This is a genomic window from Flavobacterium sp. ZB4R12 (assembly GCF_048276375.1).
Taxonomy (GTDB): Bacteria; Bacteroidota; Bacteroidia; order Flavobacteriales; family Flavobacteriaceae; genus Flavobacterium; species Flavobacterium gawalongense.
On sequence record NZ_JBLNKS010000002.1, the window covers coordinates 115343 to 230685 of the forward strand.

Genomic DNA, 115343 nt, shown 5'->3' on the forward strand with positions numbered 1-115343 from the left:
TCATTATAATCCTCATCCGGTTCAATTTGATAGCGAATACCAACCCAACCATGTCCTTTAAACTGTTTGGCAAAGTCTATTGTAGCAACTGTATTGGCATAGCTGAAAAACATTTTATTGGGATGTTTTTCTCGACTTAAACGTTCTTCGATTAATTGTCCTTCAAAGGTGAGCATTTTTTTAAGTCGGCTTTCCGTTACATAACGGCCGTCTTTTTCTATACCATATACGGCATCACTAAAATCTTTGTCATAGGCCGACATTGCTTTTGCAATAGTACCTGAAGAACCACCCGATCTAAAAAAATGTCTTACGGTTTCTTGTCCAGCACCAATTTCTGCGAAAGTTCCGTAAATATTTTCATTCAAATTGATACGAAGTGCCTTGTCTTTTATGGAAGGAATTTGCTCGATGACTTTGTCACCTTTTAATTTTATTTCAGTACCCATTTTGTTTTAAATATGGCTAATATGTTACAAAGTTAATTAAATAGGTTTCTAATGAAAGATAATTAACCCTATTTTTGTAAAAAAATCTAATTGAATTGAAGGTATATTTTTTAGGCACCGGTACATCACAAGGAATTCCCGTTATAGGGAGTAATCATCCAGTATGTAAAAGTACTGATTTTAAGGATAAAAGGCTACGGGTTTCAGTTTGGGTTTCTTGGGAAAATCATTCTTTCGTAATCGATTGCGGACCTGATTTTAGACAACAAATGCTTTTTTCAAATTGCCAAAAAGTAGACGGAATCTTATTTACCCATGAACATTCCGATCATACCGCTGGTTTGGATGATATTCGTCCGTTTAATTTTAAACAAGGTGAGATTCCAATTTATGCGCATCAAAGGGTAATTGATAATCTAAAAAAACGTTTCGATTATGTTTTTGAAACCATAAACAGATACCCAGGAGCACCTTGTGTAAAAACGATTGAAGTAATCAATAATCAGCCATTTTCTATTGGTGATAAAACTGCCATTCCTATAGATGTGATGCATGCGGGTCTCCAGGTTTTTGGTTATAGAATAGATGATTTTGCCTATTTGACGGATGTGAAAACAATTGAAGATGCTGAAATAGAAAAATTAAAAAATCTAAAGGTATTGGTGATAAATGCTTTGCGTGAAGAATCTCATTTTGCGCATTTCAATTTGCAGGAAGCATTAGATTTTATAACTTTGGTTCAGCCTAAAAAAGCCTATATTACTCACATCAGTCATATTCTTGGTTTTCATGAGGAAGTACAAAAAAGACTTCCGGAAAACGTTTTCCTTGCATATGATAATCTGGAAATTACAATTTAATCAGTCTTAAAATGAAAAAATCATTATTGCTTTACGCTTTTATTCTAGCTTTACTATTTAATGTTTACACTTATATGTTTTTGAGTAAGGAAGTAACTTTTGAACAGGATAGATATAAAAAGGTAACTACAAAGTTGAAAGACAGTTTGAATTCGGTTAAAAATAAATTAGTGGACGCCAACTATTTTTCTTTGGAAAAAAATGAAAATGCCCAAAATTATTTTGAATCTTCAAACTCAGGAAAGATCATTCAATATGAAAAATTAATTCCTTTTGTAACCGAGAAATTATTGGATTATAATTCAAATCCTAATGGAAATCCTTATGTAGGTCAGGATAAAATTGGGGCTAATAAATTCATCATTAATAAAGTTAAAATTCTAAACCATCGATGGATTATTGCTGATTTTAGTGATGGCGAAATTTGGGGAGAAGTATTATTGAAATACTTTGTCAACAATGATGATAGCATTACGTTTGAAGTAAATCAATCATTATTGTATCAAAAATAAAGTATATTTCAGTCGCAGTGAACTAAGCACTGCGACTGAAAACTGAATATTAATTTTCAAGAAGCCAATTCTTGAAATCATGAAAATTTTGTGGTGCTACGCCATGACCTACAGGATATTCTTTATAGGTGGATTTTATACCTAATTTATCCAAAAACGGTTTTGTTTTTCGAGCCCACTCTACAGGAATTACCTGATCTGCAGTTCCATGTGAATGGAATATTTTAAGTTTTGTAAAATCATTTCTCAGATAATTTTCTTCTAAAATTGGTTCGCTGACATAACCACTCAACGCAACTACTCTTTGAATTTTATCAGGATGCAATAATGCTATTGCATAGCTTAGTATAGAACCTTGACTGAAGCCAACCAAAGTAATGTTTTTAGAATCAATAGGATAAGTTTGAATTAATTCATCAATAAATTGAGCTATTAAATCCCTTGATACTTTGGCTTGCCCGTGATCTGAAAATTTGTTCTCATCTGCATCAAAGTTTATCGCATACCAAGCATAACTGCCGTATTGCATGTTATAAGGTGCCCGTGCTGAAATAATGTAATATTCTTCCGGAAGTTCGGTTGCAAAAGAAAATAAGTCTTCCTCATTGCTGCCATACCCGTGCAGTAAAAGTAAAAGGGGGTTTTTGTCTAATTTTATTTTGGGTTCTCGTATTTTATATTCTAAAGATAAATTCATTTTCTAGTATTCAGTTTTTAGTTTTAAGTCTCAAGATTTGGAATTTATTTATAAGTTCTGCTGCTTTTCTATAATCAAAATAAAATAAAAAAACAGGTTAGTTTTGTTAACCATATAAGTGATATAAGTTCATAGAAGCTAAACTTTAATGGACTTATATCTCTTATATGGTTTAAATTATATTTTATTTTTTCACAATTTTTAGTGAACTTTTTATGATATGTTTTTAAGCCATTTTTGGAAATAAGTTCCTAATAAAGGAACCGGTTTTGTTTCGCCTTTTATAGCACTGGTAATACCATAGGACCATAAAACAAATACAAAAATCCACATAGGGGCAGAAATCATTAAGCTGTCAAAATTGCTGATAATTAGTCCCAAGGATATAAAAGTTAAAGTGAGTCCCAATCCTTGGCGAATGTGAAAGGAAGCAAACGCATTTTTATTTTCGGCATTCATGGACATCGCTATAAATACGCCAATTCCTAAAATATAGCTTGTTATTGCGGCTGTCTTTCCTTCTTCAATATTATTATTCATATTATTATACTAGAATTAATTTTCCTTGATTCAAAATCCCGTGAACTTTACCCTTAATTTCTGTTCCCAGAAAAGCAGAGTTTTTTGATTTCGATAGAATTGATGATTTTGTAAAAATGCTTTTTGGTTCCGGGTTGAATAGGGTAATATTAGCTTTTGAACCTTCATTAATGGTTTGTACATCAATACCAAATGTCGATTTTCCCGCTGTCAATTTCTCTATCACTGTTTCTAATGGTAATACCGTCATTAAAGCACCAAAAGCACTTTCTAAACCGATTGTTCCATTTTTTGCAGTATCAAACTCCATTTTTTTATGCTCAATGTCAATTGGGTTATGGTCGGATGTGATCATATCAATCGTTCCGTCTTTTATTCCTTTCAACAACGCTTTTCTATCCGTTTCTGTTCTGAGCGGTGGTGAAACTTTATATCTGGTATCGAATCCTTCCAGTTTCTCATCGGTTAAAACCAAATGATGAACGGCAACACTACAAGTAACATTTAATCCATTGGCTTTCGCTTCTTTGATTAATTGAACTGATTTTTTTGTCGAAAGAGTTGGAATGTGTAATTTTCCTCCGGTGTATTCTAAGAGAAATAAATTTCGTGCGATTTGTAATTCTTCGGCAAGATTTGGAATTCCTTTTAAGCCTAATCGCGTAGAAATAACACCTTCATTAGCTGCTCCGTTTCCTTTTATATTTTCGTCTTGGGCAAATGCAATGACCAATCCATCAAAATCCTGAACGTATTGTAAGGCGATTTTTAGCAAATTGGCATTGTCCAGACTTTTATTGTAATCTCCAAAAGCAATTGCACCCGCTTTTTTCATATCATACAATTCGGCCATGTCTTTTCCTTCGCTTTGTTTTGTCAGCGCCCCTATAGGAAAAAGTTGTGTGGCGAATCCATGCGCTTTGTTTACCACAAAATTCACTTGGGATTGATTGTCAATAATAGGGAAGGAGTTAGGTTGTAATGCTATTGCGGTAAAACCGCTTTTGGCAGCTACAGCAAGTCCGTTTGATATCGTTTCTCTATCTTCAAAACCAGGTTCACCAAGCGAAACGCTGCTGTCAAACCAGCCTTGCGATACGTGCAAATTACCGAGTTTAACTTCGTCTGCCTTTTCTAAATTAGGAAGAGATCTTCCTATTTTTTTTATAAAACCATCAACAATTAAAATATCTACTGTCTTGTTATGAAAAGGACTTTTCGAATCGATAATTTTTGCTTCTCTGATGATTATATTCATATGTAGCTTTTTTATTGTTTTCTAAATGGACATATGTAATTTGCATAAACCGTCATCGTTGTTGTATCGAATTTTCGTTTTGCTCATTTCATAATGATTGTTTAATTATTTGAACATCGTCTTTATTTTACGAATCTTCTTATAATTGCTATTTCTGATATTAGAAATAACAGTGCAAAGATAACAAACCATTTCCAAATTTGATTATCGGTCCTGTCAGTTTGTAAAGTGTCAAAAAATGATGTTATGGATTCCGTTGTTTTATAGTCAGAGAGAATGTTTTCATTGGCTGTAGCCAAATTACTTTCGGTTCTATTGTAATTGAAACTGATGTTTTCTAACCACTCTTTTTTATTGTAAATGCTGTAATTTCCAGCTTGTTCCGGATAATCATTGAAAATTATTTTCACTTTATTATTCAGAATTTGTTGGATAGGAATAAATTGTTCCTCTGAACCTTTAACAGTTAAAATGTCGTCTTTGTTTAAAGAAGCGTCTGTTAAATGCGGATTATTATTTCCTATTATCAAAGCATTGATGCCATTGTTTTGATTGTTCATCGCCATTTTATAAAAAGTAGGCACAATCAATGGAGATTGTTGGAAATTTGAATTTATCGTGTTAATTGGTGCCGAGAAAACATAAACAGCAGCAACCGAATTTGCTAATGAAGTCAAGAAAATACTTTGGTCTTCATAGGATAGAGCGGCTGGACTTGAGCTGGATAAACCAAACGAATTTTTTGTTTTTGGATATTGAAAATTGGTAACTTTATTTTCGAAAACAGTTTTGAATATAGGATGATTAAAATTGATTTTAATAATCAGTTTTTCTTTATTATCTAAAGCGTTGAATTTTAGGTTTCCAAAATTCATCAAAAATGAATTCATGTTTGGAACCGAAGCCACTGCCGAAGGAATCACAATTAAATTCCCTCCTTTTTCCACAAAAGATTTTAAAGTGGTTTGGAGCGCTTGTGGAATTTCATCCAATTCATTTAAAATAATCGCATTTTGCTCTTCCAATTTATTGTAATCCAGTGAACCTAAAGTGTAATTATTGAAATTGAATTCTTCATTCGTATAAATTCGGGAAAGAAAGTTGCTTTTTTCTGGTTCACCAATGCTGATAACATTCGTTTTCTTCGTTTTTGAAATGCTAAAATATAAAGTGTTGTCATAACTTAAGCCATTGTCAACAATGGATACGTAACCATGAAAGACTTGTTTTGGAATCGTAAAATTGAGGCTTTTTTTCTTTGGTTCTAAAGCTACTATCGTCTTCGCAATAAGCTTATTGTTATTATATAAAGAAATAGGAATTGGATTAAAATCTTCGCCATAACCGGATAATTGGACACTTATTTCATAAAAATTATCGAGTGTTTTATTGATGAAAACGCTGTCGATGGAAACGTTGTTTTTTTGTTCTGCTTTCGGAATTATGAATTGGGGAGAGTCAGTTGCGTCACTGTTTTTTAATTGTTTTTCATCAAGTCCTACGGCATCCGTAATGATAACAATATCTTTTTTAAAAGCCGATTTATGCGCTTTTATTTTTGCCATTGTATTATCCAACTGAAAAGGCTTAGCACTATATTTAAGGTTTTGTAACGAACTTCGAACCGACTTTATATCTGTATTCCAATAATTTTCGGAATTGCTGAGCAAAGAAAAATTTACATTTTCAGGTGTTTCTTCCAGTAATTCCTGAATAGCTCGTTTTAACAATTCCCCTTTTTTGCCTTTGGCTTGCATACTAAAGGAATTATCCAAGATTATATACAATTCATTAGTGGCATTTTTACTGTCTTTTGAATCGAAAAAAGGCTGCGCAAATGCTAGAATAATACAAGTGAGTAATAATAAACGACAGGTGAGAAGCAGCCATTTCTTAATTTTGGAGCTTTTTCTGGTTTGTATCGAAAGTGCTTTTAAGAAACGAACGTTAGTGAAATGTTCTTTTTTGAAACGACGTAATTGAAATAAATGAACCAAAATAGGTACAATCAATACGAATAGAAAGTATAAAATTTCGGGATGTTTAAAATGCATTTTGATTTCAAGTTTACTTCACTGGATTTATTTTCAATGGAGTTCATTGAATTTAGTAGTCAAAAATACAAATTAGTTGACAGTTTTGTTTGAAGTTGCTATAATTTTTCAAAGGAACAAACAATTGGCATTGATTATAAAATATTTATGTATTTTAGCTTTTCAATAAAATTTAAAAACATGAAAAATTCATATGTTGTTCTTCTTTTAATTTTCATTTTTACAAGCGTGCAAGCACAAAAAAATAAATTTAATTTGCTAATTGGAACCTACACCAACAGCTGTGAGAGTAAAGGAATTTACACTTATGATTTTGATTCCAATACGGGTGGTTTCACTCTTAAAAATGCTACTGAAAATGTTGTAAATCCAAGTTATTTGACAGTTTCAAAGAATAATAATTATGTGTATTCTGTAAATGAGAACGGTGCCGAAAGTACGGTAAGTTCTTTTGACTATAATCCTTCAAGTGGAAAATTAAATTTAATCAACAAACAGAGTTCCAAAGGAGCTGATCCTTGTTACATTATCAATGATGATAAAAATGTAATTGTAGCCAATTATTCTGGCGGGAATATTTCAGTTTTTGGTAAAAATAGCGATGGAAGTATTGCTGAAGCTAAGCAAGTAGTACAGCACTACGGAAAAGGAATTAATGCACAAAGACAGGAAAGTCCTCACGTACACATGGTTTATTTTTCTCCTGATAAAAAGTTTATTTTGTCTAATGATTTAGGGAATGATAAAGTGTATTCGTATCAATACAATCCGAATGCCGCGACTGAAATTTTGAAAATTAAAGATAGCGTTTCAGTAAAATCAGGAAGTGGGCCAAGACATTTAACGTTTAGTAATGACGGAAAATTTGTTTATTTATTGCAAGAATTAGATGGAGCATTAACGGTTTTTAGTTATTCAAACGGAATATTAAAAAAAATAGACGAAACCACCATTTTAGCAAAAGATTTCAAAGGAACTTTCAGTTCTGCAGATATTCACATTTCGCCTGACGGAAAATTTTTATATGCTACAAATAGGGGTGAAGCGAATACTATTTCGATCTTTAAAATTCTAAAAAACGGAAAATTACTATCAAAAGGACAAATGAGTACTTTGGGAAAAGGGCCTAGAAATTTTGCGATAGATCCCACTGGGAAATTTCTTTTGGTAGCGCATCAATATACGAATGATGTGGTCATTTTTAAAAGAAATGTAACCACGGGAGCGCTAACGGATACAGGAAAAAGAATCGCTTTATGTTCTCCGGTTTGTTTAGTTTTTACAAAGAATTAAATTAAAATTCATAGCATTGAAAAATAAAAAAGGCTAAAAACGATTGTCATTTTAGCCTTTTTTTACTATTATTTATTCTTGTCTTTTCTCTTTTTGTCTCTGGTTTTTAGCATATTTCTATTCACCGAGCCATGTGTTTTTTTCTTGGTTACACCAGGCCCCCCCAAATTGACTTTTTTATTCTTTTTACTTTTTTCCTGAAAAGCGCCATCACCTTCAAGTTTTTGTTTTTTCATCATAAACTTGATCGGTTGTCTCTCTTTTTCAGGTTCGATTAATTTCGATGAAACTTCAACTGTTTCTGGGAAAGGCTCAATTTCTAATTCCATATTCATCAACACTTCCACTTCCACTTTAGATTCTTCTTCACGAGGCGCAATAAGACTTATTGCGGTTCCTGTTGCATCGGCACGACCGGTTCTACCAATTCTATGCATATACAATTCGGGCATTTCAGGCATTTCAAAGTTGACAACGTGGGTGATATTTGAAATATCCAAACCTCTTGCCATAATATCTGTGGTGATCAAACCACGTAAATTTCCTTCTTGGAATGAAGCCATCGTACTTAAACGATAATTTTGTGATTTATTAGAGTGAATCACTCCAAACTGACCTTCAAAATCTTCTTCTATACGTTCGTGAACCATATCTGAAATCTTCTTGTTATTGACAAAAACCAGAACACGGCTCATGTCTTCGTTGTTGTGCAATAAGTGTTTTAGAAGGTTTATTTTGGTGTTAAAATTGGGAACTTTATAGGTAATTTGTTTGATGTTTTCCAATGGTGTTCCTGATGCTGAAAGTGTAACTTCTTCTGGGTAATCAAAATAGTCATTCAAAATAGCATCTACGTCATCGGTCATAGTTGCCGAAAAAAGTATGTTCTGACGTTTTTTAGGCATCATTGCTAAAAGTGCTGTCAATTGCGTTCTGAAACCTAAATTAAGCATTTCATCAAACTCATCGATAACAAGTTTTTGCATTTCTTCGAAACGAATTACATTGTCCAAAGTCAAATCCATTGTTCGTCCTGGTGTACCCACGAGGATATCACAGCCTTGATAAACCGCTGTCTTTTGGGTATTGATATTTACGCCGCCAAAAATTCCAATAGTTCTGACTGACATGTATTTTGTCAATTTTTCCACTTCTTCCACTACTTGCACCACAAGCTCACGCGTAGGAACCAGAATCACTATTTTAGGGGTGTGTCCCGGGGTAAATTTATATAATTTTAATAAAGGCAATAGGTATGCAAATGTTTTACCAGTACCGGTTTGTGCAATTCCCATCATATCTCTTCCTGACATTATTACAGAAAAAGTTTTTTCCTGAATAGGAGTAGGCGTGGTAAATCCTAAATCGTCTATTGCTTTTTGTACAGATTTAGGGAGATTGAATTGTTCGAAAGTACTCATTTGCTTAAATTTTGTGCAAAGATAGTCTTTTTGAAAGTAATGTTAAGATTTGATCTAAACTTCAATACTCTACCTTTTTATTTGAATCTTAATTCCCAAGATAAATTAAGTGAATAGATCCAAAAGTATTTACCCGGGTCAAATATTATTTCTTGATGAGTAACTGCAAATTGAGTTCCCCAAGCATTTTGTTTATTTGACGAAGAAAAATAATATCCTAAATTAATTTTTTGTGATTTTAAATTTATGATTGAGGCTTCATTTCCATTAAAATTAAACTGATTTGTTTCTGGTGAAAACCCAATTCCTAAAGAGAGACCTAAATAATTGTCTGCGTCACTGCGGTATTTACGGTATGCAATGGTTCCAGAGCTACTGGTTCCAGCACCACCAGGTGTTATATAAGGACGAAATGACCAATAGCTATTTCCATAATACCAACCTACAGATCCAGTATATATAGTAGTGGTGGTGGTACTATATTTTAAAGTTCGGAATCCTAAGGAAACTTCTAAACTTTTCGGTAAAGATTTGTACAGTTCTGTGCCAAATCTAACATCTGGAAATAGAAAAGAATTTGACAAACCTATATTAACATAGGCGTAGAGCCCTTTTGAAATTTTTGGGTATAAATCGACTTCATATTGTGTCCCATTTTCCTTGAATCTTCTATTGAAATTTACTTTTCCTATTATGCTTCCATATTTTGTTTGTCGGCCATATTTAAAAGTATGATATTGCATTGGATCAAATACGTCCGAATACAAATCAACAGTTGAATTAATTCCAATAGAATTTTGGTTAAGTATTTTATTTAAACTTACTTTATAATCTTTGGCTTTTTGGTCTTCTGGATTTTTATCCAATATAAATTGAACTGTATTTAATGCTTCTATTGGATTGTTTGTGCTTTCTTGCGCACTTGCTTTTAAATACAATATTTCAGCATCATCAGGAAAATTTTTCAAAGCTTCATTTGTTATTTTTAAAGCTGCAAATGGCATATTTGCCCACGACTCATTTTTAATTGCTGCTATCCAAGTGCTCTTGTTTTTAGTGTCTCTTTCTAAAACATGAGTAAACTCTTTTCGTGCTTTTTTATATTCTCCATCCCAAGAATAGGTTGTTGCCAAAAAAGAACGGATTTCATGGTAATCAGGATATTTAGTTAGGATAGAAAGCAAAGTGTCCTGCGCTTGTTTACGTTGTTTATTAAAAGCTAAATTACGAGCGATCTCAAAGGAAGCATCTGGATCTCCATTGTATTTCTTCTCTTGACCTGACATTTGTAAGGCACCTAAAAATGTCCCAATATAAATAAGTTTTATGACTATTTTTGAAATCATTTTTTTAAGGATTTTTTAAAAGTTAAGTAATTGTTATTCTCAGGATGTATTTTTAAAAGGCTGTCAATAGTTTTATTTGCCTGATTTTTATTTTTCATCCTTTCGTAGGCTTGTGCCAATTTGTAGCCCAATTTAGCATCATTTATTTGATTTCCTAGTCCTTTTTTGCCAATCGAAACTGCTTTTTTATTCTGGCCTGACCACCAATAGACATCTATTATTGCTAGATATGCATCACTATAGAATGGTGTTCTATTTATGACTTCCAGTAATTCTACTTCAGCATTTTTATAATCGCCATCCCAGGCTAATATTCTGCCTTTTAAAGTTCTTACGTCTCCATCATTAGGTACTTCGTTCAATATATAATTGCATAATAACCTTGATTTTTCGCGTTCTTTTTTGAACGCTAAATCTCTGGCTAGAAAGAAAAGCTGATCAAGACTCAACCCTTTTGTTATTTTTTTGATTAATGAAAGTTGCTTAGGGGTAAATTCATAAGTAGGTTTTTTATGGCTATGGGCAACATTGGTAATCTTATTCTTTGTGGTTAAATAAGCATTTAATTTTTTGAAATCATTAAAAGAACCGCTTATGGCTTCCTCCATATCGTTGTTTGTCTCACTAATATTGAAATTTTCATCAATTTTAAATAGGCTTCCATCTGAATAAAAATAGTCTTTATAAATATAATCATTAATGCTGCCTTTATTTCTCATTAATGGGATGCTGTGAATATTTCTAAATTGTCTAACAGTATCCAAACCTTGTCCTAGCCAGGTAGTTTTTTCTAATTTGTTAAATTTGTAATTATTCATTAAAAAAGAAACTAAACTTGGTGTTACATCAGTATGTGAAGAAATAGATTTGAATTTTGCCGTTTTCTTCAACATAGGACTATAAATGTAAAGAGGAACATGAAAACGGGATAAATTGTCTTTTTGAGGGATCGGAATTAATCTGTGATCTCCGGTAATTATAAAAATGGTATTTGCATAATCAGGTCTTTTAGAATAGGCTTCCATGAAATTTTGGATAGAATTATCAGTATAAAGGAGACAGGCAAATATGCCTTTGTATTCACTTGTCTTATTTTTTTCAAAATGCGATTTGGTTTTTAAAATACGGTCTACTTTTTCTAAGTACACTTTTTTAGAAGGGAAATCAAATGGTTCATGATTGGTAAGTGTCATTATGATATCCAATCGAGGTTCTTTTTTATTTTTCAACTCAGATAATGTTTTTCGATATATTTCAGCATCAGGATAACCCCAGGTAAAACCACCAGAATTCTCCTTTGTTTTAACATAACCAGGACCAAATTTATCGATGTCAATGATTTTATTGATACCATTGTATTCTAAGAAATTACTTTTTTTGTCAAAAGTAGATTTATCGCCACAATAATAACTGGTCGAATAACCGTTTGATTTTAGAATGCTGATTAGTGAATTGTGTTTAGGAAGTGGATTCAATTCCATAAATCCATTTTCTCCAAACGGCAACGAACCCATTAAAGAAGGTAGTGCACCAAATGTTCGTCCGGCATTACTCACGAAATTTTCCCAATAAAGCGATTTTGTAGCCAATGAGTCCAGGTAAGGAGTAAACCCTTTGTATTCACCGACATCGGTAAAATCGCTTCCAAGTCCTTCCATAATAATAAAAACGACATTTGGTTTTTCTTTTTGAATATTGAAAAATGGAGCCAATACATCTTTCGTGTTTTCAGATGTTTTTTCCAGAGGAAATTCTTTCTTAAAAGTGAGGTTACCTTCAGAAGCCATGGCTTTATCATTTTCAGCTCTTATAATGTCACTCAACAAGAAATTTAATTTGTTTTGAGAAGCAGTTTTGTTTGTATTGGCAATTAAAAAAGTTAAACTCCCAAAAAGGAATACGATTAAAAGTAAAATTTTGGTATTGATTTTATGTCCAAATGAATTGAATAGCCAAATCAATCCCAGATAAACAATTGGTAGTACTATAAACGGTAAAAACATCAAAAACGATATCGATAAAGATGCAGTTACAGTCGTGTACATGTCACTCAAAGAATAACCTAAAAGATCTGCTCCAAGATTGATATGAGTGGTAAGGCTGTATCCTATCAATGCAAGTTGGATGATTGCGATAATTGAGAATAGTACTTTAATAACAATTATTCCTAAAGGATTTTTAATGTATTTTAATAATAAATACAGCGGAAAAAACAATAATCCGATTAGTAATCCCGTAAAAAAATCATTTAATAATTTATAGGTAAATAACTGTATATCAAAATTTTTGAATAATTCGATTAAGCTTAATAGACAAAAAATAATTATCAATGAAATGGTAGCATAAATATATTCTAAACTGTTATAGTAAGAGAATTTTTCTTTCATTTGGATGTTTTATAGTATTAGGCTTTGGTCATTCCTTTTCGTGTCATATCTCCCCATTCTATTTTTTTGTAAAAATAGTAGTCTATATTTCCTTTAATGGCTGAATATAGGATATATGGATGATTAACAAAAGGTTCTAGGAAAGCTATCATTATTAATTTAAAGCCTATAGACTTCTTTTTATATTGATGATAAGTAAGTTCCTCTGAAACAATTGCAACTATAGAAAATAGAACCGAAAATAAATAGGCTAAAATAACAAATGCAAATGTATAATCCCATCTTACTTCATTAAGAACTGTAAGAATTCCAAAATAAATTATACCGGCAACTTCTATAACTGGAGCCATTCTTTCGAAAAAGAACCAATACGGATAGCTGAGAAGTCCCAAGGATTTATATTTTGGATTAAACCCTATTTTGCGGTGTTTTTTAAGTGTTTCGATAGTTCCACGAGTCCATCTGTTTCTTTGGGAAATAAATGTTTTATAATTGTCTGGAGCTTCTGTCCAGCATAGTGGGTCAGGAATATAAGCTACTTTATATTTTTGTTTCTCATCTTCCATATATCTTCTCATCCGCACAATAATTTCCATATCTTCCCCTACGGTATTTGTATCGTAACCGCCCACTTTAATGGCTATTTTTTTATCAAATAAACCAAACGCACCTGAAATCACTAACAAACCGTTTAGTCTGCTCCATGCCATTCTTCCTAATAAAAAGGCTCTCAAATATTCTAAAATTTGACCTTGTTCCAGCCATGTTTTAGGAAAGTTTATATCGAGTAATTTACCGTCCTTAACAATGCATGAATTGGCGATTCTTATTACTCCACCAGCTGCAATTACTTTGGCATCGGTTGTTTCCAGAAATGGTTTAATCATTTTTTGAAGTGCATCTTCCAATAACAAACAATCCACATCTATACAAGCAACATATTTGTTTTTACTTATATTCAATCCCATATTTAAAGCATCAGCTTTTCCTCCGTTTTCTTTGTCAATTACAGTTAATTTATCAAATGCAGGATTTGTAGATTTATAAATGCCTTTTCTTAGTGGTTTTGTTTTAATCTGTTCATTGATATGATGGCTTATTTGAATTAGGTCGTAGGCTTCAATAAGTTTGTCTAAACTATCATCTTTACTTCCATCATTTACAATGATAACATCATAATTTACATAATGACTCGATAATAAGGAACGTACGTTTTCGACAATGTTTAAACTTTCATTGTAGGCAGGCGCTATAATTGAAATTGAAGGGGAGAAAGTCGAAGATAATATTTCCTTGTAATTAATAAAGCTATTTTTCTTTACGTATTCAATTGTTTCGATAGCTGAAATTACTGCTAATATGATATAAGATGCAATTGCAGCTGCAGAAAAAATAAAAAAGAAATAATGAACGATTGACATTATAATTTGTAAAGTACTTGTATTCATAGTCAATTGGTTTTAGGCTGTTAACATTTTTTTTAATTCGTCCTCGTATAAAGCATATTCTTCAAAATTAATATTCTTCAAGATCCCCATTACTAATAACTTAATTTCAAAATTTTTGTGATGTATATGTTCCAGTAAAAAAGGTTTATCACTATTCTCATACACATTTTCCATCATTTTTAGAAAAGCGATTTGTTCTTCATGACTACGTTCATTAAAATTATTTTTCAAAATGTTTTTGGCTTCAACGATATTCAAATGGCTTAATGCAGAAATTACATTAACCCTTACGTCTTCACTCTTATGATTTAACAGTTCAATAAGCTCTTCTTTTGCTTCAAATTGATTGTAAACTTTAGCAAGTTTTAAAGTAAAAATGACTACAGAATCATTTGAAGATTTCAACCATGGTCTGATGTCTGCAATTTCTGTGTCATTGTTAAGCTGAAGGACTTCCAACAATTGAATCTGATCCCACTCAGATAAGGAGGTTTCTAAAACATTCAAAAAATCAAGTCCCTTGAAAGCATATAAATGGACCAGGTATAATTGCATTTCTTTACGAACTTCTCTCTTCGGATGGTTGATGTTATTCATTATTATTTTATGAACTCCCTTTATTTTAAATTGTGTAAGTTCTCTAATTCCGATAGCGATAATATCCCATTTTTCATTTCTCAGTTTGGCTAAGGAGTAACGTAAAAGCCCCAATTTAATAAAGAGTTTGTCTATAGATTCAGCTATTTCACCAGATATCTCATTTCTTAATTTTAATAATGTTGAAATAATAATTTTTCTTTTAAAAGGATCAGCTACGCATTTTTTTAATTCATTGATAATTAATTGTTGTTCTGAACTAAAGGTATCATCTTCATTTCCGGAATACAAATAGGTTACAAGATAAGATTCATAATCCTCTTGATATTTAGCCTTAATCTTTTCATTCTCCCTTAAATGATTTCTTAAATATTTCAGATACATTATCAGCATTAGAATAATTATGAAAAAAATACTGCTTAAGCCCCATGCCAATTGGATTATTGGTGAAGAGTGTTTTAAAGATTCTAAAAGGTAAAGGTTCCCGTTCATAACTAATATACTTTAAGTTATTCGTTCGAAATATTAAATCAGCAATCGTTTTACCCTGATTACTAATTCATGTGGACTAAAAGGCTTACTCATAAAATCAGTAGCTCCCAAGTCAAATGCTTTAAGTACGATTTCTTCCTGTCCTGCTGACGAAAAAACGACAATTGGAGTTTGTGTATTCAATTTGTTTCTTACATGACTGATTACTTCTAATCCGCTGACAAAAGGCATCATGATATCGGTTAAAATTAATTCCGGATTGTGCTCTTCTATTAATTCGATTGCTTGCTTTCCGTCTACAGCTATAAGAAGTTTATATCCTTCTTTTTCTAATCTAAATTTCAGTAGCAATGAGAGGACTGAATTATCTTCGGCCAGAACAATTTTTTTAGTGTTATTCATTTGTTTATTGGTTTGAATTAGGTTAATAATTCAGATTTAAAATAGCATAAAATCATTTGTTAATAGCTTCAATGATTTCCATTTTTTACTTTCTTCTAAATTAGATTCGACTTATTTAAAATTTGAATTTTTTATCTGGTTGTTACCCTTTTTAATTCTAAATTTTGTGTTTTTTTAACTCTAATTTATTAGTAATTTTATTAACCAAATGTAATGCAATTTTTTTTTAAAATACTCGACAAAGTGCAAAAAAAACAGATAAAATACATAAAAACAATTAAAAGTAAGATAAGTATTATTATAATATGTTAAAAAAAATTGCTCTATATACCTTAATTATATAAAATGGATTTATTATAAAAATTAAAATATTGTTTCAATCAATTTCTTTATTGTTTCTAAAAAAAGGGGATAATCGATTTTTGATTAGGTAAACTTTGGAGTAAAAATTAAAATCCTTCGAAAACGCCCAATCCAAATAATGCGAAGTCATATTTTACTGGATCATTTGCATCAAATTCACGAAGTTTTATATCTAATTCAGCTAATGCTTTTCCATCGTTTTGTTTTCTTGTAAGTAATCCTAATTTCCGTGCTACATTACCGGAATGCACATCCAAAGGACAGGATAAAGAAGCAGGGGAAATACTTTTCCAGATTCCTAAATCGACACCTTTATTGTCTTGGCGCACCATCCATCGTAAAAACATGTTGATTCGTTTCGCTGCCGAATTATTCAAAGGATCCGAAATGTGTTTTTGGGTTCTATACTGATGTGGAATTTCGAAGAATGTCTTTTTGAATTCGTGGATGCTTTTTTGCATCGATTCCAATTCTTGATGTTTGCTGAAAACATTTTCTAAACCGCTATGGTTTTGATAGATGTTTTTTAAGCTTCTTATAAAACTCGCAAAATCCTGTCCATTAAAAGTTCGATGAACAAATGATTCTAATCGTTCCAAATCATTTTCGGAATGCGACATAACAAAATCATAAGGAGCATTTCCCATCAAACCCATCACTTTATGAGAGTTTTTGATAATCATTTTGCGATTTCCCCAAGCAATTGTAGCACTTAGGAAACCGGCAATTTCAATATCCTCCTTTTGTGAAAACAAATGTGGAATTTGGACAGGATCACTTTCTATGAAGTCAAGTGTGTTATATTGTATAACTTTTTCATCGAGGAAGGATTTGAGTTCGGAGAAATTCATAATTGGGACACGGATGACGCGGATTGAGCAGATTTGTGCGGATTTTGTTTTTATCTTAATACTGAGCAACAAACTCTCACAGCTGTTTAATCAGCCTATTTATATTATTTTTGATAGTAAAATAGTAATTATTGAACTTATAGGACTACATAAAACGAATAAAAAATAATCAATTTTTTTGAAATTTTTAAAGTTGGTTAAATAAGCAATTATTATCATTGTAATTATTGATAAAGCAAAATAACAAAGGATGTAAATACCTCCTCCAAGAGCACTTGAAGTATTTTTTGTTTGATTATTTATATCCCAGACAAGATAATTAATTAACAAAAAAATAGTATCATAAGGGGTCTAAGAAATATTATCGTTCTACTTTTTTGACCACTAAATTACTGCAAACTGAACACTGATTACTGACCACTAATTTGTCCATCAATCATCACTAATTTTCTATCGGCCATATTTGCTAGTTCTTCATTGTGGGTTACAATCACGAAAGTTTGTCCCAATTCATCACGCAATTTAAAAAATAATTGGTGCAGGTTTTCAGCAGATGCAGTATCAAGATTTCCCGAAGGCTCATCGGCAAAAATGATTGCGGGTTTGTTGATTAAAGCTCTTGCCACAGCCACACGTTGCTGTTCCCCGCCGGAAAGTTCATTGGGTTTGTGGTTCAAACGATGGGAAAGACCAAGATAGGTCAAGAGTTTTTCGGCTTCTATTTCTGTTTTCACTTTAGATTTATTGGCAATGAAAGCGGGAATGCAAACATTTTCCAACGCCGTGAATTCAGGTAATAATTGATGAAATTGAAATATAAAACCTAAATTCAAGTTTCTGAATTTAGACAAGGTTTTATCATTCATGGTCAGAATATCTTCATTATTGATACGCAATTCAATTTCGTTTTCGACTGTAGGTTTGTCTAAAGTTCCAAGGATTTGCAAAAGCGTTGTTTTTCCGGCTCCCGAAGCTCCAACGATAGAGACAATTTCCCCTTTTTGAATATGTAAATCAACTCCTTTTAGTACATGTAGTTGGTCGTAATATTTATGTAGATTTTTGGCGTGTATCATTTTGAAACTATTTTCACAAAGAAACAAAGATTTTAATGATTATTAATTGGTTCACAATATATTTTACCTTCACAAATTATAAACTTTAGTTAATATGGAATAATCGCTTCCATTTAATAGATTAAATTTGATTTTAGTTTTTTATTCATGAGAATAGTATCTTTTCATGTTATTCAAGAGTAGAAAGAGTTGTTTTGTCACAAATTAAAGAACTATAAATATGGAAATACAAGAAGGAATGGAAGTTGCCACGTTCGCCGGAGGTTGTTTTTGGTGTACCGAAGCAGTTTTTTTAGAATTAAAAGGAGTGCAACGCGTGGTTTCGGGATATATAGGTGGAGAGACAATTAATCCAACATATAAGGACATTTGTAATGGAGATACGGGTCATGCAGAAGCCATACAAATTACTTTTGATCCCAGTGAAATAAGTTATGGAGAACTGCTGGAAATATTTTTTGCAACGCATGATCCTACTACTTTAAACCGTCAAGGGAATGATATTGGGACACAATACCGAAGCGAAATATTTTACAATAATGAAAATCAGAAAGATTTAGCCGAAGCGTATATTGATTTGATGACGAGAGAAAATACGTTTGGTAAACCAATCGTTACCAAAATTTCACCCGCTTCTATATTTTATGAAGCCGAAGATTACCACCAAAATTATTACAATCAAAACAAATTACAGGGATATTGCAGTTATGTAATTACGCCAAAAGTCGAAAAATTGAGAAAAGTTTATAAAGACAAGCTTAAAAATTAATTGGCATTAGATTTGTATGTTTTTGTAAAAAACAATTCTAAAAATAATGATAGAAAAAGTGCAAGTTGGCAAAACAGATACTAAAAACAGAAATCTTTTTCGGGGTATATTGTTTGATGCGATAGGAATGTTATCGTTTACGGTCCCATTCGTCGGAGAATTTTCGGATGTTGTCTGGGCGCCAATTGCAGGTTATTTAATGACAACAATGTATAAAGGAACTGTAGGGAGGGTAGGAGGAGTATTTACTTTTCTGGAAGAAATCTTACCATTTTCAGATGTTATTCCCACATTTACATTGACATGGATTTATAATTATTGGATAAAAAACAAAAACGACTCATAATTGCTACCGTCTGGACACAAGTTTAAAATAGGACACAGATTAAAAATATTTACAGAGATTTTATGATATTATAAAAAAGATAGCCACTAATTTCACTAATTTTTACGAATTAATTAGAGTAAATTAGTGAAATTCGTGGCTAAAATTTCATCTGAATATTTGTGTCCAGACGGAAGCTTATAATTGAGGCGTTTTTTTATTCTTTAAAAAGAAATCCTAATCCCATTCGTTTTAGCATCTTCTTTTCGAATGCCCAAAAGAATTTAAATTGTCCGAAAATAAATCCTATTAAGACTAAAAGTACTTGGTATAATGGGAAAATCAATAATAATCGGACAGGAGTGAACCAATAGCCTAAATCTGATTTTGTAATTCCCAACCAAAAACAAAAAGGTTTTGATAACCAAGCCGAAGCCGAACCTGTAATTGCAAAAACAATAAATATAATTGTGAGTTGTAAATTGGTTTCAATTACCCAACGTTGTTTTAAATTTTTCATTTTTATTTATAATGATTACAAATATAGTAACATTATCTTATGGGAACATGGCCAAATAGTTTTTGTTTGTAGGTGTTTTGAAAATAAATCATGTAATTGTAAATTAAATAATTTACTTCATAGCCATAGTCAATGTTAGGATCATAATTAATGGTCATTTCATAAAGATTGGGATTATACCTTTGAGGCTGTAAAACACGACTGTTCCATTCACTAACGTAAAATTGATTTTTGTTTTCCAAATAGGACTGAGAATGGTATCCCCTAGGAAAAGCTCTTGAATGAAGCCAAGTACTAAAGCCTGGGTCGATTATTATGACTTCATATTTAAGCTCATCATTGGCAATTCTGACAGTGTCGTTTTGAGTAATAGTTGATTCGTCTTTACCTGAGATTATAGGTTTAGAAGTAGTACAACCAATAATAAAACAAATAATTAAGAGTAATATGTAAAAACTATTTTTCATGATTAAAAAATGAATTATAAAGTTACAAAAAATAAAAATTTATTTATGATATTTGTTCTAAAAAATTAATTTTCAATGAGTTCTAATAAGGAATAGGCTGTTTGTAAATGGAATATGATTTAGATTAAAAACGAAACGGAATAAAAAAAGGGATTCATTAAACAATGTTAATAAATCCCTTTTCACTATTTAATGCAAAAATACTAGCCTAATAAACCAATAATTTGTTGTGCTAATTCAGTACCAATTCTATCTTGCGCCTCAGCTGTAGCGGCTCCAATATGAGGAGTCATTGATATTTTATGGTTCATCAAAATAGTCATTTCAGGAGTTGGTTCGTTTTCAAAAACATCCAATCCGGCGAACAATACTTTTCCGCTGTCCAATGCTTTTACTAATGCAACTTCATCAATAACACCACCACGAGCACAGTTTACAATACCTACGCCATCTTTCATAATAGCCAATTCTTTCTCTCCAATGATGTAACCATCTTGAGCAGGAACGTGTAATGTAATGAAATCAGCTTCTTTGAATAAAGATTCAAGTGATTGAGAAACGATAGTTGTTGTGATCGATTGACCGTCAAAAAACTCCACTTTAACGTCAACTTGTGGGATAAACATATCTGCAGCAATTACTTTCATGCCTAAACCTAATGCCATTTTAGCAGTAGCTTGACCAATACGTCCAATTCCTACTACTCCAAGCGTTTTTCCTCTTAATTCGATTCCATTTGCATATGCTTTTTTCAAACCTTCAAAGTTTGTATCTCCTTCAAGAGGCATATTTCTATTAGAATCATGTAAAAAACGAACACCGGAAAATAAATGAGCGAAAACCAATTCTGCCACTGATTCTGATGAAGAAGCAGGAGTGTTTATTACGTGAATCCCTTTGCTTTTGGCATAATCTACATCAATATTATCCATTCCTACACCGCCACGACCAATAATTTTTAATCCTGGGCAAGCGTCAATAATATCCTTACGTACTTTAGTCGCACTACGCACTAATACTACGCTTACATTGTTTTCATTCACAAAATTGGCTACTTGTTCTTGCGCTACTTTTGTAGTTATAACTTCAAATCCACCTTTTTCTAAAGCTAGAATTCCACTTTTAGAAATTCCATCATTGGCTAATACTTTCATTTTTTATGTCATTGCGAGGAACGAAGCAATCTCATCCTCATATTATTTATTATTTTATTTTTCTGGAGCTATTTCCCGCTATCCGTTACAATCTTTCTAGTCCTGAATTTGTTTCAGGATCCTGAAACAAATTCAGGACTAGAAAGGATTTTCACTGCTATCGGGGCTAGGATTCCCAGTAAATCTAATTTATATGTTTTTAAACTGAAAACTGCGACTGATTACTGTGTGCTTTTTTCTAATTCTTTCATTACATCAACCAATACTTGAACACTTTCTAATGGAAGCGCATTGTACATAGAAGCTCTGTAACCACCTACAGAACGATGTCCGGGTAATCCAGATATTCCAGCTGCTTTCCACATAGCGTCAAAAGTTTCAGCATGAGCAGGATCATTTAATAAGAAAGTAGCATTCATATTTGAACGATCTTCAACAGTTGCAGCTCCTTTGAACAATGGGTTTCTGTCAATTTCTCCATAAAGCAATGCTGCTTTAGCATTATTTAATTTTTCAATTGCTGGAACACCGCCAAGGTTTTTCAACCATTGTAAAGTTAATAAAGACGCATAAACTGGAAAAACAGGAGGAGTATTATACATACTTTCTGCTTTGATATGTTTAGTATAATCCAACATGCTTGGGATTATTCTGCCATTTTTACCTAAAATTTCTTCTTTCACAACAACCAAAGTAGTTCCTGCTGGACCCATATTTTTTTGTGCTCCGGCATAAATCAAATCAAATTTAGAAAAATCCAATTCTCTTGAAAATATATCAGAACTCATATCACATACAATTGGCATATCAAGTGATGGAAATTCCTTCATTTGTGTACCAAAAATAGTGTTGTTACTGGTGCAGTGGAAATAATCAGCATCTGAAGGTACAGTGTATCCTTTTGGAATATGATTGTAATTTTGTTCTTTCGAAGAAGCTACAACAACAGTTTCTCCAAAAAGTTTTGCTTCTTTTATTGCAGCAGTTGCCCAAGTTCCTGAATCAAGATAAGCAGATTTTCCACCTTCTTTCATTAAGTTGTAAGGAGCCATAATAAATTCTAAACTAGCTCCGCCAGCAAGAAATAATGCTTGATACCCTTTTCCTTCAAGGCCTAAAAGTTCAATAACAAGAGCTCTTGCTTCATCCATAACGGCAACGAAGTCTTTGCTTCTGTGCGAAATTTCTAAAATGGATAACCCAGAATTGTTAAAATTTAAAATAGCTTGTGCTGATTTTTCAAAAACTTCTTGTGGTAAAATACAAGGTCCTGCGCTGTAGTTGTGTTTTTTCATGGTGTAGTTTAAGTCCAAAAAATTAAAGTGCAAATTTCGGTAATAGGAGTTTAAAAAGCGTTAAATAATTCGAAAAAATTAAACAATTTTTGACTATGTTGTTAACAAAAACGAAATAGTATCGGTATTATCTGCATAATTCCATAATTTAGGTTTTTGCGTTTGTCCAAAATCAATACTGTTTTCTATGAGATTATTACTTACAATACACTGAATTTGCTCGTTTTCAGATTGTAATCGTATTTGTAAATCATTGATGTCATCGTAAAATTCATAAAAGACACTAGAAATAGGTGAGGCATGACTTTTATCTTCTTTTAATGTCAAAAATCCATTGTCCAATAATTTAAAATTACTCATCAGGAAAACGGCTTTGTTGTAATCATAATTGTTTGCATATTTTTCGTAATGAATAACATCCTGGTACTCAAATATGGCTTCAAAAAAAGCGTCGAAAGTATACCCTTTTGGGACAAAAAGTTTAGAAACATTGCGACATCCTAAACCAAAATATCGGAATATATCTTCACCCAAAGCGGTTAGTTGTTCTTTAGTTTCTTTTCCGTTCAAAACTGCAACCGAATTCCTGCTTTTTCTGATTATGGAAGGTTTGTCTTTGAAATAATATTCAAAATAACGGGCTGTATTGTTACTTCCTGTTGCTATAACTGCATTGAAATTTTCTAGTTTCCCCTCAACGAAAGTTATTTTATTGGCTAATTCCGGTTCAATTGCTATAATGTATTTAGCCAAAAAAGGCAATAAATGTTGGTCATTTGAGGATGTTTTTACTACTACATTATGTCCTGTGATTAAAACCGACAAGAAATCATGAAAACCCACCAGTGGAATATTTCCGGCAAGAATTAAGGCTATGTTTTTAGGTTCGTTTATTTGAAAATCGTAAGCAGAAAGCCATTGATTTAAATTTTCTTCGGTTAGTGCTTCTGCCCAAGATTGAATAGAAAAATAAACTTGTTCAGGCGTATACCATCCATTATGGGATTGAGATAATTTTATTAATTCGATAAAATCATCAAAAAATAGATCGTTATGCAAAACAGTTGATTTCTTAGACGAATTATCTTCGGAAAATTGACTTAAAAACTTTCCTAATTCGATAAAACTTCGTTTTTTTTCGTTTTGTAACATAAGTAACTTGTATATGAATAGTTTTGATTGTAATTTTGCACAAAAATAAGCTATAATAAGTTATAAGTCAAAAGAGAAAAATTGTTAAATGGTTTTATCTCATAACTCATAACTTTTAACTCATAAAAAGATAAAGATGGCAATTATAATAACAGATGAATGTATCAATTGTGGCGCTTGTGAACCAGAGTGCCCAAATACTGCAATATACGAAGGAGCCGATGATTGGAGATATAAAGATGGAACAAAACTTAAAGGGAAAGTGATTTTACCTGATGGTACCGAAGTAGATTCAGATGAAGCTCAAACTCCAATTTCTGACGAAATTTACTATATTGTTCCAGGAAAATGTACAGAATGTAAAGGTTTTCATGATGAGCCACAATGTGCGGCAGTATGTCCTGTTGACTGTTGTATTCCGGATGAGAATCATGTAGAAAGCGAAGAAACTTTGTTAAACAGACAAGCATTTCTGCATAATGAATAGATTCTTATAAAAACTGACGAAAAAAAATCCTGAGCATTACTCAGGATTTTTTTTTTTTTCGATCTAGACAATTACTTCTTATTCTTTAACAATAATGTAAGTTGTAACAGTTACTTTATCTGTTTTGTAGTCATAAGATTCTAAAATTAGATTTCCATTTGCATCAAAATAACCGTATGAAGTTTTATTTTTTGCATTATAAATATAATTATTATTTGATGTTTTTCTTAAAATGGCTGCTTTTTTACCGTCAGGAAAATACATGGTATAACCACTATTGTCAGTTGAAACCTGATATTTTTTGCCGTTTAAATTGTAATAGGCAGATCTGTCGATATCAATTACTTTAGTAATTCCGTTTGTGGTAACTTGAGTAGTTGCAGTAACTTGAATAGGAGTTTGTTTCATTTCTTTATTCAGGACATTAGAATCAGCATCTTTTAATTCAATAGTTTGAACTTCCTTAACTTCCTGAGTTTTGATTGATTTTTTTTCTCCTTCTGAATCTTTAACCGTTGTAACGGTAGTTTTGACTTCTGATTTTACGTTTTCATTTTGCGCTTGAATAGTTAATGATAATAAAAAAACAGACATTCCTAAAATTATAGTTTTCATGATATTTAATTTAATAATTTGTATATAACAAAGTTACAGTTGTCTGATTGTAAATTTGTTGCATAATTATTGTAAAAAATTACATTATTTACATAAAAAACTATGTGTGATTTATTTCGAAATGGCTTTGTTTTTTTTCGCGACTATAACATACGTATCGTAAGCATACGTTTTTCTATCAATTGTTTTAATGATTTCAAAACCATTTAAATATAAAAACAATTGGATTTCATTTAAGGTAAATACGCGAACTGTTGAAAAATCGTCTGCAATTATTTCTTTTTCACCGTCTTTCAAGGTATAATATTGCGCTGTCCATTCCAGCATAAAATTATCTGATAAAGTTGTCTTCCAGTTGCTGTTTCTATAATATTTTATTCCTTCATATTCGGCTTCGTGTATTATTACTTCGTTTTCTTTGATAAAGGGAATAAAACGATTGGCATCTATAAAATCAAAAATGAGCATTCCATCCTTATTAAGATTTTTATAAATAGAATCAAAAGTGCTGTTTACATCATCATTTGATATTAAATAACTGGTGGAACGTCCCGTGATGATGATCGAATCTACCGGTTTTTCCAGTTCAAATTCCCTCATATCGCCATGAATGAAAGTGCAGTTTTTATTCCTTTCCTTGGCAATAGTAATCATGCTCTGACTGTAATCCAGACCGATATATTCTTGATGATTTTCCTGAAATCGTTTGGCAAGATTGCCTGTGCCACTCCCAATTTCCAGAATAGTTTTACAATGGTATTCTTGTATTAGACTATTATAAAACTGATATTCCTCATCATAATCAATGAAGGTTTGGTACATAGCATCAAAAATTGCTGCCATTTTTCCGTCATAAAGATTTGTCATGATATTTGTTTATATAAGTACTAAATTTAAGGAAAATAAACGAAATAAAAAAAGGACTATCTTTCGACAGCCCTTTTAAAATTATTCGAAAACCGAATTAGAATTTATAGTTTAAAGATAAATTAAACATAGTTCCTAATTGGCTAAAGTGATATCCATCATACGTCATTTGAGAATAACGTTGGTTGAAAGTAATCAAGTTAGATTGATTTTTTACTTGAGCAGGATCTGCTAATATTGCAGTTCCAGCTGCATTTTCTGCTTTGAATTTCCATTCAGGAAGTACATTTAACAAGTTATTTACATTCAATGCCAAAGTTAATTTGTCAGTAGCAGAGAAAGTAATTCCTAAATCTGTAACAATTTTAGGAGTGAATTCAGTTCTTAAATTAGAATCTAAACCAGCTTGTTTAAATGTAGATTTTCCAAAATAAGTGTTGTTAAGAGAAAAGCCAAATTTTCCAACTTCGTAGTTTGCTCCTAAAATCCATTTTGTTTCTGGTCTGGAAGTAAACATTAATGCATCTAGTGTTGCACTAAAATTGTTGCTTTTTACTGGAGAGATTCTTTCATTTTGAAAAGTTACGTTTCCAGATAAATTGAATCCAAGTTTTCCAGTTCCTAATTGAATGTTGTTGTAATTAGCAACTACATCTAAACCTGAAGTTCTAGAGTCAAATGAGTTTTCAAACCAAGCAACATCTCCAAAAGTAGTAGGTGCAATGTCTCCTAAAACGATTCTGTCTTCCACTTTAATGTTGTAGTAATCTACTGTGAAATTAAAGTTTTTAGAAGGTTTTGCTCCAATTCCTACAGTTATATTTGTTGATTTCTCAGCGTCTAAACGATCAATTCCTAATTGACGTGCTTGTGGAGAAACGTTATTTATAATTCCACTAACTTGAATTCCTTCTCCAGGAACGAATGAGTATTGTGATTTTTGAGTATAAATTTGGTGTAATGTAGGAGCTCTAAATCCAGTAGAAATAGATCCTCTTAATGTGATTTTGTCATCTAAAAATTTATATCTAGAACTTAATTTCCATACTGTAGCATCACCAAAATCGCTATAATCTTCATAACGAACAGTACCATTTATCAAGAAATCTTCCGTTACATCATAAGCAAGGTCAAAATACGCACCTAAATTATAACGGTTCCATTTTCCTGAATTTTCAGGTCTGTTACCGGCGAATGAATCTGCTCCTATACCGTCCCAAGAACCTTTGTCTCCTTCTGTTACTTCAAAAGTTTCTGTTCTGATTTCAGATCCAAAACCAATGCTGATTTTATCTGATAATACTTTAGAGATATCTAAATTCCCTACAACGTGATTGAAAGAAGTTCCTCCTGGTTTAAAAGAGATTTGACTATTCTCTAGGTAAACATTATTTCCATCAGCATCTTGAATGTCAGATCTGTTAAAAGAGTTGTCAACTGAATAGGTTTGTGTATTTCCACCAACAGTAATACTGGCATCGGTATTCCATTCGTTTTTTGTTGATTTATAACCTAAAGTAGCATTGTAATCATTTAAATCTCCTGTAAATGTTGGTACATAACCTTGATAAGATGCTGGTGTTCCGTCTCCAAAAAAGTCTTTTAGGAATGGGTAATCAGCTAAAGTTCTCCAATATGGAGTTCTGTAATTAGCAAATGAGTTTACTTTTTTATAAACATAAGCAGCATTGTAATATAATAATGTTTCATCAGATAAACTAAATCCACCGTTTACCAAGAATTTTGCAGCAGCAGTTTCTGGAGATCCATTGATATTTCCAGCATCTGGTTTTTTAGCGAGAAAGGCTTGAACATCTGAAAGAGAAGCTCCAAAATCTCCTGCTTCACCAGCGGCATCTACTGTTCCAGGTCTGTTAGATAAGTTGACTTTAGAAAAATCGACCGTATAATTTACAAATCCTTTTTCTCCTACAGTAGAACCGTTGTTCATGCTTACTCCTAACATTTCACCATCACCTTCAGAAGTCATTCCGCTTCTTACAGTTACAGATCCACCGTTTGTATTCTTTTTTAAAATAATGTTCATAACTCCTGCAATAGCGTCAGAACCGTATTGGGCCGAAGCACCATCACGAAGTATTTCTACTCTTTCGATAGCGTCAGTAGGAATTGCAGAAATATCAGCACCTGTTTCTCCACGTCCTGGAGACGTTTGCACATATAGTAAAGAACTTAAGTTTTTACGTTTCCCGTTGATAAGGATTAAAGTTCTACTAGGTCCCATATTTCTAATTTCATAAGGATCAAGTAAAGAAGTTGCATCATTTACCGGCGTTTGAACCGTATTAAACGATGGAATTTTGTACTGTAATGCTTTGTCAAAAGAAGCTTGTCCAGTTGAAGTCAAGTCTTTTGAAGACAATACATCAATTGGGAGTGCAGTTGTAGTATTACTTCTTGGCGCTGTTCTGGTTCCTGTAACTACAATCTCATCCAAGGCTTGACCGCCTTCTTCCGCTAATACTACATCTATTGTAGAACTAGTAGCTGCTTTTTCTACTTTATTGAATCCTACATAGCTAAAAACTAAAGTGGCTCCGTCTTTAACTTTTATTTTGTAAGCTCCATCGATATCAGTTGAGACACCGTTGTTTGTTCCTTTTTCGATAATGTTAACTCCTGGTAACCCAGCGCCAGCGTTATCTTTTACAACACCAGAGATTTCTTTTTGCGCAAAAAGAAACGTGACGTTTAGCAAAAAAAATAATAATGTAAACTTTTTCATAAATAGTTGATTTTGGTTTTTGTTTGGTTTGAAATCGGATGCAATATAATATTTTTTTAATATAACATTAGTATATCATTAAAAAATAACAAAATAATTATCATATCATTAAAAAAACATGTGAAAATTATTGCATCAATAAATTGTTATAAAAAAAAATATTACATCGATAAATTGTTACAAAAAATAGGGTTAGAGTATTAATGTAATGATTATGCTGTCTAACATTTATTAAATCTTATATTTGCAAACTTTTAAAGTAAATACTAAACTTTTAACGGGAGGCCGTTATCTGTAAACAAAAATATCATGAGATCGTCATGATTCCGTAATAAAAAAATATGAAGAATGGCGATGCCATATTCCATTAAAAAAACAAATATTATCTACATATGAAAGCAGGAATTGTAGGATTACCAAATGTTGGAAAATCAACATTATTCAATTGTTTATCAAATGCAAAAGCGCAAAGTGCTAACTTTCCTTTTTGTACCATCGAACCAAATATCGGTGTTGTAAATGTTCCGGATTCCAGAATGGAAAAACTGGAAGAATTAGTAAAACCAGAGCGCATGCAAATGGCGACTGTTGATATCGTTGATATTGCAGGATTGGTAAAAGGAGCCAGTAAAGGAGAAGGTTTAGGAAATCAATTTCTTGGAAATATTAGAGAGTGTAATGCGATAATTCACGTTTTGCGTTGTTTTGATAACGATAACATTGTTCACGTTGACGGAAATGTAAATCCAATTCGTGACAAAGAAACTATTGATATTGAGTTGCAGTTGAAAGATCTTGAAAATGTTGAAAAACGTTTAGAAAAAGTGAAACGTGCCGCAAAAACCGGAAATAAAGAAGCAATTGTTGAAGAAGGGTTGTTAAACAGAATTAGAGAGACTTTACTTCAAGCCAAATCGGCCAGAACTATAACTCCACAAAACAATGATGAGGAAGTTTTGATGGAAGGTTTCCAATTGATTACGGCAAAACCAGTATTGTATGTTTGTAATGTAGATGAAAATTCAGCAGTTAGCGGAAATAAATATGTAGACCAAGTTCGCGAATTGGTTAAAGATGAGGATGCTGAAGTTATTGTGCTTTCTGTAGGTGCTGAAGCTGATATTACGGAATTGGAGAGCTATGAAGAACGTCAGGTTTTCTTAGAAGACATGGGTTTGCAAGAGCCAGGTGCATCTGTATTGATTCGCGCGGCTTACAAATTATTGAAACAACAAACCTATTTTACAGCAGGAGTTAAAGAAGTTCGTGCTTGGACTATAAATATTGGTACAACTGCGCCACAAGCTGCGGGAGTTATCCACACTGATTTCGAAAAAGGATTCATCCGTGCCGAAGTTATTGCTTATGAAGATTTCGTTCATTATGGGTCAGAAGCAAAATGTAAAGAAGCAGGAAAATTCAAAGTGGAAGGAAAAGAATACATCGTGAAAGATGGTGATGTAATGCATTTTCGTTTTAATGTATAGTTGTATTTAATTACCAAGTTTAAAAAAACTATAAAATTATAGGACTATTAAAAGAAATGTACATAACTAAATAAAAAAGGTCTAAAATAGGAATAATTTAAAATGTGCATTTTACTGCCATTATATACTATTTAAGTATCATTTAATAAAGGGTTAAATACCATTCTGAGGTGTTAACTACCAATCACAGTAACAAATTATAATTAAAACTTACTATTAACAGGCGCTAACGGGCTAATTTAATTAAAAAAGCGCTCTATTTTGAGGGCTTTTTTTACGCAAAAACTAAAATAGCTTTAAAGGGGTATTTGGGTAAAAATCAAATTAGATTGTAAGTTAGGTGGGTGGTCAGTTAGATGGTCAGTTAGATGGTCAAAAAGAATTAAAATTTTATATATGAAACTATATACTAATGCACGGTAAAATTATATTACGGCACAAACCAAGCATTATAAAAGGGGGTGTAACGACATTTAAAAACAATTAATAATTATGGTAATCGCTGATTATTAGCTGTTTAAATTATTTGTTTTTTAGTTTAGGTGCTGGTTCAGACACAGATTTATAAAGAATGGGTTCTTTTGAAGTATATCTTAATTCAGCTATTTCTCTTTTAAGTTCTTCAATTTTTTCTTTTTGCATTACTAAGAGTTCCATACTAATATCAAATCCCTGTATATTATTTTCTTTGATCTCCATATTACCCTCTTCTAAAACCAACCAATTCAAAGAAAGTCTAGGGTATGATTTTATCATGCTTCTAATGTTTTCAATTGAAACCTTCTTTTTTCCGTTTTTTAAATCATTTATACCCGCTTTATTGGTGCCAAGTACTTCAGCTAGCTGAGTATATGTCTTAATATAGCCGTTCTTTTTAAGGAAATCATAAGCTGTAAATAGGCGTTCATTATCGGTCATATAAAAAAGTATGAAAAAGTATTACTAATTATTTGTTTAGTGTGAAAAAATCATACTATATTTGCTCCACATATCAGAACAAACGAAGCAATGAGCAAAAGTATAAAAATAAGTAGCAAAAACTGGAATACAAGTGCATTAAAAGCACTGGCCACAAAATATAGCTTCTCAACCCGCTATATCAAGCAATGCATTACTGGAGACAGAACGCCAATTTTTGCCGACAGGATAAAAGCAGAATATATCGAACTAAAAAACAATCTGGACAACCTTTTAAATAATGATAAATTATGAAAACAGTATTAAACATAACAAATCTTGTCGGCACAATAATTGTATTGGCGATAACAATTACTTTTGTGGTTTTTTTGTTTATGGGAAAAATTTTCGTTAATTTATATGATATCAACAGTAAATTTTTAACCCTATGAAACTTGAACAAATTGTTATTACTGATAAAAAAGATGCAGAAGTCGTTTTTTCTACTACTGGTTTTAATTCAAAAGAAGCAAATCTTGTTCTGGCTTTTGGTGAAAGGGTTTTTTTAGAAAAGGTATTGCCATATAAAAAGATAAAAGATTTATACCCCAAAGCACATATTGTTATTTGTTCTACTTCCGGGCAAATTTCGAATACCAGTTTAGTTGAAAACAATATTGTAGCTACAGCAATAAATTTCGAAAAAACAGCTATAAAAGTTTCTGAAATTGATATTCTGAAAAATTCGGATATTCAGGAATTAGGGAATATAATTAAAAAAGACTTTTTTAATGAAGACCTAAAATCAATACTTATTCTTTCTGAAGGCAGTTTTGTTAATGGGACTGAACTTATAAATGAATTGATAAAACAAACAAAAGGGACAATCCCTATTTTTGGGGGACTGGCTGGAGATGAATATAAATTCGAAAAAACAATTGTAGGTTTAAACAGTGATGCCTCTCAAGGTAAAATTGTTGCTGTTGGTTTTTATGGAGACGCTATTCATTTTGGTTTTAGTTCTAAGGGAGGTTGGAGTGATTTTGGTCTGGAAAGAGAAGTTACGCTTTCAGAAAAGAATGTGTTGTACAAAATAGGCGATAGGTTTGCACTAGATTTATACAAAGAATATCTTGGGAAATATGCCGAAGAATTACCTGCTTCGTCATTATATTTCCCACTTTCTATGAAAGAAAATATAGATGCTAAGCCCATTGTAAGAACCATTTTGTCGATAGATGAGGAAAAAAAATCAATGACTTTTGCGGGTAATATTCCTCAAGGTTCTTTCGTCAGATTGATGAAAGGAAATTTGGATAAACTCATAGATGCTTCCTACAATGCCGCTTTACAAATATTTTCGGAACAATCCACTAAACCGGAATTAGCATTATTAGTAAGTTGTGTGGGACGAAAAATTGTTCTTGGCAATAGAATTGAAGAAGAACTTGAAGTTGTAAAAGAGGTTTTTGGCGAAGATACACTAGTTTGTGGTTTTTACTCTTATGGTGAAATTTCTCCAACACTTAAAAAAGGAGCCTGTGAGTTACATAACCAAACGATGACAATCGCAACCATTTATGAAGAATTATAATGGAAATAGAAAATCTACATAGACAACTGAACAGGCAAATAAAAAAGCATTTTTCAGAAGATTTCATTGCGGATAATGAGGTTATCCACAATTTTATTGAAGTTGTAAATCTATCGTATTTGAATTTTGAAAAAGATGCCGAATTATTTGAGCAATCTTCACGGTTAAACGATTTAGAATATTATGAAATAAATCAAAAACTAAAATCAGAACTAGATAAAAAAGAAAATATACAGAACAAGTTAATTCAAGCTATACAGCAATTAAACAACAATGAAATAAAACTTGGAAGCGAGGAGAACCCAACTGATTTACTGCAAATTTTGCGTGATGAAATAGATTCTAAGAAAGAGTTTCAAGATCAATTGTATTTAGCAAAATCTAATGCTGAAAAAGCCAATGAAGCAAAGTCAGATTTTCTCTCTATCATGAGCCATGAAATTCGAACCCCTTTAAGTGCGATTATTGGTTTGATTTACATCATGGAAAAAGAAAATACGTTAAATAGTTTCCAGGAAAACCTAGAAGTTTTAAAGTATTCTGCGCAAAATTTATTTTTGCTCATAAATGATATTTTAGATTTTAATAAAATAGAAGCAGGAAAAATTGATATTGAAAAAATCCCATTTGATTTTAAGGAATTAGTTTTACATATTGAAAAATCTTTAGTGACAAAAGCATCAGAAAACTTAAATAGGATTGAGGTAATTATTGATGATAAATTTACTCCGAACGTAATCAGCGATCCTTTAAGAATTGGTCAAATCATCACAAATTTAGTTTCAAATGCTGTAAAATTTACTAAAAATGGGTTGATTCAGATTAAAATTGACCAAATCCAACAAAGGGATGGCATTTCTATTTTTAAAGTTCAAATTATCGATAACGGAATTGGAATTGACATTGAAAAGTTTCAATTAATTTTTCAAAGGTTTGAACAGGCAGAAACAAAAACCACTAGACAATTTGGAGGAACAGGTTTAGGTTTAGCAATAACAAAAAAGCTGCTCCATTTATTGAATTCAGATATCGAATTGCAAAGTGAAATAGGAATTGGTTCTAACTTTAGTTTTGTTTTGGAATTACCAATTTTTTCAACAAATTTAGAATTAAAAAATAACATTGTATATCATGATTACAAAGAAGAAAATCTAGACGGATTAAAAGTTCTTTTGGTTGAAGATAATTTGATAAACATCAAAATTGCCGAAAAAATATTGAAGCAATGGAATGTGAATGTTGATACTGCAGAGAACGGACTTATTGCCATTGAAAAATATAAATCAAACGCGTATGATATTATTTTAATGGATTTGTCAATGCCGGTAATGGATGGTTATGAAGCAACAGCAATCATAAGAAGCACAAATACATTGATTCCAATTATTGCATTGACAGCCTCCTCTTCTTATAGTTATCTTGAAAAAGCGATAAAGATTGGTATAAATGAATGTATTATAAAGCCATTTAACCCAAAAGAATTAAACATGAAATTGAGAAAGTATTGTCGGTAATTTCTTTAAGTATTGGTGGAACAGTATCATTTGTAATTTTAAATTGCCTTTTTCTGTATAATAGATCTTTTAATTTTTATTACTTTTAATAAAAATAAATCACCATGAAAATCATAGCTTTCGCAGGAAGTCCCAGCAAAAATTCTATCAATAAAAAATTAGCAACTTATGCCGCTCATCTTTTTGAAAATGCAGATATTGAGGTTTTAGATTTAAACGATTTTCAAATGCCAATTTTTAGTGTTGATATAGAAAAAGAAATTGGTCAGCATGAATTGGCAAAAGCATTTTTGGCTAAAATTGCCACAGCTGATATTTTAGTCGTTTCGCTTGCAGAAAACAATGGCAATTATTCTGCGGCTTTCAAGAATGTGTTTGACTGGTGTACCAGAATAACTGCTAAGGTTTTTCAGGAAAAGCCAATGTTACTTATGGCAACATCACCCGGAGCCAAAGGGGGAGCAAGCGTTTTGGGAATAGCAAAAAACGCTTTTCCTTTTTATGGTGGTAATATAAAAGCAACTTTCTCACTTCCCAGTTTTGACGCTAATTTTGATGTTGTAAACGGTAAAATTTCCAATCCAGAATTGGACAATCAGTTGAAAGAGATTATCAAGAATTTTTGAGTTTTTCAACCTTTTACATTTATCTAAAATCTGTAATCTGAATTCTCAAATCTGTAGTCTTTTTCCGTTGTCAATATCATTCTTAATAACTTTGATGGCTTCCTATTTTAAATTTTATCGAATTATACTACATTAGCACAAAATCCACAAATTTTAAAATGTCCGAACAAAATCAATATACCGAAGATAACATTCGGTCGCTCGACTGGAAAGAACATATTCGCATGCGTCCCGGAATGTATATTGGGAAACTTGGCGATGGTTCCTCTCCAGATGATGGTATTTATATTCTTCTAAAAGAGGTGCTCGATAACTGTATCGATGAGTTTGTCATGGGTGCAGGAAAAACTATTGAGGTAACTATCAAAGACAAAACAGTTACTGTTAGGGATTACGGTCGCGGAATTCCATTGGGAAAAGTGATTGATGTAGTTTCCAAAATGAATACGGGTGGAAAATACGATTCATTGGCATTTAAGAAATCCGTTGGTTTGAATGGAGTAGGGACAAAAGCTGTGAATGCTTTGTCCAATTATTTTCGTGTAGAATCCGTTCGGGACGACAAACAAAAAGCAGCTGAGTTTTCTGCGGGAAATCTGGTTCTTGAAGAAGATATTATTGAAACTACTAAGCGAAAAGGAACCAAAGTAGCTTTTACTCCTGACGAGGCGATTTTCAAAAATTACAAATTCAGATTCGAATATGTAATCAAAATGCTCAAAAACTATTGTTACTTAAACAATGGATTGACCATTTTATTCAATGGCGAAAAATACTTTTCAGAGAATGGTCTGAAAGATTTATTGGAGGAAACCATTCATGCAGATGATTTAGAATATCCAATCATCCATTTGAAAGGCGATGATATCGAGATTGCCTTAACGCACAGTAAAACACAATACAGCGAAGAATACCATTCCTTCGTAAACGGACAAAATACAACGCAAGGAGGAACACATTTGGCAGCGTATCGTGAAGCGATTGTGAAAACCATTCGGGAGTATTACAATAAAAGTTTCGAAGCATCAGATGTTCGAAAGTCTATTGTTACAGCTATTAGCATCAAAGTAATGGAGCCGGTTTTTGAGTCACAAACCAAAACCAAACTGGGTTCAACTGATATGGGTTCTGAACCAGGAATGCCATCGGTTCGTACTTTTGTAAATGATTTTGTGAAAACGAAGTTAGATAATTATTTACACAAGAATCCTCTAACTGCAGAAGCATTGTTGCGAAAAATTATTCAAGCCGAAAGAGAGCGTAAAGAATTATCCGGTATTAGAAAATTAGCGACAGATCGAGCCAAAAAAGCTAATTTGCATAACAAGAAATTAAGGGATTGTCGTGCCCATCTTCCGGATACTAAAAATCCTAAAAGTTTGGAGAGTACACTTTTTATTACTGAGGGAGATTCGGCTTCTGGGTCAATTACCAAATCGCGGGATGTAAATACACAAGCCGTTTTTAGTTTACGTGGTAAGCCCTTGAATTCGTATGGAATGAGCAAGAAAATTGTTTATGAAAATGAAGAATTCAATTTATTGCAAGCGGCACTAGATATTGAAGATGGATTAGAAAAATTGCGTTACAACAACATCGTAATTGCAACTGATGCCGATGTCGATGGAATGCACATTCGATTATTATTGATTACTTTTTTCTTGCAGTTTTTTCCTGAATTAATAAAAGAAGGCCATTTGTACATTTTACAAACACCACTTTTTAGAGTTCGAAATAAGAAAGAAACGATTTACTGCTATTCTGATGACGAACGAAAAGCAGCAATCGAAAAATTAAAACCAAAACCGGAGATCACTCGATTTAAAGGATTGGGAGAAATTTCTCCAGATGAGTTCAAAAATTTCATTGGAGAAACCATTCGTTTAGATCCTATTATGATGGATAAAAATACCTCAATCGAACAATTATTGTCTTTCTATATGGGTAAAAATACTCCAGATCGCCAAGAATTTATCATCAAGAATTTGAAGGTAGAATTGGACGTGATTGAGAAAGTTTAAAATTCAAACTGATATAGAATAATATGGAAAATCAAGATGTTCGATGGAAGCAGAGGTTTCAGAATTTTGGAAAAGCTCTTTCTCAATTAACAAAATTTATTGAAAAAGGGGAACTTAATGAACTTGAAGAGCAGGGTTTGATTCAAAGTTTTGAATATACACATGAATTGGCTTGGAACGTGATGAAAGACTTTTTGATATTTGAAGGAATTCAAAATATTGTTGGATCAAGAAGCGCTACAAGAGAAGCTTTTAATAAAGGTTTATTTGAAGAAGGACAAATTTGGATGGACATGATAGAAAGCCGAAATGAAAGTGTTCATACCTATAATGAGGAAACAGTCGACAAAATAGCTCATAAAATAAAAGAGGTTTATTTTTTAGCTTTTATTAATTTTAATGAAAGAATGAAAACATTTTTATGATGAAATTTGGCTTAAATAAAGAAACGATTTCTAAAATAAATTCAGTTTTTGTTAAACATTCTGAAATCGAGAAGGTAATTATTTATGGTTCCCGAGCAAAAGGGAATTTTAGAAATGGCTCGGATGTTGACCTGACACTTTTTGGAAATGAATTGAAGTATGGTTTAGTTGGAGAAATAAATTTCGAAATTGATGATTTGAATACTCCTTATTTATTTGACATTTCAATTTATAATCAATTAACTTCCGAAAGTTTAAAAGACCATATCAACCGAGTAGGGAAAATTTTTTATAAAAAAATTTGAAATTTCTTGAACTTTAAGAAAAATAAATTAACGAAGTCTGGAAACAATTAATCGAAAATAAATAATTTGGAAATTTCTATGCTTTTCTCAATGCTCAATGACAGCCAAATAGAAGGGCAAGCGCCGGTTTAGGGAAAACCAAAACATTACTGCAAAAAAGTATTTATTAGATTATGTAGTAGATAAAATTCACACGAAAAATTCTTGGAAGAATTACAAAAGAAAAAAACTCTAGAAATAAGTTATTAAAAGTAGAGAAATTAGAGAAGGAGATTGCGTTTTTGAAGGGGAAATTAGGGAAAGAATAATAAATAGAATTTGTGTTTTGTCAATCATAAATTATAAAAAATAAAAATATGTCAAGTAATTTCGGAAAAACCTGGTGGGGTCAGCAGTGGCTTCAATCGTTAAGTAATATTGATTACGAAAACAGGTTGGATCGGGGAAAAAGTTATGCCAAGAAAGGGGCGGTTACCAAAATTATTTTCAAGGGCAATAGAATAGAAGCCAAAGTAGTGGGAAGTAGGCCAAAACCCTATAATGTAGATATTACTTTGCCTCCGTTTTTTGAACCGCAATTGGGGGAGTTTATTAGTGCTTTGGCAAAAAAGCCAACCATTATTTCTAAATTGTTGAATAGAGAGCTCGATCCCGAAGTATTGACCATTGCCGAAAATTTAGGCATGAAAGTGTTTCCCAAACAATGGACCGATTTCAAGATGCAATGCAGTTGTCCCGATTGGGCAGTGCCTTGCAAACACTTGGCTGCAGTGGTGTATAAAGTGAGTGCCGAGATTGATAATAACCCGTTTTTGGTATTTGAGCTACACCAAGTGAATTTGATTGCCGAACTCAATAAATTAGGGATTTTTGTAAATGCCCCGACTTCTGAAATTCCGAAGATTACCGATTTGTATTTTGATTCCAAAAAGAAAAAAACAACGGACTATAATCCTGAGAATGCCTACAAGAAATTATCTTTTTCTAAACTATCACCCATACACGAACCGTTAACCGCTTTGTTGGCTGATTTTCCTGCGTTCTATCAAGGTACTGGAAATTTTAAGGAAAAATACAGTTCTAAAATTGCCAGAACGGTAAAGGCAGCACAAAAAGTAGTTCAGGGTAAAATATCATTAGAGAATTTGTTTCTAAAGGCAAGTCTTCAGGAACAAAAAATAAATCCACACAGCCAGAATAAAATCACGATTGACGAAACCTATCAGTCAAAGGTTTTTGTGAATGAAACCCAGTTTTCGTTTCTTCATTTCTTGCAACAGATAGCCCAAATTCATTCTTCCAAAACACTGGATTACCAACCCTCGACGGCTTCGTTGCACACGATTTTGCATTTTTCGGTGCATCTTTTGGCAAATGGTGCGGTGGTGCCTCAAATTGTGCAATTGCAAAACAAGGAGTTTTCCATACGCTGGTTGCCAGCTCTATTGAGTAAGGACGTTCGGGATTTGGTCGAAAAATTAGAAGAAATTTTGCCACCAGCCATTTTTCTTTGGGAAGAAAAAAAAGGTCAAAAAGCCATTAACAACAATCAGGCATTCAATTTGCTTTCGTTGTTTTTGACTGAAATTATCCATATTCTGGAAGATGTTCCCAATCCCGATTTGTTTTTGAATTTGTTTTTCAGAAATGAAATTTACGGATTCAAAAAACCGGGTGAGGACGCTTTGAGTGGCGGTATTTCGGCTTGGACTCAAAAATATTTTATTACGCAAGGCAATTACAAACCGCAAATTGTAGTCAGTGAATTGTCCGATGATTTTTTGATTACGCTAAATATAAAGGAGAAACAACAACAACCTGATGAAGCACCTTATGGCTTGCACGATATTTTAAATTTAGAAAAATTCGATAAAAATCGCTACGAAATTCTGCAAAGCCTGACTCAATTAAGCCCGTTTATTGATGGTTTAGATGGTTATATAAACAGTCAAGGAGCAGATAAGATGGTAATGGGCAATGCTGTTTTTACACCTTTCTTGATGGAAATGATTCCAGCGATTCAGCTTTTGGATATTGATATTTTGCTTCCAAAATCATTGCAAGAGATTTTAAAACCCAAAGCGAGCCTTAAAATTAAACGAAAAACGGAAGGAAAATCGTTTATTACGCTCGGAAAATTATTCGATTTTGATTGGCAAATTGCCATTGGTGACACGCTGATGAGCGAAGCAGAATTTAATAAATTACTCAAAAAGTCGGACGGATTGCTCAAATACAAATCCAGGTATATTTATGTCAATCAAAATGATTTAGAAAAAATACACAAACATTTTACATCCACCAAAGAGCTTTCGGCTTTTGAAATGTTGCGAGCTGCTTTGAGCGGGGAATACCAAGGAGCTACAGTTGGCTTGACTGATGACGTACGGGATTTGATTGACGAACTGACTAATTTTTCGGAAATCGAATTGCCAAAAGGGATCAACGCCCAACTGCGCCCGTACCAACACCGCGGGTTTTCGTGGATGTACCGCAATGCCAAAATTGGTTTTGGATCCGTTCTTGCCGATGATATGGGATTGGGGAAAACCTTGCAGGTGATTACCACTTTATTGAAATACAAAGAAGATGGATTGCTTGAAAATGAAAAAGCCTTGGTCGTTGCCCCAACGGGACTTTTGACGAATTGGGAAACCGAAATCGAGAAATTTGCTCCAACTTTGAAAACAAAAATTTACCACGGTGGGAATCGGAAATTGGATAAGGACGATGATTTTGACGTGTTAATTTCCTCTTATGGAATCGTGCGTAGTGATGCCAAGGAATTGAAAAAGAAAAAATGGCATTCGCTCGTAATTGACGAAGCACAAAACATAAAAAACACCAATACCGAACAAACCAAAGCCATTAAAACCATTGGTGCCAATCATTTTATAGCGATGAGCGGAACGCCGGTCGAGAACCGTTTGAGCGAATTGTGGAGTATTATGGATTATAGCAATCGTGGTTTTTTGGGTAACCTCAAAGAGTTTAACGAAACGTATGGTAACCCGATTCAGCAGTTTAATGACGTGGCTGTTGCCGAAAATCTAAAGAAAGTGACCGCTCCCTTTATGATGCGTCGATTAAAGTCGGACAAATCTATTATTTCTGATTTACCGGATAAAATCGAAATGGATTGTTATTCGACCCTTGCTAATGAGCAAGCTAGTTTGTATGAAAAAACGCTACAAAAGGCTATGGAAGACATCGATAGTTTAGACCTTAGCGATGATAAAGCCCTTTTTGTCCGACAAGGATTGGTTCTCCAGATGATTCTGGCACTCAAACAAATATGCAATCATCCCACACAATATTTAAAAAACAATATTCTTGACGCTTCGCTAAGTGGCAAAATGGAATTATTATTTAATCGATTGGACAGCATTATTGAAAGTGGTGAAAAAGTATTGATTTTTACCCAATTTACAGAAATGGGTAATTTGCTAAAGCATTTTATCACAGAAAGATACAAAGAAGAACCGCTGTTTTACCACGGAGGCTGTAACTTGAAACAGCGTGCAACAATGGTCGATGGTTTCCAGAACAACCGTGCCGATAAGGTGTTTATCCTTTCGCTCAAAGCCGCAGGAACGGGTTTGAACCTTACTGCCGCCAATCATGTCATCCATTTTGACCTTTGGTGGAACCCCGCCGTAGAAGCCCAAGCAACGGACAGAGCCTACAGAATTGGGCAAAAAAGCAACGTAATGGTGCATCGTTTTATCACCAAAAACACCTTCGAAGAAAAAATAAACGATATGATTCAATCCAAAAAAGCCCTAGCCGAAATGACCGTTTCCACAGGCGAAAATTGGATTGGGAATTTGAGTAATACCGAGTTGAGGGAGTTGTTTGTAGTGGGGTAGATTTTAATTTACTTCGTCAGTGTGTGGGCGTGACCCTTCGTAAAAACTACGGGTCGGGCTGTACGTTCCCGCTTTTTTTTGAATTGCACCGCCTTTAAAGGCGGTGCAATTCAAAAAAAGAGCTCCACTGCCATCCCTCACGCAAAACCAAACGGCTCTCAAAGGATAAAAAGTCTAAAAGGAAGACCTAAAAATAAAAACCAAGTGAATAAAAACTATACTTTACCAAAAAAGGTGTACAAAGAATTAGCCAAGTTAGAATTGAATACGGCTTTGTTCTGTAATTGTTTGTTGTTAAAAAAAGAAATAGCAGGTTTGATGGTTTTACTCAATGATGACCTTTTTGATTGTTTCGGATTTGGTCAGAAAGAGTTTAATCGTCCTCCAGATTTCAAATTAAGAATGCTAAATTTGAGTGAGGAAATTTACGTTTTCGAATTTTAAATGATTTTCGGTAATAATTCGGTTTTAAAATTGCACTACAATCCTTTAGATAAAAGGGTCAAGGAGTTTTTTGAGTTATGTTTAAAGAATGAAATGATGTCTTTGCATCTTTATAATGATGATTGGAGTGATATAGTATCGGCGCATTTTCCTTTAGATATTGAGTTAGATTGGATTAAACGAAATTTAGATTTAATACATTCCTTAAAATCAAATCCCCATTTTTATTCGTTAAGCAATAAGTTAATAAATGAAAATCAAAATATAGATACTTATTATTTTGTCCAAAATAAAAAAGCAAATTTCATCGGATTTTGATAATGAAAGTATTGAAGAAAGGGCTATTTTTACAGGTTAAAAATAGATTGAAAATTAGACAATAATGGGTTAAATGGTTTATTTGTAAATAATTAAAAATATGAAAGCAGAAGAATTTTGGGATGTTTATATGAATTCAACCGAGAATACATTAGATATTTATGATGAAGCAATGGTGTTTTTCTCGGAAGAATTACCCGAAAATTTCACAGAAGAATACGATGTTACAGAAGTTGTCTTAGAGGTGCAAGGGCATCACGAAACCGCAAAAAAGTTTGAAAAAGTCATCAATTTTGTAAATTTAATCAAAGAAAAACATCCCGAGATATACGAAGAGACCTCGGTTTATTCAAATAATTTTCTAACATCTTATTATGGGTATCAAAACGATATTCCTGAAATAGAAAAAGTTTTCGAAGATGCTTCAAAAAATGTTGAAGCCAATTACGATCAGTTTTTATCCGTTTTTAAAACCCTATTATTTTACCAACATATCAATATAGTAGAAAGAGCAGTCGATGCTAATTTTGAAGCCGTTAGTAATTGCGATACCTTAATTGCTGGTTCAGAATATGATTTGATTATAATAAAATTATTTAATTCTTTAGAAAAACACTATTTGGCAAGTCAAGCAGGAATCGTTTTTGAAAAAGAAAAAGTAGTACAAGACATTCAAAAATATACTTTTGATTTTATAGAAATAGAACAAAGTATAACTTTATTTGAAAAAGGGCTTTTCGAGGACAATTGGGATGCAAAATCGATTCAAGCATTATTTTTAGAAAACAAATCGGAAGCCTACCATATTCTTCAGGCACAGTTTATTAAAGAAATGTTGCAAAAGAATATTTGTTTTGCCGTAAGCTCAAAAATCTGGGAGCTTTTGATGCGTTATTGGAGGGCAAATAACGAAGAATCTCAAAACCACTTTGCAATTGAAACGCAAGAATTCGATAAATTTCTTCAGGAAATATCGGGTGGATTTTTCTCTAATGATAAGTCGGATAAATATGCGATACTTTGGGGAAGCGTTTATGTGTATGACTTTTTGTTTGAAAAAGAACTAATAGATTCCAAAACCTACAGCGAATTTATAGCCACTTCTCAAGAACTCAAAGGAGTTTTAATTGCTAATGAACCCGCTTCGTTATGGGAATTTAATTTTGTTCATAAATGGCAAAAACCAGACGGTATTTCGGAAATTGAGTTTGAAACAGAGGCGGAAATTTTCAACAAAAGTTTAACCTTTGATAAACATAATTTTTCAGATTTCAAACCAATGATAGCGTCAGAATTGGAAACTATTGGGGAACTTTCAGTATCTATACTTAAAGGCGAAGCGAAAATTATTGAGGAACAAAAGAAAGCAGACGAAAGATTGAATTATCTTTTTGGCAATTCGGGAGCTAATTTTGTTGAAAAACCAATTGTAAAAGAACTACACGAAAAAATAGGTCGAAATGATCCTTGCCATTGTGGTAGCGGAAAGAAATTTAAAAAATGCTGTTTGAACTAATTCGGATTATAAAAAAATGAAAGATTTTAAAAAACAACTAACTGAAGCACTTGATAAAATTGCAACTTCGGGTACTTTTTTTAGCGCAGGCGTAAATGATTTTTGTTTTCCAAAAATGAGTGTCAAAAATTTGGATGAAATTGCATTTCCCCTCAATAAAATACAAATTCAAGCCCTTATTTCGATTGCACATAAAGCACCTTTTGGAAAAGGAAGTGAAACTATTCTTGATACAAATGTTCGGAATTGTTGGGAAATAGATGCTTCTCAAATTGAGTTTGAAGGCAATAATTGGACTAATTTAATCGATAAAACGATAACCAAAATCAAACCCGATTTGGGTATTGAAAATAAAAAAATAGAGACGCATTTATACAAAATGCTTATTTATGAAGTAGGCGATTTTTTTCTGCCGCACAAAGATTCTGAAAAAGAAAAAGGAATGTTTGGAACACTGATTATTGGATTGCCCTCCAAACATTCGGGGGGAGAATTAGTCCTTTCATTCGATGGAGAAGAGCATAGTGTTTCTTTTGCCGAAAATTGTTCTAACGATACACTTCCTTACGTTGCTTTTTATGCCGATTGTCAACACGAAATTAAACCGACGACTTCTGGATACAGAGTTTGTTTGGTTTATAATCTAATTGACCTGCAAGTAGAAAATAATATAAAATTAACCTCATTACTTCCTGAAATTGATGCAATTGAGGACTTATTTCAAAGCCAGACAGAGCGTACTGATATGCCTTACGTTTATCTGTTAGGGCATCAATATACTCCAACAAATTTTTCATTAGAACAGCTAAAACTCAAGGACAGACCAGTGGCAGAAGTTTTGTTAAAAGCTGCCGAAAAAGCAGGTTATTACGCAAAACTGGCTCTTGTGACTTCCTACCAAGCTGGTTCGCTGGAAATGGATTATGATAACCGAAGAAGCTATTATGATGATTATGAAGATGATATTGATGTAGATTCAGCCGAAATGGGCGAAATTTATGAGGAGTATATATCAATTAATCATTGGGATTCTTCAGCTCTTCCTGCAATAGATGTAAGAAGTGTAAATACAGAGGATTTAATCTATAATTTTGAAATAAATGATGGCGATCCTATAGAAAAAGAAGCCGAAGGTTATACAGGAAACGCTGGAATGGAAATGATGTTTTGGTACCATTATGGAGCTGTTGTGTTTTGGAAAAAAGAAAATCATTTGGCCATTTTGAAAGAAGCATCCATTTTTACAAAATTAAAATGGTTGCAATATTACGCTTCAAGATGGGATTCCATAACCGATTTTGAAAAAGAAATGGGCAAAGAAATTTTTCAATATCATTTGACAGAAACCTACAATTCGAGAGAAGAAGAAACGGAATCTTTTGATGCTATCGTTGACTTTTTGAAGGTTGTAAATGATGCTGATTTTATCAATCAAGAATCAAAAAATGTTTTAATCAACTATTTTTCGAATATTTCAACCGATAAATGGATGGAATTATTGACTCGTTTTTCGACAGTACCTTTTGATGATGTTGTATTGGATGATGCGATAATGAAGAACAGTAAAAATTTGAATCATTTATTGACAATTTTAAATCGATTAAATAAAACGCTGTTCTCAAAATTATCAAAAAAAGTTCTTGAAAAATTGCCTAATTCTCTTGTTGGTTTTAACTTTTTGGAACATAAGGGGACTATTTTAAAAAGTTTACTGTCCAATTGCATACAAATAGCCCAATACAAAGAAAAGGATACTGTATGGATAGCTAGTGTAGCACAATGCATCACACAAAATTTGGACAGAGATTTTGTGAATGATTATTTGATAGATACAATTTTGGTTAACAATTTAAAAGATACGGTATTAGGAAATGCTATTTTAACTATTGCCAAAAAACATTTAGAAAATAGAGTAGCCAACAAACCACAAATTCCCGCAAACTGGTCAAGAGCAGTGCCTCAAAAAAGCAGTTATTCAAAGGTTTGGGCTATTTTGAATAATTTTTTGCAATCGCCAACAGAGCAACTATATGACTTTAAAAGTTTACAAGCCAATAGAAGCGAAATGGAGTCTGCCATACAAAATGTAACCATAGATTTAGATTTAGAAACCATCCGAAAAGGATCGCCACATACCCTACGACTCACCAAAAACACCAATGCCTATAAAGTGGAACTCAAAAAATGGGAACAGGATTGTGTTTTATTGGGGAAGTTGGAATAGGGTTTAGTGCATACAAAAAACATAACTTTTGAATAATAGTTATTATTAGTTAAGTTTGTAACAAGTAAAAAATAAAATCGATTTCAATAAATGAAAGACGAAGAAGACGATAACATAATTCCAGCAAACGAAGAAAATAATTCGGAGAATCATTCTACTGATGAAAATCTAGAAGAAAATGATTCGGATGAAATTATTGATGTAGATAAAAAATCTTTTGAGGGACAGCATTTTTACGAAAACCAAGAAGATGAAAATGATACCATAACCAAAGTTACAGGAATGTATAAAGATTGGTTTTTGGATTATGCATCGTATGTAATTCTGGAGCGTGCAGTTCCTGCGATTGAAGATGGCTTTAAGCCGGTACAACGCCGTATCATGCACTCCTTGAAAGAATTAGATGATGGTCGTTATAATAAAGTGGCTAATGTAGTAGGGCACACGATGCAGTATCACCCACACGGAGATCAGAGTATTGGTGATGCGATGGTACAAATTGGTCAGAAAGAACTGCTGATTGACTGTCAGGGAAACTGGGGAAATATCCTAACGGGAGATGGAGCTGCGGCTTCTCGTTATATCGAAGCGCGTTTGTCTAAATTTGCCTTGGAAGTTTTATATTCTCCAAAGATTACTGACTGGGGAGTTTCTTACGATGGTCGTCGTGCGGAGCCCAATAATCTGCCTGTAAAATTCCCATTATTATTGGCTTCTGGAGCAGAGGGAATCGCTGTCGGTCTTTCGACGAAAGTCTTACCTCATAATTTTAATGAACTAATTGATTCTTCGATAAAAATATTAAAAGGGAAACCTTTTACACTTTATCCTGATTTTATGACACAAGGTATTGCCGATGTGTCCAATTATAATGATGGATTGCGTGGCGGACGTGTACGTGTACGTGCCAAAATTGCACAGCTAGACAAGAATACCTTGGTGATTACCCAAATTCCGTTTTCGACCAATACGACGACTTTGATTGACAGTATTTTGAAAGCGAATGAAAAGGGGAAAATCAAAATCAAGAAAATTGAGGACAATACCGCTGCTGAGGTTGAGATATTAATTCACCTTTTTTCAGGTGTTTCTCCAGACAAAACCATTGATGCGTTGTTCGCATTCACGGCCTGTGAAACTTCGGTGGCACCATTGGGTTGTGTTATTGAAGATAATAAACCATTGTTTATTGGGGTTACTGCGATGTTGAAAATTTCAACCAATAGAACCGTCCAATTGCTGAAAAGCGAACTCGAAATCCAGTTGAGTGAATTGGAGGAACAATGGCATTTTCTTTCTTTGGAACGTATCTTTATCGAGAATAAAATTTACCGTTTAATTGAAGAGGAAACGACTAGAGAAGGTGTAATCAGATCAGTTGATGATGGTTTGAAACCACATACGAAACACTTAAAACGTGCGGTTACCGAAGAAGATATTCTGCGTTTATTGGATATCCGAATCATGCGTATTTCTAAATTTGACAGCAATAAAGCACAGGACAAAATCGAATCATTGGAAGGCGATATTGAACAAGTAAAACACAACTTAGAACATCTGATTGATTTTGCAATTGCCTATTTTACTAAGTTAAAAGAGAAATACGGGAAAGGACGCGAACGCCAAACGGAGCTTCGTATTTTTGATGATATCGAAGCTACCAAAGTGGTTTTAAGAAACACGAAACTGTATGTAAATAGAGAAGAAGGTTTTGTAGGAACGAGTTTGAAAAAAGACGAATACGTTACGGATTGTTCCGATATTGATGATGTAATTGTTTTTCTGCGAGATGGTAAAATGATGATTACCAAAGTAGATGCTAAAACTTTTGTAGGTAAAGATATTATCCATATTGCTATTTTTGACAAAAGTGATAAGCGTACGATTTACAATATGATTTACCGTGACGGGAAATCTGGTCCTTCCTATATAAAAAGATTCAATGTTTCTGGGGTAACCCGTGACAAAGCCTATGATTTAACCAATGAAACTGCAGGTTCTCAAGTAGTGTATTTCTCTTGTAATCCAAATGGTGAAGCGGAGGTAATTACGATACTATTACGTCAGGTAGGAAGTGTCAAAAAACTGAAATTCGATATTGATTTTGCCAGTTTAGCCATAAAAGGGCGTGCTTCCAAAGGAAATTTGGTTACTAAATATCCGATCAAAAAAATAGAATTAAAAGAGAAAGGAATTTCGACTTTATTGCCTCGAAAAGTTTGGTTTGACGATACTGTGCAAAGACTTAATGTTGATGGAAGGGGAGAACTGCTGGGAGAATTTAGACCAAGTGATAAGATTCTTATAATATCACAATCTGGAAAAATAAAAGTAATTACACCGGAATTGTCTACACATTTTGATGAAGATATGGTAGTTTTGGAAAAATGGGTTCCTAAAAAACCAATTTCAGCTATCTATTATGATGGTGAAAAAGAACGCTATTACATCAAACGTTTTTTAGTAGAAACAGAAAACAAAGAAGAAAGTTTTATCACTGAACATCCTAATTCAAATCTGGAAATTGTATCTACGGATTATCGCCCTGTTGCCGAATTAGTTTTTGCAAAAGTAAAAGGAGTTCAGAAAGAGAGTATGACGGTTGATATTGAATCCTTTATTGCTTTAAAAGGGTTTAAAGCGCTCGGTAATCAATTGACAACTGATAAATTGAAACAAGTAAATCTTTTGGAATCTTTGCCGTATGAAATTCCAGAGGAAATTATTCCGGAAGAAATAGAAGTTCAAGGGGAAACAGATGCTGATGATATTGACATTCAATTGGATGACGATGGTCAAATAACATTGTCTTTAGACTAAAAAAAGCTTCTGAAAAGACTACCGTCTTGACACAATATTGAATAGGATATTTAACACGAATTTCACGAATTTGCACGAATTAATTAGTGGGAATTAATGAAATTCGTGTTTAACTGTTTTTATATTAGCCTATAAATCAGTGTAAATCTGCTTAATCAGTACAATCTGTGTTCTTTTATTTGTATTTGTTTCCACAAGGTAGCTTGAAAAGGAACTTTTTTATGTTTAATACCTATAAAAACTTCTGCAGGCTTTCCAGAACTATTTTTAATATTCGGACTTTATTTAAACAATTGTTTTAAGTTAAGTTCCTTTTTATTTCTCAATTTGTTTAGGATTTTCAAAAAAGCAATTGCGGTAATATAGGCATCACCCATTGCGGTATGTCTATCCTTTTTTGAAATATCAAATTTATCGGCAAGTTCGTCCAAACTATAGTTTTCCTTACGTTCCAATAAATTAGAAACCAATAACGTTTTTTTATACAGCACCGCCGTGTCTAAAGTCTTGTTTTTTAATTTCGGTAATCCATTTCTCTCCAATGCCTTATTAATCATGGTGATGTCAAATACAGTATGGTGAGCAATTATAACGGAGTCTCCCAAGAACTCCAAAAACTGTTGTAAGGCTTCTAATTCAGTGGGGCGATCTATGACACATTCTTTCAGGATTCCATGAATTTGTGCACTTGCTTGATCGTAATGTTCTTGTTGAATAAAAACTTCAAAACTATCATGAATGGGAATTATGCCATTTTGCAAGATGATGGCTCCAATACAAAGTATCCTGTCATTAGTATAATCAAAACCAGTGGTCTCTGTATCCAACACAACAAAACGCGTAGCGTCGATGTCATTTGATTGTTCGTCATCGGATGATTTTTCGGATTTGCCCCAAAATTCAAATAGAATAGCTTTACTTTTTTTTAAAAAGTTCATCATCATAATATATTTGAAGGATTAAATCGGATAGTGATGAGTTCTTGTAATTCCTTGATGGTTTTAAAAGTTCGCTTTAACTTTATTTTTTCTAATTTGGAAAGCGCTTCCAACGCAATATACTGACCAGAATCATGATGTAAAAGGCCCTGTTTAGTTCTGAATTTCAATAATGCTTTATAGGAATAGGAACATGCTAAATACAACTCTCTGTTATGGGGTTCTAATTCTGCCAATTTTTCAAAACGTTCCGGAGTATTGCTAATAGATTTCACAGAATGAGAGAGAATCAAAACTCTTGCGGCATCGGTTAGTGGCATTAAAGCCCGTCTTTTTATGTCAAAAAAATCTTTGTGGGCGCCGTCTTGTTCTAATAAAAATTGTCTGAAGAATCCGGTTGGAGAAGGGCTTTGTAGCGCGCCGCTTACCAAATGAATATAAAAAACAGGATTAGCTTTTACATTTTCAAAAATAAATTCGGACAACTTGTTTACGAGTTCACTATCTCCATATGACAGACTATAATCAAAAAATATGAAGGATAATAATACTTCATTTTTTCCTGGGTTGGTAATCCAATGGTAAACCAGACTTTCCCATTCGCCAAGACTTAAGCACCATTTTGGATTAGAAGCCATCATTTCTGCGGGACAATAATCATATCCAATAACAAAGAGTCCTTTATTTACATGGGTAGCCAATTCTAAAAAATAATTTTTGGTCTCTATTTTCAATTCTTCTGGAACATCCTCATAAACTAAGGCATTGTCCTGATCGGTATGTAGCAATTGTTCGCTTCTTCCTTGGCTTCCCAGTGCCAACCATGCAAATTTTACAGGTGGAGGCGTTTTCATTTTTTTTAGCGCTATTGCTATGACTTGCTTTATACAGACGTCATTTAATTCTGTAATTATTTTTGAAGTCAGTGTCATAGGAATATTTTGGTCTAAATATCCTTGTAACAATTGCATTATGCTGGCTCGTATCGGCTTTATCTGTTTGAATTTTTTAGCTCTTTTTACCGCTTTTATCAATACGCCCGGATTGTTGCCAAGCTCCACCATAACATCATGTTTGGATAGGATCCCGACAGCTTTGGAATTTGTTGTACCATCTTTTGTAAGACATAAATGGCTAATGTTACTTTTCATCATTGCCATTTGAGCCTGAGTAACGGTCATTTTCCTTGGATAAGTAATAACAGGAGAAGTCATTATTGCGGCAGCAGTTGTGGTGATTGGATATTTTCCGGTCACAATTTTGTTTCTTAAATCTTTATCTGTAATGATACCAATGGGGAGCGTATCCTCTACAACGAGAATGGCGCCCACATTTTTTTTGGTCATGGTTTCAGCAATGGTTTTTACTGTGGTTATAGAAGAACAGGTAATGAGCTTTTTAGAATATTTTACAGGCTGTAAGTCCAATAGCTTTTTATCATTGTCCAAGAATTCGCTCCCGGTTGTTTCACCATATAGTTTTCCGCTGTGACTTTTAGAATAGGGGTTGAGTGTATTAGAGGCAAAGCTTTCTATTAAAAAATTTCCTACAGCTCTGTTTTCTAGTGCATAAGGTTTAAAAATGGCAATGGGAATGGCATAAAGGATGCTTTCTTCATGGGTTCTGGCTTCCATCTTATAATTTTCATTCGCGATAAGTGGCCTCAACCCAAAAATGTCTCCTTCATCACACATATCCAAAATATCGTTTTGGAGGCTTGTTCTAAGTGCTACTGCTCCTTTATGGACTACATAAAAACAGGAGTGCGTTTCTTCGTTTTCGGCAAACACAACACTATCCTTTTCTTTGTAAATGATGGATATTTGTTCAGAAATGATTTCGATATCTTTTTGTTGTAAAAAGCTAAAAGGAGGGAAGTTTTTTAAAAAGTCAGCAACTCTATGGGAGATGGTATTTTTCATGACGCTTATTTGCGTCTAAGTTAATTTATAAAACAATATATAAAAAGAAAAAAGACCAAATTTGCGGTCTTTTTAGTGTTTCCTTATTTAAGGAGGGAATAAATTTTAAGAATAGAAAAAAGCTCCCGAAAAGGAGCTTCTTTATCAAAAAATATTTGGTTTATTTATTTTTTTTCATTTTCATATTCAGTACTTCAACTAATAATGAGAAAGATATAGCAAAATACAAGTACCCTTTTGGTACTGGTGTAACGTGATTTCCAAATATTAAAGCATTGGATAAATGAGCGCTTTCAGTAAGTAGCATCATTCCAATTAGTATCAAAAATGATAAACCAAGTATCTGAATAGAAGGATGCTTGTTGACAAAATTCCCAACAGGAACAGCAAATTGCATCATAATTAATACAGAAATAACCACAGCAGTAATCATAATATACAAAGCACCTTCAACTCCGTTTGTCATACCTACCGCGGTAAGAATACTATCGAAAGAGAAAACTAAATCAATCATAATAATTTGAAAAAGTACATTTTGAAATGATTTTGTGGCCGCTTTTCCTAATTCTTTTTCTTCATGACCTTTCTCGTCTACTTTTTCACGAATTTCATTCGTACTCTTATAAATTAAGAATAATCCTCCGCCTAGTAAAATAAGACTCTGACCAGTGATTCCCGCTGAAAACCAACTGAAATCAATATGAAACCAAGGTTCTTTCATTTGAATCAATAAATTGATACCAAACAAAAGCGCGATTCTCATGAACATGGCAAGGAACATTCCTATTTTTGTGGCTCTCTTGCGTTGTTCAGTAGGTAGTTTTCCTGTGGCAATCGATATGAAAATTATATTATCGATTCCTAATACAATTTCCAAAAATGTCAATGTTAACAAGGCAATCCAAGCGTCAGGATTTAAAAATACTTCCATTTTTATTTAGTTATAATTTATAGTTTAAAAATACTTAATCGGCAATCTTAGTAACAGTTCCTCTTTGCTTTGTGTCGACACCAATCATTCCGAATTCAAAGGTATAGGAATTTTTTGAGGTTGTCAAAATTTTCATACCAATTGCTTTTTCTTCGGTCATATTTTTTGGATGTATTTTTTGTAGAATGTACTCACAATCATTTACCCATCGTATCGAAGCAGTGTCTGTTTTGCCTTCAAAAGTTTCAATTTCGATACTGTCATTGCGTTCAAAAACAGTAGTTTTCTTGACACCGTCAACTTCATATTCAAATTTGAATTTCCCAGTTTTAAAAGCTGCACAATTGCGCTCCGCATCATAGCATGACATTAGTAGCAGTAGTGGGAGGAGGAGTATTATTTTTTTCATTTCTTAAGTGGATTTATTTTCAAACTGTTTTTTAAGGCCTAATCCAGCTGTACGTTGCGGGGTTTTCACTTCCATCTGGGGCAATTATAACTATTGTATTTTAATATCGTATTTGTCTAGAAGTCCAACAATTCCCTGAGTAGAAAATTTGGCTTTTTTCATGGGATTGAATTCGGGATCAATTTTAAAATTAGATGCTTTTGAAAAATCAGCTCCTGCTAATTGGGTATTATTAAAAATAGCACCATCCAAATTACTGTTGTCAAAAACCGAATTCGTAAGATTCGCTCCAACAAAAGTTACTTCTTTCAACGAACAGGAATTGAATTTTGTTTTTGGCATTTTTTTATTCGCAAACGACGAATAATCCAAAACGCATTCCTGAAAATTGACGTTGAACAAGAAATCATCGCATTCCTCAAATTGGATGCCCAACAATTTACAGTTTCTAAATTGTACTCCTTTTAAGCTTGTTCCTGATAATTTTGTCATGGCCAGATTACAATCAATGAATTCACAATCCATGAAGATATTATAGGAGAAATCACTATTGGAGAAATCACAGTTTTTAAAAACGCAATCCTCAAATTCTCTATTGTTAATTTTTTTATCGATGTAAACGACTTTTTCAAATGTTTTTTGAACGTGAATTAGGTTTTCCATGGGAGTTTTTTCGATTTTCTGGCGTTATGTCTCACACGGAGAATTAGAATTGTAGTTTCAGTAATTTGATAGGATATGTATGCTATAATCATAAATTAGACAAACACGGAAAGTTCCATCATTATTGGTCTTTTGTTTGTCGAGTTTAAAAATTTCGGGTTGGGTTTTTAGAATTTCTGTACTATCAAAGATAGCTTCGATTACTTTGTCAGCAATTTGGATTGATTTGCTTTCAAAAAAAATATAAAAATGAATATCTTCTAGTTGGGCTAAAGCATTATTTGACCAAATTATTTTCTTCCCCATTTTTTTGAAATTGATCTTGCTTCTTCATCAGAATAAAAATTACCTTTTTTGATACTTTCTAATGCATTGTCAATATCATTATTATAGTCAATACTAGTTTCATCAACTGTTGAATTGAGTGATTGTAAAAGATGTTTGAGTTTTTCAACAAAAGAAGGATCTTTTACTTTATCAATTTCTTGATGAATCCAATTTATTTCAGCTTGAATATCCATGATTGAAATTTTTAGTAAAGATACGAATTAGTCGTTAAATAAGCTTTTCATAATTGTTTTTAATCCCAAATACATCAGAAACATGGCGGCAAGACAAGCTATGATTCCTATTGCTAAAACCAAATAATGCCACACATTTTGCTGATTCATAAAGGCATTATAAATCACTGCAGGACCTAAAAAAAGTAGCGGTAAAGCACCCGCTAAATATTTGATTCCTTTGGATAATAGTTCTTTGTTGGTTGCCATTTCTTTAGTTTAAAGTTTAAGGTTATGTTACTTTGTCATAACCCTTTCAGAGTTTTAAACTCTGAAAGGGTTCGTCTGTAATCTGCCTACTGGCCACTGTAATTATCAACAGCTTTTCTCACACTGCCATGTTTTTTCAATAATTCGGCAGCTTGTTCGTAGGAAACAGGAATTTCTCCCATAATCATTTTTACGCCGCGATCTACCAGTTTGCTATTGCTCAATTGCATATCAACCATTTTGTTACCTTTCACCTTCCCGAGTTGAATCATGGTGGTGGTGGTAATCATGTTGAGTACTAATTTTTGAGCAGTGCCGGCTTTCATGCGGGAGCTACCTGTTAGAAATTCGGGGCCCACAACCACGTCGATAGGGAATTTTGCCGTTTGCGAAAGCGGACTTCCTGCATTGCAAGAAATGCTTCCTGTAGTGATATTATTTTCGTTGCAGGCTTGTAATCCTCCAATGACATAAGGAGTTGTGCCTGAAGCGGCAATTCCTACTACGACATCATTTTCATTTATATCGAAAGCTTGCAAATCAATCCAGGCTTGGGTGGCATTATCTTCGGCATTTTCTACGGCTCTACGAATGGCGGTGTCACCACCGGCAATAATCCCGATTACCAAGTCGAAAGGAACGCCGAAGGTTGGCGGACATTCCGAAGCATCCAGAATTCCCAAACGTCCTGAAGTTCCTGCTCCAATGTAAAACAATCGTCCGCCGAGTTTCATTTTGGCAACGATTTCGGTTACTAAAGGTTCTATTTGCGGCAAGGCTTTTTCTACGGCTAAAGGAACGGTTTTGTCTTCCTGATTGATATTAGAAAGTAATTCTTGAACCGACATTTTTTCTAAATGTTCGTATTTTGAGGATTGTTCGGTGGTTTTAGTAAAAGTCATTTTTTTTATTTTTTTGAAGGGACAACTTGCGAGTTGTCTGTACGTTTCATGCGTGAGGGATAGCAGCGGAAATCCTTTTTTACTCCTGTAGCGACAGCGGAAGGAGAAAAAAGATTGTAGCGAATAGCCCGACCCGCTTTTTCAGCGGGTCACGCCCAAATTGTAAAATTATATAAAATACGCCAAGGCAATTCCTAAAATTATCATTGAAACTTTGGCGATATTGAATTTGTGTCCTTCGCTGGTTTCAAAAATAATGGTGGATGAAATATGGAATAATATCCCTATTACAATGGCTGTAATTTCAGTATAATATACGTTTAAGATGGGCATATAATCAGACAAAATAGTTCCTAGTGGCGTCATAATTGCAAAAGTTACCATGAAGAAAAGAATGGCGTTTTTATCCAGACTTGCATTGATAAAAAAGGTGGTCAATATGATGGCGATTGGCAAATGGTGGATGGCAATTCCTATGGCTAAATCATGGTGGTGACTTACGGGAAATCCTTCCAGAAAGGCGTGGATGCAAAGACTGATGAACAGCAACCACGGGATTTGAGTTATTATTTCATGTCCGTGTACGTGACCGTGTTCCGCCCCTTTTGAAAAAAACTCCAATATGATTTGGAATAGGATTCCCAACATAATAAAGATTCCAATGTTAGGATTGGCGCTTTCGTACACTTCCGGTAATAAGTGCATTACCGTCAAAGAAAGTAAAAAAGAACCGCTAAAGGCTAATAATAACTTTAGGTTGGTTTTGTTTTTTGGTCTTAAAACCAATGCGACGATATACCCTATGAGTACGGAAAGTAATGGTAAAAGGTAATTCATGTTTTTTGTTTAACTGTTTATTTGTTGAATAGTTAACATGTTTTATCGATTAACCAAATAACCGATTAACCGAAATTATCTATTTAAAAATCATGATTAGTCGTTCACTATCTGTTTTGTGGAATTTTTTCAATTTGTAATCGCCAAAAATATCCAAGAGGAAAATTCCGGCTTCTTCCATTAATTCCTCAAAATCTTTTAGCGTAAGCGCTTTTACTTTTTCGGTAAAATGGAATTTTTGTCCTTTATCCTCAAAGTCAATTTCCTTGAAAATATGACCGTCTTTTAGATAACGCTTGATATGAAAATCGATCCCTTCGACCGTTTTTGTTTCTTCGGGAACCAAGGTTTCGAGTACTTGGTTGACATTCATGAAGTCAATCACGGCAAAACCATATTCCGAAAGGCTTTGTTTGATGGCTTTTAGCGTGGTTAGATTGTCTTCGTCATTCTCGAAATAGCCAAAACTGGTAAATAAATTGAAAATGGCATCAAATTTCTCCTCAAAAGGTTCCCGCATGTCGTGAACTTTGAAATGCAAGGTTTCATTACTGTTTTTATTGGCTTCGGCAATGCTGTTTTCGGATAAATCAGCGCCAAGTACATTGAAACCTAATTGATTCAAATAAATAGAATGACGGCCTTTGCCACAAGCTAAATCCAACACTTTTGCTTTTTCGGGCAGGTTGAGATAATGCGTCAGATTGTCCATAAAAATCTGGGCTTCTCTATAATTTCGTTCTTTGTAAAGGATGTGATAATACGGAGTGTCAAACCAAGAGGTGTACCAGTTTTCAGTTGGTTTTTGTTGATTTTCAGTTGGCGGATTTTGTGCTGCAGACATTTATTCTTTTTCAATTAATTCGATTGATGCAAATTTAGTGTATTTTTGCAACGAATACTTGATTTTACAATGGAAAATAATTTTAAAATGGTTGCCAAAACCTTTTTTGGTTTTGAAGAAATATTAGCGAAAGAATTGCAAATGCTGGGCGCACAAGATGTGGAGCAAGGTGTGAGAATGGTGAGTTTTAAAGGAGATAAAGGGTTTATGTACAAAGCGAATTTAGCGTTGCGTACGGCTTTGAAAATCCTGAAACCTGTTTATTTTTTCAAGGCAAATAATGAACAGGCTTTATACAAAGGTATTTCGGGAGTGAATTGGTCTAAATTATTGAATGCCAATCAGACTTTTGTGATTGACACAACGGTACATTCGGAATATTTTAATCACTCGGAATTTGTTTCCCAGAAATGTAAAGATGCGATTGTCGATCAATTTAGAGAAAGAACAGGGCAACGACCAAGTATTGACAAAGTGCATCCTGATTTGAGAATCAACATTCACATCGATAAAGACCAGGTTTCGGTTGCACTGGATACTTCCGGGAATTCATTGAACCAACGAGGGTATAGAACCGCTACCAATATTGCTCCTATAAACGAGGTACTGGCTGCAGGAATTCTTTTGCTTTCGGGTTGGGATGGTCAAGGTGATTTCTTGGATCCGATGTGTGGTTCCGGAACATTTCTAGCCGAAGCCGCTATGATTGCCTGTAATATTCCGGCAAACATCAATCGTAAGGAATTTGCTTTCGAAAAATGGAACGATTGGGACAATGATTTATTTGATGCTATTTCAGACAGTTTATTAAAACGTGTTCGTGAATTTCATTACACCATAAAAGGTTATGATAAAGCGCCAAGTGCGGTTCAAAAAGCCAAAGACAACATCAAAAATGCCAATCTTGATGAGTACGTAACCATCGAAGAAAAGAACTTTTTTGATACGGAAAAAACATCTGAAGGAAAATTACACATGGTTTTCAATCCGCCGTATGATGAGCGTTTGGACATTCACATGGAAGAATTCTACAAAAGTATTGGAGATACCTTAAAGAAAAATTACCCGGGAACAAATGCTTGGTTTATCACGGCTAATCTTGAAGCTTTGAAATATGTTGGACTAAAACCTTCGAGAAAAATTAAACTTTTCAATGCTGGCTTGGAGGCACGTTTGGTAAAATACGAAATGTACGAAGGAAGCAAGAGAACGAAGTTTCAGGTGTCAGAAAGTGGAAATCAGGATCAGATTTAAGATATTAGATTAAAAAAAATCATAATTCATAACTCAAAACTCATAATTTATTATGACCAAATTACAAGTACGTGCATTTATATACCAATTGGGTTGTTTTGCAATATTATTTACGTCATTCCGATATATAGTGGATCAATATACCAATTTAATCGGTTATTGGGTTCCGTTGACTGCTTTTGCAGTTGGCACGCTTTTATCACCTAAATTTCAGGCAGTAAAGACTAAAGACGGCGAAAAATTATTTATGAAATGGATTTTTATAAAAGAAATAAAGGAAATGTAATTTTATAAATTACGAATTGCAAATTAATAATTACGAGAATCGAGGAATAATAATTACTAGCTTTTATGAAAGAAAATATTATTCAAATTAAAAGTTATGCTTTTGCTGGATAAAATGGAATAATTGCACCATTTCTTAAATGGACTTATATTCCTTATATGTTGAGAAATAAAAACCATATAAGAAATGTAAGATCATTTAAGTTTTAAAAAGTATTACGGTATACTCTATGTTTAGTTCGTTTTACTCAAAACAAAAAATATCGCAAAGAGAACAGTTGTTTCCTTTGCGATATTTTTTATTTTGAAACTCGAGTAAGTTTTACTTTTTTTGATCTTCTTTTTTGATCTCCACTTTCTTAGGAGTAACTTTTTTTTTGTAAAAAGGTATAAAGTAGGTAACAGTGTAATTAAATCCTACTCCAAAATCTCCATCGTAGGTTCTATTAAATCCAGGAATGTATAGGTTTTTGAAATTATCGGGTTCTTTATTGGTTACTAATCGATTCAAGCGAAGACTGAAACCCATAAATACATTATTGAATACTTTGGCTTTTACTCCTGCCACGACTTCAATCCAACTTGCGGTTAAACCGTTATATTTGTTACCTGATGTAATTACAGGGACTTCACCAAAATATGGATTGGCATTGTAAATTTTATAAGTGTTTAACTGTTGGCTAAAAGTACTCACGCCATATCGCATGCCTATGGAAATGATGTTTTCCATATCCAACCAGTTTTCATAGCCATTGTAATCAAAACCGACTTTTAAATACGAACCTTTGGTTGTAGTATTCAATCGGTCATCATCCGTCGTTTTATTTTCATTTCCAACTTCGGCTGTCAAGAAATATTTTTTTGTCAAGCGATAATCACCTACTAATTCTAGACCTTTATAATCTTTGTCATATAAGGCACGAGTCAATTTGTATAAATCAACACCTACACGAAAACCGTAACGATCTGTTTTTACAATGGTATCGTTTTTTTTTTCTTCCGGAAGTTTTTTAGTTATTGGCTTTGGAGCTTCAGGAATCACTTCATCCATTTTTTTTCTTTGGATGGTGTCAGTATCTTGCGCTTGTGCCAAAAATAGAGACAACATGAAGCAAAAACTAAAAAAATATTTTAAGGTGTGTGTCATTTTCGTTATCTATATTACTTTTTTCAACCGAGATGTATTGTATCCATTTTTCATCAGGAACCGCTGCATCTGTATGGGTATAAGGATTTGAAGTGTTTAACGTAAAAAGCGTCTTAAAACCGCAAGCTCTTGATACAAAAATATCGGCTCTGGTATAATCGAACTTTATATTGTCTTCGTTTACCAATGCTGGATTTGCATTTCCTGAATTCAGTGTAAAATTATAACTGGTGGTATCCTCGTTGGTTTTCAATGGAATAGAAATGGCGTTTCCGCTAGTCAGGTATTTTGATTCACCGGTTGCACTCGTATTAAAAATAATTCCATCGGTCATTCCTGCACCAACCACTTTTAGATTCGTCACGTTTTTCAAAACCGCGGGATTCGTAATATCATAAAAGGTAATGACCAGTCTGGGCGTTGTAGGAGTATTGGCATCGCAAATATCATCTTTCTCACAACTGAAGAATGATAATGCCAAAACCAATAGCAATAAAAATATTTTTTTCATAAGAGTAAAATTCCAAATTTCAATAGCGATGACAATATCAAAAATCAATTTCAATAACAAAAGTCAATGTCGAAAATCAATAGCAATGACAATATCAAAAATCAATTTCAATTTCAATAACAACAACTGCTAACTGCGACTGAATACTGATCATTGAATTATCGTCTTTCCAAAAGTACTACATTTTCAACATGGTGTGTTTGTGGAAACATATCTACCGGACGTACCCGGGTTACTTTGTATTTTTCATCCATCAAAGCCAAATCACGTGCTTGTGTAGCCGAATTACAACTAACATAAACCACTTTTTCAGGAGCAATTTTCATAATTTGTTCAATTACATCTTTGTGCATTCCGTCTCTTGGCGGATCCGTGATAATCACATCAGGATGACCGTGTTGAGCGATGAAACTATCGTTGAAAACAACTTTCATATCTCCTACAAAGAACTCACAATTGGTGATTTCATTGCGTTCTGCATTTAATTTAGCGTCTTTAATGGCTTCAGGAACACTTTCCACACCAATAACTTTTTTGGCGTTTTTAGAAACAAATTGTGCAATCGTTCCCGTTCCGGTATATAAATCATAAACGATTTCATTTCCTGTAAGTCCAGCGAAATCTCTCGTTATTTTGTATAATTCATACGCTTGATCCGAGTTGGTTTGGTAAAAAGATTTCGCATTAATGCTAAATTTCAAACCTTCCATTTCTTCCAAGATGTAATCTCTTCCTTTGTATAATTTAATGTCGGTATCGTATAAAGTATCGTTGGCTTTGTTATTGACAACGTATTGCAGCGAAGTAATCTGAGGGAATTTTTCGTAAATATGGTCTAAAAGTAATTCTCTGTTGGCTTTGTCGTTTTCAAAAAACTGAATCAAAACCATAATTTCACCGGTCGAAGCCGTTCGTAACATCAAAGTTCTAAGCAATCCTTCGTGATCTCTTGGATTAAAGAAAGTCAAACCATGCGCATTGGCAAAATCTTTAACTTCGTTTCTAATCGCATTCGAAGGATCTTCCTGCAAATGACATTTGTTGATGTCCAGAATTTTGTCCCACATTTTCGGAATGTGAAAACCAAGTGCGTTTCTGTTTCCTAAATCTTCGGTGCTGTCAATTTCTTTTTCGGTTAACCAACGACTGTTCGAAAACGAAAATTCCATTTTGTTTCTGTAAAAAAACTGTTTTTCCGAACCTAAGATTGGCTCAAATTCCGGAAGTTCTATTTTTCCAATGCGTTGCAAATGGTTTTTTACCTCATTTTGTTTGTAATACAACTGTTGGCTGTACTTCATGTTCTGCCATTTACAACCGCCACAAACACCAAAGTGCTCGCAAATAGGTTCTACACGATGCTCTGAATATTCATGAAAATGAACCGCTTTTCCTTCGTAATAGGCCTTGCGCTTCTTGAAAGTCTGCACATCAACCACATCACCCGGAACCACATTCGGGATAAAAACTACTTTTCCGTCGGGAGCCTTTGCTACCGATACGCCCTTTGCACCAGCATCAAGGACTTTTATCTGATGAAAGACAACTTTGTCTGTATTTTTCTTTGCCATAGCGCAAAAATAAGCGTTTGAATGGTTTTATAAATTCAAATTGGGAAATATTTTTAATATCAAGTGTTTTTTATTTGAGCCCAATCCCGCTTTCCGCTGCAACCCCGACCCCAATGTCATTAAGTTAAGGGGTTTTACAAGTCAGTTCGAGGCTTAATTTTTTTACAAAAAAAAGCAATATATAATGACGTATTATACCTATCGTCTGGACATAAGTCTAAAAATAAACACGAATTTCACGAATTGCCACGAATTCATTCGTGAAATTAATTACACGAACTGTATTAGCCGCATAGATTTGTGAAAATTAGTGGAATTCGTGTTCAAATTTAACCTTTACTATTTGTGTCCATACGATAGGTTTTATATTAGTTTTGAAAAAACGTCAATGGTAGTGATTTTGAATAGTAATGCGATAGCTTTACTATTCAAAATAGTATCGTGAAGTCTTTAATATCAAAAGGTTCTCGATACTTCGTATAAATTTTCTATCGCAAATTTTTACTCAACTCGAACTGACGAATCCTTAACTTAATGACATTGGGCTCGTGCTTGTGGGGAAACCGCTGTTTCAAGCTGCACTTCTTTTGTTATTTGTCGTCACTTGTTTTATTTTTTGTTTTCTGTTACAAACCAAGATGCAATAAATGCTGTAAATGTCCCGAAAAGTCCAACACCAGCAGTCATTAAGATTGCTGAAATTATTCGTCCTTCGCTTGTAACCGGAAATTTGTCACCATAGCCAACTGTCGTGATTGTAACATAAGCCCACCAAATTGCATCTTCAGCAGTTTTAATATTACTGTTAGGGTCATCTTCAACTTGTAAGATTGCAATGGATGAAAAGATTACAAGCAAAACAGCAATAATAAATACCGAAGTCAATGCTCCTTTTGCTTTGTTTGCAAAAATGTGATTTACAATTTGTCTTGTCGAACGAAATGCTCTTACCACACGAAGTAATCTTATGAGCCGTAATAGTCTACCTGCTCGAAAAAAACCAACCATTGGAATGCTTGAAACTAAGTCAATCCATCCCCAATGCATAAATTTTAATTTGTTCTCAGCCTTGTAAAAACGAATGCAAAATTCAAAAAAGAAAAATACACAAATAGTGTTGTCAATAACGTTTAATAGGAGCGAAGTTTCAGTAGGAAGAACATAAACAGTATCAATTATTAAGGCTCCCAAAACGTATATTGATAAGATTATTACAGTTAAATTTAATAATCCAATTTTATTATCGGAATTATCAATGCTTATTTCTACCATTGTTTCTGCTTTTTCTATGCTCACAATTTTGTAATTTGTTTGATTTTTGGTTACGTTATCGGCTGACTCGCTTTGCGACTTGATGAGCTGTCTGCAAGTTAGAAATATTAATGGAAGAACAAACTTCTGGTTTGTGCTAAACTTATTTTAGAAGAAAACCCTTCAGATTCTATTGGGGAATTTGCAGATTTGATTTGTCAATCGACCGATCAACAGTTTGTTTTCATTGAAACATTTATCAAACTGATTAAGGATGAAGATGAAATTTCAAAAAAAGCACTTGATACTAAAAACGTACAATTATCGGCTGTTTTATCTCTTGTCGCCGAGCAAGCCGCACAAAAACTGGCAAGTAAAAAGATTAAATTGATTCCAGTTGAGCTTTAAGTAGTAAAAACGATATAATGTCGTGTTTTGTTTTTAAAAAAATTGCTTTAATTATTTGAAAAACAAATAATTAAATAGTTTTAATAATACGACAACAAATCGTTCCAATTACTTAAATATTCATTAAAAAATCAAATTTTAGCAACTTCGGGCTGTTTTTCATTTAGCTTTACAGCTTCTTGGTCTACTGTAACTTTAATAGCGTCATAGTTGTCGGATTGAAAGCTAATTAATCCAAAAGAAGTTTCTCCTTTTTTAATGACCTTACCATTAATGTTGTAATCGTTCAACTCTGTTTTAAATTTTTTGTTAGCATTACTCGCGGCAATCATATTTCCAGCAGCTAAACCAGGTCCAAGTAACAATCCAACTGGAGTTGAACTCGTTTGTTCAGCGACTCCGTATGAATTAGTTTCTGTAGTGTAAAAATTAATTGGTGATAACAGTAAATAAAATAAGTAGGATGCTGGGCTTTGTTTTAAAGATTTAAAAGTTTTTTCATTTTCCAATAGATATAATTCATTTCCATTTTCAAAACTCAATTTAATATCTCTTCCAAAAACTAAATCTTTTTCGGTGTTGTTTTTTATTTTAACCGCTACTAATCGGAGTCCTTTTTTAGATTCCTTTTTTGCGTATTTTTTACTTAACAAATCGTATTTGTATTCCATCGTAACTCCATTGCTAGTGTTGTTAGAAATATAATTCAGTGTTGTCGGTTTAATCATTTTGTATCCAGAAGCACAGCTGTTTAGTAGTACTGCAATCGATACAAAAAAAATAATTTTTGTTAATTTCATTGGTTGGTTTAGGTTTTTGAAATTTTAACAATAAATTATTGACGTAAACATAAATAAAATACTACAATAAATTAAAGTTATTTATAAAAAAATTCTTGCTTTTTTATTCATAATCATTTTCGCAATTCTATATGTATAGTTTAAATTATATTTTTCTGAATTTGTTTTTTAAATTTTCGTAAAAAAAAACGCTGTTCTTGAAAGTATTTTTTGATAAATAAAGTAAATTTGAGAAAGCTAAAAAACTATAATTATGAAAAGAAATGCAACCGCAGTTTGGATTGGTTCACTGAAAGAAGGAGCCGGGAAACTTACAACACAAAGTAAAACTTTAGAAAATACGCAATATTCGTTCAAATCCCGTTTTGAAGAAGGAGTAGGGACTAATCCAGAAGAACTGGTTGCTGCAGCGCACTCTGGTTGTTTTACGATGCAACTTTCTGCTTATATTACCGAAACCGGTTTTGAAATTGAAAGCATCGAAACCAAATGCGATATTGATTTGGTCGAAGGAACGATTATAACTTCACACTTAACGGTAAATGCAAAAGTGAAAGGAATAACGGATGCAGTTTTTCAGGAATTGGTTACAAAAGCAGAGAAAAATTGTCCCATTTCTAAACTATTGAATGCAGCAATTTCTACTACAGCTACATTAGTGTAAAAATAAGAATTCATAAAAAGGCTCGATTTACAATTAAATCGAGCCTTTTTATGTTACAGCTTTTTTCGGTCGTTTAATTATAGTTATTCACTTCCTCTTCTTTGAAATACTTATACAACATCGCCATTAATTCGTCCTTCTTGACAGGTTTTGAAATATAATCATTACATCCTGCTGTTATTGCCTTTTCTTTATCACCGGTTAGCGCATAGGCTGTTTGTGCAATAATGATTACATCTTTATTAAATTTTCGTATTTTTTTGGTGGCTTCATAACCGTCCATTACGGGCATTTGAATATCCATCAATACCAAATCGATATTAGGGTTATTATGACAGATTTCAACCGCTCCAATTCCGGTTTTTGCCTTTAAAATTTCTTTACCAAATTTCTTTATTGCTTGTGTAAGTAATTTTCCTGATATTTCGTCGTCTTCGGCAATTAATATTTTCAGGCTTTTAATTTGCTTTTCTTCATCACGCACCAAATCAGTAATTTTTACCACCTCTTTTACTTCCTGTTCACAATTGTAAGGAATGGTAAAATAAAATATGGAACCTTTTCCAATTTCGCTTTCTACCCAAATTTTCCCGCCTAACATTTCCACAAAAGCTTTTGAGATGGATAAGCCTAATCCGGCTCCTTCATAATTTCGGGTTAGCGATTCACTACCTTGTCTGAACCTTTCAAAAACGATTTCCAATTGTTCCTGCCGAATGCCAGTACCTGTATCCTTTACAAAAAATTCCAGTTCAAAGGGTTCAAAAAGATAGCCAGACATGCCCGCTGCCCTTGGTTTGGCAGGCTTTAAGTTATAGCCAAATTCAATAGAACCGCTATGGGTAAATTTTATAGCATTTTTAACCAGATTGGTAAGAATGGCATAGATTTTCTCACGGTCTGTTTTAATCAGGGCCTCTTTTGATGGTAATGTGTTTTTAAAGGAAAGCTGCATGTTTTTAGCATCAATCTCTGGCTTAAAGAAGGTATAGATGTATTCAATCTGCTGGTTGATATTTGTTTCTGAAATTAAAATTTTCATCGATCCCGATTCTATCTTCGAAATATCAATAATATCGTTGATGATATTGAGCATACGCGTACCACTTCTCTCTATAATGCCAATATACTCTTGCTGTTCTTCACCCGTTAAGCTAGGTTCTTTAAGCAATTCGGCAAAGCCCAGAATACCGTTCATAGGAGTACGGATCTCATGGCTCATATTGGAAAGGAATGCCGATTTTAGACGGTCGCTTTCTTCGGCTTTTTCTTTGGCGATTATAAGTTCCTCTTCAATCCGCTTACGCTCGGTAATATCTTGAATGGTACCAATCATTTTTATTGGCTGATTTTTTTCATTATAGAGTACTTCACCTAATGCGTGAACCCATCGTTCTTGTTTATCGTTTTTTCGAATAATTTTATATTCTTTATCAAATTTGCATTTATGTGCAATTACTTCATTCCTAAAATAATCCAGTATTATTTGTAGCCATTCCGGATGAACAATCGAATTCCAATCCTGTGTTGATTTATCATAATTAGAATTAATCCCCAAAATAGCATCTAAAATATCGGAACTTGTCCAAGTACCATTTTCAATGTTTATAATATAAGTGCCAAGACGTGCAATTGTTTGTGTTTCTTTTAAAAACATTTCGCTGTTCTTTAACTTCTCTTCAGCCTGTTTGCGTTCGGTAATGTTACGGGTGTGGGCGAGGTGTACCATCTTGCCGTGGTACTGCAAAGGCACAGCGTTGGTCTCCAGCCAGTGACGCGCACCATTAAGACCCATCAATTCGAATTCCATTTGTACGGATTCGCCGGCAATTACCCGTTTATGCATTTTGATAAAGGCGCTGCGGTATTCAGCGGTGATGAGACCAAAGATCTCTTGCCCAGCTACCTGTTCCATTGAATCAGCCTCGATTATAGCTAACCCAGCCGGATTCATGAGTAACAATCGACCCTCTGCATCCACTATCTTGATGCATTCGGGCTCCGCTTCGATGATAGTTCGCAGGTGGTATTCGCTTTCGATGAGCTTCTTCTTAGCATGTTTGCGCTCGGTGATATCCCGTATTGCCCCATCGATATGGTTTGGATTGCCATTGGCATCGAAAACTAAACGGGCGTTAATTGAGACATGCTTTATTGTGCCGGTTTTTGTCTTAAGTTTTAATTCATAATCCCGGAGTTCTCCATTTTTCATTATTACGTTAAGCAGTATAATTCTGTCGTCAGGGTTATAATAGAGATTATGCACGGGGGTGCCTATGATTTCATCCCTGACGAATTCAGAGAAATATTTAATTGATGGACTTATTTCGAGAACAATCCCTGCAAGGTCAGTTTGATAGAATACGTCTTGTATATTTTCGAAAATGGTGCGGTATTTTTTCTCGCTTTCTCTTAACTCATTTTCAGTAAGTCTGTGTTTTGTGTTGTCAGACTTAAGCATTTCATTTTTAGCATTTATTATAAATAAAAAAAGGAATGCCAATAGCAATGACACAATTAACGCACCGGATTCAATTATTTTGAATAATAAGATAGTATCCCATGCCTTTGCGTTAAAATCCATTGCAAATACGGCAATGGTCTTTCCTGTAACTTCATCTTTTATAGGAATAAGCACGCTTATCCATGTTCCCCATCTATCGGTAACGGAATCTGTAACAAATTCTTTTCCATTGTCAAAAGGTAGGCTATAAGCCAAGTCAGCTTCCGTATATTCCTGTCCGGGAGGTGAATAATCTTTTGATTCAGCAGGTTCGGAATCTGCAATAAAGTATATTTTTCCGTTTTGTTTGGTATATATATAAGCAAATCGGGCTTTGGTATTGACGCTAATTATTGCTTTCAAGGTATTTTTTATAACCTTATACTGCGGGGTATCAATATCGCTTGGTTTTCCTTTAAGTGTTTTTAAATTCTCTTTTGGCAACATTATTTCAATGGATCTTGCAATTTGCAATACTTCGTCAGCCTGGTCATTTTTAAATTGTTTCCAGGTGTAATGGAAATATATCACACCTAAAATTAGAATTAGGAATAACACTGTTTTTTGTAAGGTTACTTTTTTTAGTTTAATTTTTTTCATAAACACCTAAGATTATCGTTTATTTAATTATACGGTACTGTGATGATTGTCCCGATAGCGTTGTAAAGGATTCTATAGTTGTGCGAATTGATTTTTAGCACTCTACAAACATAGTGATTTTCCTTACTAAAATCTAATGATAATTATTAACAAAATAACACTTGCAATTCTTTAATACTTTGCTAACGAACAAGAAACGATATTTGAGATAAAATATATTTTCCATTATTGGCTTAGTAAACTGTTTTCCGAAATTTGATGATTTATTGTCTTTTTTTTGAATCTAACTATGAATTTTATTTCATAACGATGTTTTTGGTGTGTCGCTATTTTCGGACAGCTAATTCATAAAAAAGGCTCAATTTAAGTTAAATCGAGCTTTTTTATGAATTTATAAATCACACAGGTTTTCTTTCTTTCTTTCGTAACAACTCATTACCAAAGCTGATGTACTTCGGGCTTGATATAACGCTCATAAATTTCATTCATCGCTGCAATTTTTTCATAGGTCAATTTTGGCAAATCGTAAACCGATAAATTGGACAATACATGACTTTCGTTTGATGCGCCAGGAATAATGCAGCTCACTTCATCAAAACTCAAAATCCACTGCAAAGCAATAGGAGCCAGATTTGTTGCTTCAGGAAATAAAGCTTTCAATTCTTCTACTGCTTTTAATCCCAGTTCATAATTAATTCCAGAGAATGTTTCGCCTTTGTCAAAAGCTTCTCCATTTCGATTAAAATTACGGTGATCTTGAGTGTCAAAAGTTGTTTTAGCATTAAATTTTCCTGTCAGAAGTCCGCTGGCTAGTGGAACTCTTGCAATGATACCAATATCACGTTTTAATGCTTCTTTGAAAAATAGTTCGGCTGGACGCTGACGGAAAAGGTTAAAAATAATCTGTACCGTTGTTACATTTGGGAATTCAATAGCTTTTAGTCCTTCTTCCACTTTTTCGACACTGACACCAAGATTTAAAATTTTTCCCTGCTCTTTTAAACGGTCAAACATTTCAAAAATTTCCGGACGGTAAAATACTTCGGTTGGAGGACAATGCAATTGTATTAAATCCAATGTTTCTAAACCGGTTCTTCTCAGGCTGTCTTCTACGAATTTTTGTAGCACCTTAGGCAGATAGCCTTCATTGACATGCGGATTGATGTGTCGGCCACATTTGGTAGCGACATAGATACGTTCAGAACGGGAACGAACTACTCGGCCTACGGCGGTTTCACTCAATCCATTTTCATAAACATCAGCAGTATCAATAAAATTCACGCCATTATCGATAGCAGTATTGATTAACTGATCTGCGGTTTTATCATTAAAAGGAGAACCCCATTTTCCGCCAACTTGCCAAGTGCCAAGCGATATTTCGGAGATTTCAAAATCTGTTTTACCCAGTCTGCGATAGTTCATTTTTTAGTATTTATTTTTTACAAGAATCTATTTTTGTTACAATAGCTCGTTAATATGTAGGTTTAAAAAAAAGAGGATTTATTTCAATGCTAATGTTATTGCTTCTTCGGCAAGTGGCGCCATGATTTGATAGCCTGCTTTGTTGGGATGTACGCCATCATTTGAATAGGAGGCCAGCAGCCCTTTTCTTCCGTCTATCATTGCCGAATAATAATCAAGATATACAATGCCATTGGCATTGGCATAATTTTTTAATAGTTCATTTAGGGCTACAATTTTTTCAGCAGGATTTTGATTGGGTTTCCAAGGAAAATCAAAAGCAGGCAACACGGAACATAGAATCACTTTAATTTGGTTTGCTTTTGCCAATTCGGCCATCGAAAAAATATTGTTTTTGATCATATCTAATGTTGCAGGACCTGTATTGCCGGCAATATCATTTATTCCGGCTAAAATCACCACTACGGCTGGTTTTAATGTAATAACATCGGCTCTGAAACGAACTAGCATCTGGGGTGTGGTTTGTCCGCTAATTCCGCGATTTATATACGGTTTCCCCGAAAAGTATTCGGAATTTACCGTTGCCCAAAATTCGGTAATCGAATCGCCCATAAATACAATCCTTTTTTGTCCTGCTTCTGCTGGTTTGAGATTCATATTTTCGTTTTGGTATTTATTTAAATTTGGCCAGTCCTGAGCCTGTGCTTTTCCTCCCATAAATAGTGCTAAAAATAGAATGCAGTATATTAATGTTATGTTTTTCATTTGTAACGAAATTATAAAGTTGTAATTCAGAAGAGGAGTTTCATTGGATTAAAATAAAAAAATGCTCTTGTTGAAATTGAATCAGCCTTCCTTTTATATCGGAAAGATACTTAAAAGGAAGGCTGTTTTATAAGGTCAAAGTGATTTAATCAAACAAATCCGAAGATAAATAACGATCGCCACGGTCACAGATAATAGCAACAATCACTCCCGATTCTAAAGTATTGGCTATTTTTATGGCTGCTGCAACCGAACCACCGCTGCTCATTCCCGCAAAAACGCCTTCTTCGAGAGCCAAACGTTTGGTCATCTCACGTGCTTCTTGTTCGGTGACTTCAATAATCGTATCTACTTTTGAGCCATCGAAAATTTTAGGTAAATATTCTTGAGGCCATTTTCTGATTCCCGGAATTTGGGAACCATCACTTGGTTGTGCACCTACAATTTGAATTGCCGAATTTTTCTCTTTCAAATATGTAGAAGTTCCTATAATCGTTCCTGTAGTTCCCATAGCGGAAACAAAATGCGTTACAGTTCCGTCAGTATCATTCCATATTTCTGGACCTGTCGTTTTATAATGTGCTTTCCAGTTGTCATCATTGGCAAACTGGTTTAACATGATGTAACCGCCTTCGGCCACTTTTTTATCAGCATAATCTCTGGAACCGATAATTCCCGTGTCAGCCGGCGTTAAAATCACGGTGGCACCATAAGCGCGCATGGTTTGAGTTCGTTCTTTGGTAGAATCCTCCGGCAGAACCAATTCAATTTCGATATTGAATAATTGGGCAATCATCGCCAAAGCAATTCCGGTATTTCCACTGGTTGCCTCAATGAGTTTATCTCCTTTTTTGATTTCGCCTCTTTCCAGCGCGGATTTAATCATATTGTAAGCCGCTCGATCTTTTACGCTGCCTCCGGGATTGTTTCCTTCGAGCTTTAGTAAAAGTTTTACGTTTTTATTTTTTATCAAATTAGTAGTCTCCACCAAAGGGGTATTTCCAATCAGGTCTAATAATTTTTGTGGTTTCATGCTAATTTATCTCTTTTATTTTTACTTCTGTGGTAGTGGTATTAAGTACAATTGAATTTACCGGAATAGATTTGGTAACCCATGCATTTCCTCCAATTATACTGTTTTTACCAATGGTAGTTTCTCCGCCCAAAATAGTTGCATTGGCATAAATACAAACATTTTTCTCCACGGTAGGATGTCTTTTTGCATTTTTCATGTCTTTGCTTACACTCAACGCGCCTAGAGTTACCCCTTGGTAAATTTTCACATGTTTTTCAATGACAGTGGTTTCTCCAATTACAATTCCGGTGGCATGGTCTATGAAGAAAGGTGATGCGATAGTTGCACCTGCGTGAATGTCTGTACCCGTGATACGATGCGCGTATTCACTCATCAATCTGGAGAATAGCAGTAGGTCTAGTAAATACAATTCATGACTTAATCGGTAAATGGCGATTGCGTAAAACCCAGGGTAAGCCAAATATATTTCCTCAATACTGTTTGAAGCAGGATCGTTTTCTAGAATATAGGCAGCGTCCTGATTCAGTTTTTCAAGCACAGAAGGCAAGGTTTCAAGGTATTTGTCCCAAATTGAATCGCATAATGCATGCGGCTTTTTGCAGGCAATTGCTGAGATTTCTTTGAATTGTTGTTCCAGCTCATCGACGCTTTCATTCAAAGGCGCATTGGCATCAAATAGCGTATAGAATAATTTTTCAGCAAAGGCTTCCGTTTTTGTCTTGATTCCGTAGTTGATGGAAAAGTGGCTCTTTAAAGCGCTAATATTTTTGATAATCAGATCTTTTGTCACGATTATAGGTTTGAATTGTTAATTTAAAAGGATAAAAGTAAGGCGTTTTTTAGAAACAGTGGCAACAATAATGCAAAGAAATTGGCAGATTGAATGAGAATGGAATGTTTTTTTTGATTGGTAACATATTTGAACAAATTCTAAAAAAATATAACAAAAAAACGAAGCTGTCTTGGATTATCCGTTTGTTGTTTTGCACGTTTACAAAAGGCTAAAATTTATTAAACTATCGTTTTTGGTTTTTTAGGAATGGTAAAAATAAAACTCGAACCATAGTTTCCGTCAGATTCAATATGAATACTTCCCAATTTTCCTTCGATGATTTTTTTTACAATAGACAAGCCAATACCGGTGCTTTCCTTAATATCTCGGGCTAAAATGGTTTGAAAAACACCAAATACTTTTTCCTGGTATTTTTTAGGAATTCCGGGGCCATTGTCTTTTATGGTAAATTGATGAAAGTCAGGTAATGAAACATAAGTACATTCAATTTTTCCAATAGGTTTGTCGTTATATTTCACTGCATTGCCTATCAGGTTACTGAAAATCTGATGCATTAATATTTTTTCTGCACTAATAATGGGGAAATTGTTGTCAATACTAACTTCAAATCCTTCATTAGGAACAATTGTTTCAACTATTTCTTCCAGCATTTTATGTAAATCGACCTTTTCAAGTTCGATATTTGTTGTTCCAATGCGGGAATATTCCAGAATGCCATTAATTAAGTTTTCCATTCTTAGAATTCTTCCCTGTAATAATTTGAAATTTGAATTTGTCTCGTCAGAAATATTGGTTAAATCTTCAATAATCCATTCCGAAAGACTATAGATTGCTCTTAATGGAGCCTTAAGATCATGAGAAACGATGTAAGCAAATTGATCCAATTCATCATTCTTTTTTTTAAGGACTAATAAGGCATCTTGTAATTTTTTTTCTTCTATTTTTCGGTTAATAATGTCATAATTAAGGATTTTATTCTTGTCCATTATTTTAAATAAAAATAGTGATGTGATTAGAAATAGCAGTACTAATAAACTGGATTGAAATACTTCGAATAGTAAGGCATTATTCCATGATTTTGCGTCAAAATCCATACCGTATACAGCAATGGTTTTACCGGAAACTTTATCTCTTATGGGGATATAAGCACTAACCCATGTTCCCCATCTATCAGTAGAAGGTTCTGTGATAATATCATTTCCGTTATTGATGGCTTTGAAAGTAGGTTCGTCTGCTTCTGTGTATTCTTGTCCGGGAGGAGAATAATCTTCAGAACTCTCAGGTTCTGAATCAACCATGAAGTATATTTTGCCATTTTTCTGGGTGTATAAATACGCAAAGCTTGCCTTGGGATTAACACGGATTATTGCTTTCAGACTATTTTTTAAAGTCTGGTACTCGGGCTTGTTAATATCTGACGGATTTACTTCAAGTATTTTTAAAGCTCCTTTTGGTAAGGCTGCTTCAATAGATCTTGCAATTTGTAATACGCTGTCAGTTCGTTCCTCTTTAAATCTTGTCCAGGTATAATAGAGATAAATCATTCCCAAAATAAGAATGAGAAAAAAAACTATTCTTTGTAATGGTGCTTTTTTAAGGTTAATTTCTTTCATAGATGCTGAAATCAGTATAGGCGTAACTGAGTTTTGGGTTTGATATGACCACAATATTATTTACAATCGGATGAATTTAATACAGTCATAAATTCAAAAATAATGATTTTTATGACTTAGAGGAAGTTTAAATTATTTAATTTATAGGTTACTTTTTTAACAATCTAAAAATCAATTTTTTGATTCGTGATAAGTTGCTCTCTGTTTCGAAAAAATAAAATCATCACTTAATAGTGTTTGTAAAAATACCCGGCAATCATAAATAGGCCATTAATGATTGCCATTCCAATGATGTATTTTTGATAATTATTTCGTTTATCAACGAAATGCAAACCAACAATTCCTAAAAATAATAGCGTTGTAAATAGGGCAGGGTACATCTTGAAAGCAGCTGTAAAATTGCCTTGTAAAAGCAACAATAATCCTCTCTGAAAACCACAGCCCAAACACTCTATTCCAAAGAGTGTTTTGCTTAAACAAGGGAGCATATATTTTTCTAAATCCAATGGTTTTTTGTTTTTACAATTTTACGAAAAAATAAGAAACGGTTGAGATAATAAATTGATGCAATTTTAAATTCATTACTTTTGGAAACTGATACCTAAAGAGATGAAAAAGTTTTTAATTCCCATAATGATTATTGCAATCATTGTAGCTTTATACGAGCAAGTAAAAGTAGAGAAAAATATATATGTGATGGTAGTGGCAATTGTTGTTTTTATGTTTGGAATGATGCAATTGAGTGCCAAGACGCCAAGTAAGAATCAAGATAAAGAAGATGAAAATGTTTAGTAAAGGAGATAAAGTTTCAGTGCTTGATGAAGCCATGAACGGAGTAGTGCTTTCAGTGAAAGATAACCAAGTTACGATAGAAACAGAGGATGGTTTTGCGATGACATTTTTTGTCAATGAATTGCTTAAAATAAATGATTCCAGTAACTTAATGGATTCTATTAGAAGAATTAATGTAGATGAAATTTCGAAAGAGAAAGAAATCCCAAAACCACGAAGTTTTGTTAAAGAACGCAAAGATAAACATGAGATTTCAGCTCCGGAGTTCGATTTACACATCGAAAAATTAGTTTCTAATAAGCGCGGAATGTCTAATTATGATATTCTGACCTTGCAAACTGAAACGGCAAAAAGACACATAGAATTTGCCATTCGCAATCGCATTCCAAAGATTGTTTTTATTCATGGTGTGGGTGAAGGAATCCTAAAAGCAGAGCTGGATTTTTTATTGGGTCGTTATGATAATATTGCTTTTCAAGAAGGCAATTATCAAAAATACGGCCAGGGAGCAACAGAAGTTTTTATCAAACAAAATAGTAAGTAAGGTCTTTTTTTTGAGTTTGTAATAAGAAAAAAAGCGTCCCATTTTAAGCCAATTTTCATTAGAAAATTTTACTTAAAATGGGACGTTTTTTTGAATATAAAATTAGCCTGATTTTAGGCTTATAATTGGGTTTAAATTGTTGTCAAAAGTTCGCCATAAATATAGCTGTCTCCAAGTTTGAAATCGTTGTTCCCTTTCTTCATAGTAACATTTTTAAGCACGATAGTATGTTTAAACCCAGTGCCAAAAGTAGTGGTAGTTACTTCAACAATTCCACTCACATTTGATACCCCTGAGACAGCTATCCATTCTTCACTTATTGCAGGAGTTGTTGGAAAAGTAGTGTTGCAAAAATAGCTTGATGTAAGCAATCCAGAAAACAATCGATAGGTAAGCTTGTTAACAGTTGCGCTTATAAGTCCGGTTCTTGGAGCATTTAAAGGCGTTGCATCATTAACAATCAAAGCAGGATCAATGTCCAGTATGAGTGCTTCACTACTGGTATAATTATAAATTTGTTTCGAAGTACTGCATTGTTCTACTGTTTCATCAAATAGAAAAGGCAATGGGGTTGCTGAGGTGACATAATCTCCAAAAGCAAACGTTTCATAAACCTGAGTACCGCTGCTTTTTGCAAAAGTGATATTTTTGAAAACTATATTATGATTGTATCCGGTAATTTTGGTACTATTATCAGTAGTGTTTGTTGTTTTTACAGCAGTAGTAAATATTTGAATTTTACCGTCTGTAGCAGTCCATTGATCCGTTACAATAGGAGTTGCCGGAGGAATAGATTCACAAATGGTTGAAGAGGAAACCGTTCCGTCATAAAAACGATATACAACCCTATTGGTAGCGCTAATGTCTATTATCGTAGGTGTGTCAGCTAAACTGGGTTCGTTTTTGAAGGAATTTTCAGGAATTTCGAGAAGCAACGATTCCTTATCTTTCAGTTTATAGATGATATTTTTAGTAGTGCAGCTTTCTGTTGTAGCATCTTCAAAACTAATGGTCTCTAAAGTCAAATCACCATCATCACAACCGTTTAGCAGCAATGTAAAAACCAATAATCCCAGTAATCGTTTCATGTTTATAATATTTGAAACAAAAATAGAATTTTTAATTTGTTCCAAATACATTCCTATTCAAAATCATCGAATTTAACAGCATATTGGGTTTTTAAATTTCTAATAAAGACCATTAAAGCTTTGTTTAAATGGAAGGCATCGGGAATTTAAAGCGAATAGAAATCATTATCTTTGCCTGAATTTAATACTGAATATGAGAATTAATAAATATTATTTAGCCGCTTTTTCTGCCTTTTTTATCTGGGGGTTTTTCAGTTTAGCATTAAAACCGTTACATAATTACCCGTCTTTAGACATTTTATTTTACCGCGTTTTTTTTAGTGTTGTCGTGATGGTGCTTATTAATGTTGCTTTCCGACGAAAAGTAATGCAGCAAAACTGGAATCATTTTAAAAATATGACTACAAAAAAGCGAAAAAATGTTGTTGTTTTGACTTTGGGAGGTGGGCTGTTTCTATCCTCTAACTGGTTCGTTTTTATTTATGTGATGAATCATGTTAGTGTAAAAGCGGCATCATTAGCCTATTTAATCTGTCCGATTCTAACCACTGTTTTTGCTTTTTTTATGCTGAAGGAAAAACTGAGTAAATGGCAATGGATTGCAGTAACGATAAGTGTTTTTAGTTGCATTTTATTATCATTCAATCATTTTGAGGATATTTTTTATAGCCTTATTACAGCGGCTACTTATGCTTTGTATTTAGTCAGTCAGCGAAAAAATAGTGAACTGGATAAATTCCTGGTTCTGACCATACAATTACTGTTTGCCGCAATAATTCTTCTGCCGTTTTATCCAAATTATAGTGGAGCAATTCCTATTGAGCCTTTGTTTTATGGCTGTCTGTTAGTTATTGTTGTTTTTTTTACTATTATTCCCTTGTTTTTAAACTTGTACGCCTTAAATGGAATTAATTCGTCAGCGGTTGGGATTATGATTTATATTAATCCAATTATTGGTTTTTTACTGGCCATATTTTATTACAATGAACAAGCAACTTACCTTCAATTATTTTCGTATTTCCTGATTTTGGTCTCGATAGCAGTTTTTAATGAGAAACTGATTTTTCCCAGAAAATCAAAAGGAATACCATCAAAATTGGAAGGCTTAAAATAATTTATAATTTTCAAAAAATGAAAAAAGTATATCTCGATAACGCTTCTACAACTGCTATTCGTGCTGAAGTGATCCAGGAAATGACCAAAGTAATGACGGAAGATTATGGAAATCCATCGTCAACGCATAGTTTTGGACGTAATGCCAAAAGTATATTGGAGCTTTCCAGAAAGTCAATCGCGAAACATTTGAATGGGACTGCGCAAGAAATAATTTTCACCTCCTGCGGTACCGAAGCCAATAATTGGATTCTTCATTCTGCCGTTAAAGATTTGAAAGTAAAACGAATCATTACCAGTAAAATCGAGCATCATGCCGTGTTGTATACGGTTTTAGTTTTGGAAAAAGAATACGGTATTCAGGTGGATTATGTGGCTGTTAAACCAAATGGGGAAATTGATATCACTGATTTAGTGGAATTACTTTCGCAGGAAAAGAAAACATTGGTAAGCTTGATGCATGTGAATAACGAAACAGGAATTGTTTTGGATTTGGAGAGAATAGGGATTATTTGTCAAGAAAACAATGCTTTGTTTCATTCCGATACCGTGCAGTCTATTGGAAAAACAGCAATTGATTTACAAACAGTACCCGTTAATTTTATTGTGGCAAGTGCTCATAAATTTCATGGTCCAAAAGGCGTTGGTTTTGCTTTTATTCGAAAAAATTCCGGTTTGCAACCTCTGTTTTTCGGTGGTGAACAGGAAAAAGGATTGCGGGCAGGAACTGAGGCGTTGCACCAAATCGCTGGAATGGCTAAGGCTTTGGAACTTTCGTATGGTAATTTGGAAACAGAACGGAATCATATTTCGGAGTTGAAAAACTACTTGATAGACCAACTTGAAATTGAATTTCCAGCTTTTGTAATCAACGGAAGCCCCGATGGATTTTACAATATATTGAATGTTTTATTGCCTTTTTCAGAAGATAAAACAGCCATGATTTTATTCCATTTAGATATGAAAGGAATTGCAGTTTCCCGCGGAAGCGCTTGTCAAAGCGGAAGCATAAAACCCTCGCATGTATTAGCGGAAATGCTTTCTAATGAAGATTTGAAAAAACCAAGTTTGCGCATTTCTTTAAGTCATTATAACTCAAAAGAGGACATTGATTTACTCATTGCAGCATTAAAAAGTATTTAGAAAGAACAAATAATCAAAATGAGTGATAATTTCAAAAGACAGATGGGTTACCTCTTGGAAGTGTTATTGGTGCGATTGCAGGATGGTTTTTACATCACGAACAATTGCGTCACAATGCCGAAAGACAAATTCGTAAAACCAGGATTCATATTCTAAGAAAGTAAAAATGGAACATTGGCTTGACAAATAAATCTTAAACATTAATTATCTATTTTAGGTTTCAAAAAACACAATAAAATAGTTTTTATCTAAGGTTTTAAAGGTTAGTTTTCGGAATATTTTTCCATAATTAATCTCGCTTTGAAATAGCATAAGGTAGATTCTGCACCTTGGTTAATGTTGATGTGTTTGTCTTCCAATCCGTCATAAGATGCACCATTTTCAGGATTATACATGATTTGTTTCAGATGATTGTTCCCTAAAAACCAGATGAAAGCCAGTTTTAGCTGGTCTTTGTACTTTTTATTTTTGGTTACTTCATAAAACAAATCCAATGCAATAATGGTAGTGGCTACTTCGATAGGCTGTTCTCCATAGAAGACCCTTTCATTTTCTTTCTTGAACCAACCTCTGTTTGAGATTACTTTTAGTTGACCTTTCATAAAATAATGAGAAAGGAGAAAATCAAAAGTGATGACCGCAATTTTTTTGTATTTAGGATTTTTTGTAACTAAATAACTGTACATCATAGCTTCTGGCAAAACGTTATTCGCATAAGTCATATAATCTTCATACCAACACCAGTTTTCTGCTGAATTGATGTGATAATGATGCAAAAGTTCATCAGCAAATTTTTCTATATTCTGCCTTATACCCTCTTCTTTATAAGCTGAATAATAATGGTACAGTCCTTTCAAAGCATAGGCTATGGCTCTTGGGGATTTAATGTCGTCAATTCTTTTTATTGCTTTATCCCAACATTTTTCTGCCCGTAAAATCATTTCTGCAGGTACCGATTCTCTATGTGCAATTACAGTTCCTAAACTCCATAAGGCTCTCCCGTTTGCATCTTCAAGATTTACTTCTTCGTTTTGTTTTGTTAATTGATTGTCAAAACCTTTGTAATTATCAAACCAACCATTGTTTCGCTGAATGCCTTCTACAAAATTTAAATAGGTATTTGCAAGCTTCAAGGCATGTTTATTTGGAAAAGCTTTGTTATACAGTACCATATTGATTAACGCTCTGGCATTATCGTCTAATGTGTAACCTGATTCAGGATCTGGCTGACTAAATTTTGAAAATTGAAGTATTCCATAATCAGTAGTTAGTTTTTTGATATGGTCTAGTTTTATAGGGGGTAAATTGAATCTTAAATCTTCTTCTCGATTGGTTAATTGGTCAAAAAGTAATCGGTATTGAATAGCAATATTTTCCCAGTTAGTGGCGTGTGACAAAGAAAATGCATTTTTGCCCATCGCTATCCGTTCCTCTTTATTTTCTATCAAGTATAGAATTGCTTTTTTAAATTCTTCTGAGTTTTCAAAACTATTCAAGAGTATTCCGTTGCCATTTACTAATGCTTCAACAGCGTGCGGTATTGGAGTAGAAATAACAGTACAACCACAACTCATGGCATAAGCAAAAGTCCCACTTACGGCTTGATTAGGATCTTTGGAAGAGAACAAATAGATGTCTGATAAAGTTAAGTATTCCAGTAATTGCGACAATTGCAGGTATTCATTAATGAAAATGACATTGTTTTCCAGATGAAGTTCTTTCACAATATCAATAAGGCTATCTCGATATTTTTCCCCTTCATGATGAATTATTTCAGGATGTGTTTTTCCAATCACGAGATAAATTACTTCAGGATGTTTTTTAACAATTTCGGGTAAAGCATGCAATACGGTTTCGATGCCTTTATTTTGGCTGATTAAACCAAATGTGGACATTACTATTTTATCCGAGAAATTATAGTTTTTTTTTAATTTGTCTTTTTGTTCCCATAGTACGCTGTGATTACCGTGAGGAATTACAATTGTTTTGATTTTATCCACATTGTAATCATTAGCCAAAAGAGTTTGTGAGTTTTTAGTGAGTACAATGATACGATCTGATAAATCAGCTATGGCGTAAACTATTTTTTTTCTTTTTTCATCTGGATTTGGTAACACGGTATGAAAAACGGTAACAATTGGTTTGTTTAGTGCTAATATGAAGGAGAGAACATAATCGCCATATTCACCTCTAAAAAGGCCAAATTCATGTTGAATACAAACCAATGCGATATCGTTTCGTTCATTTATTTTTTCAGCAATCAGCCGATAATCGTCTAAAGAAGTAACAGGTAAAATATAGGTTACTTCATTACTATAGTCAAAGTGCTGTTCACTATTTTGCAAAGCGCATACTTCAACAGGCAATGTGTCTCCAAAAACAATTCTCACTGCGTTGACAATGTCATTTGAAAAAGTTGCTATACCGCATTCTCTTGGCGGATACGAACTTACAAGTAGCATTTTTATTCCTCTCTCGAATTTCATGACACTTGTTTTTTAGGGTTGTTTTCTCAATTCGAGAAGCAATTCGTTGATATCTAATTTTGCAACAGCAACATGTTTATCAGCCACACCATAATATATATAAAGGTCATCCCCAAATAAAGCATGACCGGTTGGAAATACAATGTTTCTTACTTCGCCTTCTATTTCCCATTGCTTGGCAGGTGAAAATAGCGGATAAAGTAATCTGGAAAGTTCAATTTCGGGTTTGTCTAATTGCAATAATGCAGCTTTGGCATGGTAGACTTTTCCTGTTGTAGTTTCCTGAACACCATGATAGATTATCAACCAGCCAAATTCAGTTTCTATTGGCGGACCACCTGCACCAATGTAGTTTACCTCAAAGATGTCTTTTGGATCGAGTACGATATGATTGACAAGATTTTTAAGATAATTTTCCCAAAAAGATTCGGTTAAATCATTCCAATCCTCAAATTGTACTATTTGGATTCCGGGCCAAATGCGATGCAACATAACAAACTTCCCATTTATTTTTCTTGGAAATAAAACTACATCTTTATCTCTGAGCAATCTAAGTTCATCTTCCACCAATCCTATTTGTGCAAAAAGGTTATAGTATTGATGGTATTTTGGATTTAACTTATTTTTATTGATGTCACAAAAAGTTACAAAATTTTCATATTCTTGGTAATTTACATGTGGAGTTATGATTCCATGTTTTTCAAAAAGGATTAAATCTTTTGAAGTGGCAAGTGCTCCCATCGCATTGATGCCATCATATGCTGTATAAGTAATGTAATAGGTGTCTTCAATTTTTACAATTCGTGCATCTTCCACACCATGTTTTTCGTAATCGAAATCACGAGTTATTAATGGCTTTTCATGCCGTTCCGTTACTTTAAGTGGACCATCCATTTTTGCATAACCTATGGTTGAGAAGTTACCATGTTCTACCGCTCGGTATAAAACATGAATGGTATTTCCATCCTGATAAATACCAGGATTGAACACGCCGTTATTTTCAAATTCTTTGTCGGTGGGGCTTAAAATTATTCCAAGCTTTTCTATTGTAACCATGATTTGATGTTCTTTTATGTATTTCTAATGCAACAATGTTAATCTCATAAATCTATTTTTTCTGCTCTTTCAATTTTGCTTTTTCCTGTTTTCTAAAATAACCTCGAAATAAGAAATTGTGTTTCAAAGCTTCCATATTTTCATTTAGACGAAAACTGGCTTCATTAATGTTAGTCATCGTAGAATCTATTTTCCGTACTAATTCAGGGTCATTTGAAAGGTAATTTATAGCGCCTTTTCCGTCTTTAATATTTGTAATTGTCGAGTTGAGATTGGTTACAACTTCGTCAATTTTATAACTTGATTCATCTAAATTTTGAACAATTGTTTTCATATTATTGGCTACGGCCGTATCTTTCAAAACACCTATTACATTGTCTTTATTATCCAATGAAGAAATGATTCGGTTTAATTTTGTAACAGATTCCGAGGTTCCTTTTCCTGCAATTTTTAAATAATGTACGGTTTCCTTCAGGTCTTTTGCTAAAATGGAATCTTTAATCAATAAACCCACAGTCCCTTTTCCATCAGTGATTTCCTTTGTGATTTTAAGTAAATCAGCGGTAAGAAGCGATGCGTTTTTATTGGTCACCCCAAGCGTATTAAGCATATCATCCGTACGAACGCGATTTAAGGATTTAATCTCATCTCCGGGGTTAACGGGCGGAAATTTGCCTTTCCCCGGAAGAATGTTTATAATCATGTTTCCTACCAGACCATCGGAACCTATAATGGCAACTGCATCTTTTTTGATATAGGAAAAAATGGTTTTTTCAATAAGCATATCCACTCGAATGATCGTGTCACTAACCATTTCGATTCCTTCAACGGTTCCTACGTTTATCCCTGAGTAGCGCACATTATTGCCTATTTGTAAGCCATTCACGTTATTGAAAATAGCTTTTAAATGGTAGGTTTTTCCAAACATTTGTTGCTTATCGCCAATGAAATAAACGGCTAGTATAAAAATTATTAACCCGATTATTACAAAAAGCCCAAGGCGTATTTTTTGTGATGTCGTTTTTTCCATTTTTACTCTTATTTAAAAAATGCTTGTACTTTAGGATCAGTTGAGATTGATAATTCCTCAAAAGTGCCTTCGATATAATTGATGCCATCTACCAATAAAATCATTCTGTTTGAAATCACTCTGGCGCAATCCACATCATGGGTGATGATAATTGCCGAAGTGTTGTATTTTTTCTGGATGGACATCATTAATAGCAAAATTTCTTTTGCAGTGATGGGGTCTAACCCAGTAGTTGGTTCGTCATAAAGAATAATTTTAGGTTGGAGAATTAAAGTTCTTGCCAAAGCAATCCTACGTTTCATTCCCCCCGAAAGTTCTTCGGGCATTAAATTTATAGTATGAGCCAAACCTACATTTTCCAATGCTTCCATAACCAATGGAGTAGTGTCTTTTATTTTTCCGAATTTTTTTTTATGACGTCTTAATGGGAATTCCAGATTTTCTCTGACTGTCATGGAATCATAGAGTGCGCTTCCTTGAAAAAGAAATCCAACTTCTGTCCGAAGCTCGTCTAATGCTGAATGGTCGAGTTCACTAATATCTTTTTCCATCACTACGATAGAACCACTGTCATGCTCTTCCAATCCAATTAGGCATTTAATCATTACGGATTTACCGGAACCTGATTTTCCCATGATAACTAAATTTTCACCTTCATACAAAACCATATTAAAACCATCCAAAACATGATTATCACCATAGCTTTTTTTTAAGTCTTTGATTTCTATAATAGGTTTTTGATTTTGTATTGGAGTACTCATAATCAGTTATAAATCATAAAAAATATCGGTAACAAAAACAGCAACAAAGTCAATAATAAACAGCAGCATCGAGGTAAAAACCACCGCAGAGTTGGCCGCTAAACCCACACCTGCAGTTCCTTTTTTACAATTATACCCCTTAAAACAACCTACTAATCCTATGGCAAATCCAAAAAAGAAGGTTTTAATCGTTGCGGGGATTAAATCACCAAATTCCAATGCATCAAAAACCTGATTGTAATACAATAAAAAGGACACATTTCCCTTGATATTTTCCACCAGAAAAGAACCAAAAATGGCGATAGCATCTCCAAAAAAAACCAGAATAGGAAGCATAAAAGTGGTCGCTAATATTCGTGTAACCACTAAGTATTTAAAGGGATTTGTACCTGAAACTTCCATGGCATCAATTTGTTCCGTAACCCTCATAGAACCTAGCTCGGCACCAATTCCGGAACCGATGCGTCCCGCGCAAATCAAGGCCGTTATAATAGGTCCAATTTCTCTAATAAGCGAAATGCTCACCATAGATGGCATCCAAGAAACTGCGCCAAATTCCTGCAACGTGGGACGTGATTGTAAGGTAAAAACTAAACCAATAATAAATCCCGTAACGGCAACAAGCAGTAGGGAACGATTTCCCATATAAAAGCATTGGCGAAGAAATTCCTTGAACTCTGAAGGACGTTTAAAAACTTCTCTAAAAAAACGGCCGGCAAAATACGAAAGTTCACCAATTTCAAGTAAAAAAACTTTGAACAATTCGATTATTTTAAAAATACTATTCATAAGCGAATGAATTAATTTTTAACAGAAAATGGCTACTCAAATATACGATTATTTCTATGATTGTCAGATGTTTTACTTGTTGTTCGTCTATTTTTTTGATAGTTTTGTCGAGAAAAAATAAATTTAGAAAAATATGGAAAGATATGGACACTTATGGAACAGTTTTTTTATTTTAACTAATACGATCGTCCTGAAACAAACGAACACAAAAAGTAACATTTCTTTAAGAAGCGAATGGAAAGAACCATTGATGTAAAGAGGAAAATTTTGCATCAATGGCTTTTTATATTATATGACTATCCGTAATGCGGACTAAAATCATTTCGAATACAATTTTCGTCGTTTGTACATTTATAAAGCATAAATATTAGCCCACAGATTGTACAGATTATACCGATTTACACGGATTTTTTTACTTGATGAATCAAACTGTTATTTAAATCTGTGCAAAATCCGTTCAATCCGTGTTATCTATGTGCCATATTTTATCCTTTGGAACATATTGCGGACTGTCATATTATATTATTTAAAAAGGCTCCTGTGAAAAAGGTTGGAATGTATTAACTGAATATTTTATACTAAAATGAAATAAAGAATTATAAGACTATTGCAGTTTATTTATTTCTGTTTTTAATCCATTTCTCAAATTCACCGGACCAAAATATAATACTTGATGCCGCTAAGGTTAGTAGCAACTCATAAATAGTTAGGGGTTGTGTTTTAAAAACCTCGTTAAAAAAGGGCGTGTAAATAATTATAAATTGAAGAATAATAGTGATTGTTAAGGCACCTAACATAGGCTTGTTAGAAAAAAATCCTATTTTGAATATGGATTCCCGCCCGGAACGAATGACAATTACATGTCCCAACTGACTGAAACATAGCACTGTGAATGCCATGGTTTGCCAATGTGTGTTTGCATTGTATATCGCCCAAGCCTGTATTCCAATGGTTACTGCACCCATTAAAAATCCTATCCACAAAATATGTATTGCCATGCCGTTTGAGAAAATATTTTCCTTCGGATTTCTTGGTGGTCGTTTCATTATGTTTGCTTCAGATGGTTCTGAGGCAAGTGCTAATCCGGGTAAGCCATCGGTTACCAAATTGATCCAAAGAATATGTATGGCCAACAGCGGAATTGGTAATCCGAAAAACGGAGCTAAAAAAATGGCCCATATTTCTGCTGAATTTCCGGTCATTATATACTTGATGAATTTCAGGATATTGTCAAATATTTTTCGTCCGTGTTTTACCGCAACCACGATAGTAGCGAAATTATCATCAAGCAAAATCATGTGTGAGGCTTCTTTGGATATTACCGTCCCATTGATACCCATAGCAATACCGATATCGGCATTTTTAAGTGCCGGAGCATCATTCACTCCATCGCCTGTCATGGCTACAAAATGTTTTTTGGATTGTAAGGCGTTAACGATTTTTAATTTTTGTTCCGGGCTTGCTCGAGCATATACCCGCACTTTTTCTACAATTTTCGCAAACTCAATCTGTGTTAATGCTGATAATTCGGAACCTGTTAAAACCAGATCATCATCAGAAGATATGATTCCCAATTTTGTTGCTATGGCTTTTGCGGTAAGTTTATGGTCTCCCGTAATCATTACCGGAATAATGCCTGCTTCTTTGCATTCAGAAACGGCTTGCTTTGCTTCTTCGCGCGGTGGGTCAATCATCCCTGCAAAACCAATAAAGGTTAATTCTGTTTCTATTTCATCTGCATTCAAATTTTCCGGAAGGGAGGAAATTGTTTTCATTGCATATCCCAAAACACGATGTCCTTTCTCAGCCATCTCGTTGGCTTTGAGTTCAAATTCAGGGATAAGCGATTTTTTGTCGTCATTTAATTTGCCAAATAATGCATCAACAGCTCCTTTAGTAATGACAATAATCTCACCGGTTCGCTCGCCATCTTGGTTTTCGAATTGGTGTAAGGTAGTCATGCATTTTCGTTTGGAATCGAATGGCAATTCTGCAATTCGGGGAAATTTTAATTCTAAATCGGCTCGGTTCAAATTTTCTTTGAAAGCATATTGCGCTAATGCCACTTCGGTTGAATCCCCTAACCAATCCCCGTTTTTATCTTTTGAAACATCATTGTTTAAAGCCATTGCGTTGAGCAGTATGTTGCTTTCACCAAAAATGGCATCGTATTTTGGGTCAGCGGTTTCATATACAACTTCAACGGTCATTTTATTCAAGGTAAGGGTTCCTGTTTTATCAGAACAGATGTAGGTAACGGAACCCAGCGTTTCAACTGCTGGTAACTTCCTGATAAGCGCATTGCTTTTTGCCAATTTTTTGGCACCAAAAGCAAGTGCAATGGTTACCAATGCAGGCAATACTTCAGGTATGGCGGCAACAGCGAGTGAAATAGAAGTAATCAACATCGTTAAAACGGATTCTCCGCGTAACCATCCTATAAAAAAAATGATAGTACAGATAATGAGGATGCCTACTGATAATCGTTTGCCAAAAGCGGCTAATCTTTTTTGTAAAGGCGTTGTGGTTTCATCGGTTTGGATCATTTTAGCGATGTGTCCAAGTTCAGTATGCATTCCCGTTGCCACAACATAAGCCAGCGCCCGTCCATTGGTAACATAAGTTCCTTTATAGCCCATATTGGTTTGGTCGCCAAGGCCATAATTTCCTTCGGGAAGTTCCTCTGGATTTTTTTCTACATTGTTTGATTCACCGGTAAGTGCTGATTCATCTACTTTTATTTGATGGGTTTCAAAAAAGCGTATATCGGCAGGAATAACATTTCCCGCTTCAAGTACCACTACATCTCCCGGCACTAAATCGGAAGCAGGAATATCAATCATCTTTCCTTCACGTAAAATACGGGCATGGTTTGCTGCCATATTCTTTAATGCTTCCATTGCTTTTTCAGCCCGATATTCTTGGATAAATCCCACCGTAGCATTAATAATAATGATAACAAGAATGATTATTGTATCTGTAAGATCACCTATTATACCTGAAATTATTGCGGCTGCAATAAGAATGAGAATCATGAAATCAGATAACTGAGAAAGCACCATCTGTACTATTGGCTTCTTTTTTTTATCCTCAATTTGATTTTTTCCGTGTTCGCACAAGCGTTCTGATGCCGTAATATCATCGATACCGGATGGAGTTGTATTTAGCAACTGTGTTATTGCTGATAGCGATAGTAAATGCCAGTTCATCACTTTGTTTTTTTATTTTTTGTAGTACAGTAAGCCCATCATAAGCACATAAACCAACACTATTAAAGCAGTAATCCGTTTCAATAAGAAAGAGTGCTCCTTTAATTATTGGAATAAAAATATATACGGAATTTTATCCTTTATTATTCATTTTGATAACAACAATAAATTCATTTAGTTGATGCTTTCATCTGATGCTAATTTCAATAATAAGGACTTGTTTTTAGATGTGACTGGGGAAGTAAATTTTGATAGCGTTGTTCTATTTAATTGGAATACTTAACAACGGAATGTTTATGTGGTAGGCTATCTTTTTTGTTACACTTTTATGGAATATCCAATTCCAAATTCCTTTTCTTTTTAAAGGATTCATCACTAAAATATCTGTTTTGTTAATTAATATTTCTTCTAAAAGTGTTTTTTCGACATCCTTCCCAACAACATGATTAAAAGTGAACGAAAAATCTTTGAATTGCATCTCAATTGTTTTTTTATACTTTTCATAGTCTTCGTCTGCTGTAAAAAAGTTTATACCCCGATCGATATGTAGAATATTAATTTGCGGATTAAAAACAAGGTTTAGTTCCAACAATGATTGGATAACTTTTTTATCTTTTTTACCGTAATTCGTAGCATAAGTGATATTTTTTGGTACTTTAAATTTATATTTTTCGGGAATGGCTAATACTGGACAAGCGACTTTAGTCATCACCTCTGCGGTAAAACTTCCTATTAACTTTTCTTTTAAGCCGCTGGCACCTTTAGTTCCCATTATTATCAAGTCAACTTTCTTTTTTTTACAAAATTCGGTTATTCTAATTCCTTGTGGCCCTTGATCCACGTGTGTGGAGATAGAAAGATTGGCATTTTTCTTTAAAATAGAGTCTTTGATAGCGTTAAGTCGATCTGTTAAAATTCTATTGGTATCAAGATTTTCCTTATTGCTTAGCGTAAGCGGATAAAAACCACTTTCAAAAGGTATAAAACAATGATACAAAATTAGCGATACATCAACCAGCGAGGTTGTTTTTAAGACATAATGAATCGCGGAATCTGCCGAAAGGGAGAAATCCGTGGGTACAAGTATTGTTTTTATTGAATTCATAATGTTATTTTTTTAATTATGAGATTATTATTCTATAAAGAAATTTTTTACTAAAGCCACAACTTGATTAACTGTCATGATGACAATCATTTAAATTTTTTTAGTTTTGTTTAACTATTATTTTTTTGATCGAAAGTAATGGCAATTTTAATTGATTTGCCATCTCTTCCGTTTTGCTGCTGATAAAAATTTTGTCGAACCAAGATTTTTCATCAGGAAACATAACTAGAATTTGCGGTTTATGTTTTACTAAATATTTTTTTAGTTGCTCAGCCATAGTTTGCTCAAGGGTAGCTTTTTGTTCAATAAATTTAATTTTTTTATAACTAAGCGATTTTATTTTCTTTTCTATTGTTTTCTTTTCGTCATCCGTACTATTGTACCCATAATTCAAATTCAATATTTCAATGGTCGCATCTAATTGTTTTGCGATGGGAATAATATGTTTCAGTTCATTAAAAGTGTTTTTTAAGTCGGAAGCATAAACAATGGTGTCTATTTTCCTGAAACGATACCGCTGTGGAATTGCAAGTACGGGAACGGTTGATTTTGAAATAACACCAGAGGTATTACTGCCAAACAATATTTGTCTTAACCCACTTGCACCATGGGTTCCCATAATTATTAAATCAACCTTAGCTTTTCGGGATACATCTAAAATCGTATCAATGGGATCGCCTATGGTAACCAAGTTATGACAAGATACTTCAACATATTTATTGCACAAGTCTTCTAAATTTTTTTGACTTTCTTTTTTGACTCTGGCATTTTCCTCGGCAATTATTCCGGGAATCCTATTATAATTTCCTAATATTGGAATATATGTATGTAGCAAAACTATTTTGTTGTTTGTCGCTTGAGCAAAGGCATTAGCATACTTTAATGCGTTATTTGCATTGGATGAAAAGTCTGTGGGTATAAGTATTGTTTTCATGATTTTCTTTTTATTTTAATAAAAACACACATCAATTCTATCTTTTTAACCTCTACTCGTATTCAACTGTTTTCAATAATTATAGTAAATTTAGTTTAAAATAATTTAATATTCTAGTGTTGAAATTTGTTTTAAATAATTGTTAATCAATTTATTAGTTCTGTTTTTGTATTGTTGTTTCAATGCCAGAATAGTTTATTTAAAAATTGTTTTTTATTTTGTGCTCCAGTAATTGAGCAATTACCCATGGCCGCTTTAGTAGGTTTTATGATTATGGTTGCCATAGGAACTTTTGAATGGGCTAGTTTAAAAATATTTAATAAAATGCCTAAGCATGATGTTTTTCTGGTTATAATTGTGTCTTTAATCACTGTCTCCATGTTAAATTAGTATATCCAGTATAAAAAAATAATCAATAAGATGAAGAATAAAGGGACTCATATATTGTTTTTAAAAGCAAATTACTAGTATTGATGCTAATGCTGTTTTCTGTTTTTCAAACGGAAGACCCATTTCTCACATTCCACCGCAAAAAACACAATACCTGATACGGCTAAGGTTATTGCCAATTCGAAAAAAGTTAGCGGCTGTGTTCTGAAAATAGCATTAAAGAAAGGAGTGTAAATTATCATCAATTGTAAAACAACAGTCAGAAATAAAGCTCCTAAAAGGGGTTTGTTTGAAAACACTCCAATTTTAAAAACAGATTCCCGCTCCGAACGAATTGCCATTACATGCCCCATCTGGCTAAAGCAAAGCACCGTGAATGCCATGGTTTGCCAATGGGTATTTTCACTGTGTATTGCCCATGCCTGCATCCCAAGAGTTACCACGCCCATCAAAAAACCCACCCATAAAATGTGTATTGCCATGCCACCGGCAAAAATGTTTTGTTTCGGATTTCTTGGCGGTCGTTTCATAATGTTGGTTTCGGCTGGTTCTGATGCCAATGCCAATCCGGGTAAACCATCGGTTACCAGATTAATCCAAAGGATATGTACTGCTAACAGCGGGACAGGCAACAAGAAGAACGGAGCCAGAAAAATAGCCCATATCTCTCCGCTATTACTAGTCATCGTATATTTGATGAATTTCAGGATATTGTCAAATATTTTTCGTCCGTGTTTTACGGCAACTACAATGGTGGCAAAATTATCGTCAAGCAATATCATGTGAGAGGCTTCTTTGGACACTTCGGTCCCGTTAATACCCATAGCAATACCTATGTCGGCATTTTTAAGTGCGGGGGCATCATTCACGCCATCTCCCGTCATGGCAACAAATTGATTTTTGGCTTGCAATGCAGTGACTATTTTTAATTTTTGTTCGGGATTTACACGCGCATATACCCTGACTTTTTCAACAATCTTCTCAAAATCATATTCACTTAGTTTGGCAAGTTCGGTTCCGTCTAACACAATATCTTCCTCCGAAGAAATGATTCCCAAATATTTTGCGATAGCTTTAGCCGTGAGTTTGTGGTCGCCTGTAATCATTACTGGAATAATGCCGGCTTGTTTACACTCTGTTACCGCTTGTTTTGCTTCCTCACGCGGAGGGTCAATCATTCCGGCAAAACCAATAAGCGTTAATGATGATTCTATTTCATCCGCATTTACGTTTTCAGGCAATGAGGGGAGCATTTTCATTGCATATCCTAACACGCGATAACCCTTCTCAGCCATCTCATCCGCTTTGCGTTCAAATTCAGGAATAAATGATTTCTGTTCGTCATTCAGTTTTCTAAATAAAACATCCACTGCGCCTTTTGTTATGACGATAATTCCATTTTCGGTTTGATGTAAAGTAGTCATGCACTTTCGTGTGGAATCAAACGGAAGTTCTGCAATTCTCGGAAACTTCTTTTCTAAAACACTTCTATCTGAATTATTATTGGAGGCATATTGGGTCAATGCGACTTCGGTAGAATCACCCAGCCATTTCCCGTCTTTGTCTTTCGAAACATCATTGTTCAATGCCATTGCATTCAGTAAAGGGTTATTTTCTGAAAACACGGAATTGATTTTGTTATCTGCTGTTTCAAAAATTTCCTGCACGGTCATTTTATTCAGCGTAAGCGTTCCCGTTTTATCAGAACAAATATAGGTCACGGAACCGAGTGTTTCAACGGCAGGAAGTTTGCGGATGAGTGTATTGCTTTTCACTAGTTGCTTTGCGCCAAATGCGAGAGCAATGGTTACAACAGCCGGCAATGCTTCCGGAATGGCAGCGACAGCAAGCGAAATGGAGGTAAGAAGCATCGTTAAAATTTCTTCTCCACGCAGCCAACCGATAAGAAAGATCACGGTGCAAATAATCAATACAACAACTGATAATCTTTTCCCAAAAGCCGCTAATCTTTTTTGCAATGGGGTTGATGTCTCATCGGTTTGAATCATTTTAGCAATACGACCAAGTTCGGTGTTCATTCCGGTTGTCGCTACATAAGCAAGAGCTCGCCCGTTAGTGATAAATGTTCCTTTGAACCCCAGGTTTATTCTGTCACCAAGTGGATAATCTCCTTCGGGGAGTTTTTCAGGATTCTTTTCCACGTTATGTGATTCGCCGGTAAGAGCCGATTCATCCACTTTTATTTGGTGTGTTTCAAAAAAACGAACATCGGCAGGGATAATATTTCCGGCTTCAAGCAATACCACATCTCCAGGCACTAAATCAGAAGCTGGAATATCAATAGTTTTTCCATTGCGCAAAATGCGGGCATTACTGGCTGCCATACTCTTTAAGGCTTCCATCGCTTTTTCTGCACGGTATTCCTGTACAAACCCGACGATGGCGTTGATGACCACAATGGCAAGAATAATTACCGTATCCGTTATGTCTCCCAATATGCCTGAAATAATTGCCGATGCAATAAGAACGAGAATCATAAAATCAGTCAACTGATGCAGTAACATCTGCAAAATGCTTTTCTTTTTTTTATCTTCGATTTGATTTTTCCCGTGTTTGGACAAGCGTTGTGATGCCGAAACATCATCAATGCCTGACGGAGTTGTGTTTAACAACTGTTCTATTTCTAAAAGAGGTAGTAAGTGCCAGTTCATCGTTTTGTTTTTTTACTTTTTATAATATAATAAAGATATCATTAGTACATAGACTAACAGTATTAATGCTGTATCTATGGCGAGTTTCCATTTTTCTTCCCTAAATACAATGCCGGTAATGCCAGTTGCCATGATGATGATTGTACTAAGCGCAGCTATGATTATGGCTTGTAAAAAGGAAAATAGGTCCTTTTGTGTACAGAATATCATTAAGTGCCAGAATAAAGATATTGAAAATATTGCTTCCAAAAATATTAACGATGGAACAATTTGCCAATAAACTTTGTCCCAATCCACTTATCTCTGCAAGGTTTTGCCAAAATAAGGCAGTAGCATGGCAGCACCCATCAGAGTAATGGCATTCATCGCATACCTGAGAACCACTTGTTTTAGGGTGATAGAATAGGAATGTTTCTTATTATTTTCTTTTTTATCGTAGAGAAATACAACACGAATGGCAACGAGGTATAAAATAAGAAAACAAATAAAAGGTACTACTAATACTATCGTCCTAAAATGGGTTGGCTAAGAATTCTATTGAAAGTTAAAATCTAAAAAAATAAGTATTATGATGACAATAATCGCAAAATGGATAATTATACTTTTCGGAATATTCTTTATCAGTGTTGGCTTAATTATGCTCTTTGCACCAAAAAAAGCAAGACAGATTTTAAGAAAAGCAGGCAGCACTAATTTTATAAACTATGCCGAAATAACAATAAGAATGATACCAGCAACAGGTCTGATTTTATATTCAGATTTTTCCAAATTTCCAGATTACTTTAAGATTTTTGGATGGTTTATGCTTATTACTTCATTAGTTCTTTATTTTGTTCCAAGACAGATCCATCATAATTATTCATTAAAGTGTGCCGATATCATTAAGCCTTTATATTTTCAATTAATTTCTCCTTTTGCAATTCTAATTGGAATAAGTAGTTGTTGTTAAATAATCGACACTTTTGTTTATCTTTGTCTGATGCTAAAAAGTCACATACTCCAGACCCTTAATAATGCTATCGATGAAATCCTAGCAAACATTGGAAAAAAATACACTATCGATTTTGCTTAAAAGTGTCTATTATTTAAAAGTAACTACTTAGTAATACTTTATTCTGTTTCATAACAAATTATATTAACCATATAATTAATCGAGTTACTTACTTAAAGACTAATATTAAGTCTAATGAACTCAAACTTTATTGTTGTTTTTAACGACTGTAAATACTTTAGAGCATCATTAACAAAATGAAATATTTGCATTTTAAAGAAAAACACACCCCTAACCCCTCTCAAGAGGGGAATTCGCCTCTGCTAACATTTAACCTTTAGTTGTTTGTTAAGTAAATAAGTCGATAATTAAATATTCAAGAAGCTAAAAAATAAAGTACTTTCGCTAAAACATCTGGCAAACTGGGCGAGAAAGTCCCTCAAAATGAACTCCCCCAAAAGTTTAGTTTTTAGTGCAACTATTTTTTCGTTGTTTTTGTTTATAACATCCAAACTTAAATGCTTCCGAAACTCAACAAGTAACGAAACCTCAAATGGAGTTTCATCCGAAAAAACTAGAGTTGGCGCACACTTTTTTGGGCTGTTTAGCATAATACCTTTAATTTAGTTCCTCGAATACAATTATATCTGATTGAACTACAAATTAATATGTCTTTCTCAGCAGACCCTAATTAGCTCAAGCTATATACAATCATTTTTTATGAAAATAAAAGTTTTTGTTGCTGTTTTAAGGTAAAATCACTAAATTAGTTCTTTATTGTCCCCTAAATCAAATGGTTATAGCTAAAATGCTTGAATTCATTGAGTAAACCAGAACTGCGTCAAATACCAGAAAATTATCATTAATGCCCAATAAAATTAGATAATGTATGAGTGAATATATTAAACTTAAACGGGGATTGAATCTTAAATTGATAGGGGAGGCTGTGAAGACTGTTCAAGACATGCCCATAGCTGACCTATTTGCCATAAAACCAACGGACTTTACTGGTCTCACTCCAAAATTACTGGTTAAAGTAGGTGATAATGTATTTGCAGGTACTCCCTTGTTTTATAATAAAAATAATGAAGCCGTTAAAGTAAGCTCCCCAGTTAGTGGCGAAGTGGTCGAAATTCTTCGTGGAGAAAAAAGAGTGATCTTGGAAATTAAAATACTGGCAGATAGGGAAATTAAATATGCCCCATTTAAAAAATCAAATCCTAATCAATTTGACAGGGAAGAAGTAATTGAAATATTATTGAATAGCGGTGTTTGGCCATTTATTCGTCAGCGTCCCTATGGAATTATAGCCAATCCGAGTGAAAGTCCAAAATCTATTTTTATTTCTGCTTTTGACAGTAATCCATTGGCTCCCGATAATGATTTTATCATGTCCGGGAATGAAATCCATTTTCAAACTGGCTTGGATGCATTAAAAAAATTAACTAATGGGAAAATACATTTGAATGTGAGAGACAATCCCGCTCCTCCTGCCATTTTTGCAAATGCAAAGGTTGTGCAACTCAACAAAATATCCGGTCCTCATCCTGCTGGTAATGTGGGCGTACAAATACACCATATTGATTCCGTAAACAAAGGAGAAGTAGTCTGGCACATCAATCCACAAGACGTGTTAATCATTGGTAAATTATTTAGTGAGGGAATATTTGATGCAACAAGATTGATTGCATTAACTGGTTCACAGATTAATGAACCAAAATATTTTAAAACCATTGTAGGCTGCTCGATAAAAAATATTATAGCTGATGGTGGCTTACGAAAGGGAGAAAACAGAATCATCAGCGGCAATATTTTATCCGGTAATCAAATTCCCGCAGACGGTTATTTAGGTTTTTATGATTCACAAATAACCGTTATTCCTGAAGGCAATGAATTTGGGTTTATGGGCTGGTTAGCGCCGGGGATTAATAAATTCAGTATGTCCCGTACTTTTTTCTCCTGGCTAACACCCAATAAAAAGCACGATTTGAACACCAACCTGCACGGCGAAGAACGTCCATTTGTAGTAACCGGCGAATATGAAAAAGTGTTTCCGATGGATATTTACCCGGTATATCTTTTAAAATCAATATTGATTGAAGATATAGATATGATGGAAAAGCTCGGTATTTACGAAGTAGTGGAAGAAGATTTTGCACTCTGTGAATTGGTCTGTACATCAAAGATAAAATCGCAGGAAATCATACGGCATGGACTTGATATTATGCGTAAAGAATTCAGTTGATACCAATTGATTTATATTTAATTCAAATCAATTTTTTAAATAGAAAACTATTTGCTTATATTTATTAAAACAACTATAATACACAGTTAAAATATTATTAAGGCGTTGATTTATAATGGATATGACCTCATTATAAATAAGTAGGTATCTGAATTTTATCATCAAAATAATTGAATTTGAAGCCACTTAGAAAATTACTCACCAACATAAAACCCAACTTTGAAAAAGGTGGAAAACTGGAAAAATTTTATCCGGCATTCAATGCATTCGAAACTTTTCTCTTTGTTCCCAATCACACCACAGCAAGCAAAGGAGCTCATGTACGTGATGCCATAGATTTAAAACGCACCATGATATTGGTTGTACTTTCCTTAGTGCCCTGTCTTTTATTCGGTATGTGGAATGTAGGCTATCAACATCACCAGGCTTTGGGAATTACAGACGCTTCCTTATTGGATAATTTTATTTTCGGGGTAATCAAAGTAATGCCGTTAGTCATCGTATCCTACGGTGCAGGTTTATCAACAGAATTTATTTTTGCTATCATAAGGAAACACACTATTAACGAAGGTTTTTTGGTTTCAGGCATGTTAATTCCATTAATAATGCCTGTCGATGTGCCATTATGGATGGTGGCAGTTTCAACAATTTTCGCAGTAATCATCGGAAAAGAAGTTTTTGGAGGTACAGGTATGAATATTTTAAATCCGGCACTTACGGCCAGGGCATTTCTATTTTTTGCCTATCCCTCAAAAATGTCGGGTAATGAAGTTTGGATAAATACAAGTACGGATAAAGGGCAGACTTTAGTTGATGGTTACAGCGGTGCCACACCTTTGGGCAACGCTGCGGCAGGTCTTGCCGATAAAATTCCCGGAACTATGGAATCCTTTATTGGTGCCATTCCCGGCTCCATAGGCGAAACTTCTACAATTGCCTGCTTGATCGGTGCGGCGATTTTACTATACACCGGTATTGGCAGCTGGCGCATCATGTCGTCCGTTTTTGTGGGCGGATTTTTAATGGCACTTATTTTTAATCTGTTTGGATTGAATACGTTGATGCAGATCACACCGCAACATCATTTAGTTTTGGGTGGCTTCGCATTTGGTGCCATTTTTATGGCCACCGATCCGGTGAGTGCTGCACAAACTAATACAGGAAAATACATTTATGGTTTTTTAATAGGAATGTTTGCCATCCTGCTCAGAGTTTTTAACCCGGCATATCCCGAGGGGATGATGTTGTCCATTTTATTTATGAATGTAATGGCACCTTTAATAGATCATTATGTAGTTGCAGCAAATATTAAACGAAGACTAAAAAGGGTAAAGCCCGTACAAAATCAAAATGCATAAAGACAGTAATAAAGCCACATTTCTTTTTTCCTCCGGTATGGTGGTGGTTATAGCTGTACTGTTATCTGTAGCTGCTATTAGCCTTGCTCCGTATCAGGCAAAAAATATTAGGATAGAAAAAATGAAAAACATTTTAACCAGTATTTCTGTATATGCTGAAACCGGTGAGGCTGAGCAATTTTTTAACCAATATATAACCAAACAAATTGTTTTAAATAATAAAGGAGAAGAAGTAAAGGGCAAAGTTACTGCGTTTGATATAGACCTTAAAAAAGAACTGGACAAAATAAAAACTGGTAAAACTGATGAACAATTATTTCCGCTCTTCATTTGTAATAAAGACGGAGAATCTTTTTATATCATTCCTGTACAAGGAAAGGGATTATGGGGACCAATATGGGGATACATTTCCCTAAAAGGTGATATGAACACGATTTACGGCGCCAGCTTTGGACATAAAAGTGAAACACCCGGGCTTGGCGCCGAAATTGAAACAGAAAAATTTCAGCAGCAGTTCATCGGAAAAAAAATATTTGATGAATCAGGAAATTTTGTTTCGGTAACCGTTATTAAAGGAGGTGCATCTCCAATTGATATGCATGGCGTGGATGCCATTTCAGGAGCAACAATAACCAGCAAAGGTGTTACAGAAATGTTTAAAAGAACACTTAGCAATTATATACCTTATTTTAAAAGTAGAAGGCCATAGCATTTATAAACTTAAATAACAGTATATGAGCACAGAAACAACAACTCCTGCAAACCCCAAAGAACCAAAAGAAGGTTTGTTTTCTCCAAAAAACAAACGCCTTTTGTATGACCCGTTAAACGATAATAACCCAATTACGGTACAGATATTGGGCATCTGTTCGGCGTTAGCTGTTACAGTGAAAATGAAACCATCTATTGTTATGGCCATTGCGGTAATATTAGTTTGTGCTTTTTCGAATGTTATCATTTCATTTATCAGAAACATTATTCCAAACCGCATTCGTATTATTGTTCAGTTAACAGTAGTTGCCACAATGGTTATTTTGGTAGATCAATTTTTAAAAGCTTTTGTGTTTGATGTAAGTAAACAACTATCGGTTTTTGTTGGGCTAATTATTACAAACTGTATCATTATGGGTCGGTTAGAAGCATTTGCAATGGCAAATAAACCCTGGCCTTCGTTTTTAGACGGTATCGGTAACGGATTTGGTTATGGATTAATATTGGTTATCGTTTCTATGATAAGAGAATTACTAGGCTCCGGTGAATTGATGGGTTTTCGCATTATACCGGAATCCGTTTATAAGATGGGATATTTTAATAATAGCTTCTTTATTATGCCGCCTATGGCGCTAATCATTGTTGGAATTATCATTTGGGTACAACGAAGCCGGAACAGAAAATTAATAGAGTCAAAATAATTATACTGACAGCAACTAAAAAACAACGTTATTTAAACATTTTTTTATGGAACATGTAAATATTTTTATAAAAGCAATTTTTATTGAGAATATGATATTTGCCTATTTTCTGGGCATGTGTTCTTACTTAGCCATTTCCAAAACCGTAAAGAGTGCCATAGGATTGGGGCTTGCAGTGATATTTGTTTTACTGATTTCGGTGCCGGTTTGTTATATGCTGGAGAATTATGTGTTAAAAGCAGGGGCTTTAAAATGGTTGTCCTCCGACTTTGCAACAATTGATCTCAGTTTTTTAAGTTTTATCTTGTTCATCGCAACCATTGCCTCCATTGTTCAGTTGTTAGAGATGATTGTTGAAAAATATGCACCTGCTCTGTACACAACCTTAGGCATATTCTTACCACTCATTGCAGTAAACTGTTCTATTTTGGGAGGTGCATTATTTATGAAGGAAAGGGAATACGCCACATTAGGAGAGGCTACCGTTTTTGGATTGGGTTCTGGTGTAGGGTGGTTTCTGGCAATAGTTGCATTATCAGCTATTCGGGAAAAATTACGGTACTCAAATATCCCTGAACCTTTAAGAGGCTTGGGAATTACTTTTATCTTAACCGGATTAATGGCTATTGCATTTATGAGTTTTATGGGGATTTCGTTATAAATCTATAATCAAATAAAAAAAATGATAATTTTAAGTATTGATAGTACGACAGTTATTAGCAGCATAGTTGTTTTCTTAGGATTCAATTTGGTGCTAGTGTATATTATTCTGTATGCAAAATCAAAACTTACTCCTTCCGGATTAGTTAAAATAATCATTAACGGAAAGGAAGTACTTGAAACTGAAGCTGGTTCAACTCTGCTTACCACCTTATCTAATAAAAATATATTTTTGCCCTCGGCCTGCGGTGGTGGTGGAACCTGTGCCATGTGCAAATGCCAGGTATTATCAGGTGGTGGCGCAATTTTAACCACAGAAATCCCTTATTTTACAAGAAAACAACAGCAATCAAACTGGCGGTTGGGTTGTCAGGTAAAAGTGAAACAAGATATGGAAATAACTATTCCTCAAAAAATATTGGGAATTAAAAAATGGGAATGTGAAGTTGTTTCAAATGATAATTTGGCCACCTATATTAAAGAACTTGTAGTAAAATTACCCGAAGCTGAATTTCTGGAATTTGAGTCGGGTTGTTATATCCAAATAGACGTACCCGTATGTGTAATTGATTTTAAAAAGGATCTTTATAAAATTGATGATCGATTTAAGGCCGATTATGATAAGTTCAAAATCTGGGATCTGAAAATGAAAAATCCAGAACCCGTTTTCCGAGCTTACTCAATGGCTAATCATCCAGCCGAAGGGAATATCATCATGTTGAATGTCCGTCTTGCCACACCTCCATTCGACAGAAAAGCAGGTGGATTCATGAAGGTAAATCCGGGGATTTGTTCCTCTTATATATTTACCCTAAAGCCCGGAGACAAAGTAAATATTGCGGGTCCATTTGGCGATTTTCATATCAAGCCTACAAAAAAAGAAATGATTTACATTGGCGGTGGTGCAGGGATGGCACCGTTGCGTTCACATTTATTTCATATTTTTCACACCAAAAAAGAAAGGGATAGAAAAGTTACTTTCTGGTACGGAGGAAGATCATTAAAGGAAATTTTTTATACTGATCATTTCAGAGATATTGAAAAAGAATTTCCTAATTTTCAATACAATGTTGCGCTCTCAGAACCGCAGCCTGAAGACAATTGGACAGGTTATACAGGTTTCATTCATAATGTGCTTTATGAAAATTATCTGAAGCTTCATGAAGCACCAGAAGATGTAGAATATTATATTTGCGGACCACCTATGATGATGGCTGCGATTTTTAAAATGCTTGATGACCTTGGTGTCCAGCCTGATAATATTGCTTTTGATGATTTTGGAGGATAAAAAAACATATATGATAAAATTCCTGTTCCCTATTCTTGCATCCATTATTTTTTTTACTGGCTGTAACTCCAATAAGAAATCTTTAATTAAGGTTGAAGGAAATGCGCAGGGTACTACTTACCACATTTCTTATTTATCTGATGATGAAGTCAATCACAAAACAGCCATTGACTCACTGTTAAAAGAGATTGACGCATCCATGTCAACTTGGCTTCCTGGTTCAATTATTTCAAGAATAAATAATAACGACAACAGCGTTGTAGTTGATCAATATTTTATTGACGTGTTTAATAAATCACTTGAAGTTTCAGAAAAAACCGACGGTCTTTTTGATGTAACGGTTGGTCCTTTGGTAAATTCATGGGGATTTGGCTTTACTAAAAAAGCTACTCTGGATAGCACCACAATCGACAGTTTACTTCATTTTGTTGGCTACAAAATGTTGAAACTTGAGGGTAACAAAATAATAAAAGCGAAACCAGAGATTAAAATTGATTTTAATGCCATTGCACAAGGATATACAGTAGATGTTTTGGCTAATTATCTTGAAAGCAAAGGAATAGACAATTACTTAGTTGAACTGGGCGGTGAGCTTAAAGCTAAAGGAAAAAAAGAAAATGAAAATTGGAAAGTTGGTATTGATAAACCCGATGAAAAAGCAACATCAGAAAGAAAACTTGAAGCTGTAATAAATTTAAACAATAAAGCCCTGGCTACTTCCGGAAATTATCGAAAATTTTATGAAGAGAGTGGCCAGAAATTTTCCCATATTATCGACCCAAGAACGGGCTACCCCGCCAAACAGGATTTATTAAGCGCCACGGTGATTGCGGATGACGGTATTACTGCAGACGCTTATGCCACTGCTTTTATGGTGATGGGATTGAAAAAATCGATTCGGTTTTTAGAAGACAACAAAGACTTAAAACTGGAAGTGTATTTTATTTATGATGATAACGGAAACTTGAAAACATATGCATCCGAAAGTTTAAAAAAATGGATAAAGGAATTACACTAAGATTTACATTTCTCCTTAGGGTTTGCCCCACAAATACCGCAAGTACCTTCCTCGTTTTGTATTAATGGATTATTACTGCTGCAAGTGCCGGAAAACCTTCCATTTTTTTTTACTAATATTTTAATGGCAATCCCGGCAAAGGCAAGCGCTAAAAGAACAATTGAAAGGATGATGGTTTCCATAATTAAATATCATTAATGTCCTATAAAAAATTAAATTTTATGACTTATAATCAATCGTTTATGTTTTTGCTTTTCTTTTTTTCTAAAAAAAGGTGTGAAAAAAACGATAATTGTTCGCTTTCATCCTTGTCGGCAATTCCAGTCTTTTTCTGGATTTTATAAAACCTCTTCAGCTGAATATAATTGAAAAGATGAGTTTTGCAAAAACTGACCCAGTTTTAAAAAGACCAACTCCTTTTTTCGTTTCTTTTTATCATGGCTATGAATACTATTATTCAGAGTTAATTAATTTCATTTCAAATCTTCTTAGTTCCAGTAATATAGGAATCCAAATGATCAATGGTATTTTTTTGGATATCGATTATTGCCTTTACCACATCGCCGATGGAGACAATGCCTATAACTTGACCATCAGATAAAACTGGTAAATGCCTGATTCTTTTCGTGGTCATTAAATCCATACAATAATCTAAATTATCAGTTGGTTTTACAGTAACCACATCCCGATCCATGATTTCATGCACGAAAGTTTCTTTTGAAGATTTGTTTTTCAAAGCAATTTTTCGAGCATAATCCCTTTCAGACAAAACACCTTTTAAAATATTATCTTCTATTATTAAAAGAGCTCCAACATTTTTTTCTCCCATTATTCTCAATGCTTCATATACTGTGATAGTAGAAAGTATCGAATGAACTTCCTTTCCTTTTACGTCTAATATTTGATTTACAGTCATAATAGATATATTTAATTGATAATAAATTTAATGAAAAATATAAGATAAAGGAATAAAAACTTCAATTATATTTTAAATTTTGGTACTGCCACATATATCAATATTCATCATAATTTGCTCCAATTGAAAAAATATTTTTATTGATTTCTAGTAGCTTACATATTTTAGTTTGGCAATGTATCCAAAAAACAGCTGTCCAGCTCTTCGTTGGACTGCTATTTTTTTATTGCGGTGTAATAGCTGCGAAGGGAGAGAGGACGTTTTTTGTGTGGACGACCGACTAGAGCTGCCGAACGAAATAAAGAGAACAACCGGAGTGAGATCGATTTATTGTTCGTGATGCTGTTCCTTGCAGCTATTTTGAAAATTAATTTGGATGCAAAAAAACTTGATGACGTAAAATAAGCTTTTTTGGCCGTTATTGAAATTTTTAGATCCATTAGTACTACAGTTCCAGATGAGTATGAAGAAACCAAAAAGAATCAACTATTGTGTTTGAATAGTATCATTTATAATTTAAATACCATTAAAGCTGTATTATTACACGCTATTTATGCGTAAATTAGCAATCGGTATTACCATAATTATTAACTCACGTTACGCAAAATCCAAGTCTAAATTAGATATGGGTGTTGATAACTTTCGTAGTTCTAAATAGGCTGCTTTTGTAGCTGCCATATTGATTTTGGATTTTAGGGCAAAATGATTTTTGCTTGTTCTAATTTTTATCAGCTCTAATTTTACATATGCCGTTATTGACGCAATAAAATGGCTAATTAGGGTTTTAGGTGTTCTTGTTGGCGATTTAGAAAATGCGGCATTGCTCTTTATAGACTTGTGATATTCTTCTACTTTCCACCTTTTTTTGTAGATTGTAGTGATTTGAGAGAACGTTAAACTTAAATCAGATGAGGCAAGATAAAGTTCGCCAGTACTTCCGTCTCCGTTTTTGAAAACTTGTTTGCTCAGTAATATTGGGAAATCCAATTTCTCAAAGTAAACAGACATGACGCACTCCTCAAGGCCCAATGATTTAATATTTACATAAACTCCATTTTTTTTATCCTCTTGACTTAATGCTACTCTTCGATTGTCTTTGACAGCCATGATAAAATCCTTTTTACAGACAATTTTACAAAAAGCCATATTCTCAACGGAGCTAAACCAACTGTCATTTAAAACATATTTGAAGTCCAAATTATAGCTCGATTGATAAAGCATATTTCTAAACATTTCATTTTTAGTTATCTCACTCTTCATAATCGCTTTACCTTTTTTGTTTATTGAAGGCTTTGTTTTCTTAACAAAATCAACACAAACAGGTAAACTGATATCGTTACTATGATATAATGCTGTCAAAAAATTAACCCCTTTTACACATCTCCCGACCGTATGGTCAAAATGCCACTGCATGAGTTCATTACTGTCGGTGTATTTTTTTTCTTCAATGGAATCATCAAATATTAATACCGCTTCTGAGTTTCTTATTTCATGGCACATGGATTTAGTTTTTTTCCAAAGACTTTCTGAACTAAAAAAACCTGAGGATAATAAACGCGTGAATTGATCATGACAAATTGTATTTCCTGTGAACTCTGAAATACCCGTTGCGGTTATTTGACCTTGACAAGCCAATAAATAATCTGTGTAAATATCGCTTAACTTATTAACATCCATATAGCTAATATATCACTTTTCTTGCGTAACATGAGTTAATAAATTTGAGGATGTTATCAAATATTTTTCTGCCGTGCCTGACTGCAACTACGATAGTGGCAAAATTATCATCCAGTAAAATCATGTGTGAGGCTTCTTTGGAAACTTCCGTGCCGTTAATTCCCATCGCAATACCGATGTCGGCATTTTTAAGCGCCGGTGCATCATTCACACCATCGCCTGTCATGGCGACAAAGTGGTTTTTTGATTGCAAGGCATTAATGATTCTTAATTTCTGTTCTGGATTTACCCGTGCATATACTTTTACTTTTTCCACGATATTTATAAACTCAATCTGTGTTAATGCTGTAAGTTCTGGACCTGTCAGTACCAGATCTTCATCGGTAGAAATAATCCCCAGTTTTTCGGCAATGGCTTTGGCGGTTAGTTTATGATCGCCCGTAATCATAACAGGAATAATACCTGCTTCTTTACATTCAGTAACAGCTTGCCTTGCTTCCTTGCGCGGAGGGTCAATCATTCCGGCAAAACCAATAAGGGTTAATTCCGTTTCGATTTCATCAGCATCCAAATTTTCCGGCAACGAGGGAAGAATTTTCATTGCATATCCCAGCACCCGATATCCTTTCTCGGCCATCTCGTTGACTTTGAGTTCAAATTCAGGAATAAGCGATTTTTGATCGACATTCAGTTTGTCAAAAAGCACGTCTACAGCACCTTTTGTAATCACAATAATGGCTGTGCTCTGGTCAGCAGCAGGATTTTCGATTTGATGGATTGTAGTCATGCATTTTCTTTTAGAATCAAAAGGCAATTCTGCAATTCGGGGAAATTTTAATTCTAAATCGGCGCGGTTTAAATTTTTATCGAAAGCATATTGAACTAGTGCCACTTCGGTTGAATCTCCAAGCCATTTCCCGTTTTCCTCTTTGGAGACATCATTATTTAAAGCCATTATATGGAGAAGCATATTGTTTTCTGCAAAAACAGCATCATATTTTGTATCTGAAGTTTCAAAAATTTCCTGTACGGTCATTTTATTTAGCGTAAGGGTTCCTGTTTTATCTGAGCAGATATAAGTTACGGAACCCAATGTCTCCACAGCCGGTAATTTCCGGATGAGCGCATTGTTTTTTGCTAATTTCTTGGCACCAAAGGCAAGTGCAATGGTTACCAATGCCGGCAATGCTTCGGGAATGGCTGCGACAGCAAGCGAAATGGAAGTAAATTAAAACAGATTCTCCTCGCAACCATCCGATAAAGAAAATTACGGTGCAGATTATAAGAATGGTAACCGATAATCGTTTGCCGAAAGCGGCTAATCTTTTTTGTAAAGGTGTAGCGGTTTCATCGGTTTGGATCATTTTTGCGATGTTTCCCAACTCGGTATCCATTCCTGTTGCCACCACATAAGCAAGTGCTCGTCCGCTGGTAATGGATGTTCCTTTATAACCCATGTTTGCCCGGTCGCCAAGCGGATAGTCTCCTGCGGAAAGTTCTTCCGGATTTTTCTCCACGTTATTGGATTCCCCTGTAAGGGCAGATTCATCCACTTTTACCTGATGTGTTTACATCAGCAGGAATAATATTTCCGGCTTCAAGTACCACCACATCTCCCGGCACTAAATCGGAAGCAGGAATATCAATCATCTTTCCTTCACGTAAAACAAGGGCATGGTTTGTGGCCATATTTTTCAATGCTTCCATTGCTTTTTCTGCACGGTATTCTTGTATGAACCCCACAAAAGCGTTAATTACAACAATGGAAAGAATTATTATCGCATCTGTTACATCGCCCAATATTCCAGAAATAACTGCTGCTATAATAAGGATGAGTATCATAAAGTCTAATAGCTGATGTAGTAACATCTGCAAAATAGTCTTCTTTTTTTATCCTCAATTTGATTTTTCCCGTGTTCATGCAAGCGCTGGGAAGCCCTTACAGCATCAATGCCGGATGGATTTGTACTCAGCAAATGGGCTATTTCCGAAAGAGGGAGTAAATGCCAGTTCATCGTTTTAGTTTTTATTTTATATGATACGGATACCGAAAAAAACTTTGTCCTAAACTGCTTGCATGAGCAAAATGTTCGCTAAAATAGGATAGAAGCATTGCAGTTACCACCAAAATAATAGCATTCATAGAATTGCTAATAACTACTTGTTTAAGGTCAGGGGGATAGGATTGCTTTCTTTCTTCTTAATGATCGTTCCCTCTTTTTATCGTAAAGAAAAATATCCTGAATTAGCAGGCACCTGATGCTTATTCTAATGATGAGGACTTGATTTAGAAGTGACTTGGGGATAGAACGTGTGATGCTATTGGTTACTAAAAAGTATTACTTTTTAGATTTTAAGATTTTTTTTTTTAAGGATTAATACAATTTTAAGTACCATTCAACTTTCGTACAAACGCAATCTGTTTTTAACAGAAATCAATTCATTTTGTAAATCATCTATTTTTTGCAACAGATTAAATACCACATCAATTCCTTCGATGTTAACGGCTAATTCTTGATGTATTCGTATCATTTTTTCTATTTCATAAATATCAGTATCAATATATTGCATTTCTTTAATCGTTTTTATTTCGATCAGACCCATTTCGCTGAGATTGTTAAAGAAAGATATTTCCACTTTATAATGGGTGCATAATGCAGGTATAGGGATGAGGTTTTCTATGTTCATGACATTCTTAACTTAGCAAGTTCCGTAAATAATTCTTTTTCTTTTTCGGTAAGATTTGTGGGTATTTGTACTTGATAGGTAATATATAAATCACCAGATTCCCCTTCCTTTTTATAAATAGGAAATCCTTTTCCTTTCAGTTTTACTTTTGTTCCGTTTTGAGTTCCGGGTTTTACGCTCAGTTTTACCTTTCCGTCAAAAGTGTCGGCGGTGATATCACCACCCAATACGGCGGTATATAAATCTAAATCAACAGTGTAGTATAGATTATGTTTGTCCAGTTTAAAATTCGTATGGTTTTCAACGGTGAAAGTGATGTACAAATCCCCTTTAGGTCCACCGCCGGAACCTTCACCACCCAAACCGCTGATTTTTATTTGCTGACCATTCTCCACTCCGGCAGGAATAGTGATTCGTATGTTTTTGCCATTGATGGTTAAGGTTCGTTTGTGGGTCGTGTATACGTCTTTTAGATCAAGATGCAGTTCAGCATTAAAATCCTGTCCTTTAAACTGCGCATTACGACGACCTCCGCCTCCTGATGAACGACCACCAAACATCGATTCAAAAAAATCAGAAAAATCTCCACCGCCGCCACCGCCAAATCCGCCAAAACCATCCTGCTGACCGCCTCTATGGTATTGTCGTTGTTGTTTTGATTTCTCAAATTCTTCGGCATGTTGCCAGTTTTCACCGTATTCATCGTATTTTTTACGATTCTCGGCATGGCTCAATACTTCATTGGCCTCATTGATTTCCTTGAATTTTCTTTCGGCTTCCTTGTCGTTGGGATTTAAGTCGGGATGGTATTTTCTGGCGAGTTTTCGATACGCCTTTTTAATATCGGCTTCGGTTGCTTTTTTGTCCACCTCAAGAATCTTGTAATAGTCTATAAATGCCATCCTGGATTGTTTTTATAATTACTGTTACTATGATTAGTTTTATATTTTTATGACAGTATGAGGCACCAAAATTCATCCTGTCTAATGGAGCATTCCAACTATCAAATTTAATCAATTTTTCGTTGTTAAAACGGAATAAATTAGATTATTTCATTGGTATATAAATGATTAGTCCTAAAAAAGATTGCCTTTTTTAGGACTAATAAAGATAAAAAACTTGTTTCCTATAATCATTTTAGCCTGTATCAATGACAGGGTTTCTATAATCAATGATAAAAGATTATTGTTTTATAAATTCACTATTTACTTTAATTTTCACTTCATCACTAATCATTGCCGGAGGAAATTTTGGACCGATGTCAAAATCAGAACGTTTTAGAATTCCGCTAAACTGAAAACCGGCTGTGATTGCTTTTGATTGTGGATTTTCTATAGTTCCTCTGTACCACATATTGATAGTTACCGGCTTTGTTATTCCATGAAGTGTGAGGTTGCCCATTAGTTTGTATTTGTCTTTTTCAATTTTTTCTATTGATGTGCTTTTGAAAGTCATTTTTGGATATTTTTCCACTTCAAAGAATTCAGCACTTCGTAAATGATTATCTCGCATTTCTACTTCGGTATCGATTGATGCCAGTTCTGTTGAAAGTTCAAAGCTAGCGTCACTAAAATCGGTTTTGTTGGTTGTGGCAGTTATCTCAAAGGTTTTGAATAATCCTGCAATATCCGATATACCATGATGCACAGTGCTAAAAGATAATTTAGAATGCATTGGGTCTGCTTTCCATGCTGTTTGTGCAAATAGAAAAGTAGAGAAAAATAGTGATGCGATAATTGTCGTTATTTTTTTCATGGCTTATTACTTTTTTAATTATTTGATTTGTTATAAAGACGTTCAGAACTTGAAATCGGACTTTAGTCAATCGTTTTCTGATGTTCAAAATAGGCCAGGTCCTAAATATAAATGATTAAAAATTTCAGATTTTTGTTTATCAAATTTAATCAATTATTTAATGCTGAAATGAAATAAAGTATTTTATTTCAGGTAGTTATGGGATGTAAAAAGCCCCAAAATGGAGCTTCTTAGTTGTTTTTATAATTAATGCGAATCAAGGGTTAAAATGTGCCATTGGGCACAAAAAAGAGTTTTCAACACTCAATCTGTATAAATAGGAGTGTTTCTTTTTATATTGGCAACAATTCGTCTTCCAATGCTTTTAAATCGTGTTTCTTTTTTAGGTCAATCAGTATAGATTTGTACCCAATAAATTCCGTGTCTTTTGGGTTTATTTGTAACACAAAATTTATTTTTCCCAGCAAATGTTCCAGATAATTCTTCTGGTTAATCTCTCTATATTCGCGGTGTTCCTCAAAACCAAATTTCTTAATGTAATACATGGCCTGTCTTAACTCATTACGTTTATGAAAAACCACTTGCGGTTTCTCATTGACCACAATGCCTGTAACGGCTTGGCGTGTATTAGACGTCATGAGTTTGGTTTTGTTTTTATTGATTCGAAGGTTTAATTTTTCAACGATTTCCGTTACTTTAAGAAGCAGTTTATTCTCATCAAAATCGCCAGAAAAACTCATGTCATCTGCATAACGGGTGTATCTTATTTTTTGCTCTTTGCAATACGCAGCAATGGCAGCATCGGCATCTTTAAAAATTAAATTCGAAAGATAGGGACTCGTGGGTGCGCCTTGTGGCAAAGTCTTGTCACGGGTGCATAATTTGGAAAGCAATCTGGATACCATCTTAGAATACCCCAATTGATGAAACTCTTTTTCAACCGCCTCAATGGTAATCGATGGAAAGAAATGTTCCAAATCCAGCGTGAAAACTTTGGGTTGGTTTTTATGGAATCTCAGGTTTTCCAGCAACGTTACATTGGGTCTGTATGCTTTCGCAAAAGGGCTAATGGGTGCTTTATAAAGAATGTTTTTTAGAATCCAGATTTGGATTTCTTTCAAACTGGGAAGTGGCTCGGAAATAAGACGTTTGGTGCCGTTTTTTTTGGTAATCTCAAAATCCCGATAAAAATATCTGGGGAAAATAGACGCTTTTTTTAGGTATTCTTTTTTATATCCTACATGAGCTGATAAGTGGGTAGGATTGTAAATTACAGGGACATCATGTGAAAATAAAACTTCAGCATAATCCAGACAGCGTTGAATATTGGGCAGGGAATATCCTATTTTACGGGCTTCCTTGATAAAGGCTTCTTTGTATTGGGCAAAATCCATAGGGTTTAAATCGTTAATGGAGTAGGGACTATTTTGTCCCTAACCCCGATTAAGAATACCGGTTTAAAAGTTTGGAGCTCCGCGGAGAATCTTTTAAACCTGGTGCTTGAAAGAGCATTCAATTACAGAACAGTGACTCACGGCTCCGTCGTTAACCTGGGCTAACAAAGTTCTTTGAGAAATGAACTAGAAAAACAATTCATCCTGACTGGGAACAAATAGTGTTTTTCTGTCTAATTTCGGGATTTTATTCTTGAAATCCTTTTGAATCCAGTCCTCTTTTTTTTTAGTTTTTATTCGATGAGGTTCCATTTCTTTAAATTCTAAATTAGTATTTTAAAAATTGTAAAGCACTTATTTATAATGTTTTATTGGTTTAAATGATAGAGTTAAAGTTACAAAAAATATTTAATTAACAGTACTGATAATCATAATTTTTTTCACCAATAAATTTACCTTCACTAAATAGAATAACCTTTTTCTATTTTTGGAATAAAAGCTGCTATCGCCATGGAATAGTGTCAATTATTGAATCGTTTATAAGGTGTGTACGTGACGATTATTTCTATTATTCTGGTAAATAAATAGGAAAGCAGGTTGACGATTTTTGTGAATAAATTGGTTTTAATTCTCAAAGATTCTGGAGTTATTCTTTGGCATTGTGCGATAATTTGGTTGAGGTGGGATTGATACATTTTAGAAAATGTGATAGAATTTATTTCAACATTCATTTCCATACTTCCATAAGAACTTAAATTATTCAGGTTAAAAGAGCCTATAGTTGTCCAACAACCATCTATTACTGCTGCTTTTCCATGTAAAATAGATTTGTCCCATTCGTATAATTCGATGTTGTATTTAAGTAGTTTGGCATAGAGAAAGCAAGTAGCGCGTCTTGTCATTGGCAAATCTGATATTCCGGATAGAATTAATTTAATTTTTACTTTGTTTTTGGATGCTTTTTTCAAGGCCCGAATGATTCGTATGCCGGGAAGAAAATAACTTCCCACTATAATTATTTCTTTTTTCGCATTACGAATGGACTTTATATACCCATCACAAATTTCATTTTTCCTTTTTAGCCAGTCATTCTGAATGATGCGCACTAATGCATCCTCTTGCACATGAAAGACTGACTTGATTTTTTTGCTGCCCAATCGTCTTTTCTTAAAATAAATATTTCTGCAAAGTTCCTGAAGTGGTTCAGAGATTTCGCCATGTAATTGAACGGCATAGTCAAACCAAGGCGCTTCTGTGGGTGTGCCACGGTATTTATCGGCTATATTTATTCCGCCAATTAATGTAATTTTTGCATCAGCAACAACTACTTTGTGATGTAATCTTCTGCCAAGATAAAAGGTGTATGCTGAAAACAATGGTGCAAAAAAACGAATGTTAATACCACATTGCTTCAGTTCGTTTATTGTTTCTGAAGGGAAGGATAAAGAGCCTAATCCATCTAAAAGGATATAAATTTTAACATTACGTGCAGCAGCTTCTTTTAATGCGGTAATAATTCTTCTTCCTGTTGAATCGTTTTCAAAAATATACATCTGAATATCGAGTTCAAATTGAGAATTACGGATAATAGCTTCTAATCGAGAAAAATAATCCTCGCCACTATAAACAAGTTCCAGGTTTTTAGGGGTATCGCAGCTATTTTTTCTTTTCGTCATGGGCATTATTTATTTTCACCTCATTAATTAAAATGAATTCCATAAGATTTTCTATGTCCAAAGTGCCTACAAGTTCATTGTTTTCCATAACCAGCATTAATCTTGATTTATTGAGTTGTATGAGCTCAAAGATGTTTTCCAAAAGGGAACTACTGTCAAGATAAACCAAATTTCGATCCATGACATTATAAATGAATTCGTTGGCTCCTTTTTCAGACAGTGCTGTTATAATTTGATCCCGATTGAGTGTTCCAACAGGAACAGTATCTTCCGTGATCAAAAAATTCTTGTTTTGGCTGTCCAGTACTAATGCTACCGCTGTTTTTATTTTTTCATTCGCATCTATCGTTGGGTAATTTTTCATTACAACATCCTGGACTTTAAAACCCTTCAGCATGAATTTCGATTCGGTATAATCGGCTTCAACTTGAGCACCTATAATAACAAATATACCTATAAAAATTAAAAAAGGGGAGGTGAAAAAACCAAAAAGAATAAAGGCCATTGCTAATAGTTGACCAATTCGTGCCGAGATTCTTGTGGCAACATGCCTTTGTAATTTAAAGGATAATAGCGCACGTAAAATTCTGCCGCCATCCATAGGAAACGCAGGAATTAAATTAAAAAGGGCCAACCAAAAATTGACTAAAAAGAAATTGAGAAAGAAATTATTTGCATTAATACCATGAGATAATTCAGCCATTAATTGCTCCGAAGTATCTGGAATCGTAATGAAAATTCCGGTTATAAATGCCAGGGTGATATTTACTAAAGGTCCTGCAAAAGCGACTATTAATTCTTCCGAAGGCTTTTCAGGTATTCGTTCTAATCGGGCTAAACCGCCAATGGGTAAAAGCGTGATGTCTTTGGTTGTTATATTATAGTTTTTTGCTGCTAAAGCATGTCCGAGTTCGTGTAGTAAAACAGTAATGAAAACACATAAAATAAATGCGACAGACCATATTATTTGCTCCGTATTCTGACCTGATTTGTAGTTAATATAAATGATAAACAGAATAAGTAAGGAGAAGGTCCAGTGAATAAATATTCCAATACCTGCTACTTTTCCAAGTTTAAAAGATCCTTTCATTTTTTGAATTTTTAATACTATCAATCATAGTATGATTAGAAAAAAAATAGGCAAATAATAAAAATCAATATATTGTATTCGTTTAGAAATGAACACAAAGCTTCAATCAGTGTACTTCATTTTCAGAAATACCATTGTAGGCCCAAGCATTTAAATTAGCAATGGTGGCATGGGCAATTCCCTCCAATGCTTCATTTGTTAAAAATCCCTGATGTCCGGTAATCAGCACATTAGGATAGGATCGGAGTTTTAGAAATAAGGCGTCACTTATGGGAGCATCAGTATGGTCCTGAAAAAATATCGGTTTTTCCTTTTCATAAACGTCTAAACCAACTGCGGCAAGGGTTTTGTTTTCTATAGCTTCTAATAAATCCTCTGTATTTACGAGTCTTCCGTGAGCCGTATTAATAAAGAGGACTCCTTTTTTCATTATCGAGAAAAGGGATTTGTTAAACAAATGGTCCGTTGTTCTGTTAGGCATATAATGGACAGATAGTACATCAGAATTTTTGCATACATCCTCCAGCGAAGCATAGGTAACAGGAATTTCATCCATTAGTTCCTTGTTTTCTTCAATATCAAATGCCAAAATATTACATCCAAAGCCATGCATAATTCTTGCAAAAGCGGCACCAATTTTCCCGGTTCCTACGACACCTACTGTTTTTCCATACAGATCAAAACCTACTAAATGATCTAAACGATAATCGCCTATTTGCATTAACGTCTGACCTAAAACCAGTTTTCTGTTTAATGCCAATACTAAAGCTACTGCAAGTTCAGCAATGGCATGAGGGGAATAATTCGGTACATTTGCCACTTTCATTGCTAAGGATTTTGCTCTTGCCAAATCAACATGATCATGGGCTACAGAACGCAGGGCAATGTACTTAACACCATAGCTGTATAGTTTTTCTAAAACTGCTTCAGAGGCATCATCAGAAGTAAAAAGCGAAACGGCATCAAAGCCTTTGGCAAAGATTACAGTACTTTTATTCAAAGACTGCCCCGTAAAGACCAATTCGTGATTGCCATGGGCTGCTTTTTTCAGGAAAGGTTTATCAAATCCCAATATACTATATACTAATACTTTCATTTTTTTTAATTTTTTAATATCAATAAACTAAAGCGCATTCGTAAAAAAGATGGGGGCATTCAAACAATTAAAAATCAACAAATTGTAATTTCTTTTATGAAGAAAGAACTTATGTAAAGTTACGTCAATTTAAACCAAAAATTTTATGTATAGCAATAATTTGGGCTTGAAAATAAAAATTATTTATTCTAATTCTGGATTTGTTTACGACAAAATACAATTTGTTAAAAGGAATCTATTTTTAGATTTTTACAGCTATTCGTTTTTTAACTTTCGATTCAACATTTTTTTCCTTACGGCAAAATAAACGCTGATAAAAAAGGCTGTAAAAAAAACAATTACTGTTGAGACGTCAACAAAACTTTCCGAAAAATTAATCCCCGTTATTTTTAGAATTAGAAAATGTATATAAGAATTGCTGTCATCGGTATAGCCCAAAAGTTGGCGTATTTTCCAATGCCAATCTGTAAACGGACAATAACCAAAGCCGTACCAAATTCCCAGTATAAACCACGAAAATGCAGTAAGTGATAAAGTAATCAAATTTGCAAATCGCCATCGCGGAACAATCCAGCCCAATACATTGAACAAGATGAGAACGGTATGAAATACAATAAAAAAATAATCGATAATATGCAGAATAAATGTACTCATATTAATGCTGTTATTGCGCCGAGATTGCTTTTTTACCCAAAATATAAGATACTAAAGCTTTTAATGTTGTGATTTTTCCATAATCCTGTTCCGGAATTTCTATTCCTAATTTTTCATTCGGTGCAACGATGTCAATGCATTTGTCATATCAATCCTTTTTTCCCGATAATAGTGTGGAATTTTCTTGTTGGATTTCCTCATGGCAGCACGCCACAGCTGAACGAATTGCTTCAGCAGAAGTTCCTCGTTTTTCTATTTCTACAGGTATTTTTATTGTTTTTTATATTTCAATTTTTTCTTGCTCGGCTGTCGCATTGTCTACATCTTCTTTGGTAATGGCACCATCAGGTCCGGTTCTTTTTATTTGTGAAAGGTCAATATGATTATCGTCAGCAATTCTCTTCGCCAATGGAGAGATTTTGATATGCATTTCTACGACTTTTTTTACGATGATTGGTTCTATTATTTTTTCTTCTATTGGTTGTAATGGTATTGATTCTTTCTCAGGAATTTTTTCTTCTTTTGTTTCTAAAGTAACTCCAGTAGGATTAATCAATGCCATGACGGTTCCTACCGGAACTTTGGTTCCCTCTTTAATCAGCAATTCTCCGATAGTTCCTTCGTCAAAAACTTCGATTTCTATCAGTCCTTTTTGCGTTTCCACTTCGGCAATAATATCGCCGCGTTTCACTGTATCGCCTGGTTTTTTTTCCATTCGATCAATGTGCCGTCTTCCATATCAGCGCCCAAACTGGGCATTAGAAATTTAATCATGGCGGATCATTTTTTAACCGCATTAACAATATCATTTTTCTGGGGAATCGCAGCCTCTTCCAGATGAGCAGGGTAGGGAATTGGGACTTCAACGCCACACAATCGTTGTACGGGAGCGTCTAAGTCATGAAATCCCTTTTCCATAATCAGTGCACTAATTTCCGAAGAAATACTAACCGAACGCCATGCATCTTCTA

General features: G+C 34.0%; 108 protein-coding genes and 1 pseudogene (2 of these 109 running past the window's edge). 37 read left to right on the forward strand and 72 right to left on the reverse strand.

What is annotated here, in order from left to right; all coding sequences use genetic code 11:
- A protein-coding gene (locus ACNO7W_RS01930) for a TonB-dependent receptor (RefSeq protein WP_143386406.1) crosses the window boundary here: on the reverse strand, positions 1-449 show its start. It extends 1012 nt beyond the left edge of the window; the window shows 449 of its 1461 coding nt (coding positions 1-449); it begins with the start codon at positions 447-449; the stop codon falls past the left edge of the window.
- Positions 450-544: 95 nt separating this feature from the next.
- Between ACNO7W_RS01930 and ACNO7W_RS01935 the strand changes: the two genes are divergently transcribed.
- The gene (locus ACNO7W_RS01935; RefSeq protein WP_143386407.1) at positions 545-1309 is read left to right on the forward strand and encodes an MBL fold metallo-hydrolase; all 765 of its coding nucleotides are present in this window, start codon (positions 545-547) and stop codon (positions 1307-1309) included.
- Between the two features lie 11 nt (positions 1310-1320).
- Positions 1321-1821 carry a hypothetical protein gene (locus ACNO7W_RS01940; protein WP_417936793.1) on the forward strand — a complete coding sequence of 167 codons (501 nt, stop codon included), beginning with the start codon at positions 1321-1323 and terminating at the stop codon, positions 1819-1821.
- A gap of 49 nt (positions 1822-1870) precedes the next feature.
- Here ACNO7W_RS01940 and ACNO7W_RS01945 read toward each other — a convergent pair whose 3' ends face one another.
- The 4 genes from ACNO7W_RS01945 to ACNO7W_RS01960 all read right to left on the reverse strand — a co-directional run bounded on the left by ACNO7W_RS01945 (position 1871) and on the right by ACNO7W_RS01960 (position 6370).
- Entirely contained in the window at positions 1871-2518 is a 648-nt protein-coding gene (locus tag ACNO7W_RS01945; RefSeq protein WP_417936794.1) for an alpha/beta hydrolase, read from the reverse strand.
- 213 nt (positions 2519-2731) lie between these two features.
- Positions 2732-3058, reverse strand: coding sequence for a hypothetical protein (locus tag ACNO7W_RS01950; RefSeq protein WP_144064707.1), 327 nt, complete (start codon positions 3056-3058; stop codon positions 2732-2734).
- A gap of 4 nt (positions 3059-3062) precedes the next feature.
- Positions 3063-4316, reverse strand: coding sequence for a dihydroorotase (locus ACNO7W_RS01955; protein WP_417936795.1), 1254 nt, complete (start codon positions 4314-4316; stop codon positions 3063-3065).
- Between the two features lie 122 nt (positions 4317-4438).
- Positions 4439-6370, reverse strand: a complete 1932-nt coding sequence (locus ACNO7W_RS01960) for a BatA domain-containing protein (RefSeq protein WP_417936796.1) — start codon at positions 6368-6370, stop codon at positions 4439-4441.
- 180 nt (positions 6371-6550) lie between these two features.
- Here ACNO7W_RS01960 and ACNO7W_RS01965 point away from each other — a divergent pair, with 180 nt between their 5' ends.
- Complete coding sequence (locus ACNO7W_RS01965) at positions 6551-7663, forward strand: lactonase family protein (protein WP_417936797.1); 1113 nt, start codon at positions 6551-6553, stop codon at positions 7661-7663.
- Positions 7664-7731: 68 nt separating this feature from the next.
- On the opposite strand, the gene ACNO7W_RS01970 is transcribed toward ACNO7W_RS01965, so the two are convergent.
- The 8 genes from ACNO7W_RS01970 to ACNO7W_RS02005 form a co-directional block, all read right to left on the reverse strand.
- Positions 7732-9084: a DEAD/DEAH box helicase gene (locus ACNO7W_RS01970; protein WP_417936798.1), complete on the reverse strand. Its 1353-nt coding sequence runs from the start codon at positions 9082-9084 to the stop codon at positions 7732-7734.
- Between the two features lie 77 nt (positions 9085-9161).
- Complete coding sequence (locus tag ACNO7W_RS01975; protein ID WP_417936799.1) at positions 9162-10430, reverse strand: YaiO family outer membrane beta-barrel protein; 1269 nt, start codon at positions 10428-10430, stop codon at positions 9162-9164.
- Positions 10427-12817, reverse strand: a complete 2391-nt coding sequence (locus tag ACNO7W_RS01980) for a sulfatase-like hydrolase/transferase (RefSeq protein WP_417936800.1) — start codon at positions 12815-12817, stop codon at positions 10427-10429. The genes ACNO7W_RS01975 and ACNO7W_RS01980 overlap by 4 nt, the downstream gene beginning before the upstream one ends.
- A 17-nt stretch (positions 12818-12834) precedes the next feature.
- The gene (locus ACNO7W_RS01985; RefSeq protein ID WP_417936801.1) at positions 12835-14265 is read right to left on the reverse strand and encodes a glycosyltransferase family 2 protein; all 1431 of its coding nucleotides are present in this window, start codon (positions 14263-14265) and stop codon (positions 12835-12837) included.
- Between the two features lie 12 nt (positions 14266-14277).
- Positions 14278-15354 (reverse strand): HEAT repeat domain-containing protein, encoded by a 1077-nt coding sequence (locus ACNO7W_RS01990; RefSeq protein ID WP_417936802.1) that lies wholly within the window; start codon positions 15352-15354, stop codon positions 14278-14280.
- Between the two features lie 33 nt (positions 15355-15387).
- Complete coding sequence (locus ACNO7W_RS01995) at positions 15388-15756, reverse strand: response regulator transcription factor (protein ID WP_143386420.1); 369 nt, start codon at positions 15754-15756, stop codon at positions 15388-15390.
- A 449-nt stretch (positions 15757-16205) separates the two neighbouring features.
- Complete coding sequence (locus tag ACNO7W_RS02000; protein WP_417936803.1) at positions 16206-16970, reverse strand: TIGR02757 family protein; 765 nt, start codon at positions 16968-16970, stop codon at positions 16206-16208.
- A 410-nt stretch (positions 16971-17380) separates the two neighbouring features.
- Positions 17381-18046, reverse strand: coding sequence for an ABC transporter ATP-binding protein (locus ACNO7W_RS02005; protein WP_417936804.1), 666 nt, complete (start codon positions 18044-18046; stop codon positions 17381-17383).
- Between the two features lie 220 nt (positions 18047-18266).
- Here ACNO7W_RS02005 and msrA point away from each other — a divergent pair, with 220 nt between their 5' ends.
- Together msrA and ACNO7W_RS02015 are read left to right on the forward strand one after the other, a co-directional pair.
- On the forward strand, positions 18267-18815 hold the full coding sequence (gene msrA, locus ACNO7W_RS02010) for a peptide-methionine (S)-S-oxide reductase MsrA (RefSeq protein ID WP_417936805.1): 549 nt from the start codon (positions 18267-18269) through the stop codon (positions 18813-18815).
- 46 nt (positions 18816-18861) lie between these two features.
- Complete coding sequence (locus ACNO7W_RS02015; protein WP_417936806.1) at positions 18862-19161, forward strand: hypothetical protein; 300 nt, start codon at positions 18862-18864, stop codon at positions 19159-19161.
- A gap of 196 nt (positions 19162-19357) precedes the next feature.
- Here the strand turns inward: ACNO7W_RS02015 and ACNO7W_RS02020 are convergent, their stop codons facing one another.
- The 5 genes from ACNO7W_RS02020 to ACNO7W_RS02040 form a co-directional block, all read right to left on the reverse strand.
- Positions 19358-19660 carry a DUF6787 family protein gene (locus ACNO7W_RS02020; RefSeq protein ID WP_417936807.1) on the reverse strand — a complete coding sequence of 101 codons (303 nt, stop codon included), beginning with the start codon at positions 19658-19660 and terminating at the stop codon, positions 19358-19360.
- Positions 19661-19692: 32 nt separating this feature from the next.
- The gene (locus ACNO7W_RS02025; RefSeq protein WP_417936808.1) at positions 19693-20127 is read right to left on the reverse strand and encodes a DUF6146 family protein; all 435 of its coding nucleotides are present in this window, start codon (positions 20125-20127) and stop codon (positions 19693-19695) included.
- A gap of 203 nt (positions 20128-20330) precedes the next feature.
- Entirely contained in the window at positions 20331-21281 is a 951-nt protein-coding gene (locus ACNO7W_RS02030; protein ID WP_417936809.1) for a D-2-hydroxyacid dehydrogenase, read from the reverse strand.
- Positions 21282-21502: 221 nt separating this feature from the next.
- Positions 21503-22576: a 3-phosphoserine/phosphohydroxythreonine transaminase gene (gene serC / locus ACNO7W_RS02035; protein WP_417936810.1), complete on the reverse strand. Its 1074-nt coding sequence runs from the start codon at positions 22574-22576 to the stop codon at positions 21503-21505.
- Positions 22577-22669: 93 nt separating this feature from the next.
- Positions 22670-23728, reverse strand: a complete 1059-nt coding sequence (locus ACNO7W_RS02040; protein WP_417936811.1) for an acyl-CoA reductase — start codon at positions 23726-23728, stop codon at positions 22670-22672.
- A gap of 136 nt (positions 23729-23864) precedes the next feature.
- Here ACNO7W_RS02040 and ACNO7W_RS02045 point away from each other — a divergent pair, with 136 nt between their 5' ends.
- Entirely contained in the window at positions 23865-24215 is a 351-nt protein-coding gene (locus ACNO7W_RS02045; RefSeq protein ID WP_143386430.1) for a 4Fe-4S dicluster domain-containing protein, read from the forward strand.
- A 78-nt stretch (positions 24216-24293) separates the two neighbouring features.
- Here the strand turns inward: ACNO7W_RS02045 and ACNO7W_RS02050 are convergent, their stop codons facing one another.
- The 3 genes from ACNO7W_RS02050 to ACNO7W_RS02060 form a co-directional block, all read right to left on the reverse strand.
- Positions 24294-24830 carry a hypothetical protein gene (locus tag ACNO7W_RS02050; protein ID WP_143386431.1) on the reverse strand — a complete coding sequence of 179 codons (537 nt, stop codon included), beginning with the start codon at positions 24828-24830 and terminating at the stop codon, positions 24294-24296.
- 111 nt (positions 24831-24941) lie between these two features.
- The gene (locus ACNO7W_RS02055; protein ID WP_417936812.1) at positions 24942-25697 is read right to left on the reverse strand and encodes a class I SAM-dependent DNA methyltransferase; all 756 of its coding nucleotides are present in this window, start codon (positions 25695-25697) and stop codon (positions 24942-24944) included.
- Positions 25698-25794: 97 nt separating this feature from the next.
- Positions 25795-28443 (reverse strand): TonB-dependent receptor, encoded by a 2649-nt coding sequence (locus ACNO7W_RS02060; RefSeq protein ID WP_417936813.1) that lies wholly within the window; start codon positions 28441-28443, stop codon positions 25795-25797.
- Positions 28444-28835: 392 nt separating this feature from the next.
- Here ACNO7W_RS02060 and ychF point away from each other — a divergent pair, with 392 nt between their 5' ends.
- The gene (ychF, locus tag ACNO7W_RS02065) at positions 28836-29930 is read left to right on the forward strand and encodes a redox-regulated ATPase YchF (protein WP_417936815.1); all 1095 of its coding nucleotides are present in this window, start codon (positions 28836-28838) and stop codon (positions 29928-29930) included.
- Between the two features lie 522 nt (positions 29931-30452).
- On the opposite strand, the gene ACNO7W_RS02070 is transcribed toward ychF, so the two are convergent.
- Positions 30453-30848, reverse strand: a complete 396-nt coding sequence (locus tag ACNO7W_RS02070) for a hypothetical protein (protein ID WP_417936816.1) — start codon at positions 30846-30848, stop codon at positions 30453-30455.
- A gap of 90 nt (positions 30849-30938) precedes the next feature.
- Here ACNO7W_RS02070 and ACNO7W_RS02075 point away from each other — a divergent pair, with 90 nt between their 5' ends.
- From ACNO7W_RS02075 to ACNO7W_RS02130, 12 genes are all read left to right on the forward strand, one after another.
- Complete coding sequence (locus tag ACNO7W_RS02075) at positions 30939-31142, forward strand: hypothetical protein (RefSeq protein ID WP_417936817.1); 204 nt, start codon at positions 30939-30941, stop codon at positions 31140-31142.
- Positions 31143-31275: 133 nt separating this feature from the next.
- Positions 31276-32421, forward strand: coding sequence for an FIST signal transduction protein (locus tag ACNO7W_RS02080; RefSeq protein WP_417936818.1), 1146 nt, complete (start codon positions 31276-31278; stop codon positions 32419-32421).
- Positions 32421-33935 (forward strand): response regulator, encoded by a 1515-nt coding sequence (locus ACNO7W_RS02085; protein WP_417936819.1) that lies wholly within the window; start codon positions 32421-32423, stop codon positions 33933-33935. The genes ACNO7W_RS02080 and ACNO7W_RS02085 overlap by 1 nt, the downstream gene beginning before the upstream one ends.
- A gap of 104 nt (positions 33936-34039) precedes the next feature.
- The gene (locus tag ACNO7W_RS02090; RefSeq protein WP_417936820.1) at positions 34040-34561 is read left to right on the forward strand and encodes an NADPH-dependent FMN reductase; all 522 of its coding nucleotides are present in this window, start codon (positions 34040-34042) and stop codon (positions 34559-34561) included.
- Positions 34562-34719: 158 nt separating this feature from the next.
- The gene (locus ACNO7W_RS02095; RefSeq protein WP_417936821.1) at positions 34720-36582 is read left to right on the forward strand and encodes a DNA topoisomerase IV subunit B; all 1863 of its coding nucleotides are present in this window, start codon (positions 34720-34722) and stop codon (positions 36580-36582) included.
- A 23-nt stretch (positions 36583-36605) separates the two neighbouring features.
- Positions 36606-37007: a nucleotidyltransferase substrate binding protein gene (locus ACNO7W_RS02100; RefSeq protein ID WP_143386439.1), complete on the forward strand. Its 402-nt coding sequence runs from the start codon at positions 36606-36608 to the stop codon at positions 37005-37007.
- Positions 37004-37312 (forward strand): nucleotidyltransferase domain-containing protein, encoded by a 309-nt coding sequence (locus ACNO7W_RS02105; RefSeq protein WP_143386440.1) that lies wholly within the window; start codon positions 37004-37006, stop codon positions 37310-37312. Before ACNO7W_RS02100 ends, ACNO7W_RS02105 begins: the two co-directional genes overlap by 4 nt.
- Before the next feature lie 356 nt (positions 37313-37668).
- Positions 37669-41181, forward strand: a complete 3513-nt coding sequence (locus ACNO7W_RS02110; protein WP_417936822.1) for an SNF2-related protein — start codon at positions 37669-37671, stop codon at positions 41179-41181.
- Between the two features lie 204 nt (positions 41182-41385).
- Positions 41386-41625, forward strand: coding sequence for a hypothetical protein (locus ACNO7W_RS02115; protein WP_417936823.1), 240 nt, complete (start codon positions 41386-41388; stop codon positions 41623-41625).
- A gap of 418 nt (positions 41626-42043) precedes the next feature.
- Positions 42044-43459 carry a YecA family protein gene (locus ACNO7W_RS02120; protein ID WP_417936824.1) on the forward strand — a complete coding sequence of 472 codons (1416 nt, stop codon included), beginning with the start codon at positions 42044-42046 and terminating at the stop codon, positions 43457-43459.
- A 16-nt stretch (positions 43460-43475) separates the two neighbouring features.
- On the forward strand, positions 43476-45683 hold the full coding sequence (locus tag ACNO7W_RS02125) for a 2OG-Fe(II) oxygenase (RefSeq protein ID WP_417936825.1): 2208 nt from the start codon (positions 43476-43478) through the stop codon (positions 45681-45683).
- 90 nt (positions 45684-45773) lie between these two features.
- Positions 45774-48503 carry a DNA gyrase/topoisomerase IV subunit A gene (locus ACNO7W_RS02130; protein WP_417936826.1) on the forward strand — a complete coding sequence of 910 codons (2730 nt, stop codon included), beginning with the start codon at positions 45774-45776 and terminating at the stop codon, positions 48501-48503.
- Between the two features lie 281 nt (positions 48504-48784).
- Here ACNO7W_RS02130 and ACNO7W_RS02135 read toward each other — a convergent pair whose 3' ends face one another.
- From ACNO7W_RS02135 to ACNO7W_RS02185, 11 genes are all read right to left on the reverse strand, one after another.
- Complete coding sequence (locus tag ACNO7W_RS02135; protein ID WP_417936827.1) at positions 48785-49444, reverse strand: PolC-type DNA polymerase III; 660 nt, start codon at positions 49442-49444, stop codon at positions 48785-48787.
- On the reverse strand, positions 49444-51363 hold the full coding sequence (locus ACNO7W_RS02140; RefSeq protein WP_417936828.1) for a DUF294 nucleotidyltransferase-like domain-containing protein: 1920 nt from the start codon (positions 51361-51363) through the stop codon (positions 49444-49446). Before ACNO7W_RS02140 ends, ACNO7W_RS02135 begins: the two co-directional genes overlap by 1 nt.
- A gap of 160 nt (positions 51364-51523) precedes the next feature.
- The gene (locus ACNO7W_RS02145) at positions 51524-52294 is read right to left on the reverse strand and encodes a TerC family protein (protein ID WP_417936829.1); all 771 of its coding nucleotides are present in this window, start codon (positions 52292-52294) and stop codon (positions 51524-51526) included.
- Between the two features lie 34 nt (positions 52295-52328).
- Positions 52329-52703 carry a DNA topoisomerase IV gene (locus tag ACNO7W_RS02150; protein ID WP_417936830.1) on the reverse strand — a complete coding sequence of 125 codons (375 nt, stop codon included), beginning with the start codon at positions 52701-52703 and terminating at the stop codon, positions 52329-52331.
- 90 nt (positions 52704-52793) lie between these two features.
- The gene (locus ACNO7W_RS02155; protein WP_143386449.1) at positions 52794-53366 is read right to left on the reverse strand and encodes a pentapeptide repeat-containing protein; all 573 of its coding nucleotides are present in this window, start codon (positions 53364-53366) and stop codon (positions 52794-52796) included.
- A gap of 57 nt (positions 53367-53423) precedes the next feature.
- Positions 53424-53672 (reverse strand): type II toxin-antitoxin system RelE/ParE family toxin, encoded by a 249-nt coding sequence (locus ACNO7W_RS02160; protein WP_417936831.1) that lies wholly within the window; start codon positions 53670-53672, stop codon positions 53424-53426.
- Positions 53657-53887, reverse strand: a complete 231-nt coding sequence (locus ACNO7W_RS02165; RefSeq protein WP_143386451.1) for a hypothetical protein — start codon at positions 53885-53887, stop codon at positions 53657-53659. Before ACNO7W_RS02165 ends, ACNO7W_RS02160 begins: the two co-directional genes overlap by 16 nt.
- Before the next feature lie 27 nt (positions 53888-53914).
- Entirely contained in the window at positions 53915-54136 is a 222-nt protein-coding gene (locus ACNO7W_RS02170; protein WP_143386452.1) for a DUF6095 family protein, read from the reverse strand.
- An 86-nt stretch (positions 54137-54222) separates the two neighbouring features.
- Positions 54223-55038, reverse strand: coding sequence for an N-acetylmuramic acid 6-phosphate etherase (murQ, locus tag ACNO7W_RS02175; protein ID WP_417936832.1), 816 nt, complete (start codon positions 55036-55038; stop codon positions 54223-54225).
- A 168-nt stretch (positions 55039-55206) separates the two neighbouring features.
- Entirely contained in the window at positions 55207-55875 is a 669-nt protein-coding gene (locus ACNO7W_RS02180; RefSeq protein ID WP_143386454.1) for a ZIP family metal transporter, read from the reverse strand.
- A gap of 79 nt (positions 55876-55954) precedes the next feature.
- On the reverse strand, positions 55955-56719 hold the full coding sequence (locus ACNO7W_RS02185; RefSeq protein WP_417936833.1) for a class I SAM-dependent methyltransferase: 765 nt from the start codon (positions 56717-56719) through the stop codon (positions 55955-55957).
- Between the two features lie 69 nt (positions 56720-56788).
- On the opposite strand from ACNO7W_RS02185, the gene ACNO7W_RS02190 reads away from it, so the two are divergent.
- Together ACNO7W_RS02190 and ACNO7W_RS02195 are read left to right on the forward strand one after the other, a co-directional pair.
- Complete coding sequence (locus ACNO7W_RS02190; protein ID WP_417936899.1) at positions 56789-57973, forward strand: THUMP domain-containing class I SAM-dependent RNA methyltransferase; 1185 nt, start codon at positions 56789-56791, stop codon at positions 57971-57973.
- A gap of 52 nt (positions 57974-58025) precedes the next feature.
- Positions 58026-58259 (forward strand): hypothetical protein, encoded by a 234-nt coding sequence (locus ACNO7W_RS02195; protein ID WP_417936834.1) that lies wholly within the window; start codon positions 58026-58028, stop codon positions 58257-58259.
- Positions 58260-58580: 321 nt separating this feature from the next.
- Here the strand turns inward: ACNO7W_RS02195 and ACNO7W_RS02200 are convergent, their stop codons facing one another.
- From ACNO7W_RS02200 to ACNO7W_RS02220, 5 genes are all read right to left on the reverse strand, one after another.
- Positions 58581-59405, reverse strand: coding sequence for a DUF6048 family protein (locus ACNO7W_RS02200; protein WP_417936835.1), 825 nt, complete (start codon positions 59403-59405; stop codon positions 58581-58583).
- A complete protein-coding gene (locus ACNO7W_RS02205; RefSeq protein ID WP_417936836.1) occupies positions 59377-59916 on the reverse strand; it encodes a DUF6452 family protein in 540 nt (179 codons plus the stop codon). Before ACNO7W_RS02205 ends, ACNO7W_RS02200 begins: the two co-directional genes overlap by 29 nt.
- A 158-nt stretch (positions 59917-60074) precedes the next feature.
- The gene (gene rlmD, locus ACNO7W_RS02210; protein ID WP_314895560.1) at positions 60075-61487 is read right to left on the reverse strand and encodes a 23S rRNA (uracil(1939)-C(5))-methyltransferase RlmD; all 1413 of its coding nucleotides are present in this window, start codon (positions 61485-61487) and stop codon (positions 60075-60077) included.
- A 609-nt stretch (positions 61488-62096) separates the two neighbouring features.
- Positions 62097-62783, reverse strand: a complete 687-nt coding sequence (locus tag ACNO7W_RS02215) for a potassium channel family protein (protein WP_417936837.1) — start codon at positions 62781-62783, stop codon at positions 62097-62099.
- Between the two features lie 494 nt (positions 62784-63277).
- Complete coding sequence (locus tag ACNO7W_RS02220; RefSeq protein WP_417936838.1) at positions 63278-63946, reverse strand: hypothetical protein; 669 nt, start codon at positions 63944-63946, stop codon at positions 63278-63280.
- Between the two features lie 253 nt (positions 63947-64199).
- On the opposite strand from ACNO7W_RS02220, the gene ACNO7W_RS02225 reads away from it, so the two are divergent.
- Positions 64200-64610 carry an OsmC family peroxiredoxin gene (locus tag ACNO7W_RS02225; RefSeq protein ID WP_417936839.1) on the forward strand — a complete coding sequence of 137 codons (411 nt, stop codon included), beginning with the start codon at positions 64200-64202 and terminating at the stop codon, positions 64608-64610.
- 73 nt (positions 64611-64683) lie between these two features.
- On the opposite strand, the gene ACNO7W_RS02230 is transcribed toward ACNO7W_RS02225, so the two are convergent.
- The 7 genes from ACNO7W_RS02230 to ACNO7W_RS02260 all read right to left on the reverse strand — a co-directional run bounded on the left by ACNO7W_RS02230 (position 64684) and on the right by ACNO7W_RS02260 (position 73848).
- On the reverse strand, positions 64684-67713 hold the full coding sequence (locus tag ACNO7W_RS02230; RefSeq protein ID WP_417936840.1) for a PAS domain S-box protein: 3030 nt from the start codon (positions 67711-67713) through the stop codon (positions 64684-64686).
- A 435-nt stretch (positions 67714-68148) separates the two neighbouring features.
- Positions 68149-69135 (reverse strand): aldo/keto reductase, encoded by a 987-nt coding sequence (locus ACNO7W_RS02235; protein WP_417936841.1) that lies wholly within the window; start codon positions 69133-69135, stop codon positions 68149-68151.
- A 78-nt stretch (positions 69136-69213) separates the two neighbouring features.
- Positions 69214-69900, reverse strand: a complete 687-nt coding sequence (locus ACNO7W_RS02240; RefSeq protein WP_417936842.1) for an SGNH/GDSL hydrolase family protein — start codon at positions 69898-69900, stop codon at positions 69214-69216.
- A gap of 145 nt (positions 69901-70045) precedes the next feature.
- A complete protein-coding gene (gene cysM / locus ACNO7W_RS02245; RefSeq protein ID WP_417936843.1) occupies positions 70046-70933 on the reverse strand; it encodes a cysteine synthase CysM in 888 nt (295 codons plus the stop codon).
- A 1-nt stretch (position 70934) separates the two neighbouring features.
- The gene (gene epsC, locus ACNO7W_RS02250) at positions 70935-71726 is read right to left on the reverse strand and encodes a serine O-acetyltransferase EpsC (RefSeq protein ID WP_417936844.1); all 792 of its coding nucleotides are present in this window, start codon (positions 71724-71726) and stop codon (positions 70935-70937) included.
- Positions 71727-71947: 221 nt separating this feature from the next.
- Positions 71948-73342 (reverse strand): ATP-binding protein, encoded by a 1395-nt coding sequence (locus ACNO7W_RS02255; protein ID WP_417936846.1) that lies wholly within the window; start codon positions 73340-73342, stop codon positions 71948-71950.
- Positions 73343-73569: 227 nt separating this feature from the next.
- Complete coding sequence (locus ACNO7W_RS02260) at positions 73570-73848, reverse strand: DUF2752 domain-containing protein (protein WP_417936848.1); 279 nt, start codon at positions 73846-73848, stop codon at positions 73570-73572.
- Positions 73849-73951: 103 nt separating this feature from the next.
- On the opposite strand from ACNO7W_RS02260, the gene ACNO7W_RS02265 reads away from it, so the two are divergent.
- Complete coding sequence (locus ACNO7W_RS02265) at positions 73952-74134, forward strand: hypothetical protein (RefSeq protein WP_143386469.1); 183 nt, start codon at positions 73952-73954, stop codon at positions 74132-74134.
- Positions 74127-74678, forward strand: coding sequence for a Smr/MutS family protein (locus tag ACNO7W_RS02270; protein ID WP_417936900.1), 552 nt, complete (start codon positions 74127-74129; stop codon positions 74676-74678). Before ACNO7W_RS02265 ends, ACNO7W_RS02270 begins: the two co-directional genes overlap by 8 nt.
- A 131-nt stretch (positions 74679-74809) precedes the next feature.
- Here the strand turns inward: ACNO7W_RS02270 and ACNO7W_RS02275 are convergent, their stop codons facing one another.
- Positions 74810-75766, reverse strand: coding sequence for a hypothetical protein (locus ACNO7W_RS02275; protein ID WP_417936850.1), 957 nt, complete (start codon positions 75764-75766; stop codon positions 74810-74812).
- Positions 75767-75959: 193 nt separating this feature from the next.
- Between ACNO7W_RS02275 and ACNO7W_RS02280 the strand changes: the two genes are divergently transcribed.
- Genes ACNO7W_RS02280 through ACNO7W_RS02290 form a run of 3 tightly spaced genes read left to right on the forward strand, consistent with a single transcriptional unit; the run spans position 75960 to position 78178 of the window.
- Entirely contained in the window at positions 75960-76880 is a 921-nt protein-coding gene (locus tag ACNO7W_RS02280; RefSeq protein ID WP_417936852.1) for an EamA family transporter, read from the forward strand.
- Between the two features lie 17 nt (positions 76881-76897).
- Entirely contained in the window at positions 76898-78022 is a 1125-nt protein-coding gene (locus ACNO7W_RS02285) for a cysteine desulfurase family protein (protein ID WP_417936854.1), read from the forward strand.
- An 18-nt stretch (positions 78023-78040) separates the two neighbouring features.
- On the forward strand, positions 78041-78178 hold the full coding sequence (locus tag ACNO7W_RS02290) for a hypothetical protein (protein ID WP_417936856.1): 138 nt from the start codon (positions 78041-78043) through the stop codon (positions 78176-78178).
- 107 nt (positions 78179-78285) lie between these two features.
- Here ACNO7W_RS02290 and ACNO7W_RS02295 read toward each other — a convergent pair whose 3' ends face one another.
- The 8 genes from ACNO7W_RS02295 to ACNO7W_RS02330 all read right to left on the reverse strand — a co-directional run bounded on the left by ACNO7W_RS02295 (position 78286) and on the right by ACNO7W_RS02330 (position 89392).
- Positions 78286-80508 (reverse strand): glycosyltransferase, encoded by a 2223-nt coding sequence (locus tag ACNO7W_RS02295; protein WP_417936858.1) that lies wholly within the window; start codon positions 80506-80508, stop codon positions 78286-78288.
- 12 nt (positions 80509-80520) lie between these two features.
- On the reverse strand, positions 80521-81564 hold the full coding sequence (locus ACNO7W_RS02300) for a pesticidal protein Cry7Aa (protein ID WP_417936860.1): 1044 nt from the start codon (positions 81562-81564) through the stop codon (positions 80521-80523).
- A gap of 52 nt (positions 81565-81616) precedes the next feature.
- A complete protein-coding gene (locus tag ACNO7W_RS02305; RefSeq protein WP_417936862.1) occupies positions 81617-82594 on the reverse strand; it encodes an MlaD family protein in 978 nt (325 codons plus the stop codon).
- A gap of 8 nt (positions 82595-82602) precedes the next feature.
- On the reverse strand, positions 82603-83355 hold the full coding sequence (locus ACNO7W_RS02310) for an ABC transporter ATP-binding protein (RefSeq protein WP_417936863.1): 753 nt from the start codon (positions 83353-83355) through the stop codon (positions 82603-82605).
- 6 nt (positions 83356-83361) lie between these two features.
- Positions 83362-84144 carry an MlaE family ABC transporter permease gene (locus tag ACNO7W_RS02315; protein ID WP_417936864.1) on the reverse strand — a complete coding sequence of 261 codons (783 nt, stop codon included), beginning with the start codon at positions 84142-84144 and terminating at the stop codon, positions 83362-83364.
- Between the two features lie 614 nt (positions 84145-84758).
- A complete protein-coding gene (locus ACNO7W_RS02320) occupies positions 84759-87353 on the reverse strand; it encodes a cation-translocating P-type ATPase (protein WP_417936865.1) in 2595 nt (864 codons plus the stop codon).
- A gap of 262 nt (positions 87354-87615) precedes the next feature.
- Positions 87616-88458, reverse strand: a complete 843-nt coding sequence (locus tag ACNO7W_RS02325) for a universal stress protein (protein ID WP_417936866.1) — start codon at positions 88456-88458, stop codon at positions 87616-87618.
- 100 nt (positions 88459-88558) lie between these two features.
- Positions 88559-89392 (reverse strand): universal stress protein, encoded by an 834-nt coding sequence (locus ACNO7W_RS02330; RefSeq protein WP_417936867.1) that lies wholly within the window; start codon positions 89390-89392, stop codon positions 88559-88561.
- A gap of 213 nt (positions 89393-89605) precedes the next feature.
- On the opposite strand from ACNO7W_RS02330, the pseudogene ACNO7W_RS02335 reads away from it, so the two are divergent.
- Positions 89606-89779 (forward strand): annotated as a pseudogene (locus ACNO7W_RS02335) (sodium-independent anion transporter); the annotation flags it as partial.
- 89 nt (positions 89780-89868) lie between these two features.
- Here the strand turns inward: ACNO7W_RS02335 and ACNO7W_RS02340 are convergent.
- Positions 89869-92454 (reverse strand): cation-translocating P-type ATPase, encoded by a 2586-nt coding sequence (locus ACNO7W_RS02340; RefSeq protein WP_417936868.1) that lies wholly within the window; start codon positions 92452-92454, stop codon positions 89869-89871.
- A gap of 76 nt (positions 92455-92530) precedes the next feature.
- Here ACNO7W_RS02340 and ACNO7W_RS02345 point away from each other — a divergent pair, with 76 nt between their 5' ends.
- From ACNO7W_RS02345 to ACNO7W_RS02385, 9 genes are all read left to right on the forward strand, one after another.
- Positions 92531-92734, forward strand: coding sequence for a hypothetical protein (locus tag ACNO7W_RS02345; RefSeq protein WP_417936869.1), 204 nt, complete (start codon positions 92531-92533; stop codon positions 92732-92734).
- A 288-nt stretch (positions 92735-93022) separates the two neighbouring features.
- Positions 93023-93403, forward strand: coding sequence for a hypothetical protein (locus ACNO7W_RS02350; RefSeq protein WP_417936870.1), 381 nt, complete (start codon positions 93023-93025; stop codon positions 93401-93403).
- 931 nt (positions 93404-94334) lie between these two features.
- Positions 94335-95690: a Na(+)-translocating NADH-quinone reductase subunit A gene (locus ACNO7W_RS02355; RefSeq protein WP_417936871.1), complete on the forward strand. Its 1356-nt coding sequence runs from the start codon at positions 94335-94337 to the stop codon at positions 95688-95690.
- Between the two features lie 176 nt (positions 95691-95866).
- On the forward strand, positions 95867-97048 hold the full coding sequence (locus ACNO7W_RS02360; protein ID WP_417936872.1) for an NADH:ubiquinone reductase (Na(+)-transporting) subunit B: 1182 nt from the start codon (positions 95867-95869) through the stop codon (positions 97046-97048).
- A complete protein-coding gene (nqrC, locus tag ACNO7W_RS02365; protein WP_417936873.1) occupies positions 97041-97757 on the forward strand; it encodes an NADH:ubiquinone reductase (Na(+)-transporting) subunit C in 717 nt (238 codons plus the stop codon). Before ACNO7W_RS02360 ends, nqrC begins: the two co-directional genes overlap by 8 nt.
- Positions 97758-97782: 25 nt before the next feature.
- Positions 97783-98460, forward strand: a complete 678-nt coding sequence (locus ACNO7W_RS02370; RefSeq protein WP_417936874.1) for an NADH:ubiquinone reductase (Na(+)-transporting) subunit D — start codon at positions 97783-97785, stop codon at positions 98458-98460.
- Positions 98461-98506: 46 nt separating this feature from the next.
- Positions 98507-99121: an NADH:ubiquinone reductase (Na(+)-transporting) subunit E gene (gene nqrE, locus ACNO7W_RS02375; RefSeq protein ID WP_417936875.1), complete on the forward strand. Its 615-nt coding sequence runs from the start codon at positions 98507-98509 to the stop codon at positions 99119-99121.
- A gap of 21 nt (positions 99122-99142) precedes the next feature.
- Positions 99143-100408 carry an NADH:ubiquinone reductase (Na(+)-transporting) subunit F gene (nqrF, locus tag ACNO7W_RS02380; protein ID WP_417936876.1) on the forward strand — a complete coding sequence of 422 codons (1266 nt, stop codon included), beginning with the start codon at positions 99143-99145 and terminating at the stop codon, positions 100406-100408.
- A 10-nt stretch (positions 100409-100418) separates the two neighbouring features.
- Positions 100419-101426: an FAD:protein FMN transferase gene (locus tag ACNO7W_RS02385; protein ID WP_417936877.1), complete on the forward strand. Its 1008-nt coding sequence runs from the start codon at positions 100419-100421 to the stop codon at positions 101424-101426.
- Here the strand turns inward: ACNO7W_RS02385 and ACNO7W_RS02390 are convergent.
- The 17 genes from ACNO7W_RS02390 to ACNO7W_RS02470 all read right to left on the reverse strand — a co-directional run.
- Positions 101423-101608: a membrane or secreted protein gene (locus ACNO7W_RS02390; RefSeq protein WP_417936878.1), complete on the reverse strand. Its 186-nt coding sequence runs from the start codon at positions 101606-101608 to the stop codon at positions 101423-101425. The two genes, ACNO7W_RS02385 and ACNO7W_RS02390, sit on opposite strands and share 4 nt — an antisense overlap.
- 296 nt (positions 101609-101904) lie before the next feature.
- Positions 101905-102342 carry a CBS domain-containing protein gene (locus ACNO7W_RS02395; RefSeq protein WP_417936879.1) on the reverse strand — a complete coding sequence of 146 codons (438 nt, stop codon included), beginning with the start codon at positions 102340-102342 and terminating at the stop codon, positions 101905-101907.
- A gap of 597 nt (positions 102343-102939) precedes the next feature.
- Positions 102940-104019, reverse strand: coding sequence for a transposase (locus ACNO7W_RS02400; RefSeq protein WP_417936880.1), 1080 nt, complete (start codon positions 104017-104019; stop codon positions 102940-102942).
- A 4-nt stretch (positions 104020-104023) separates the two neighbouring features.
- Positions 104024-105196 (reverse strand): cation-translocating P-type ATPase, encoded by a 1173-nt coding sequence (locus ACNO7W_RS02405; RefSeq protein WP_417936881.1) that lies wholly within the window; start codon positions 105194-105196, stop codon positions 104024-104026.
- Positions 105081-105572 (reverse strand): hypothetical protein, encoded by a 492-nt coding sequence (locus ACNO7W_RS02410; protein WP_417936882.1) that lies wholly within the window; start codon positions 105570-105572, stop codon positions 105081-105083. The genes ACNO7W_RS02405 and ACNO7W_RS02410 overlap by 116 nt, the downstream gene beginning before the upstream one ends.
- Positions 105565-105861 (reverse strand): hypothetical protein, encoded by a 297-nt coding sequence (locus ACNO7W_RS02415; RefSeq protein WP_417936883.1) that lies wholly within the window; start codon positions 105859-105861, stop codon positions 105565-105567. Before ACNO7W_RS02415 ends, ACNO7W_RS02410 begins: the two co-directional genes overlap by 8 nt.
- Positions 105862-105866: 5 nt before the next feature.
- The gene (locus ACNO7W_RS02420; RefSeq protein WP_417936884.1) at positions 105867-106034 is read right to left on the reverse strand and encodes a cation-transporting P-type ATPase; all 168 of its coding nucleotides are present in this window, start codon (positions 106032-106034) and stop codon (positions 105867-105869) included.
- A 382-nt stretch (positions 106035-106416) separates the two neighbouring features.
- Positions 106417-106707: a chaperone modulator CbpM gene (locus tag ACNO7W_RS02425; RefSeq protein WP_417936885.1), complete on the reverse strand. Its 291-nt coding sequence runs from the start codon at positions 106705-106707 to the stop codon at positions 106417-106419.
- Positions 106704-107609 (reverse strand): DnaJ C-terminal domain-containing protein, encoded by a 906-nt coding sequence (locus ACNO7W_RS02430; RefSeq protein WP_143386481.1) that lies wholly within the window; start codon positions 107607-107609, stop codon positions 106704-106706. The genes ACNO7W_RS02425 and ACNO7W_RS02430 overlap by 4 nt, the downstream gene beginning before the upstream one ends.
- Positions 107610-107889: 280 nt before the next feature.
- The gene (locus ACNO7W_RS02435) at positions 107890-108462 is read right to left on the reverse strand and encodes a YceI family protein (RefSeq protein WP_143386482.1); all 573 of its coding nucleotides are present in this window, start codon (positions 108460-108462) and stop codon (positions 107890-107892) included.
- Positions 108463-108794: 332 nt separating this feature from the next.
- Positions 108795-109856 (reverse strand): reverse transcriptase domain-containing protein, encoded by a 1062-nt coding sequence (locus ACNO7W_RS02440; protein WP_143386483.1) that lies wholly within the window; start codon positions 109854-109856, stop codon positions 108795-108797.
- A 521-nt stretch (positions 109857-110377) separates the two neighbouring features.
- Complete coding sequence (locus ACNO7W_RS02445; protein WP_417936886.1) at positions 110378-111532, reverse strand: phospholipase D-like domain-containing protein; 1155 nt, start codon at positions 111530-111532, stop codon at positions 110378-110380.
- Complete coding sequence (locus ACNO7W_RS02450) at positions 111513-112622, reverse strand: site-2 protease family protein (RefSeq protein ID WP_417936887.1); 1110 nt, start codon at positions 112620-112622, stop codon at positions 111513-111515. The genes ACNO7W_RS02445 and ACNO7W_RS02450 overlap by 20 nt, the downstream gene beginning before the upstream one ends.
- A gap of 106 nt (positions 112623-112728) precedes the next feature.
- Positions 112729-113718 carry a 2-hydroxyacid dehydrogenase gene (locus tag ACNO7W_RS02455; RefSeq protein WP_143386486.1) on the reverse strand — a complete coding sequence of 330 codons (990 nt, stop codon included), beginning with the start codon at positions 113716-113718 and terminating at the stop codon, positions 112729-112731.
- A gap of 255 nt (positions 113719-113973) precedes the next feature.
- The gene (locus ACNO7W_RS02460) at positions 113974-114372 is read right to left on the reverse strand and encodes a DUF2784 domain-containing protein (protein ID WP_143386487.1); all 399 of its coding nucleotides are present in this window, start codon (positions 114370-114372) and stop codon (positions 113974-113976) included.
- 280 nt (positions 114373-114652) lie between these two features.
- Entirely contained in the window at positions 114653-115087 is a 435-nt protein-coding gene (locus ACNO7W_RS02465; RefSeq protein WP_417936888.1) for an E3 binding domain-containing protein, read from the reverse strand.
- A 65-nt stretch (positions 115088-115152) separates the two neighbouring features.
- Positions 115153-115343, reverse strand: partial view of a transketolase C-terminal domain-containing protein gene (locus ACNO7W_RS02470; protein WP_417936901.1) — the 3' portion only. 61 nt of this gene lie beyond the right edge of the window; the window shows 191 of its 252 coding nt (coding positions 62-252); its start codon lies off the right edge, out of view; the stop codon is at positions 115153-115155.

What these genes read in the sequence shown, in the direction of transcription:
- nqrE (WP_417936875.1), top strand. Translation starts at nt 98,507, where the DNA reads ATGGAACATGTAAATATTTTTATAAAAGCAATTTTTATTGAGAATATG.
- murQ (WP_417936832.1), bottom strand. Translation starts at nt 55,038, where the DNA reads ATGACTTTTACTAAAACCACCGAACAATCCTCAAAATACGAACATTTA.
- ACNO7W_RS01945 (WP_417936794.1), bottom strand. Translation starts at nt 2,518, where the DNA reads ATGAATTTATCTTTAGAATATAAAATACGAGAACCCAAAATAAAATTA.
- ACNO7W_RS02135 (WP_417936827.1), bottom strand. Translation starts at nt 49,444, where the DNA reads ATGATGAACTTTTTAAAAAAAAGTAAAGCTATTCTATTTGAATTTTGG.
- ACNO7W_RS02235 (WP_417936841.1), bottom strand. Translation starts at nt 69,135, where the DNA reads ATGAACTATCGCAGACTGGGTAAAACAGATTTTGAAATCTCCGAAATA.
- ACNO7W_RS02125 (WP_417936825.1), top strand. Translation starts at nt 43,476, where the DNA reads ATGAAAGATTTTAAAAAACAACTAACTGAAGCACTTGATAAAATTGCA.
- ACNO7W_RS02055 (WP_417936812.1), bottom strand. Translation starts at nt 25,697, where the DNA reads ATGACAAATCTTTATGACGGAAAAATGGCAGCAATTTTTGATGCTATG.
- ACNO7W_RS02075 (WP_417936817.1), top strand. Translation starts at nt 30,939, where the DNA reads ATGAGCAAAAGTATAAAAATAAGTAGCAAAAACTGGAATACAAGTGCA.
- ACNO7W_RS02315 (WP_417936864.1), bottom strand. Translation starts at nt 84,144, where the DNA reads ATGAATAGTATTTTTAAAATAATCGAATTGTTCAAAGTTTTTTTACTT.
- ACNO7W_RS02440 (WP_143386483.1), bottom strand. Translation starts at nt 109,856, where the DNA reads ATGGATTTTGCCCAATACAAAGAAGCCTTTATCAAGGAAGCCCGTAAA.
- ACNO7W_RS02370 (WP_417936874.1), top strand. Translation starts at nt 97,783, where the DNA reads ATGAGCACAGAAACAACAACTCCTGCAAACCCCAAAGAACCAAAAGAA.
- ACNO7W_RS02060 (WP_417936813.1), bottom strand. Translation starts at nt 28,443, where the DNA reads ATGAAAAAGTTTACATTATTATTTTTTTTGCTAAACGTCACGTTTCTT.
- ACNO7W_RS02185 (WP_417936833.1), bottom strand. Translation starts at nt 56,719, where the DNA reads ATGTCTGCAGCACAAAATCCGCCAACTGAAAATCAACAAAAACCAACT.
- rlmD (WP_314895560.1), bottom strand. Translation starts at nt 61,487, where the DNA reads ATGGCAAAGAAAAATACAGACAAAGTTGTCTTTCATCAGATAAAAGTC.
- ACNO7W_RS01985 (WP_417936801.1), bottom strand. Translation starts at nt 14,265, where the DNA reads ATGAATACAAGTACTTTACAAATTATAATGTCAATCGTTCATTATTTC.
- ACNO7W_RS02265 (WP_143386469.1), top strand. Translation starts at nt 73,952, where the DNA reads ATGAAAAAGTTTTTAATTCCCATAATGATTATTGCAATCATTGTAGCT.
- ACNO7W_RS02325 (WP_417936866.1), bottom strand. Translation starts at nt 88,458, where the DNA reads ATGAATTCAATAAAAACAATACTTGTACCCACGGATTTCTCCCTTTCG.
- ACNO7W_RS02395 (WP_417936879.1), bottom strand. Translation starts at nt 102,342, where the DNA reads ATGACTGTAAATCAAATATTAGACGTAAAAGGAAAGGAAGTTCATTCG.
- ACNO7W_RS02280 (WP_417936852.1), top strand. Translation starts at nt 75,960, where the DNA reads ATGAGAATTAATAAATATTATTTAGCCGCTTTTTCTGCCTTTTTTATC.
- ACNO7W_RS02200 (WP_417936835.1), bottom strand. Translation starts at nt 59,405, where the DNA reads ATGACACACACCTTAAAATATTTTTTTAGTTTTTGCTTCATGTTGTCT.
- ACNO7W_RS02255 (WP_417936846.1), bottom strand. Translation starts at nt 73,342, where the DNA reads ATGAAAGAAATTAACCTTAAAAAAGCACCATTACAAAGAATAGTTTTT.
- ACNO7W_RS02155 (WP_143386449.1), bottom strand. Translation starts at nt 53,366, where the DNA reads ATGGAAAACCTAATTCACGTTCAAAAAACATTTGAAAAAGTCGTTTAC.
- ACNO7W_RS02045 (WP_143386430.1), top strand. Translation starts at nt 23,865, where the DNA reads ATGGCAATTATAATAACAGATGAATGTATCAATTGTGGCGCTTGTGAA.
- ACNO7W_RS02085 (WP_417936819.1), top strand. Translation starts at nt 32,421, where the DNA reads ATGGAAATAGAAAATCTACATAGACAACTGAACAGGCAAATAAAAAAG.
- ACNO7W_RS02005 (WP_417936804.1), bottom strand. Translation starts at nt 18,046, where the DNA reads ATGATACACGCCAAAAATCTACATAAATATTACGACCAACTACATGTA.
- ACNO7W_RS02450 (WP_417936887.1), bottom strand. Translation starts at nt 112,622, where the DNA reads ATGAAAGGATCTTTTAAACTTGGAAAAGTAGCAGGTATTGGAATATTT.
- ACNO7W_RS01950 (WP_144064707.1), bottom strand. Translation starts at nt 3,058, where the DNA reads ATGAATAATAATATTGAAGAAGGAAAGACAGCCGCAATAACAAGCTAT.
- ACNO7W_RS02140 (WP_417936828.1), bottom strand. Translation starts at nt 51,363, where the DNA reads ATGAAAAATACCATCTCCCATAGAGTTGCTGACTTTTTAAAAAACTTC.
- ACNO7W_RS02170 (WP_143386452.1), bottom strand. Translation starts at nt 54,136, where the DNA reads ATGGCAACCAACAAAGAACTATTATCCAAAGGAATCAAATATTTAGCG.
- serC (WP_417936810.1), bottom strand. Translation starts at nt 22,576, where the DNA reads ATGAAAAAACACAACTACAGCGCAGGACCTTGTATTTTACCACAAGAA.
- ACNO7W_RS02105 (WP_143386440.1), top strand. Translation starts at nt 37,004, where the DNA reads ATGATGAAATTTGGCTTAAATAAAGAAACGATTTCTAAAATAAATTCA.
- ACNO7W_RS02460 (WP_143386487.1), bottom strand. Translation starts at nt 114,372, where the DNA reads ATGAGTACATTTATTCTGCATATTATCGATTATTTTTTTATTGTATTT.
- ACNO7W_RS02305 (WP_417936862.1), bottom strand. Translation starts at nt 82,594, where the DNA reads ATGGAAAAAACGACATCACAAAAAATACGCCTTGGGCTTTTTGTAATA.
- ACNO7W_RS02240 (WP_417936842.1), bottom strand. Translation starts at nt 69,900, where the DNA reads ATGAAAAACATAACATTAATATACTGCATTCTATTTTTAGCACTATTT.
- ACNO7W_RS02020 (WP_417936807.1), bottom strand. Translation starts at nt 19,660, where the DNA reads ATGAAAAATTTAAAACAACGTTGGGTAATTGAAACCAATTTACAACTC.
- nqrC (WP_417936873.1), top strand. Translation starts at nt 97,041, where the DNA reads ATGCATAAAGACAGTAATAAAGCCACATTTCTTTTTTCCTCCGGTATG.
- ACNO7W_RS02340 (WP_417936868.1), bottom strand. Translation starts at nt 92,454, where the DNA reads ATGAACTGGCACTTACTACCTCTTTTAGAAATAGAACAGTTGTTAAAC.
- ACNO7W_RS02195 (WP_417936834.1), top strand. Translation starts at nt 58,026, where the DNA reads ATGACCAAATTACAAGTACGTGCATTTATATACCAATTGGGTTGTTTT.
- ACNO7W_RS02160 (WP_417936831.1), bottom strand. Translation starts at nt 53,672, where the DNA reads ATGGGGAAGAAAATAATTTGGTCAAATAATGCTTTAGCCCAACTAGAA.
- ACNO7W_RS02270 (WP_417936900.1), top strand. Translation starts at nt 74,127, where the DNA reads ATGTTTAGTAAAGGAGATAAAGTTTCAGTGCTTGATGAAGCCATGAAC.
- ACNO7W_RS02345 (WP_417936869.1), top strand. Translation starts at nt 92,531, where the DNA reads ATGGCGAGTTTCCATTTTTCTTCCCTAAATACAATGCCGGTAATGCCA.
- ACNO7W_RS02355 (WP_417936871.1), top strand. Translation starts at nt 94,335, where the DNA reads ATGAGTGAATATATTAAACTTAAACGGGGATTGAATCTTAAATTGATA.
- ACNO7W_RS02110 (WP_417936822.1), top strand. Translation starts at nt 37,669, where the DNA reads ATGTCAAGTAATTTCGGAAAAACCTGGTGGGGTCAGCAGTGGCTTCAA.
- ACNO7W_RS02445 (WP_417936886.1), bottom strand. Translation starts at nt 111,532, where the DNA reads ATGACGAAAAGAAAAAATAGCTGCGATACCCCTAAAAACCTGGAACTT.
- ACNO7W_RS02030 (WP_417936809.1), bottom strand. Translation starts at nt 21,281, where the DNA reads ATGAAAGTATTAGCCAATGATGGAATTTCTAAAAGTGGAATTCTAGCT.
- ACNO7W_RS02425 (WP_417936885.1), bottom strand. Translation starts at nt 106,707, where the DNA reads ATGAACATAGAAAACCTCATCCCTATACCTGCATTATGCACCCATTAT.
- ACNO7W_RS01990 (WP_417936802.1), bottom strand. Translation starts at nt 15,354, where the DNA reads ATGAACGGGAACCTTTACCTTTTAGAATCTTTAAAACACTCTTCACCA.
- ACNO7W_RS02150 (WP_417936830.1), bottom strand. Translation starts at nt 52,703, where the DNA reads ATGAAAAAAATAATACTCCTCCTCCCACTACTGCTACTAATGTCATGC.
- ACNO7W_RS02190 (WP_417936899.1), top strand. Translation starts at nt 56,789, where the DNA reads ATGGAAAATAATTTTAAAATGGTTGCCAAAACCTTTTTTGGTTTTGAA.
- ACNO7W_RS02320 (WP_417936865.1), bottom strand. Translation starts at nt 87,353, where the DNA reads ATGAACTGGCATTTACTATCGCTATCAGCAATAACACAGTTGCTAAAT.
- ACNO7W_RS02100 (WP_143386439.1), top strand. Translation starts at nt 36,606, where the DNA reads ATGGAAAATCAAGATGTTCGATGGAAGCAGAGGTTTCAGAATTTTGGA.
- ACNO7W_RS02220 (WP_417936838.1), bottom strand. Translation starts at nt 63,946, where the DNA reads ATGAAATTAACAAAAATTATTTTTTTTGTATCGATTGCAGTACTACTA.
- ACNO7W_RS02090 (WP_417936820.1), top strand. Translation starts at nt 34,040, where the DNA reads ATGAAAATCATAGCTTTCGCAGGAAGTCCCAGCAAAAATTCTATCAAT.
- ACNO7W_RS02275 (WP_417936850.1), bottom strand. Translation starts at nt 75,766, where the DNA reads ATGAAACGATTACTGGGATTATTGGTTTTTACATTGCTGCTAAACGGT.
- ACNO7W_RS02290 (WP_417936856.1), top strand. Translation starts at nt 78,041, where the DNA reads ATGAGTGATAATTTCAAAAGACAGATGGGTTACCTCTTGGAAGTGTTA.
- ACNO7W_RS01960 (WP_417936796.1), bottom strand. Translation starts at nt 6,370, where the DNA reads ATGCATTTTAAACATCCCGAAATTTTATACTTTCTATTCGTATTGATT.
- ACNO7W_RS01980 (WP_417936800.1), bottom strand. Translation starts at nt 12,817, where the DNA reads ATGAAAGAAAAATTCTCTTACTATAACAGTTTAGAATATATTTATGCT.
- ACNO7W_RS02000 (WP_417936803.1), bottom strand. Translation starts at nt 16,970, where the DNA reads ATGAATTTCTCCGAACTCAAATCCTTCCTCGATGAAAAAGTTATACAA.
- ACNO7W_RS02435 (WP_143386482.1), bottom strand. Translation starts at nt 108,462, where the DNA reads ATGAAAAAAATAACGACAATTATCGCATCACTATTTTTCTCTACTTTT.
- ACNO7W_RS02385 (WP_417936877.1), top strand. Translation starts at nt 100,419, where the DNA reads ATGATAAAATTCCTGTTCCCTATTCTTGCATCCATTATTTTTTTTACT.
- ACNO7W_RS02095 (WP_417936821.1), top strand. Translation starts at nt 34,720, where the DNA reads ATGTCCGAACAAAATCAATATACCGAAGATAACATTCGGTCGCTCGAC.
- ACNO7W_RS02205 (WP_417936836.1), bottom strand. Translation starts at nt 59,916, where the DNA reads ATGAAAAAAATATTTTTATTGCTATTGGTTTTGGCATTATCATTCTTC.
- ACNO7W_RS01975 (WP_417936799.1), bottom strand. Translation starts at nt 10,430, where the DNA reads ATGATTTCAAAAATAGTCATAAAACTTATTTATATTGGGACATTTTTA.
- ychF (WP_417936815.1), top strand. Translation starts at nt 28,836, where the DNA reads ATGAAAGCAGGAATTGTAGGATTACCAAATGTTGGAAAATCAACATTA.
- ACNO7W_RS02040 (WP_417936811.1), bottom strand. Translation starts at nt 23,728, where the DNA reads ATGTTACAAAACGAAAAAAAACGAAGTTTTATCGAATTAGGAAAGTTT.
- ACNO7W_RS02400 (WP_417936880.1), bottom strand. Translation starts at nt 104,019, where the DNA reads ATGGATGTTAATAAGTTAAGCGATATTTACACAGATTATTTATTGGCT.
- nqrF (WP_417936876.1), top strand. Translation starts at nt 99,143, where the DNA reads ATGATAATTTTAAGTATTGATAGTACGACAGTTATTAGCAGCATAGTT.
- ACNO7W_RS02420 (WP_417936884.1), bottom strand. Translation starts at nt 106,034, where the DNA reads ATGAACTGGCATTTACTCCCTCTTTCGGAAATAGCCCATTTGCTGAGT.
- ACNO7W_RS02015 (WP_417936806.1), top strand. Translation starts at nt 18,862, where the DNA reads ATGATAGAAAAAGTGCAAGTTGGCAAAACAGATACTAAAAACAGAAAT.
- ACNO7W_RS01995 (WP_143386420.1), bottom strand. Translation starts at nt 15,756, where the DNA reads ATGAATAACACTAAAAAAATTGTTCTGGCCGAAGATAATTCAGTCCTC.
- msrA (WP_417936805.1), top strand. Translation starts at nt 18,267, where the DNA reads ATGGAAATACAAGAAGGAATGGAAGTTGCCACGTTCGCCGGAGGTTGT.
- ACNO7W_RS02285 (WP_417936854.1), top strand. Translation starts at nt 76,898, where the DNA reads ATGAAAAAAGTATATCTCGATAACGCTTCTACAACTGCTATTCGTGCT.
- ACNO7W_RS02230 (WP_417936840.1), bottom strand. Translation starts at nt 67,713, where the DNA reads ATGAAAAAAATTAAACTAAAAAAAGTAACCTTACAAAAAACAGTGTTA.
- ACNO7W_RS02130 (WP_417936826.1), top strand. Translation starts at nt 45,774, where the DNA reads ATGAAAGACGAAGAAGACGATAACATAATTCCAGCAAACGAAGAAAAT.
- ACNO7W_RS02165 (WP_143386451.1), bottom strand. Translation starts at nt 53,887, where the DNA reads ATGGATATTCAAGCTGAAATAAATTGGATTCATCAAGAAATTGATAAA.
- ACNO7W_RS02120 (WP_417936824.1), top strand. Translation starts at nt 42,044, where the DNA reads ATGAAAGCAGAAGAATTTTGGGATGTTTATATGAATTCAACCGAGAAT.
- ACNO7W_RS01940 (WP_417936793.1), top strand. Translation starts at nt 1,321, where the DNA reads ATGAAAAAATCATTATTGCTTTACGCTTTTATTCTAGCTTTACTATTT.
- ACNO7W_RS02300 (WP_417936860.1), bottom strand. Translation starts at nt 81,564, where the DNA reads ATGGTTACAATAGAAAAGCTTGGAATAATTTTAAGCCCCACCGACAAA.
- ACNO7W_RS02145 (WP_417936829.1), bottom strand. Translation starts at nt 52,294, where the DNA reads ATGGAAGTATTTTTAAATCCTGACGCTTGGATTGCCTTGTTAACATTG.
- ACNO7W_RS02465 (WP_417936888.1), bottom strand. Translation starts at nt 115,087, where the DNA reads ATGGAAAAAAAACCAGGCGATACAGTGAAACGCGGCGATATTATTGCC.
- ACNO7W_RS02310 (WP_417936863.1), bottom strand. Translation starts at nt 83,355, where the DNA reads ATGAGTACTCCAATACAAAATCAAAAACCTATTATAGAAATCAAAGAC.
- ACNO7W_RS02025 (WP_417936808.1), bottom strand. Translation starts at nt 20,127, where the DNA reads ATGAAAAATAGTTTTTACATATTACTCTTAATTATTTGTTTTATTATT.
- ACNO7W_RS02415 (WP_417936883.1), bottom strand. Translation starts at nt 105,861, where the DNA reads ATGATACTCATCCTTATTATAGCAGCAGTTATTTCTGGAATATTGGGC.
- ACNO7W_RS02330 (WP_417936867.1), bottom strand. Translation starts at nt 89,392, where the DNA reads ATGAAAACAATACTTATACCCACAGACTTTTCATCCAATGCAAATAAC.
- ACNO7W_RS02050 (WP_143386431.1), bottom strand. Translation starts at nt 24,830, where the DNA reads ATGAAAACTATAATTTTAGGAATGTCTGTTTTTTTATTATCATTAACT.
- ACNO7W_RS02295 (WP_417936858.1), bottom strand. Translation starts at nt 80,508, where the DNA reads ATGAAATTCGAGAGAGGAATAAAAATGCTACTTGTAAGTTCGTATCCG.
- ACNO7W_RS01955 (WP_417936795.1), bottom strand. Translation starts at nt 4,316, where the DNA reads ATGAATATAATCATCAGAGAAGCAAAAATTATCGATTCGAAAAGTCCT.
- ACNO7W_RS02390 (WP_417936878.1), bottom strand. Translation starts at nt 101,608, where the DNA reads ATGGAAACCATCATCCTTTCAATTGTTCTTTTAGCGCTTGCCTTTGCC.
- ACNO7W_RS02225 (WP_417936839.1), top strand. Translation starts at nt 64,200, where the DNA reads ATGAAAAGAAATGCAACCGCAGTTTGGATTGGTTCACTGAAAGAAGGA.
- ACNO7W_RS01970 (WP_417936798.1), bottom strand. Translation starts at nt 9,084, where the DNA reads ATGAGTACTTTCGAACAATTCAATCTCCCTAAATCTGTACAAAAAGCA.
- ACNO7W_RS02455 (WP_143386486.1), bottom strand. Translation starts at nt 113,718, where the DNA reads ATGAAAGTATTAGTATATAGTATATTGGGATTTGATAAACCTTTCCTG.
- ACNO7W_RS02180 (WP_143386454.1), bottom strand. Translation starts at nt 55,875, where the DNA reads ATGAATTACCTTTTACCATTACTTTCCGTACTCATAGGGTATATCGTC.
- ACNO7W_RS01965 (WP_417936797.1), top strand. Translation starts at nt 6,551, where the DNA reads ATGAAAAATTCATATGTTGTTCTTCTTTTAATTTTCATTTTTACAAGC.
- ACNO7W_RS02350 (WP_417936870.1), top strand. Translation starts at nt 93,023, where the DNA reads ATGATGACAATAATCGCAAAATGGATAATTATACTTTTCGGAATATTC.
- ACNO7W_RS02070 (WP_417936816.1), bottom strand. Translation starts at nt 30,848, where the DNA reads ATGACCGATAATGAACGCCTATTTACAGCTTATGATTTCCTTAAAAAG.
- cysM (WP_417936843.1), bottom strand. Translation starts at nt 70,933, where the DNA reads ATGAAACCACAAAAATTATTAGACCTGATTGGAAATACCCCTTTGGTG.
- ACNO7W_RS02080 (WP_417936818.1), top strand. Translation starts at nt 31,276, where the DNA reads ATGAAACTTGAACAAATTGTTATTACTGATAAAAAAGATGCAGAAGTC.
- ACNO7W_RS02430 (WP_143386481.1), bottom strand. Translation starts at nt 107,609, where the DNA reads ATGGCATTTATAGACTATTACAAGATTCTTGAGGTGGACAAAAAAGCA.